The sequence below is a fragment of the Spongiimicrobium salis genome, from assembly GCF_043678055.1.
GTDB lineage: Bacteria > Bacteroidota > Bacteroidia > Flavobacteriales > Flavobacteriaceae > Spongiimicrobium > Spongiimicrobium salis.
In genome coordinates, this window is sequence record NZ_JBHEQA010000002.1 from 1033461 (window position 1) to 1148803 (window position 115343).

The 115343-nt window shown below is 39.0% G+C and carries 88 protein-coding genes (2 of these 88 cut by a window edge); 45 read left to right on the top strand and 43 right to left on the bottom strand.

Features of this window, described 5'->3' with window-relative positions; translation table 11 throughout:
* The 6 genes from ACEXOE_RS13735 to ACEXOE_RS13760 form a co-directional block, all read right to left on the bottom strand.
* On the bottom strand, nucleotides 1–183 hold the 5' portion of the coding sequence (locus ACEXOE_RS13735; protein ID WP_394749385.1) for a malectin domain-containing carbohydrate-binding protein. It extends 10128 nt beyond the left edge of the window; 183 of the gene's 10311 nt are visible here — the first part of the coding sequence; it begins with the start codon at nucleotides 181–183; the stop codon falls past the left edge of the window.
* Nucleotides 184–512: 329 nt separating this feature from the next.
* Nucleotides 513–8012 carry a malectin domain-containing carbohydrate-binding protein gene (locus ACEXOE_RS13740; RefSeq protein WP_394749386.1) on the bottom strand — a complete coding sequence of 2500 codons (7500 nt, stop codon included), beginning with the start codon at nucleotides 8010–8012 and terminating at the stop codon, nucleotides 513–515.
* Nucleotides 8013–8422: 410 nt separating this feature from the next.
* Entirely contained in the window at nucleotides 8423–10777 is a 2355-nt protein-coding gene (locus tag ACEXOE_RS13745) for a GumC family protein (protein ID WP_394749387.1), read from the bottom strand.
* Nucleotides 10778–10831: 54 nt separating this feature from the next.
* Nucleotides 10832–11620, bottom strand: coding sequence for a polysaccharide biosynthesis/export family protein (locus ACEXOE_RS13750; RefSeq protein ID WP_394749388.1), 789 nt, complete (start codon nucleotides 11618–11620; stop codon nucleotides 10832–10834).
* A gap of 32 nt (nucleotides 11621–11652) precedes the next feature.
* Nucleotides 11653–13575 carry a polysaccharide biosynthesis protein gene (locus tag ACEXOE_RS13755; RefSeq protein ID WP_394749389.1) on the bottom strand — a complete coding sequence of 641 codons (1923 nt, stop codon included), beginning with the start codon at nucleotides 13573–13575 and terminating at the stop codon, nucleotides 11653–11655.
* Nucleotides 13576–13577: 2 nt separating this feature from the next.
* Nucleotides 13578–14702, bottom strand: coding sequence for a DegT/DnrJ/EryC1/StrS family aminotransferase (locus tag ACEXOE_RS13760; protein ID WP_394749391.1), 1125 nt, complete (start codon nucleotides 14700–14702; stop codon nucleotides 13578–13580).
* A 251-nt stretch (nucleotides 14703–14953) separates the two neighbouring features.
* Between ACEXOE_RS13760 and ACEXOE_RS13765 the strand changes: the two genes are divergently transcribed.
* A complete protein-coding gene (locus ACEXOE_RS13765) occupies nucleotides 14954–16351 on the top strand; it encodes a nucleotide sugar dehydrogenase (RefSeq protein ID WP_394749392.1) in 1398 nt (465 codons plus the stop codon).
* A 51-nt stretch (nucleotides 16352–16402) separates the two neighbouring features.
* Here the strand turns inward: ACEXOE_RS13765 and ACEXOE_RS13770 are convergent, their stop codons facing one another.
* Both ACEXOE_RS13770 and ACEXOE_RS13775 read right to left on the bottom strand, forming a co-directional pair.
* Complete coding sequence (locus ACEXOE_RS13770; RefSeq protein WP_394749393.1) at nucleotides 16403–18580, bottom strand: fibronectin type III domain-containing protein; 2178 nt, start codon at nucleotides 18578–18580, stop codon at nucleotides 16403–16405.
* A gap of 537 nt (nucleotides 18581–19117) precedes the next feature.
* The gene (locus tag ACEXOE_RS13775) at nucleotides 19118–21574 is read right to left on the bottom strand and encodes a fibronectin type III domain-containing protein (protein ID WP_394749394.1); all 2457 of its coding nucleotides are present in this window, start codon (nucleotides 21572–21574) and stop codon (nucleotides 19118–19120) included.
* Nucleotides 21575–21834: 260 nt separating this feature from the next.
* Between ACEXOE_RS13775 and ACEXOE_RS13780 the strand changes: the two genes are divergently transcribed.
* Complete coding sequence (locus tag ACEXOE_RS13780) at nucleotides 21835–22863, top strand: NAD-dependent epimerase (protein ID WP_394749395.1); 1029 nt, start codon at nucleotides 21835–21837, stop codon at nucleotides 22861–22863.
* Nucleotides 22864–22890: 27 nt separating this feature from the next.
* Here ACEXOE_RS13780 and ACEXOE_RS13785 read toward each other — a convergent pair whose 3' ends face one another.
* A complete protein-coding gene (locus ACEXOE_RS13785; protein ID WP_394749396.1) occupies nucleotides 22891–24516 on the bottom strand; it encodes a right-handed parallel beta-helix repeat-containing protein in 1626 nt (541 codons plus the stop codon).
* A 286-nt stretch (nucleotides 24517–24802) separates the two neighbouring features.
* On the opposite strand from ACEXOE_RS13785, the gene ACEXOE_RS13790 reads away from it, so the two are divergent.
* The 16 genes from ACEXOE_RS13790 to ACEXOE_RS13865 all read left to right on the top strand — a co-directional run bounded on the left by ACEXOE_RS13790 (nucleotide 24803) and on the right by ACEXOE_RS13865 (nucleotide 41286).
* On the top strand, nucleotides 24803–25801 hold the full coding sequence (locus tag ACEXOE_RS13790; RefSeq protein ID WP_394749397.1) for an SDR family oxidoreductase: 999 nt from the start codon (nucleotides 24803–24805) through the stop codon (nucleotides 25799–25801).
* A gap of 42 nt (nucleotides 25802–25843) precedes the next feature.
* Nucleotides 25844–27127 (top strand): nucleotide sugar dehydrogenase, encoded by a 1284-nt coding sequence (locus tag ACEXOE_RS13795; protein ID WP_394749398.1) that lies wholly within the window; start codon nucleotides 25844–25846, stop codon nucleotides 27125–27127.
* Between the two features lie 88 nt (nucleotides 27128–27215).
* Entirely contained in the window at nucleotides 27216–28403 is a 1188-nt protein-coding gene (locus ACEXOE_RS13800) for a hypothetical protein (RefSeq protein ID WP_394749399.1), read from the top strand.
* Nucleotides 28400–29635 (top strand): lipopolysaccharide biosynthesis protein, encoded by a 1236-nt coding sequence (locus ACEXOE_RS13805; RefSeq protein WP_394749400.1) that lies wholly within the window; start codon nucleotides 28400–28402, stop codon nucleotides 29633–29635. The genes ACEXOE_RS13800 and ACEXOE_RS13805 overlap by 4 nt, the downstream gene beginning before the upstream one ends.
* Nucleotides 29622–30626, top strand: coding sequence for a polysaccharide biosynthesis protein (locus ACEXOE_RS13810; protein ID WP_394749401.1), 1005 nt, complete (start codon nucleotides 29622–29624; stop codon nucleotides 30624–30626). The genes ACEXOE_RS13805 and ACEXOE_RS13810 overlap by 14 nt, the downstream gene beginning before the upstream one ends.
* An 8-nt stretch (nucleotides 30627–30634) precedes the next feature.
* Nucleotides 30635–31063 carry a cupin domain-containing protein gene (locus tag ACEXOE_RS13815; protein WP_394749402.1) on the top strand — a complete coding sequence of 143 codons (429 nt, stop codon included), beginning with the start codon at nucleotides 30635–30637 and terminating at the stop codon, nucleotides 31061–31063.
* Nucleotides 31057–32187, top strand: coding sequence for a polysaccharide biosynthesis C-terminal domain-containing protein (locus tag ACEXOE_RS13820; RefSeq protein WP_394749403.1), 1131 nt, complete (start codon nucleotides 31057–31059; stop codon nucleotides 32185–32187). The genes ACEXOE_RS13815 and ACEXOE_RS13820 overlap by 7 nt, the downstream gene beginning before the upstream one ends.
* A gap of 24 nt (nucleotides 32188–32211) precedes the next feature.
* Nucleotides 32212–33351 (top strand): non-hydrolyzing UDP-N-acetylglucosamine 2-epimerase, encoded by a 1140-nt coding sequence (wecB, locus tag ACEXOE_RS13825; RefSeq protein ID WP_394749633.1) that lies wholly within the window; start codon nucleotides 32212–32214, stop codon nucleotides 33349–33351.
* 1 nt (nucleotide 33352) lies between these two features.
* A complete protein-coding gene (locus tag ACEXOE_RS13830) occupies nucleotides 33353–34552 on the top strand; it encodes a glycosyltransferase (RefSeq protein ID WP_394749404.1) in 1200 nt (399 codons plus the stop codon).
* Between the two features lie 4 nt (nucleotides 34553–34556).
* Nucleotides 34557–35639, top strand: coding sequence for a glycosyltransferase (locus ACEXOE_RS13835; RefSeq protein WP_394749405.1), 1083 nt, complete (start codon nucleotides 34557–34559; stop codon nucleotides 35637–35639).
* Nucleotides 35629–36783: a glycosyltransferase family 4 protein gene (locus tag ACEXOE_RS13840; protein WP_394749406.1), complete on the top strand. Its 1155-nt coding sequence runs from the start codon at nucleotides 35629–35631 to the stop codon at nucleotides 36781–36783. Before ACEXOE_RS13835 ends, ACEXOE_RS13840 begins: the two co-directional genes overlap by 11 nt.
* A 149-nt stretch (nucleotides 36784–36932) precedes the next feature.
* Nucleotides 36933–37961, top strand: a complete 1029-nt coding sequence (locus ACEXOE_RS13845) for a sugar-transfer associated ATP-grasp domain-containing protein (RefSeq protein WP_394749407.1) — start codon at nucleotides 36933–36935, stop codon at nucleotides 37959–37961.
* Nucleotides 37962–38187: 226 nt separating this feature from the next.
* Nucleotides 38188–38790, top strand: coding sequence for a sugar transferase (locus ACEXOE_RS13850; protein WP_394749408.1), 603 nt, complete (start codon nucleotides 38188–38190; stop codon nucleotides 38788–38790).
* A gap of 1 nt (nucleotide 38791) precedes the next feature.
* Entirely contained in the window at nucleotides 38792–39412 is a 621-nt protein-coding gene (locus tag ACEXOE_RS13855) for an acetyltransferase (protein ID WP_394749409.1), read from the top strand.
* Nucleotides 39413–39470: 58 nt separating this feature from the next.
* Nucleotides 39471–40481, top strand: a complete 1011-nt coding sequence (locus ACEXOE_RS13860; RefSeq protein WP_394749410.1) for a glycosyltransferase — start codon at nucleotides 39471–39473, stop codon at nucleotides 40479–40481.
* A gap of 13 nt (nucleotides 40482–40494) precedes the next feature.
* Nucleotides 40495–41286 (top strand): glycosyltransferase family A protein, encoded by a 792-nt coding sequence (locus ACEXOE_RS13865; RefSeq protein ID WP_394749411.1) that lies wholly within the window; start codon nucleotides 40495–40497, stop codon nucleotides 41284–41286.
* 21 nt (nucleotides 41287–41307) lie between these two features.
* Here the strand turns inward: ACEXOE_RS13865 and ACEXOE_RS13870 are convergent, their stop codons facing one another.
* Together ACEXOE_RS13870 and ACEXOE_RS13875 are read right to left on the bottom strand one after the other, a co-directional pair.
* On the bottom strand, nucleotides 41308–41979 hold the full coding sequence (locus tag ACEXOE_RS13870) for an HAD family hydrolase (RefSeq protein WP_394749412.1): 672 nt from the start codon (nucleotides 41977–41979) through the stop codon (nucleotides 41308–41310).
* Nucleotides 41963–42931, bottom strand: coding sequence for an ATP-grasp domain-containing protein (locus ACEXOE_RS13875; protein WP_394749413.1), 969 nt, complete (start codon nucleotides 42929–42931; stop codon nucleotides 41963–41965). The genes ACEXOE_RS13870 and ACEXOE_RS13875 overlap by 17 nt, the downstream gene beginning before the upstream one ends.
* Before the next feature lie 229 nt (nucleotides 42932–43160).
* Here ACEXOE_RS13875 and ACEXOE_RS13880 point away from each other — a divergent pair, with 229 nt between their 5' ends.
* A complete protein-coding gene (locus ACEXOE_RS13880; RefSeq protein ID WP_394749414.1) occupies nucleotides 43161–44186 on the top strand; it encodes a GNAT family N-acetyltransferase in 1026 nt (341 codons plus the stop codon).
* Between the two features lie 32 nt (nucleotides 44187–44218).
* Here the strand turns inward: ACEXOE_RS13880 and ACEXOE_RS13885 are convergent, their stop codons facing one another.
* From ACEXOE_RS13885 to ACEXOE_RS13940, 12 genes are all read right to left on the bottom strand, one after another.
* A complete protein-coding gene (locus ACEXOE_RS13885) occupies nucleotides 44219–45124 on the bottom strand; it encodes a hypothetical protein (RefSeq protein WP_394749415.1) in 906 nt (301 codons plus the stop codon).
* Nucleotides 45125–45129: 5 nt separating this feature from the next.
* On the bottom strand, nucleotides 45130–46569 hold the full coding sequence (locus ACEXOE_RS13890) for an MBOAT family O-acyltransferase (protein ID WP_394749416.1): 1440 nt from the start codon (nucleotides 46567–46569) through the stop codon (nucleotides 45130–45132).
* Between the two features lie 148 nt (nucleotides 46570–46717).
* Nucleotides 46718–47074 carry a hypothetical protein gene (locus ACEXOE_RS13895; protein WP_394749417.1) on the bottom strand — a complete coding sequence of 119 codons (357 nt, stop codon included), beginning with the start codon at nucleotides 47072–47074 and terminating at the stop codon, nucleotides 46718–46720.
* A 131-nt stretch (nucleotides 47075–47205) separates the two neighbouring features.
* Nucleotides 47206–48348 (bottom strand): N-acetyl-alpha-D-glucosaminyl L-malate synthase BshA, encoded by a 1143-nt coding sequence (gene bshA / locus ACEXOE_RS13900; protein ID WP_394749418.1) that lies wholly within the window; start codon nucleotides 48346–48348, stop codon nucleotides 47206–47208.
* An 18-nt stretch (nucleotides 48349–48366) separates the two neighbouring features.
* Nucleotides 48367–51279: a glycoside hydrolase family 3 N-terminal domain-containing protein gene (locus ACEXOE_RS13905; protein ID WP_394749419.1), complete on the bottom strand. Its 2913-nt coding sequence runs from the start codon at nucleotides 51277–51279 to the stop codon at nucleotides 48367–48369.
* A gap of 100 nt (nucleotides 51280–51379) precedes the next feature.
* On the bottom strand, nucleotides 51380–51862 hold the full coding sequence (locus ACEXOE_RS13910) for an ABC transporter ATPase (protein WP_394749420.1): 483 nt from the start codon (nucleotides 51860–51862) through the stop codon (nucleotides 51380–51382).
* Between the two features lie 10 nt (nucleotides 51863–51872).
* Nucleotides 51873–53357: a PH domain-containing protein gene (locus tag ACEXOE_RS13915; protein ID WP_394749421.1), complete on the bottom strand. Its 1485-nt coding sequence runs from the start codon at nucleotides 53355–53357 to the stop codon at nucleotides 51873–51875.
* Complete coding sequence (locus ACEXOE_RS13920) at nucleotides 53344–53859, bottom strand: PH domain-containing protein (protein WP_394749422.1); 516 nt, start codon at nucleotides 53857–53859, stop codon at nucleotides 53344–53346. Before ACEXOE_RS13920 ends, ACEXOE_RS13915 begins: the two co-directional genes overlap by 14 nt.
* 13 nt (nucleotides 53860–53872) lie before the next feature.
* Nucleotides 53873–54664: a (Fe-S)-binding protein gene (locus ACEXOE_RS13925; RefSeq protein WP_394749423.1), complete on the bottom strand. Its 792-nt coding sequence runs from the start codon at nucleotides 54662–54664 to the stop codon at nucleotides 53873–53875.
* A gap of 18 nt (nucleotides 54665–54682) precedes the next feature.
* Nucleotides 54683–56008, bottom strand: a complete 1326-nt coding sequence (locus ACEXOE_RS13930; protein ID WP_394749424.1) for a 4Fe-4S dicluster domain-containing protein — start codon at nucleotides 56006–56008, stop codon at nucleotides 54683–54685.
* A 3-nt stretch (nucleotides 56009–56011) separates the two neighbouring features.
* A complete protein-coding gene (locus ACEXOE_RS13935) occupies nucleotides 56012–56977 on the bottom strand; it encodes an MlaD family protein (RefSeq protein ID WP_394749425.1) in 966 nt (321 codons plus the stop codon).
* A gap of 56 nt (nucleotides 56978–57033) precedes the next feature.
* The gene (locus tag ACEXOE_RS13940; protein WP_394749634.1) at nucleotides 57034–58308 is read right to left on the bottom strand and encodes an N-acetylmuramoyl-L-alanine amidase family protein; all 1275 of its coding nucleotides are present in this window, start codon (nucleotides 58306–58308) and stop codon (nucleotides 57034–57036) included.
* Between the two features lie 98 nt (nucleotides 58309–58406).
* Here ACEXOE_RS13940 and ACEXOE_RS13945 point away from each other — a divergent pair, with 98 nt between their 5' ends.
* Nucleotides 58407–61175, top strand: coding sequence for a putative LPS assembly protein LptD (locus ACEXOE_RS13945; protein ID WP_394749635.1), 2769 nt, complete (start codon nucleotides 58407–58409; stop codon nucleotides 61173–61175).
* A 69-nt stretch (nucleotides 61176–61244) separates the two neighbouring features.
* On the top strand, nucleotides 61245–61628 hold the full coding sequence (locus tag ACEXOE_RS13950; RefSeq protein ID WP_394749426.1) for a RidA family protein: 384 nt from the start codon (nucleotides 61245–61247) through the stop codon (nucleotides 61626–61628).
* On the opposite strand, the gene ACEXOE_RS13955 is transcribed toward ACEXOE_RS13950, so the two are convergent.
* The 4 genes from ACEXOE_RS13955 to ACEXOE_RS13970 all read right to left on the bottom strand — a co-directional run bounded on the left by ACEXOE_RS13955 (nucleotide 61625) and on the right by ACEXOE_RS13970 (nucleotide 69212).
* Nucleotides 61625–62476, bottom strand: a complete 852-nt coding sequence (locus ACEXOE_RS13955) for an N-acetylglucosamine kinase (RefSeq protein WP_394749427.1) — start codon at nucleotides 62474–62476, stop codon at nucleotides 61625–61627. The genes ACEXOE_RS13950 and ACEXOE_RS13955 overlap by 4 nt on opposite strands.
* An 84-nt stretch (nucleotides 62477–62560) precedes the next feature.
* On the bottom strand, nucleotides 62561–63562 hold the full coding sequence (gap, locus tag ACEXOE_RS13960) for a type I glyceraldehyde-3-phosphate dehydrogenase (RefSeq protein WP_394749429.1): 1002 nt from the start codon (nucleotides 63560–63562) through the stop codon (nucleotides 62561–62563).
* Nucleotides 63563–63584: 22 nt separating this feature from the next.
* Nucleotides 63585–64571, bottom strand: coding sequence for a 6-phosphofructokinase (gene pfkA / locus ACEXOE_RS13965; RefSeq protein ID WP_394749430.1), 987 nt, complete (start codon nucleotides 64569–64571; stop codon nucleotides 63585–63587).
* 156 nt (nucleotides 64572–64727) lie between these two features.
* Entirely contained in the window at nucleotides 64728–69212 is a 4485-nt protein-coding gene (locus tag ACEXOE_RS13970; protein WP_449619018.1) for a translocation/assembly module TamB domain-containing protein, read from the bottom strand.
* 71 nt (nucleotides 69213–69283) lie between these two features.
* Between ACEXOE_RS13970 and tsaD the strand changes: the two genes are divergently transcribed.
* From tsaD to ACEXOE_RS13985, 3 genes are read left to right on the top strand one after another with little or no spacing between them, the layout of a single operon-like run.
* Nucleotides 69284–70309, top strand: coding sequence for a tRNA (adenosine(37)-N6)-threonylcarbamoyltransferase complex transferase subunit TsaD (gene tsaD, locus ACEXOE_RS13975; protein WP_394749431.1), 1026 nt, complete (start codon nucleotides 69284–69286; stop codon nucleotides 70307–70309).
* Nucleotides 70310–70356: 47 nt separating this feature from the next.
* The gene (locus ACEXOE_RS13980) at nucleotides 70357–70683 is read left to right on the top strand and encodes a TfoX/Sxy family protein (protein ID WP_394749432.1); all 327 of its coding nucleotides are present in this window, start codon (nucleotides 70357–70359) and stop codon (nucleotides 70681–70683) included.
* 5 nt (nucleotides 70684–70688) lie between these two features.
* The gene (locus tag ACEXOE_RS13985) at nucleotides 70689–71399 is read left to right on the top strand and encodes a 16S rRNA (uracil(1498)-N(3))-methyltransferase (RefSeq protein WP_394749433.1); all 711 of its coding nucleotides are present in this window, start codon (nucleotides 70689–70691) and stop codon (nucleotides 71397–71399) included.
* A gap of 84 nt (nucleotides 71400–71483) precedes the next feature.
* On the opposite strand, the gene ACEXOE_RS13990 is transcribed toward ACEXOE_RS13985, so the two are convergent.
* Nucleotides 71484–72281 (bottom strand): DUF1223 domain-containing protein, encoded by a 798-nt coding sequence (locus tag ACEXOE_RS13990; RefSeq protein ID WP_394749434.1) that lies wholly within the window; start codon nucleotides 72279–72281, stop codon nucleotides 71484–71486.
* Between the two features lie 41 nt (nucleotides 72282–72322).
* Between ACEXOE_RS13990 and ACEXOE_RS13995 the strand changes: the two genes are divergently transcribed.
* From ACEXOE_RS13995 to ACEXOE_RS14005, 3 genes are all read left to right on the top strand, one after another.
* The gene (locus ACEXOE_RS13995; RefSeq protein WP_394749435.1) at nucleotides 72323–72973 is read left to right on the top strand and encodes a DUF4159 domain-containing protein; all 651 of its coding nucleotides are present in this window, start codon (nucleotides 72323–72325) and stop codon (nucleotides 72971–72973) included.
* A 3-nt stretch (nucleotides 72974–72976) separates the two neighbouring features.
* Nucleotides 72977–74065: an AI-2E family transporter gene (locus ACEXOE_RS14000; RefSeq protein ID WP_394749436.1), complete on the top strand. Its 1089-nt coding sequence runs from the start codon at nucleotides 72977–72979 to the stop codon at nucleotides 74063–74065.
* A 73-nt stretch (nucleotides 74066–74138) separates the two neighbouring features.
* On the top strand, nucleotides 74139–75254 hold the full coding sequence (locus ACEXOE_RS14005) for a THUMP-like domain-containing protein (protein WP_394749437.1): 1116 nt from the start codon (nucleotides 74139–74141) through the stop codon (nucleotides 75252–75254).
* Between the two features lie 9 nt (nucleotides 75255–75263).
* Here ACEXOE_RS14005 and ACEXOE_RS14010 read toward each other — a convergent pair whose 3' ends face one another.
* The 3 genes from ACEXOE_RS14010 to ACEXOE_RS14020 are packed head-to-tail and all read right to left on the bottom strand — an operon-like array spanning nucleotide 75264 to nucleotide 78466.
* Nucleotides 75264–76004, bottom strand: coding sequence for a M15 family metallopeptidase (locus ACEXOE_RS14010; RefSeq protein ID WP_394749438.1), 741 nt, complete (start codon nucleotides 76002–76004; stop codon nucleotides 75264–75266).
* Between the two features lie 26 nt (nucleotides 76005–76030).
* Entirely contained in the window at nucleotides 76031–76744 is a 714-nt protein-coding gene (locus ACEXOE_RS14015) for a gluconate 2-dehydrogenase subunit 3 family protein (RefSeq protein WP_394749439.1), read from the bottom strand.
* A 3-nt stretch (nucleotides 76745–76747) separates the two neighbouring features.
* Entirely contained in the window at nucleotides 76748–78466 is a 1719-nt protein-coding gene (locus tag ACEXOE_RS14020; RefSeq protein ID WP_394749440.1) for a GMC family oxidoreductase, read from the bottom strand.
* A gap of 556 nt (nucleotides 78467–79022) precedes the next feature.
* Here ACEXOE_RS14020 and ACEXOE_RS14025 point away from each other — a divergent pair.
* From ACEXOE_RS14025 to ACEXOE_RS14040, 4 genes are all read left to right on the top strand, one after another.
* On the top strand, nucleotides 79023–82250 hold the full coding sequence (locus tag ACEXOE_RS14025) for a SusC/RagA family TonB-linked outer membrane protein (RefSeq protein WP_394749441.1): 3228 nt from the start codon (nucleotides 79023–79025) through the stop codon (nucleotides 82248–82250).
* 4 nt (nucleotides 82251–82254) lie between these two features.
* The gene (locus ACEXOE_RS14030; protein WP_394749442.1) at nucleotides 82255–83970 is read left to right on the top strand and encodes a RagB/SusD family nutrient uptake outer membrane protein; all 1716 of its coding nucleotides are present in this window, start codon (nucleotides 82255–82257) and stop codon (nucleotides 83968–83970) included.
* Nucleotides 83971–84097: 127 nt separating this feature from the next.
* Nucleotides 84098–87448, top strand: coding sequence for an FG-GAP-like repeat-containing protein (locus ACEXOE_RS14035; protein ID WP_394749443.1), 3351 nt, complete (start codon nucleotides 84098–84100; stop codon nucleotides 87446–87448).
* A 75-nt stretch (nucleotides 87449–87523) separates the two neighbouring features.
* On the top strand, nucleotides 87524–88684 hold the full coding sequence (locus ACEXOE_RS14040) for a glycoside hydrolase family 26 protein (RefSeq protein ID WP_394749444.1): 1161 nt from the start codon (nucleotides 87524–87526) through the stop codon (nucleotides 88682–88684).
* Here ACEXOE_RS14040 and ACEXOE_RS14045 read toward each other — a convergent pair.
* From ACEXOE_RS14045 to ACEXOE_RS14055, 3 genes are all read right to left on the bottom strand, one after another.
* Nucleotides 88681–90777, bottom strand: a complete 2097-nt coding sequence (locus ACEXOE_RS14045) for a thioredoxin domain-containing protein (RefSeq protein WP_394749445.1) — start codon at nucleotides 90775–90777, stop codon at nucleotides 88681–88683. The genes ACEXOE_RS14040 and ACEXOE_RS14045 overlap by 4 nt on opposite strands.
* A gap of 81 nt (nucleotides 90778–90858) precedes the next feature.
* Nucleotides 90859–92589, bottom strand: coding sequence for a glycoside hydrolase family 9 protein (locus tag ACEXOE_RS14050; protein ID WP_394749446.1), 1731 nt, complete (start codon nucleotides 92587–92589; stop codon nucleotides 90859–90861).
* Nucleotides 92586–93335 carry a carboxylesterase family protein gene (locus ACEXOE_RS14055; RefSeq protein WP_394749447.1) on the bottom strand — a complete coding sequence of 250 codons (750 nt, stop codon included), beginning with the start codon at nucleotides 93333–93335 and terminating at the stop codon, nucleotides 92586–92588. The genes ACEXOE_RS14050 and ACEXOE_RS14055 overlap by 4 nt, the downstream gene beginning before the upstream one ends.
* A gap of 233 nt (nucleotides 93336–93568) precedes the next feature.
* Here ACEXOE_RS14055 and ACEXOE_RS14060 point away from each other — a divergent pair, with 233 nt between their 5' ends.
* From ACEXOE_RS14060 to ACEXOE_RS14090, 7 genes are all read left to right on the top strand, one after another.
* Complete coding sequence (locus ACEXOE_RS14060; RefSeq protein WP_394749448.1) at nucleotides 93569–96166, top strand: zinc-dependent metalloprotease; 2598 nt, start codon at nucleotides 93569–93571, stop codon at nucleotides 96164–96166.
* A 245-nt stretch (nucleotides 96167–96411) separates the two neighbouring features.
* The gene (locus ACEXOE_RS14065) at nucleotides 96412–97107 is read left to right on the top strand and encodes a TIGR04282 family arsenosugar biosynthesis glycosyltransferase (protein WP_394749449.1); all 696 of its coding nucleotides are present in this window, start codon (nucleotides 96412–96414) and stop codon (nucleotides 97105–97107) included.
* A 153-nt stretch (nucleotides 97108–97260) separates the two neighbouring features.
* Nucleotides 97261–100395, top strand: coding sequence for a TonB-dependent receptor (locus tag ACEXOE_RS14070; protein ID WP_394749450.1), 3135 nt, complete (start codon nucleotides 97261–97263; stop codon nucleotides 100393–100395).
* Nucleotides 100396–100561: 166 nt separating this feature from the next.
* Nucleotides 100562–100927 carry a DUF427 domain-containing protein gene (locus tag ACEXOE_RS14075; protein ID WP_394749451.1) on the top strand — a complete coding sequence of 122 codons (366 nt, stop codon included), beginning with the start codon at nucleotides 100562–100564 and terminating at the stop codon, nucleotides 100925–100927.
* A complete protein-coding gene (locus tag ACEXOE_RS14080; protein ID WP_394749452.1) occupies nucleotides 100928–101590 on the top strand; it encodes an MOSC domain-containing protein in 663 nt (220 codons plus the stop codon).
* A gap of 94 nt (nucleotides 101591–101684) precedes the next feature.
* Nucleotides 101685–102389, top strand: coding sequence for a hypothetical protein (locus ACEXOE_RS14085; protein ID WP_394749453.1), 705 nt, complete (start codon nucleotides 101685–101687; stop codon nucleotides 102387–102389).
* 328 nt (nucleotides 102390–102717) lie between these two features.
* Nucleotides 102718–104232, top strand: coding sequence for a CARDB domain-containing protein (locus ACEXOE_RS14090; RefSeq protein WP_394749454.1), 1515 nt, complete (start codon nucleotides 102718–102720; stop codon nucleotides 104230–104232).
* 163 nt (nucleotides 104233–104395) lie between these two features.
* Here ACEXOE_RS14090 and ACEXOE_RS14095 read toward each other — a convergent pair whose 3' ends face one another.
* The 3 genes from ACEXOE_RS14095 to ACEXOE_RS14105 form a co-directional block, all read right to left on the bottom strand.
* Nucleotides 104396–104806, bottom strand: coding sequence for a nuclear transport factor 2 family protein (locus ACEXOE_RS14095; RefSeq protein ID WP_394749455.1), 411 nt, complete (start codon nucleotides 104804–104806; stop codon nucleotides 104396–104398).
* Between the two features lie 98 nt (nucleotides 104807–104904).
* A complete protein-coding gene (locus tag ACEXOE_RS14100) occupies nucleotides 104905–105963 on the bottom strand; it encodes an AraC family transcriptional regulator (protein ID WP_394749456.1) in 1059 nt (352 codons plus the stop codon).
* 115 nt (nucleotides 105964–106078) lie between these two features.
* On the bottom strand, nucleotides 106079–106942 hold the full coding sequence (locus tag ACEXOE_RS14105; RefSeq protein ID WP_394749457.1) for a hypothetical protein: 864 nt from the start codon (nucleotides 106940–106942) through the stop codon (nucleotides 106079–106081).
* Nucleotides 106943–107266: 324 nt separating this feature from the next.
* On the opposite strand from ACEXOE_RS14105, the gene ACEXOE_RS14110 reads away from it, so the two are divergent.
* The 5 genes from ACEXOE_RS14110 (at nucleotide 107267) to ACEXOE_RS14130 (ending at nucleotide 110431) form a co-directional block, all read left to right on the top strand.
* Complete coding sequence (locus ACEXOE_RS14110) at nucleotides 107267–107806, top strand: hypothetical protein (RefSeq protein WP_394749458.1); 540 nt, start codon at nucleotides 107267–107269, stop codon at nucleotides 107804–107806.
* Between the two features lie 426 nt (nucleotides 107807–108232).
* Nucleotides 108233–109153, top strand: coding sequence for a pepsin/retropepsin-like aspartic protease family protein (locus ACEXOE_RS14115; RefSeq protein WP_394749459.1), 921 nt, complete (start codon nucleotides 108233–108235; stop codon nucleotides 109151–109153).
* Between the two features lie 613 nt (nucleotides 109154–109766).
* The gene (locus ACEXOE_RS14120) at nucleotides 109767–109934 is read left to right on the top strand and encodes a hypothetical protein (RefSeq protein WP_394749461.1); all 168 of its coding nucleotides are present in this window, start codon (nucleotides 109767–109769) and stop codon (nucleotides 109932–109934) included.
* Nucleotides 109921–110070, top strand: a complete 150-nt coding sequence (locus tag ACEXOE_RS14125) for a hypothetical protein (protein WP_394749462.1) — start codon at nucleotides 109921–109923, stop codon at nucleotides 110068–110070. The genes ACEXOE_RS14120 and ACEXOE_RS14125 overlap by 14 nt, the downstream gene beginning before the upstream one ends.
* Nucleotides 110071–110083: 13 nt before the next feature.
* Nucleotides 110084–110431: a hypothetical protein gene (locus ACEXOE_RS14130; RefSeq protein WP_394749463.1), complete on the top strand. Its 348-nt coding sequence runs from the start codon at nucleotides 110084–110086 to the stop codon at nucleotides 110429–110431.
* A 567-nt stretch (nucleotides 110432–110998) separates the two neighbouring features.
* Here ACEXOE_RS14130 and ACEXOE_RS14135 read toward each other — a convergent pair.
* Nucleotides 110999–111412, bottom strand: coding sequence for a hypothetical protein (locus tag ACEXOE_RS14135; RefSeq protein WP_394749464.1), 414 nt, complete (start codon nucleotides 111410–111412; stop codon nucleotides 110999–111001).
* 10 nt (nucleotides 111413–111422) lie between these two features.
* On the bottom strand, nucleotides 111423–111803 hold the full coding sequence (locus ACEXOE_RS14140) for a hypothetical protein (protein WP_394749465.1): 381 nt from the start codon (nucleotides 111801–111803) through the stop codon (nucleotides 111423–111425).
* Nucleotides 111804–112031: 228 nt separating this feature from the next.
* Between ACEXOE_RS14140 and ACEXOE_RS14145 the strand changes: the two genes are divergently transcribed.
* Nucleotides 112032–112352, top strand: coding sequence for a hypothetical protein (locus ACEXOE_RS14145; protein WP_394749466.1), 321 nt, complete (start codon nucleotides 112032–112034; stop codon nucleotides 112350–112352).
* A gap of 10 nt (nucleotides 112353–112362) precedes the next feature.
* Here ACEXOE_RS14145 and ACEXOE_RS14150 read toward each other — a convergent pair whose 3' ends face one another.
* On the bottom strand, nucleotides 112363–113076 hold the full coding sequence (locus ACEXOE_RS14150) for an SOS response-associated peptidase (protein ID WP_394749467.1): 714 nt from the start codon (nucleotides 113074–113076) through the stop codon (nucleotides 112363–112365).
* Nucleotides 113077–113193: 117 nt separating this feature from the next.
* On the opposite strand from ACEXOE_RS14150, the gene ACEXOE_RS14155 reads away from it, so the two are divergent.
* A complete protein-coding gene (locus ACEXOE_RS14155) occupies nucleotides 113194–113529 on the top strand; it encodes a hypothetical protein (protein ID WP_394749468.1) in 336 nt (111 codons plus the stop codon).
* Here ACEXOE_RS14155 and ACEXOE_RS14160 read toward each other — a convergent pair.
* From ACEXOE_RS14160 to ACEXOE_RS14170, 3 genes are all read right to left on the bottom strand, one after another.
* Nucleotides 113526–114344, bottom strand: a complete 819-nt coding sequence (locus ACEXOE_RS14160; protein ID WP_394749469.1) for a DNA adenine methylase — start codon at nucleotides 114342–114344, stop codon at nucleotides 113526–113528. The genes ACEXOE_RS14155 and ACEXOE_RS14160 overlap by 4 nt on opposite strands.
* Nucleotides 114345–114471: 127 nt before the next feature.
* Complete coding sequence (locus ACEXOE_RS14165; RefSeq protein WP_394749470.1) at nucleotides 114472–115257, bottom strand: phage baseplate protein; 786 nt, start codon at nucleotides 115255–115257, stop codon at nucleotides 114472–114474.
* Nucleotides 115258–115330: 73 nt separating this feature from the next.
* Nucleotides 115331–115343 carry the 3' end of a hypothetical protein gene (locus tag ACEXOE_RS14170; protein WP_394749471.1) on the bottom strand. The gene runs 488 nt beyond the window's last position, so the window shows 13 of its 501 coding nt (coding positions 489–501); the start codon falls outside the window, past its right edge; it ends in the stop codon at nucleotides 115331–115333.

Genomic DNA, 115343 nt, shown 5'->3' on the forward strand with positions numbered 1-115343 from the left:
CACATACAATCGTCCATCTGGACCGTACATTAAGGAAGTAACATTGGCAACCGATCCATTCCCATTGAAATTTACATTGTTTTGGCTGAAATTTTGTGCATGAACTATTGAAAAGCTCACATTAATGATAAAGAACACTGCAAATACGATACGCATTGGCACTTTGGTGTAAAGATTGGTCATAGATCCCAAGGATAAACGTTAAAAAAATTCAAAAAAATTAAATGGGGGAAAGAATTGTAGGCCTTGCAAAAATATTAAGTTTTAAAGCGAGTGAATCATCATACGACCTTAATTCGTTTAATTACCGCACTTCATCGATGAAATGCACATTCCATAGTTGAGGAAATATTGAATTTTATTTAAGAAAAATTTACATAAAATTATGATAACGTTTTGCTCCCTAAATCCCGTTGAAATCCCTTACTTTCTTTCCGGATTTTAAGGTAATCCCATAAAAAAAGGGTCTATACATTTGCATAAACCCTTCTGTATTTAAATGTTTTAATTTCTTAATTCTGTACCGCTAATTTTAAGATAATCGGTGCTCCAAAGTTCATTTCAACGTTCAGGATATAGATACCATCCGTCAAGAAAGCAATCGGTAAGGTATATACGCCATTATCCAGTATTTCCTGTGGATCATATGAAGTGATGTATCTACCACTATAATCGTGCAAATTGATTTTAGTAACTACCTTATCATCAGGTTGGTTAACCAACATGATTTGTGCTACATTGGTAGCAGGATTCGGGAATATCACGCCGTCGAACCTTTGGCTCGTATTGGCCGCATTAACAGTAATTGTAACGGTAGCGGAACTTGTTAATCCAGCAGCATCCTCAATGGTCAATGTCACCTCATAAATACCTGCTTCCGTAAAAATATGCACAGGGTCGGCTTCGTTGGAAGTACTTCCATCCTGGAAATTCCATAAATAACTTTCTATACCAATATCATCTGTAGAATTACTTCCGGTAAATGATACTTCCAAAGGTGCAGTTCCCGTCAAAGGCGTCGCCGTAGCAACGGCAACAGGTGCTTCCGTCGCAATTGGATCTGTCACTGTAATTGTTACCGTAGTGGTATCGGTTGCCCCGTCATCATCAGTCACTGTTAAGCTCACTACATAAACCCCCACATTGAAAAATGTATGTATAGGATTCTGGTCAAAAGATGTAGTACCATCTTGGAAATCCCAGAAATAGGAGGTTATTGTGGAATCGTCTGATGAACCACTACCATCAAAAATAACGGTTAAAGGTGCTTCTCCTGTTAATGGATTAGCTACTGCCACGGCTGTAGGCCCTGCATTTGTAATTAAATTGGTCGTGACCGATTGTCCATTTGCATAATTGACCGTTAACACTGCCGATCTAGAATCCGTTGTACCGGAATCACTTACGGTTATGGTATGTATGCTATTAGGCATCAACAAGGCATTGGTAAGCGCGCCTGCCGTTATACTAAAGTCCGCTGCGTTTGCACCAGTAATGGTTATGGATTCTACAAATATTCCCACATTTCCACCTGACAGTTCCACTGGAATATCGACAGTACCTCCAATACTCACAGACACCTCCGTAGGTGCAGATACCGTACTAGAAACACTTGGAACGCCCGTAGGAGTGCCGTCAAAAAGATATTCTAAATTTCTTTGGTTGCCTCCACCTTGATTTGGAGAACCTCCTAAAATAAATATTCCTCCTCCAGAAACAATAGCCTGTGTCCCATGACGTCTGTGATTAAGATTTGGCAATCTTGTCCATGAAGTCGTGGCAGGATCATAGGCTTCCGTGATATCCAATGCCGTGCTTTGATCGGGCACTTCTCCCCCTACGATCACTAAGGTATCATCAAAATTCACGGTGGCAGCACCTGCCCTAGGAGTAGGTAGGTTCTGATCTGCAGGCAGTGTACTCCAAAGTCCTGTTCCAAAATCATAGACATCCACTTCCTCTATAGTAGGGCCAAATAATCCGCCCGGTCCACCGGTCAATCTACCACCGGCAACGTATAATCTATCTTGAATGACCACAGCATTAAAGTGATCTCTTGCGTTCGGCGCATCTGCCAAAGGCGTCCAAGTACCGGTTGCAGGATCATATTCATCGAACCAGGCTACTGCTCCTTCATTATGTCCTTCGGTATTTCCTCCCACAATGTAGAAGCGATCATTATAAATACCTATTCCGGTAGCTCCTCTCCGTCTTCCCGCAGGAATTTCAGGTCCTTGAATCCACTCTCTGGTAGCAGGATCGAATGCCCAGATAAATTCAGCGGGTTGTTCATTAGGGAAAATATTGGTTCTAAAAGCTCCTATGACCCATATTAAACCTTTATATTCTACAGCTTGAAAATGGTTAAATGCTGCTGGTGCGGAATTTGTCAATGCTTCCCAGCTATCATTAGCATAGTCGTATACATCTACTGTAGTAGCATTTTCACGACCTCCCATGACATAAAACCTATCTCCTGCTTGTACAAAGGAATTCTCATGTCTTGCTGTATAATTTTCATTTTCATCAACATCCGTCCAGAAGCCAACGCCTTGAACCGTCCATGTAAATGTTGTACTTCCTGGGGAAGAACCTACTTTATCTGCCGTAACTTCTACGGTATAAATACCATTACCGCTAGGGCCGCCTGTAGCAGCACCTGGGTTAATGGTTCCCGATATTACCCCTGTAGCTGCATCTATGGTTACGCCATCCGGTTGTCCCGAAATAGCATATACAAAATCAAGAGCAGGATTTCCTCCTGTAGCAGAAGCTACCAAGCTACCATCCAGGACATCGTCCTCATTATTTGTTTGATCGGCAATAGGAGCAACAACAATTGGATCAAATGCTCCAGCGTCCAATCTAATTTCTATGGCATTTACGGTTGGATTTTCTATTTGATGTACAAACTGGATATTAAGCACACCATCCGAAACAGTAACAGGATACGAAAGCATACCGCCGGAAAGGTGTCCAAACGCTGCGACGATATCCACATCATCAATGGCCAGTACTCCTTCGATATTTACGTCAAAGACGCGATCACCAATATTTGAGGTTCCGGCAAAACTGTTCCCTACAAATAGATTAACGATATAATCCCCATTAGCCAATGGCACATCAAATTGCATTTCAAAACCATCACCATTTGTTCCAAAATCAAAACGTTCTTCGGCAAAAATCGCATTAAAAGTTGCCTCATCTATGTATGCAGGAATCGAAGAATGCCTATTCTCATATAACAAGCCAGCATTCAATATCTCTCCGGTATTCACTTCATAATTGCTTGTTGCAAAAGGTCCAGAAATATCATTGAATTCCCAATCAGATTCCCCATCCGTTGCTATTACGGTTGCACCTCCGGCATTAATCCTAAATGTTGAGAAATCATTGACGGTCCAAGTGAATTGGGTTTGTACCGTACCTGCACTTGCCCTGGTCGCCGTAACAGTAACCGTATAAACTCCATTATTGGTAGGACCTCCTTGAGCAGCAGCGGAAGCTATTGTTCCAGAAATAAACCCGCTATTCGTATCAATGGTTACTCCTGCCGGCTGTCCGTCAATGGTATATGTGGTAGCCTCTTCAGGATTACCTCCAAATACAGCAGCGGAAACCGCAGCAGCTTGACCAATAAAATTCGTTTGATCCGCTATAGGGAAAATTCCAAAATCGTCTGGAGTACCATCGGACGGTCTTACCTCTATGGCATTGATAAAAGGATTTTCCACAATACGTCCATATTCTATATTCAATTCCCCATCGGTCACCTCTACTTCAAAAGACAACATTCCCGCTCGCAAGTGGCCAAATTCTGCAATAATATCAAAATTGCTTCGTACGACGGCACCTTCCATAATAATATCGAATATTCGATCTCCAATATCATTGACACCTACAAAGCTATTTCCCATAAAGAGATTAACACGATAGTTTCCATTACCTACGGGGATAGCAAACTCCATATCCACACCTGAGGCCCTATCAAAACGTTCTTCGGCAAAAATGCCATCGAAGGTGGCCTGATCGATATAATTTGGAATGGAAGGGTGACGATTGGCATATTCTAAGAGTGTCGTCGTAATTTCACCTGTAGTCACTGAATATTCAGAGGTGGTCACAGGGCCTTCTACATCATTGGCCAACCAATCCGATTCCCCATCCGTAGCTGCTACTAAAGCACCTCCGGCATTTATACGCACTCCCGTACTGGTTACCGTCCACATAAAAGTGACTGAAACGGCATCCGATGAAATGGCATCGGCGTCATCTACGGTTACTGTAACGGTATAAGGGCTTCCTGCTGCGGCATTCAAATCGACCGTACCTCCAATTTGTCCATTGGTGGGGTCGATGTTGATACCTCCAGGTTGTCCGCTCAAGCTATAATTTAAGTTTCCATCCCCTCCAAATGCCGCGGTAATCAATCCTCCATCGAGTTGTTCTCCAACAGCATTGGTCTGATCCGCAAATGGGCCAACATAAATCGGCGTAATGGCATCATCCGCTTCTAAAATCTCAATACCATTTAACAGTGGGTTTTCAATAAGACTATGTACAAAGCTGATATCTATGGAACCATCGGTAACATTTAAAATATGGGTTATTACGGTCCCTGTCTGGTGCCCATAGGTTCCCGAAAGATCAATTTCATCCAATAATGGGTAGGTAATACCTTCTATAGTGACATCAAAAATACGATCTCCCGGCTGATCCGTCCCATCATAGCCATTGGCCATATACAGTCTTACTTCATAATTTCCAGCAGCTGCAACAGGGAAAGAATAGGTCATATTTGGCGTACCCGCAGAATTATCAAAGCGTTCCGTTTGGAAAATATCCTGAGGCGTAGTTGTTAAATTGACTTCTGGTGTAAAATTCGTTACCGGAAAGCCAAAGACTTGATCTGATGCTGCTTGTACAAGAAACTGTGAATTGTTAGGTGCGGCCAAATCGGCTTCCCAAGCGATTTCTCCATCAATTGCAGCAATTTCGGGTCCTCCTGCATTAACTCTATACAATACAGATGGAGCTGCAGCAACCGTTACCGTTATGATATGATCTTCAAAATTACCATCGATATCCGTAGCACGAATCGTAATTTCCGAAACCGCGGGAACATTGGCATAAGTTATCGTTAAAATATTATCTACAATACTGGCATCGTTGGCCGCATTTGTATTGGATAACACGGTATAAGTAAGATTGCCCACGCCATTATCATCATCAAAAACCGTATCCAAATCAAAGGTATTGTCAGCCGTACCTACGGTAACATTGGATTCCGTAATGGGCTGTACCACAAAAGGGTCTCCATCCAAAACACTCAGTACATCCCAGGTACCCTCCAATTCCACATTAGCTGCATTCGAAGTCCCTATAAGCCCAACGGCCAAAGAAACGTTAGCTTGCTGTATGGCCTGTAAAATACTGCCCTGTGCGGTCAATGTAGTAAGTTCTTCCCGTGTTCCATTATCCAAGGTATATGCCAAGGTGATTGTTCCGTCACTAGCATCTATCACAAAATAAAAAGCTATTGCCGCATTAGGTCTTTCCGCTACGGTAAATGGAAGATTTACCGGAGTTCCCGGGACGTCATTTATTTCCTCCAAGGCTGTTAGACCACTTGGGGTAAGTACAAATTTGATGTAATTGCTCTGTGTTCCATCTCCTATAAAAATACCCAGCTCTCCATTAGGGGCAGAAGCATTTCCGTAAAGCTGTAAAGGATCATTAAAATTCCCCATTCCTCCAACTACGGTAAAAACCCCGGAAGTCTGATCGGTCTGGATACCATATTGAAAGCCTTTTTCTTGCGTATTGGTACTCCCTAAAGCAGTACCAGAGGTCATCTGCATGGTCATTGCCCCAATGGCACCTCCTAAAATATCATTGGGATTGGGATCATTGGGATCATCCCTACGATCTATCCAATCGAGCCAGTTACGGTCGGTATCGCCATTGTTCATCATTCCCGTAAATCCAAGACCAAGGTATCCCCCTAAAACAGGATTGTCTGAGAACAATTCATTTTCAACAGGTATGGTAAAAGCATCACTTCCTGCATCATTCGGATTCCCCAATTGAAAGGGATCGTTTGCATCAGATATACCATCATTATCGTCATCCGTATCGTTCAAATCTGAAATCAGGGTACCTCCAGCTGAAGCATCAAAATCATCTGGCTGAGATCCTCCATTACAGGGATCCGTACCATTATCTTCCTCATCCTGATTGGTATAACCATCCTCATCATAATCTGCCAAAGGATCATATCCGGGTTCTCCAGGGGCTATACACGTAATAAAATCCTGAGGTTCTAGGACAACGATATTACTATTAAATGTAGCTACCCAGATGGTTCCTGGAAATGGATCTGTATCACTGTTACAGGTAATTCCCAAAGCGTTTCCACCAAGGCCTGAAGCAAAATTGGCCGTTAGTGTCTGTCTTCTTCCTGCCGGTGTCAACTGAAGTCTTCTCAATACTCCTCCGTTTCTACCTGCAATAAGATCTCCTTGCATCGCTCCACCAAAATTGGTGGCCGTATATTCATCTATACCATTAGTATTTGTGCCCCAATTGGTTATGATGTCATCATTATCCCCATCAGGATTTGGATCTCCGGGGCCTCTCCAATCACCCTCAACTGGATTGGCCTGGCTTAAAGGTACTGGAGGCCAGTTCGCCGGTAATCCAATAGTTGGATCTGTAGTAGATCCAGGAGTAGAACCATCCGGATCGTAAATTTGTGTTCTAAATACTGCTCCTGCTAAACTAGTGGGATCCGGGGCTGTAAAAAGTCCAGCTCCAGCAGGATTTGCTCTTACGGGATTGGGATGTCCTCCATAAAAACTTCCCGATACATAGTTTTGAATATCAGTAGTGACGAGACTTAGGTGATCTCGGTTATTGATCGCTTCTCCTCCAGAAGGAGAACTACTCCCCGGTTCTGTGGGGTCGTAATCATTAGTAACAGTACCGTCAACACCCTCATTTACAGGGAAACCACCCCAACCTGCATTGGCGCCATTATCGGTAACATAGACCGCACCACTTTCGGTAACCACAAGATCGTAAGTATTTCTAAAACCTGGTGAAAATACTTGAACCGGCCCTCCTTCGACAACCATGGCTTGATTGAGTCCATCATTCCCCCCAAAAGGGTCATTAACATCAATTCCATCATAACCTGGAGTATCTGGATCGATTATACCATTAACATTGGGCCTTGTTGGATCGTCCAAGGTTGGAATATCATAAATATAACTTCTTCCATTATCATTTAAGATAGGAAGTCCTTCAATAGTTGTTAAATCAATCGAAAGTACCGCTGCGGCAAGGGCATATTCTGTGGTCCAGTTGAAGTTTGTAGAAGGAGCACCTCCATTGGTATGTCCCCCTTGTGCTACAATAAGATAATCCCTTCCATTGATCGTAGTAAACTCTAATCCGTTCGTAGCATGATTTTCTTCCGAACGCGGAAGTCCCCTAACAATATCCACAACATCCCAAGAAGTACCGTTCCAAGTGAACCTTGTAATGATTCCCGAATTTGTATCCAAGCCGGAATCACCGCTACCGCCTCCGATACCTCCACCAATACGAAAATCACTGGAACTTACATAAAGTACCGGATTTGTAGGTGTCCCCGTGACCACCAATCCCGTGGTTTCCCGAAACACTTCAGATGAAGGACTTCCATCATCATTGTGATCTTGGATACTCTGGATTTGATTCAGTTCCTCTCTATCGGTCACGATATAATCCCCTGGAGAGTTTCTTTGAATGGTGTAAATTGATATAATTCCGGCATATTCTGCAGCATAAAGTCTACCATCCGGGCCAAACATCAGGGATGTACCCAAGTTAATTGCCTCATTGCCGTTAAAATCAAGATTGTTCTGCGTAAAACTCTGGGCGGTTACCGTAGAAGAAAATACACTTAGAAAGAGTAATAAAAGTGTAGTTTTAAAAAAAACTAGTGTTTTGGGGTAATTTTTTTTCATAATTTTTTATTTTCCGGTATTCTCAAAAAACGAATTTCAAATCGTACCAGGTAGTTTCATAGGTCATATCGCACTATGAAGCGTACGCAAAGATACTTTAATGTAAAGGACTTATCGCCTCTTCTCACTATTTTTCGTTTAAAGCAAAATCTTTTTCGGTAAAACACCTTTATAGTGCTTTTTATCCGTTTTGTTTTGGTTTAGACAGAAATCATGCCACTTCTCATTTATGAAACAATTTCATTACAAATAACCCTAATTTTAACATGCATGTTTCTTTCCAAAATTAACTACGTATTTTGAGATTGATCGGTTTTATTATTTTGCTCTTTTTTTTAAAAAAAAGGCAAAAATAAAAAACCCTTCCGAAAATATTCAAAAGGGTTTATGATATTGTATAGATGATGTTGTTAAAACTTCCACCATTTTTTTTGGACTTTTCCATAGCCGTAGCCATATTTTCCGCCATAACCAAGGTTGGATGCCTTGACATCATTTACTACAAAGGACAGGGGACTTATTTTCCCTTCCTTTTGTAGTTTTATTGGGAATTCCGCTGCTTTTTTCTCTGTTATTCCAGCTCTGGTCACATAAATCATATGATCAGCATATTTACCAATGGTCAACGTATCCGTTACTACCATTAAAGGAGCTGTATCCACGATAACATAATCATACATTCCAGAAACTTCTTCCAACAGTCTTTCCAAGCGTTCACTCATTAATAATTCTGCCGGGTTTGGCGGTATCCTACCTGAGTAAATGATATCTATTACATTGTGATCTACAGATACGGGATTGATCACGTCTTTGGTCTGTAAAGTATCGTCATACAAGTATTCGGTGATTCCTACGTTATTCCCTCTTTTGGGTTTTGCATTTGCTGCATTTTGTTCATTTGGAAAGAAGGTGTATAATTTAGGGTTTCTAATGTCTGCCCCCACTAACAATATCTTCTTGTTTCCACTGGCCAGAATCAGCGATAGATTTGTAGATAAAAAAGTTTTTCCCTCGCCAGGCACACTAGAAGTTACAAAGATCACATTTCTTCTCTCTTTCCCAGAAACATTGGTCTTCAACAAATAATCCAGATTGGTTCGAATCATACGCAAAGACTCCCCTAAGACAGATCGGTCTTCATTGACAATCGATTTCTTATCTTTTTTGCTCAATCTCGGAATCTCTCCCAGAACGGGTACATCATGCACAATTTTTTCCAAAGAGTGCATATTGTGAATTTTATTATCCAATAAAATACGCATGTAAATAATGCCGAAAGGGATTAAAATTCCCAAAATCAAAGAGGCCAGATAGATGACTTTTCTTTGAGGGCTTACCGGTATATTGCTGACAACATAAGCAAAATCAATAATCTTGGATTTAGGAGAGGTAGAAGCGACCGCTATCTGGGCTTCCTCTCTTTTTTGTAAAAGATAGAGGTATAAAGATTCTGTAGTCTCCTGCTTTCTCGTGATATCCCGAAGTGCACGTTGATTTCCAGGTGCGGAGTAAATTTTGGAATTTACTATAGCTTGCTGTCTACTCAAAGTATTGGCCGTCAATCCTAAATTATTTACTGTACTATTTAAACTGGATTGAATAGTTTGTTTAAGGCTATTGAGTTGTTGATCCAAATTGACTACGATAGGAGATCTTTCCGTAGAGCTCTCCAACAATCTGTTACGTTCCAAGACCAAATTATTGTATTGTGAAGTAGTACTGGCGATGGTACCATCGGTCAAACCGAGATTAGAAGGTAAAAGTTCAAATCCGTTTTGCTCCTCTACAATACTTTGCATAGAGGCAGCGATATTAAGCTGGTTCCTAACATTGGCCAATTCTTGCCGATTTGCCGCACCAACGTTAAGATTGATGTTGGTTTCGGACTGGATATCCGTTATTCCCTTGTCCGTTCTCAAATCCTGTGCAGACTGATCTACACTGGATAAATTGGAAGAGATATTCGCAATACGCTCATTGATAAAATCAGAAGTTCTATCCGCGATACGTTTTTTATCGGCTATGGCATTTTTATTATACACACGGATCAAGGCATCAATAATATCCCTTGCCTTTTCCTTGATCGGATCTTGCAACGAAATGTTTACAACATTGGAATAATCTTCTGTACTTGCAATGCTGATTCTGTTCCTATAATCCTGGGCAACCGCGGTTATAGGATCTATACTTACTTTTACCTTTTTGTTTTTATACCGGTCAAAAACAGCCGTATTCGGAGTGACTACCATATCTCCTATAGGTGATGGGATGGTTTTTCCGTAAGAATAGACTTTTATGGGGGCATCTTCTTCCTCTGCATAGCCAAAGGTTGTTGGGGAAGAAAGCGTAAGGTAAAAATCAAAATTAGCTTTATCTATCGTGGAGTCCGCCTCAATGAAGTTGAGTTTGATCGGCGGATTGGAGTATACCTCCGTGTTTTTAATATTTCCAAGCACCCAAACTTTGGTATTCAGTCCCAATTCCTTAGCAATTTCAATAAAATTAGATCGGGAATTTATAATCTCTATCTCATTCTCTACCTTATTGGTCCTATCCGAGAAAAAATCCAAATCCTTGAATAGATCCAGCCCACCGCCTGAGTTCTGATCTTCTACAATTTGAATTTTAGCTTTCGCGGCGTATTTCGGAATAGAATATCTTATGTAAACATACCCAATTATAACAGCAACAATAGCTGATAGCACAAACCATTTCCATTGTTTCAAATAAGGGGACATGATTTCCTTTAAATCAAGCTTTTCCATAAAAATCGTAAATTTTAATACCTTGAAAGTTAGGCTACCTTCTTTCTAAATGAATCAATTTCTAGTTAAAACGATAATGGTTGAAGTGATTAGCAAGGAAGCTATTGAAATTCCAATGGTAGTTCGGCTGTCCAAGCTCGAACTGGCTATTGCCGAGGAGTTAGGTTCTACATATACTACATCATTTTGTGTCAAATAATATACTGGAGAACTTAAAATCTCCTTATCCGTCAGGTCAATTTTCGTATATACTTTTGTTCCATCAAAATCCCGAAGTACCAATACATTTTTACGCTGCCCCTTAATGGTAAGATCTCCAGCAAGTCCCAGGGCTTCAAGAATAGTGATACGCTCTCCATTTACAGGATATGTTCCCGGTCTATTAACTTCACCCAGGACGGTTACCGTAAAGTTCCTCAAGCGAATATTGATTATGGGATCTTTGAGATAGTCCGATAGTTTTTGCTCCAACAACACCCTTGTTTCTTGAGGGGAAAGTCCAGCTATTTTCACTTTTCCGATGACCGGGAAGTCAATTTCCCCGTTCCCGTCAATCAAATAATCTACTTGCTCGGGAATTCCCGCTCCAGTAGTAGCACCCCTATATAAATTAAAAGGAGTACTGGCCTGGGGATCTAAGGTAGAGACATGGATATTGACCAGATCGTCCACTTTAAATTTTGGAGTAAATGTATTTTTACTGATAATCGTCTCAAAACTCTCAGTATTTTGAAAATAGACGATATCCTTTTTTGAGCCACATGAAGTGAGAAAAATCGATGCCAACAAAAGGGTTGTTACCACCCATTTTCCTCGAATTCCCATGCTTCTTTTTGAAATCATTTTTATATGTTTTTTTTGCAAGTATAGTAAAATTATGATTGTAAAACCTTTTTCTGTTTTCCTTTTGTTTCCTGCTTTTCATCAAGAGAACAAAACTTGGAATTATTGGAAACATACTCTGGTACAATCGCCTTCATCAATTTAACCGTATCCCCATTAAAGAACATATTGGATACGCAAAGTTCATCTATTTTTGATCGTACATCGGCATAATCTAGTTCTCTAACCTTTCCAATCATAATCTTTTTATGATAGGTTGGCAAGGTATCCTCACCATTCGCCAACAACTCCTCATATAATTTTTCTCCAGGTCGAAGTCCGGTTATCTTTATATCGATATCTTCTGGATAACGCAATCCAGAAAGCTTTATCATATTTTTTGCCAAATCGAATATTTTAACCGATTTCCCCATATCAAATATGAATATCTCTCCACCTTGCCCCATAGAAGCAGCTTCTAAAACTAATTGGGAAGCTTCGGGAATGGTCATAAAATACCGTGTGATATCTTTATGCGTAACCGTAAGTGGTCCTCCTTTTTCAATTTGTTTCTTGAAGAGGGGTATCACAGATCCATTGGACCCCAATACATTTCCAAAACGAGTTGTAATAAACTTAGTTTTGTTTTCTTGTTGCATACTACTAATGTACATTTCGGCGATACGCTTGGTTGCTCCCATTACATTCGTTGGATTTACTGCTTTATCCGTAGAAACAAAAACAAATTTCTCAACATTATAATTCAATGACAGATCCACCATCATTTTGGTTCCTGCCACATTAATTTTAATGGCTTCATAAGCATTATACTCCATTAAAGGGACATGCTTATAAGCGGCTGCATGGAACACCATTGTAGGCTTGTATTCTTGGAAGAACGTATTCATTCTGTTCTTATCCCGAATGTCCCCCACCATGGGAATGAAATTGTGAAAACCATTTTGTTTCAACTCCTGTTGAAGATCATATAATGCCGATTCTGCTTGGTCAATAATGATTAAAGACTTATAATCATAATTTGCAATTTGGCGTACTATTTCACTCCCAATAGAGCCTGCACCACCTGTCACAAAAATGACTTGGTCCTTTAGTTCTTCTGCTACTTTTGTTTTTTTGAGGTCAATAGGTTGCCTATTCAACAAATCCTCTATTTGCACCTGTTTTATCTGAGAAACCTTCAACTCTCCGTTGATCCAATCTTCAACCGGTGGCACAATCTTTACTTGCACTGGAAAGTCCATCAAACTCTCTACCAAAAGACGAAGCTTGTTATTGTCGATGTTATTGATCGATACAATAATTTCCGCAACATTGCGCTTACTCAAAAAGTATTCATTAAGAGCTTCTTTCCCATATACGGTAACACCATTGATACTTTTGCCAACTTTTTTCTGATCGTCATCCAAGTAGCCTACAACTTTGGAACTACCCGCAGAATGGTTTAGAGCATTGTATGTTAGAATTCCGGATTCCCCTGCACCATAAATCAATACATTTTTAGTGATCTTAAACTTTCTGACCAAATTAATGTAAATGGTTTTAAAAATATATCTAGAAGCAGTAAGGGCAATAAAACTAATCAAACTATGAATAATAATGATTCCCAGAGGAATCGTAAAATCATCCATTAAATTTAACTGTCGATTCACGATCACCATGAAAATGGAAAGTATACTGGACAGACAGATCGCATTGAAAATATTATAGACATCCCTAACTCCCGTATGCCGTACCACGCCCTTAAAAGAACCTGTAAACAAAAAGGAAAGGAGTCCAATAACAGCTACGATAGGTAATTGCACAAACAATTTATCGCTATCAAAATTCAAGGTCAAGTTGAATCTGATCAAGTAGGATAAAATGAATGAAATGGCAATTAAAAACACATCGATACCCAAAACCAACCATTTGGATGCATATCTATGTACATTACTTATTAAGTAGTTTTTAATCATAATCAAATATTTTTCAGAATTATGTCAACTATTCTTTGTAAATCTTCTTTTATCAGATTTGAACCACTGGGCAAACAAAGTCCCCTATTGAACAAATCTTCAGATGTCCCATCCGTAAAGTTCATATACTTTTCAAAAACCGGTTGCATATGCATAGGTTTCCATAACGGTCTGGATTCTATATCACATTCTAAGAGGGCCAAACGAATTTTCTCCCTTACTTCATAGGACGGTGTTAAAATACAGCTTAACCATCTATTGGAAAAATATCCTTCCGGTTCCTCCAAAAATTCAATGGCATTCAAGTGTCCCAATTTGGATGTATAAAAATCAAAATTGGCCCTTCTGGCCGCTACACGGTCATCAATAACTTCCATTTGTCCTCGTCCAATGCCTGCTAGGACATTGCTCATCCTATAATTGTACCCTACGGAAGAATGTTGGTAATGCGGTGCATTATCCCGTGCTTGTGTAGCCAAAAAGACTGCTCTTTTCTTCAAAGCCTCCTTTTTTGTTACTAGCGCTCCACCTCCCGATGTGGTTATTATTTTATTTCCGTTGAAGGATAGTATTCCAATATCCCCAAAGCTACTACATTTTATGCCCTTATACCTGCTTCCCAAAGCTTCCGCACTGTCTTCTATAATAGGTATTCCATACCGATCGGCAATCGTTCTGATCTCATCGATCTTGTATGGCATCCCATATAGATGTACGGAAATAATCGCTTTTGGTTTTTTTCCATTGGCAATTCTATTCATTATGGCCTCTTCCAAAAGAGTCGGAGACATATTCCAGGTGTCCCTTTCACTATCTATAAAGATAGGAATAGCTCCGCAATACATTACCGGATTCGCCGAAGCCGAAAAAGTAAAACTTTGACAAAGTACTTCATCACCAGAGGAAACCCCTAGTAATTCCAATCCTAAGTGAATAGCCGCAGTTCCTGAACTCAGGGCTGCCACATGGGTGTCTTCTTTAATGTAATCTGTGATTGCTTGTTCAAATGCATTGACATTAGGTCCTAAGGGTGCTATCCAATTTGTAGCAAAGGCCTCTGCAACATAATTTTGTTCATTTCCTCCCATGTGCGGTGAGGAAAGCCATATTTTAGTTTGAGTAATCAATGGATGTGTTTTTAAATTTGGGTTGCTTTCGAAAAGTAAAAGTAAGCATACTTTCGTTTTTAGTCTTAAAAAACTGTTATAATTCGTTTAAGACTGCAAATTATCGGTTAACTACCATTTATCCCACAAAAGCATATAACTTGTCCCCACTTAATGACCATTCATCGTCATGTCCAATATAGGTTTGGCAACAATTATATATCGACTTCTAAATTATTTTGCAATCTTTGCATCCCATAAAATAGACTTTGATGAAAGAAATAACAAAGATATGTTGTATAGGTGCCGGTTATGTTGGCGGCCCGACCATGTCCGTGATTGCTGAAAAATGTCCTGAAATCACAGTTACCGTTGTAGATATCAACGAAAAGCGAATCGAACAATGGAATGATGAGAATTTAGATAACTTGCCCATATATGAACCTGGCCTTACAGAATTGGTCGGCGCACGAAGAGGAAAAAACCTGTTTTTTTCAACGGAGGTGGATAAAGCCATCGATGAAGCCGAAATTATATTTATTTCTGTAAACACGCCCACCAAAACCTATGGGAAGGGAAAAGGACAGGCTGCCGATTTAAAATTCATTGAACTTTGTGCTCGGAATATTGCCAAGGTAGCCAAAACAGATAAAATTGTCGTAGAAAAATCTACTTTACCGGTAAGAACCGCGGAAGCCATAAAGAGCATTTTGGACAATACGGGCAATGGCGTAAATTTTGAGATCTTATCCAATCCTGAATTTCTTGCCGAAGGCACTGCGATCGATGACCTTCTTTATGCCGATAGAGTTCTTATTGGAGGTGAGGAAACTCCCTCCGGACAGGAAGCAAAGGATGCCCTCAGCCGTATCTATGAACATTGGTTGCCCAAAGAAAGGATTCTACAGACAAATGTTTGGTCTTCCGAATTATCCAAATTGGTCGCTAATGCATTTTTAGCGCAAAGGGTTTCCTCTATCAATTCTATTTCTGCCCTATGTGAAAAAACCGATGCCAACGTTCAGGAAGTTTCCAAAGCTATTGGTTTTGATAGTAGAATTGGGGCTAAATTCTTAAATTCCTCTGTTGGATTTGGAGGGTCATGCTTTCAAAAAGATATTTTGAACCTCGTTTATATTGCCCAGAGTTTTGGCCTCTCGGAAGTTGCGGATTATTGGGAACAGGTCATCATCATGAACGACTATCAAAAAAGACGTTTTGCCGAGAATATCATTAGCTCTTTATACAATACGGTTTCCGGAAAAAAAATCGTTTTTTATGGATGGGCCTTTAAAAAAGATACGAATGATACCAGAGAGTCTGCCGCTATCTATGTGGCCGATATCTTATTGGAAGAAAATGCGGAAATTGTAGTATACGACCCTAAAGTTTCCGAAAAGACCGTTTATGCCGATCTGGATTATCTGGGCACTCGGACACCAGAAGAGAACAGAAATTTGGTCAAGATTACCAAGGACCCCATAACAGCTACGGAAGAAGCCCATGCTGTTGCTATTTTAACCGAATGGGATGAATTTAAGACCTTGGATTGGGATACGATTTACTCCAAAATGTTAAAACCTGCTTTTGTCTTTGACGGAAGGAGATTATTGAACAAATCGGAAATGGATGAAAAAGGCTTTATCTACTATAAAATAGGGCAATCTTAGACCGTATGAATCTTTAAAAAAAAGGCTTTCCAATTTAGGAAAGCCTTTTTTTTAGTTTGTCACTTGTAGTGGAACGGTAGTGAGTTTATCCAGATTATCGGCTACCCTGGTGCCGTTCGGGGAAATCACGCGTATTCTTCCCGTCATGTCCAAAAGATTCCAACTCTTTTGGCTGGGTCCAAATATTTCCAGAGAAGGGTCTACACCATCATAATCGATCGTAACATTTTCAAAATTATATCCTCCCAGTGCCGGTAAAACAGGAACATTGTATCCCAACAATCCTAGATGTATCACTGGGTCTTCACTATTCTGACTCAAATTACGAAACATCGCATTGCGGATGTCTACGGTATACGCATCATGTGTTTTTTTCGACCATATTCCGCCCCAATCGCTATTTTCAACCAAGAGCCCATCAAAAACCACACTTCCTCGAATTGGGTTTTCAAAGTCACTTGTCATTCCCAGCTTAATTTCCACTGGGAAGCGCTCATTGGAACTGGAAAAGTTGTCCGACACATACACATCTTTAAAGGTCACGGTCATAGGCAAGGCTGTATTATCCGTTTTTGACAAAGAAAACAATATACCTTCTCCATAATTTCCCGTAAAATCACAATTTTCAAATTCAATATTCGCCAATCTATCTTCTGGAGCTTCCGGTTCAATATCAACTCCCGCTGCGGGTAAGGCGCCAATACTATTTTTAAAGGTAGAGTTGGTCACCCTCAACCCATCTACACTGATTATGGAAATACCCTGTCTTTTATTATTGGTACATACCACATTATCGATCACAATATTCTCATTGAATAATCCTTCTGCTGTTCTTGAGATATAAATACCATCCCCTCCACTATCCCTGAACGTAAAACCACTAACGGTAATATTCCTAGAGTCTAATAAACTAAGGGCATGACGTTGCTCCCCAGTAGTGTACTCCGATTTGTTCATTTGAAAGGTAGTATTGTTCCCAATCAGTGTTACATCGGAACAATCTATCAATTGGAACAACCTGTGGCTCGTATTTGGAAAACCGCCAACTTTAGCTCTAAGTACCACTCCAGGTTCAAAAACAATAGTTTTATTGCTAAGTCCTATAAAAGTTAAGGGGCCCACGATCCAATCCGAATTTTGTCTATCAATAATAATCACATCATTATCGGAATTGATGGCATTTTTAATGGCCAAAGTGGCATCCGTTGGATTATAACCAAAAGTTGAAGCTTTCACGCCACCCGTAATAGGATCTTCATCAGATAAGGTGGCAGTATGTACCCTTCTTCCAAAAGATTCGTTCCCAGCAGCGTCAACAGCGGTGATAACGAAGGTATATGAGGTTCCAGGTTGCAGGTCGTTTACGCGAAGACTTCTATTGCTCGGCGTGCCTATCAACGCTTCTTCATGATAAATATTATAGGCCGTCACCCCTACATTGTCTTGTGAGGCGTTCCAAGTGAGTCTCAATGAATTTTCGGTGATCTCCGAAGCTTTGAAATTGGCAGGAGTGGACGGTGCCTCCCCATCTTCCATCTCAGTGGTACTGATCGTTACCTGGGCCGCTTCAGATTCGTTTCCTGCTGCATCAACGGCGGTTACCACAACCTCATAACTTGTATCGGGATCAAGGTCGGTAAGATTGTATGACGTTTGCGTAGGCGTCGCTATATTTAGATCATCAATATGAATATTATAACTGGTAACCCCTGCATTGTCCGTAGCCGGACTCCAGGATAAATCGGCAGAAGACTGTTCTATATTGGCTATGGTAAGATTCCCGGGAGCACTTGGCGGTAATTTATCATCATCATCTTCCGTTGCCACCACAAGGATACTCATTTCTGACTCTTTTCCACTGGCATCTACGGCAGCCACTCCAAAATCATAGGCCGTATTTACTGCTAATTTTGTTACTCGGTAGGTCGTACGATCTACGATTCCTATGCTCGTGCCATTTTGATATAAATTATATCCTATAACCCCCACATCATCGGTAGCCGTATCCCATTCCAAATCCACTAAGGTCCGTCCAATATTACTATATTTAAAATTAGCAGGACTATCGGGAACCTCATCATCGTTCTTATCCGAATCAGGATTTTCATTTTCCGAAGTACCATCGATAGGCATTTCTTCAGGGAATTCTGCCGAAACAACGTCGATCAAATCTTCATCAACACAGCTTACTAAAAATACACAAAGGGGCAACCACAAAAATTTTTTCATAACTAATACCATTAAATTTTTGCCCCATTGTCACTACTAAACTCCCATTCCTCAATTTTCGTGTGATTGACTCCATTTTTTCGATGAATGACACCGTTTTATTACAATTTGACAACAATTTCGTATCGATTTATACTTTTTTCTCTTTTCTCAAAAAAGAAGGGTACGCTCCGTTTTACATAGGGCGCATATCATTTTTCAAGCTAAAAATGGATTTCTTATCCACTCGTTGTTAAAAAATCAGCTATTGGCCATATTATGAATAGGGACAATAAGCCATATGGTATCAAAAAAAAGTTGGTGGTTGTTTCATAAAGACGCCCCTAATCCACTGAAAAATGAATGTGGTAACACGCAGCGACAAGCTTCTTATGCAGTAACATAAAAAGGAGAACTATGCTCGCTGAAATCCAGACAAGCAAGGGCACTCCAAATAGATATGTAGAGTCCCTAAGGCACATCCGTTGGGGTTGCCGATTTTAAAAAACAAGCCAGAAATGAAATCTTTTCTGGCTTGTTGCTATATGGTAGTTAAAATTACCTGATAGTTAAAGGAACCGTAGGCAGTTTGTTTAAGAAATCTGCAACATTGGTACCTGTTGGCGAAATAACATTAATGTCTCCGGTGACATCGATCAAATCCCAATCTCTTCGGGGTCCAAATATTTCAATAGAAGGATCCACACCATCATAGTCGATAGTGACGTTATCAAAATCATACCCTCCCAAATTTGGTAGGTTTGGCGTGTTATACCCCAATAGGCCAAGATGGATTACAGGATCATTACTTCCCCTACTTATATTTCTAAAGGTTGCATTTCTAATGGTAACATGATAGGCATTCTGAGTTTTCTTAGACCATACCGCTCCCCAATCGCTATTTTCAACGAGCAGCCCATCAAAAACTACAGTTCCACGTATCGGTCTTAAAAATTCACTGCTCATACCCAATTTCACCTCTACAGGGAAACGTCTTGAATTTGATCGTGAAAAATTATCTGAAACCGTTATATTTCTAAATGTGACATCCAATGGAGGCGAAGAACTATTTGTTTTGGACAAGGAGAATAGGACTCCTTCCCCAAAATTACCTGTAAAACTACTGTTCTCTATAAGGATATTTTGCAATCTATCCAAAGGCCCTTCTGGTTCTAAGTCTACTCCAGCAGCAGGTAATGTGCCTATATTATCACGGAAAACAGAGTTTCTTACGGTCAATCCATCAACACTTATTACCGTCAACCCTTGTCTTCTATTATTGATACATTGTACATTCTCTAAGGTAATATTTTCGTTAAAATCCCCATCATTCAATCGAGAAATATAAATTCCATCTCCCCCACTATCCCTGAATGTAAGGTCTCTTACGGTTATATTTCTAGAGTTGATGATACTGAGTGCATGACGCTGTTCTCCAGAAGTATATTCCGATTTGTTCATTCTAAACGTAGCTCCATTTCCAATGATTTCAATATTCTCACATTCTATCATTTGAAATAATCGGTGTCCGGTATTTGGGAATGCCCCCGGTCTTGCCCGTAATACCACTCCAGGTTCAAAAACAATGGTTTTGTTTCTGATATTTCTAAAAGTTAAAGGACCTACCAACCAATCAGTACTCTGCCGGTCTACGATTAAAACTTCATGCTCGGAGTTCATGGCATTTCTTAAAGCCCAGGTAGAATCATTCCGATCAAAGCCAAAAGTAGATACCCTTACCCCATCCAGTAGAGGTAAGGCGGCCGCTTCGGTTGTTACATCGATAAGTCGTCTAGGGGATTCGTTCCCTGCGGCATCCAGTGCAGAAATAATAAAACGATATGCGGTACCGGGACTAAGTCCTCTCACCTGAAAATTAGTTGTATTGGAAACGCCTATTACTGCACCTTCACTATAAATATTATAGGAGGTAACTCCTATATTATCCGCTGGTTCCAACCAGGATAGGTCTACCGTAGTTTCTGTGATATTTGACGCTCGCAATCTTCCAGGTCTTTCAGGAGCTTCGGTATCGTTGGTTGCACTACCTAAAGTAGTAATATCGATCAGTCTTCTCGGAGATTCATTTCCTGCGGCATCCGAAGCAGAAATAATAAATCTATAATCCGTTCCCGGTGTCAAGCCCGTCACGGTATGATTAGTAGTCGTAGGGCTTGCGATAAGCACACCTTCACTGTATATGCTGTAGGACGTTACCCCGACATTATCCGCCGGCTCCAACCAGGACAAGTCTACTGTAGTTTCCGTAATATTGGCCGCACGTAACCTTCCTGGCCTTTCCGGTGCTTCACTATCGGACACCTCAGCAGTGGTAAAGATTACCCTGCGAGCAGGAGATTCATTCCCCGCCGCATCAACCGCCGCAACGATAAAACTATAGGATGTACTTCCCGTTAATCCTGTGGCTTCATAGGTTGTTCCCGTAGGCGTAGCCACCACTACACCGCCACCGTAAACGATATAACCCGTAACACCTACATTATCCGTAGCAGCCGTCCAGGTGATCGTAGCCGACGTTCCAGTAATATTCAACGCTTGTATTCTTGGAATCCCTGTAGGCGCTTCCGTATCAGTACTTTCAACTGTTGCCACACTGAGTAATTTTGTTGGCACAGACTCATTGGCCTCTTCATCTACCGTAGTAACCGTAAAGTCATAGGATTTGTTTACTTCCAATTTTGTAACACGGTAATTCGTTGTTTTTGAGTTCCCCACATATACCCCATCTTGATAAATGTTGTATCCTTCAATTTTCACATTGTCCGTACCCGGTTCCCAACTCAAATCCGTCAATGTCCTTCCCGTGTTCGAGGCTTTGACATTACTAGGACTGGTAGGCCTCTGGACATCTCCTTCAATAGCATCTGTCAATGCTGTTTTTGTTGTTAAATTAGATGGTTCTTCTTCATTACTTAAGGACAACTCCTCTTCCAAATTTTCTTCTGTACACGACACTGCGAAAATGAGTAAAAACAGTAAAAAAAACTTCTTCATAGTTAGCAATTAATTTTTAGGCGAGCAACTTAATAAATATATAATAACTCAATTACGTATAAACCTCTTTTTTAGACTTCCAAAAACCGAAAAAAATGCAATTTTAACATATCTGTCAGTAAAAAAAAGTGAGTTTTATCATTCGAATCTGACACTTCATCGAAATTTTTTGTTTTTCTGATAAAATCATCGCGCTAGACTATTGTTATTTTTTTTCCATCTTTGCATGGATTCTCCAATAGGAGTTTTAGTTAGAATATATGACAATATTAGTTACAGGTGCGGCTGGTTTTATAGGATATCACGTTTCCAAAAGATTATTGGAACAAAATCATACGGTTATCGGCATAGATAACATGAACGATTACTATTCCCCTGATTTAAAATTTGCCCGTCTGCAACAGCTGGGAATTTCAAGGACGGCGGCGGAAAAAAACAATCATCCTACAACCTCTAAAGATTCTCCATCGTTATTTACGTTCATTCGTATGGAATTACAGGATAGGCATCATTTACCTTTGATTTTCGAACAATTTCAAATCGAAGCCGTCTGTAACCTAGCTGCGCAAGCCGGGGTACGCTATAGTCTGGAGCACCCTGAAGCCTATGTGGACAGCAATATTGTAGGTTTCATGAATTTGTTGGAGTGCTGTCGTAATTTCAATATAAACCATCTGGTCTATGCCAGTAGTTCCAGTGTTTACGGTTTAAACAAGGAAATTCCTTTTTCTACCAGCGCCAAAGTAGACCACCCCATAAGTATTTATGCTGCCAGTAAAAAAAGTAATGAGTTGATGGCCCATACCTATAGCCACCTTTTTGAGCTCCCCACTACGGGATTGCGCTTTTTCACCGTTTATGGCCCCTGGGGCAGGCCGGATATGGCCATCTACTTGTTTACAGAGGCCATTTCCAAAAATAAGCCCATAAAAGTCTTCAATCAAGGGAACATGGAACGTGATTTTACCTTCATTGATGATATTGTCACCGGAGTCGTTAAAGTATTGGAAGCTCCCCTTTCAGAACGAATACAGCACAGTGAATTCTACAAAGTCTATAATATAGGCAATAATAATGCCGTCTCTCTTGCGCATTTCATTTCCGAAATAGAAAAGAACTTAAACAAAAAAGCCATTAAAGAAATGTTGCCCATGCAACCAGGAGATGTAGAAAAGACCTGGGCCAACGTAGATTCTTTGATCGAGGATTATGATTACAGGCCTTCTACGCCCATTTCTGAGGGAATAAAAAAATTCGTAGATTGGTACAAAGCATATCATTCCATATAGATTCGTTTGGCCAAGCTATCCCAACTCCTATGGCCCGATTTTAAGCCTAGCATGTTTTCCTAAGGTGTAATGTGCTGCTTTAACTATGTTGATCTCACCAGCTCCCAAATTTTCTGGATGGGTTGCGGGAAGTAGCTGATCTAGGGGAACCGTTACTTTTTCTTTTCCGGAAGGTAGAATCATTTTTTTTAACAGTACAGGCATCTCATCACCCATTCTCAAAAATTCCAAGGAGACTATTAGCGGATAACCTATATCTTTTGATTTTCTCGTAAAGGTACATTGAGAAGCTTCGGAGGTTTTTGTTATGGTAACCGATGTTCTTGGCAATGCACTATGTGCATGATATTTTACATGAACACTGTCTTGTGCATTCCCTTCAAAATTCAATTTTTTATTCCTATCCTGTATGACATCGGCAAATTTGGACACAAAAGTTCCTGTGACACTAAAGTTCTTTAATTTCCAATCAAACCATGAATCCCCGGATAGGCTGATGGACTTTTTTCCCTGTCCTGCGTCCACTAATAGATTTCGAAAATGTATCCCTCCCGCTGCCGGCTCTTTTTTACGATAATTATAGCGTTGTATTTGTATGGGAATTATCTTGTTATCTCTAAAACGGGCGGTATTGTATATTGCAAGGTCTTCAAAAGTGACCAGAAACGCATTTTCCGTTTTTTTGGTCATGAATGCATACTTGGGAAAGTTTTCAACAATGGTGCGTTTAAAAAGAACGCTCCCTTTTTGTGGATGATTAAAATCTTTGTTCATTCCGATCTGGATTTCGCCCCCCCAATAAGAACCTTGCTTGTTTCTTGGCACATTTTCCTTATTGTTCCCTGCGATATAACTATCGTAAAAAGCAACTTCGAGCGGCGAGGAATCTCCATTGGTCTTTGTCAACGCAAACAAAATTCCGGCTTGGGCATTATCGATAAAAGAACAATTCTTAAAGGTGATCCCAATCAAACATTGGGCCGGATAATTAGGTTCCAGATCTACCCCTGCTCCGGGAAATCTGCCAGATGTTCCCTGAAAAACACAATTTTCGAACAAGCCGCCCTGTAAGCTGACGATACTCATTCCTTGCCTCAAATGATTTGAAAAAACAATATCCTTAATGGCAATATCAGAGCAATAACCATAGGGACTTCGCGAACTGATCAGTAGGCCATCGCCACCGCTTTCTTCAACCCTAAGTCCTTTTATAGTAATATGGGAACAATCGTAAAGCGCTATGCTATTTCTAAACTCTGAACCCAATCGCCCTAGGCTTTCCCTATCCATTTTAAACGTAGCCCCATATCCGATAATGGTGATATTGGTAGATTTTTCCAATCGGAACAACATATCGAGTTTTCCATTAAATGCTCCTTTCCGCTGTTGAAGAATTACACCAGATTCAAAAATTATGGTCTTATCCCTAAGGTTATTGAACCATGAGGGATCAACATTCCAAGGGTTTTCCTGCAGATCAACAATAATCGTATCGTTGGCCGAACGTATGGCTTTTTGAAAGGCCTCGGTAGCGTTCTCTTTATTATAACCAAAATCCGATGCCTTCACGGTATCAGCCTTGGATACGGATACCCCTAAAATGCACCATAGCAAAGTAAACTGAAAAGATCTATCGAAAAATTTAAAATTCATAGCTAATTTTTACGAGCATTATAAATTTGACGATGGAGAAACCGGGCTATTTACCTTAAAATTAAATTCCTACAACGATTTCGCTCTTTAAATCGTGCTCCAAAAAATTCGTTTTTTAACAGGTCCAATCACAGTTGAAAGACACTTTTTTTTCGTCAAAAATCACCCAAAATGTTTTTAATCGTATTTAATGGTATATTGACATTGGCTGAGGCCAATATTAATAATATTTTTAAGATATTTGTCCACTTTTAAAACCTTATTAAGAAAAATAACATCTAACCATATGAACAATACTGATTTTCCTGAGTTAAAGGGGTCAAAAATTTTAGTAACTGGGGCTGCTGGCTTTATTGGTTCCAATTTATGCGAAACGCTTCTAGAGATTGGAGCAGAAGTTAGGGGATTGGATAATTTTGCTACTGGAAAAAAAACAAATCTTGAGCGTTTATTAAACGCCCCAAATTTCAAATTCATTGAGGGTGATATCAGAAATTTAGAAACTTGTACGACGGCATGCGAAGGTGTTGATTTTGTGCTTCACCAAGCTGCTTTAGGTTCGGTACCTAGATCTATCAACGATCCCATTACAAGTAATGAAGTTAATGTTTCCGGATTCCTCAATATGCTCAGTGCTTCCCGGGACGCCAAAGTAAAGCGCTTTGTCTATGCCGCTAGCTCTTCCACTTATGGCGATTCAAAAAGTCTTCCTAAAATTGAAGAAAATATAGGAAAGCCATTATCACCATATGCCATAACTAAGTATGTGAACGAGCTTTATGCGGACATCTTTAGTAAGACCTATGGTCTAGAGACTATTGGTCTTCGATATTTTAACGTTTTTGGAAGAAAACAGGATCCAAATGGAGCCTATGCCGCGGTAATTCCCAAGTTTGTCATGCAGTTGATGAAGTACGAATCCCCAACGGTAAACGGTGATGGCTCTTATTCTAGGGATTTCACCTATATCGATAATGTGATCCAAATGAATATACGAGCTATTGTTTCCAATAATAAAGAGGCAGTAAATACCGTTTACAATGTAGCTTATGGAGAAAGGACCACCTTAAACGAGCTTTTGGAGTTATTGAAGGAATACCTCAGCGATTTTGATGCCAAAATTGCAGAAGTTCCTGTAAAATATGGCCCTAACAGACAGGGTGACGTTCCACACTCTCTGGCTTCTATTGACAAAGCAAAAAAGATGTTACAATACGACCCCCAATTTAACATCAAAGAAGGCCTTAAGAATGCCGTAGAGTGGTATTGGCACAATTTAAAGTAACGAATTACAAAATTATATTTTCACAATATAAAACTTAACATTTTGAAAAATACAAAAATAGCGGTTATTGGATTAGGGTATGTAGGACTTCCCCTGGCCCGTTTATTTGCAACAAAATATCCTGTAATCGGATTTGATATCAATGAAGGGAGAGTTCAGGAATTAAAAAATGGGAATGATAGTACCTTAGAGGTTGACAATGCGGTTCTGAACGAAGTATTATCCGATACTCCCGAAATAGAAGGAAATGGATTGTTCTGTTCCTTTGACCTCAATGACATTAAAGATTGTAATTACTATATCGTGACGGTCCCTACCCCAGTGGATAAAAACAATAGGCCTATTCTTACGCCATTGTACAAAGCCAGCGAAACCGTAGGCGCTATTCTTAAAAAAGGCGATGTGGTCGTTTACGAATCCACGGTTTACCCTGGTGTTACCGAGGAAGAATGTGTGCCCGTATTAGAACGGATAAGCGGACTTAAATTCAACGAGGATTTTTACGCGGGCTACTCCCCTGAGCGTATCAATCCTGGGGATAAGGAACATACGGTAGAAAAAATATTGAAAGTCACATCAGGCTCAACTCCGGAAATAGCCGAAAAAATCGATGCTTTGTACAATTCCGTTATTGAGGCGGGAACGCATAAAGCAACATCGATCAAAGTGGCCGAAGCTGCCAAGGTGATAGAAAACTCACAACGAGATATTAATATTGCTTTCGTGAACGAACTTGCCAAAATTTTTAATTTATTGGATATCGATACGTCTGCTGTGCTTGAAGCCGCAGGGACCAAATGGAATTTCCTTCCCTTCAAACCTGGTTTGGTAGGAGGGCATTGTATTGGGGTCGACCCTTATTATTTGGCCCAGAAGGCACAAGAAGTAGGTTATCATCCGGAAATCATTCTTGCCGGAAGAAGAATGAATGATAGTATGGGACAATATGTGGCCAGTGAAGTAGTGAAACTAATGCTACAAAACGATATCAAGGTAAAAGGAGCCAATGTTCTGGTCATGGGAATCACATTTAAGGAAAATTGCCCCGACGTACGTAATACCAGAGTTGTGGATGTCATTAAACACTTGGGAGACTTTGGTACCGAAATTTCGGTTTATGACCCTTGGGCGAATCCAGCAGAAGTTCAGCACGAATACGGAATAACTACCGTTGATGTGCTTCCTAATGAGAAGTATGATACCGTCGTATTGGCTGTGGCCCATAATGAATTTCTAAAGATAGATATGGACAACCTTCTTATTGAAAATGGCATCTTATACGATATTAAGGGAATCATGAAATCTAAAGCGGACGGTACCTTATAAACCATTAGGATCTACATTGATAGTGTATACGATGGTCCTGCTCTTAAATCATTCCTTGTCGTAAGGTATGGTTCTCAAATTCAATGATGTGAAAGATAATCCACGTATTGACAAAATAATAACCGGGGTGTTGTTCGCCGGCTTATTTCTTGGATTAGTTTTTGTATACTTTGCCCAAGAAAGGCTTTCGCTACGTATACTGTTCGGCGCCGGCTTCTCTTTAGGGCCGGAGAAGTATATCAGAATCGGTTCGGTCATCCTCATATTTTTATCGGTCCTGCTTGCTGTCTTTCGTGCTAAAGAGAAGTATCTGATACAGATTTATTTGGCCTATATCCTGCTTCTCGCCTACGTTTTTGGCGTATATGTTTTGGGAGGAGGGAGTTTGACCAATACCACTGATTTAATGGATATCAAAGGTCCCGGTCCTTGGATATGTCTGGGGCTCATTTTTGTATCCTATAATGAGCTGAGATTTAAGTGGTTCCAATATTTTTTGGCCATAGCGGTCATTGTCATTGCATTGATGGGAATCTATACTTTTTTAGATTTCGGCATTGGGAGTTATAGGGGTCAGGCCTTGGCAAAGTACCGAGTTTATGCAGTGACCATGGTTTGGATAACGCCATATGTATTTTTATCGCTCAAAACCCATAAGACCTTGGCAAAATATCGCGGATTGGCCTTGGTTGCCGGAATTTCACTGGCATTGATCATACAGACACGATCTTTCTTGCTCATTTACTTCCTCGTCTTGTTTTTTGACTTCTATCACTCGGAGAAAAAGAGCCTCTATATTCTATCTGCTCTGATTTCTGCTTTTTTGTTCTTCTCCGTTTTACTTTCAGGAGAATTTTTAGGTGGAGCCGTAGATTCGTTGGGGCAACGTGGATTAGACGATACGCGTACCGAACAATTGCGCGCTTTTTTCAGTCAACTCGATTTTTTTGAGGTCATCGTAGGTAAGGGATCGGATGCTACCTGGAATTTTGGGGGAAAACAATACCCCTATTTGGACAATCAATGGTTGCTTTTATTATGGTGGGCAGGCCTTATTCCTTTCCTAGCTTATTTGTATTTGACCGCCTACATTCCCATTCGAATGTTCTTGCGGTCCAAGGATTACGAGACCAAAGTGGAAGCCTTTGTACTCGTTATTTGGGTACTGGCCTGTGCAGGATTGGCCATTTATACCACCATGTCCGTGGATTTCTTCTTTATCATTATTTGTATTATTCAAGGGAGGTTACTCTATAAATATAGTTTATCTAAATGAGTAGAAAGAATACTTTATTAAAAGTAGGTACGATGTACGGTGCTACTGGGTTAAAGGTCGTCCTTGGATTTTTGATCAGTATTTTCAATACTAGGGTTCTGGGCAAAGAATCGTATGGAGACCTAAAATTTATAGAATCCATAGTTCGGACCATTACAGGTTTTACCACTGCAGGCTTTTTTATTTCCATTACGCGTATTTTGGCAGTAACCAAGGATAAAGGGTTTCAGAAAAAATTGTTGGGCTATTTTGTATATATTCTGCTCATTATGGCCGCTATTAGCTCTGCGGCCATGTTCTTGTTCTCTTATGTTGAACCCATCTTTTTTGAACACGGCTTGAGCCCATTGTTTAAGAACCATTTCTTTGTTGTAATTGCTTTTCTAACGGGAATAGCTATTGCCGAAGTTTTAAAGGGGCTCAATCATATTTATACTTTGGCACTGACCAGTATTCTCCCAGCAATTATATTTCTAGTCCTTGCCTATACAATAAGTCAATTTTATGATATTGGGGTATCTACAATTTTACTGCTAAATTATGGCATAAGCTTTTTTGTTTCTTTAGTAGTAATATTGCGATTAAAGCCAAATATGCGCTATGGAAAAGAAGTTGTTAAAACTGTAGCTCAAGAAAACAAAGTCAATGGAAGACCTGTCTATATTGGAAGTTTGGCCGGTGTAGCAACAACTCACCTTGCAACCTTTGCCATATCATATTATCTAGACAATACACAAGTAGGGTATTATACCTTGGCCCTTACCATTGCTTCTCCCCTTTTAATGATTCCTTCCGTTTTAGGGACTACATTTTATAAGCAATTTGCCAACATTAAGCGCATTCCAAATAAAGTATTTTTGCTCTCTTTTTCAATTGCTATACCAGCTTTACTTATTTTTTACTTTTTTGTAGAAAAAATTATTTTGCTTTTTTATTCCGAAGATTACTTGCCGGCAGCTGCTATTGCCAAATTTATTATTATCGCATTTATCTTTCATGGCCTAGGAGATTTGATCAATCGTTTTCTGGGAGCCAAAGGACAAGGAAAATTATTGCGGAACTCTGCATTTATCGTAGGAGCCGTTAATGTAATCGGTTATCCCATCCTAGTTAAGTTTTTTGGTGTCAATGGCGCAATAATGACCAGAATATTGGCGAGTACTTCATATTTTGTTATAATGTTTATATTTTACTCAAATTTCGTTAAAAAGAATAATTATGTTCAAAAATAAAACCTTACTTATTACCGGAGGTACAGGCTCTTTCGGAAATGCCGTACTAAAAAGATTTCTTGATACCGACATCAAGGAGATTCGAATTTTTTCAAGAGATGAAAAAAAACAGAATGATATGCGGACGCAATTGAACAATGACAAAGTAAAATTTTACATTGGCGATGTTCGCGATTTCAATAGTATCAATGCTGCCATGAAAGGTGTGGACTATGTGTTCCATGCGGCCGCTTTAAAACAAGTTCCTTCTTGCGAGTTTTTCCCCATTGAAGCGGCAAAGACCAACGTTTTTGGAACCCAAAATACCATTGATGCTGCCGTAGCCAACGATGTCAAGAAAATAATTTGCTTGAGTACAGATAAAGCGGCCTACCCCATAAATGCCATGGGAATCAGTAAAGCCCTTATGGAAAAGGTAGCAGTGGCCGCTTCCCGTAATATTCCGGAAGATAACACTACGGTCTGCCTTACCCGATATGGTAATGTTATGGCCTCTAGAGGTTCGGTGATTCCACTTTTTGTAGATCAAATTAAAGAAGGAGAACCCCTGACCGTTACCGACCCTAAAATGACGCGTTTCCTAATGTCATTGGACGAAGCAGTGGAATTGGTCATCTTTGCATTCCAAAATGGACGTCAGGGCGATCTATTTGTCAATAAGGCCCCTGCAAGCACCATTAGCGATTTGGCAGAAGCCATAAAAGCCCTCTTTAAAGCAGAAAACGAGGTAAAAGTCATTGGGACGCGCCATGGAGAAAAACTCTATGAAACGCTCTGTACCAGGGAAGAAATGTTGAAAGCAGAGGATATGGGTGAATTTTACAGGATCCCAGCAGATAATAGGGATCTAAATTATAACCGATATTTTTCTGAAGGTGATGAGGATGTAAGTGATATTGAAGATTATCACTCCCACAATACCAAACGATTATCTCCAGATGAAATCAAGGAAGTGCTCCTTGGTTTGGATTTTATCAAAGAAAATTTATAATCTTGAACATGGAGCGAGCACAGATACTCGAAGGCAAAAATCATATCGATGACCGCGGTGTGCTACGGTTTTTCAATAATTTTGCTATGGATAAAATTGTGCGGTTTTATGAAATAGCACCTTCCAGTACTGAAATTGTAAGAGCCTGGCAAGGGCATAAAAAGGAATCCAAATGGTTTTATTGCACGCAAGGTAGTTTTAAGATACAGCTCATTAAAGTGGATGATTTTGACAGGCCTTCTGAGGATTTGCAACCTGAGATCTTTACTTTAACAGACCGTATTGCAGGAGTATTACATGTTCCCGGAGGTTATGCAAGCGGATTCAAGGCTATAGAGGAAAACTCAAAAATGATGGTATATTCCGATATGAACCTTGTAGATTCTTCCAATGACGACTTTCGCTTTCCAATGGATAAATGGGTAAAAAAATGGTAACAAAAAAAATAAAAGTAGGTATTACGGGACAATCTGGATTTATGGGGAGACATCTCTATAATTTCTTAGGTACCAAAGAAGAAATCAATCGCGTCCCTTTTGAAAAATCTTTTTTTAACGATTCAAAAAAATTAGAGGCATTTGTTCGTAATTGCGATGTCATTGTACACATTGCGGCTATGAACAGGCACGAAGATGCCCAGGTTATCTATGATACCAATGTGGGATTAACCTCCCGGTTGATAGAGGCTTGTAAGAGTACCGGGGCAACACCTAAAATTATATTTTCCTCTTCTACGCAGGAAGAAAGGGATAATCTTTATGGAAAATCCAAGAGAGCATCCAGAAAAAAATTGGAAGCATGGGCTTCTACACAGGGTGCTAAGGCAACATCCATGCTCATCCCTAATGTTTTCGGTCCCTTTGGGAAGCCATTTTACAACTCCGTAGTGGCCACTTTTTGTCATCAAGTCGTGGCAAACGAAACACCGAAAATCCATCAAGATGGAACATTGAACCTGATATACATCAATGAATTGAGCGAAGCGTTTTATAATGAAATCAGGAGTTCTGAAGAAGAATCGACCAAATCCTTTACAGTGCCCCATTCGGCTACAAAAAAGGTATCTGAAATCCTGGAACGCTTGCTATTTTATAAAGAAACCTACTATGATAAGGGTATGGTTCCCGATTTGAGCGATCCTTTTGAGATCAACCTGTTCAATACCTTTACGAGTTTTATCCCCAAGGATTATTTTCCACGAAAATTCACCCAACATGCTGATAACCGTGGTGCCTTTGTAGAAATCATGAGGGCCAATACCTCTGGGCAAACTTCCTTTTCTACAACTTTCCCCAATATTACAAGGGGAAATCATTACCATACACGAAAAGTGGAGCGTTTTGCCGTAATCAAGGGAAAAGCCCGTATACAATTACGAAAAATAGATTCCGACGAGGTATTTAATTATGATTTGGATGGTGATGAGCCAGCCTATGTCGACATGCCTATTTGGTATACCCATAATATTACCAATACCGGAGATACAGAACTCATAACTCTTTTTTGGATCAACGAGCCTTATGACCCCGCCGATCCCGATACTTATTTTGTAGAGGTATAAAACCTTACTAAACAATAAACCATGATAGAAAAACTTAAAGTAATCACCGTTGTAGGTACCCGGCCGGAAATCATTCGCCTTTCTTGTGTCATGCAAGCTTTGGATAGAAATGATGCCATTGAGCATATTTTAGTGCATTCTGGTCAGAATTATGACTATGAATTGAATGAAATTTTCTTTGAAGACCTTGGTATAAGAAAGCCAGATCATTTTTTAAATGCCGCTGGTAAAAACGCAACAGAAACCATTGGAAATATCATTGTCAAAATAGATCCTATTTTGGAGGCAGAAAATCCAGATGCATTTTTAGTATTGGGAGATACGAATTCTTGTTTATGTGCCATTCCTGCCAAGAAAAGAAAAATTCCAATTTTCCATATGGAAGCAGGGAATCGTTGCTTCGACCAACGAGTTCCAGAGGAAACGAACAGAAAAATCGTAGATCATATTGCCGATATCAATCTAACCTATAGCTCCATCGCCCGTGAATACCTATTGCGTGAAGGTTTATCTCCCGATCGGGTCATAAAGACCGGAAGCCCTATGTATGAGGTACTCACCAATTTTATGCCTAAAATTGAAGACTCAAACGTATTGGAAAAATTGGACCTTGAGGAAGGTAAATATTTTGTGGTTTCTTCCCATAGAGAGGAGAATATCAGCAATCCAAAGAATTTTTCAAATCTTATAGCATCCCTGAATACAATCGCTGAAACCTATGATTTTCCTATTATTGTTTCCACACATCCGAGGACAAAAAAAATGATGGATTCCAAAAAAGTGGAGACCCATAAGAACATTCAATTTTTAAAACCTCTTGGGTTTTCAGATTATAACGCACTCCAATACCATTCTTTTGCGGTTTTGTCTGATAGCGGAACCATTTCCGAGGAGTCTTCCATTTTAAATTTTAGGGCATTGAACATCCGTGAAGCCCACGAACGCCCGGAGGCCATGGAAGAAGCTTCGGTAATGATGGTAGGGCTCAATCCCAAACGTATTATGCAGGGCTTGGCGGCAGTGGGACAGCAACAACGAAATCCGAAAAGGAACTTCCGGGAGGTATATGACTATTCCATGCCCAATGTGAGCGAAAAAGTGGTTAGGATCATTTTGTCCTACACGGATTACGTCAATCGCGTGGTTTGGTCGAAAACAGAATAGTATGAAAAACAATTCTTTGTTTATCTACAGTAATTTCGATTTCAAAAAGAAAAATGCGGGGGTCACGCGCATGGAATATTATGCCAAGGCCCTGGCAGATGATACTACGGAAGTCTATTTGGTCAGTTGTTCCTCTACTCCCATTGAAAAGGATTCTTTTGAAGAATTATATCCCAATGTATACCGGTTGAAGGAGAACAAAACCACCAATGGATTTTTCAAGACCTTGGGTTTTCTTAAAAAACTATATCGTTTTGCTAAAAGCAGGAAGAACAATCCTTCCTTCCTCTTTTATCCTTCGCCCCTTGTTAACTTAGAATTCCTTTCTGTGCTTTACCTACGATTGCTCAAACGGCAAAAGGTATTTTATGAGTTTAATGAGGTTAGAAAATATAGTTCCACTTTCAGTGAACCCTATTCGCTACGGAAACCGGGATATTCCATTAAAAAAATAGTGTACAAAACGGTATTCTTTATCATGGAGTTGTTTTTATCCACGTATTCCGGCTTGGTCTGCATCTCTACATCCATAGAAAAATACGGTCATTCTTTCAACAAAAAGACGGTACGGATTCCGATATTGACCGATCCTTATCTGGAACAATCCGATTCCAGTACAGTTTATTCCGTATCCGAAGCTTTTAATATTGGTTTTTCAGGCAGTATCCATTTGCAAAAAGAACGATTAAAGGATTTTTTTAAGGTATTGTCCCAACTTAAAGAAGCGGGTTTTTTGTTTCACTTAAATTTATGCGGCCATGTCAACAAAAGACATAGGAGCCTTATTTTTGATACGCTTCTACCCGATTTGGGCATCATGGGAAATGTAACTTATTATGGCAATCTAGACGCCACGGAACTATCTACTTTTCTTAGTCAACAGGAATTGCTTGTCATTCCCCGTGGATATACCAAACAGAATAAATACGGTTTTTCGACAAAATTATCGGACTATCTAAATCACAAGAAACCTATTCTTGTTACTAAAGTAAGTGATAATGATCGCTATATTTTTGATGGAAAAAATGGTTTTATAGTCCCACCGGACGACGATCGGCTAATGCTCAATAAACTCATTCATATTATTAAAAATTACGATGACATTGCCGACCCCATAAAAGTAGCGGCCCAAAAAACCTCTAAGGAACATTTTTATTACAAAATGTATCAGGATAAACTATTTACATTTTTATTTCAATAAAGCCATGAAAATCCTCTTGATCTCCCCAAATAGTACTTTAGGCGGTGCTGAGCAATATTTGAAGATGGTTGCCGGGCATTTCCATAAGGAAAGTGTTGAAGTAATCATTCTGAAAAAGACAAATACCACGGCTTGGAAAGACATTAAGGGGGAAGTACGCTATAAAAGTGACCGTTCAGAGGGAATTGGAATCCTACTTTTGTTTTTAGAGCTGTTGTTCAAAAAAAGGAAAAAATATGACCTCATCTTTACATCCCATGTATACACTACCGGGGTTGTCGGTATTTTTCTAAAACTGGGGTTGTTACGGACAACACATTTTGTGGGGAGAGAATCCACTTCTATTTTTAAAAGATTCTCTGGTTTAAAATTAATGACCTATAAGTTGTTCTATGCATTGGGATATTCTAAGGTAGATCTGCTTATTTGTCAGACAGCTTTCATGAAAGAACAGCTCTTAGCCGCCCTTCCCAAACTCTCCAATAGCACAAAGGTGGAAGTGATTCCCAACCCTATAAACTTAGATGAAATAGCCACTCGCGGAGCGATGCCATTAGATCATCCTCTTTTACATAAGAAATATATTGTTTCCGCCGGACGTTTGATACCTGAAAAAGGATACGACCTTTTAATTCCGGCATTCAAAGCACTACTCCCCTCTTTTCCAGATGTGTCGCTAGTGATTTTGGGAGAGGGAAAAGATCGGGAGCTATTGGAGCAATTGATAGCTACATTGGATCTACAGGAAAAGGTATTCCTGCCCGGTTTTCAAAAAAATGTGCTCCCCTTCTTTAAAAATGCGGAAGCTTGCGTAGTTTCATCCAGGATCGAAGGGTTTCCCAATGTTCTTTTACAAATGATGTCCCAAAACACCAAAGTGGTTTCCACAGAATGTGCTGGAGGTATTAGCGATATCCCGGGAATTGAGACCCTTCCCCCAAAAATTGAGGAAAAATTGACTATCGCTTTACGAACGGTACTCACTCAAGATTTAACTAAAAATAGGAAAACATTTGATTCCTACTTAAAAAAGAGGGATATTCGATTTTTTATTGCTCGTATTAACAATTTTTTACATGAATCCTAAGCAAAAACTCATTAGAATTACCACTGTACCCGGTTCTCTGGTTACCTTGCTCAATGGGCAATTGAAACATATGACCCAATTCTATGATGTTATCGGAATCTCTTCCAGTTATAATGGCCGTTTGGCCCAATTTTCCGAAGAAGAACATGTTGATGTAATTCCTGTGGAAATGACCAGGACCATTTCTCCATTCAAAGATTTACGGGCAACGTACCAACTGTATAGGATTTTTAAACGAGAGAAACCTTTTATTGTACATACGCATACGCCCAAGGCAGGTACGGTGGGTATGCTCGCAGCAAAATTGGCCGGAGTACCGCATAGATTGCATACCATTGCCGGAATGCCCTTATTGGAAGCTACGGGCACAAAGCGAAAGTTATTGGATCTTGTGGAGAAAATCACTTATTCCTGTGCCACTAAGATCTATCCCAATTCCTTTGGCTTAAAGGATATCATTATACAAAACAAGTACACTGACGAAGCCTCCTTAAAAGTCATTGCCAATGGCAGTTCCAACGGCATTGACACGGAACACTTTGACCCAGACCGCATTCCCCTTAAAGAGCGGGAAGAACTAAGAAAAAGTTTAGGCATAGCAGAAGATGATTTTGTCTTTGTTTTTATTGGAAGGATCGTTAAAGACAAAGGTATTGAAGAATTGACCGCTGCCTTTGAGATCATCAATCAAAAGTTCCCAAAAACAAAGCTTTTGCTCGTGGGTCCCTTCGAAAAGAAATTAGATCCACTGTCCGAACGGGCCGAAAAGATCGTCACAGACCATAAAAATGTAATTTATGTGGGGAGTCAACGAGACGTAAGGCCTTATTTTTTAATGGCACATATACAGGCTTTTCCCAGTTATAGGGAAGGTTTCCCCAATGTGGTCATGCAGGCAGGAGCTCTGGGTATCCCAAATATAGTTTCGAACATCAATGGCTGTAATGAAATTATTGAGGATAAGGTGAATGGAGTCATCATTCCTGTCAAAAACATAGATGCTTTGGCAAATGCCATGGAATGGGCCATACAAAACAAGGAGGAAGTAGAAAAAATGGGAAAGGTATCCCGTGAAATGATACGCAGTCGTTTCGAAAGAAATTTGGTGTGGTCAAAATTGTTGGAAGAATATAGAAATTTATAGTTCCTTTCTCCCACTTTAATTTCATTGTCCCTCCTTAAAAATATAAGCGTTTGTAGGTGTCGTACGACTTTGTCGTGGATGTTTTCTTCTTTCATGATTAAAATTGCATATCTTTATTGGGACCGCACCACTTTTTACCGAAAGAAATCATGAAGCTCTTATATTTTTTTTATCTCCTTAAAAAGACCCGATTTTCTACCTTGATAAGGCAAATAAAACATTTAAAAAAAATAAAAAAATGGTCTTATTTCAAAGTTTTATCCAAGGTTTTAGGGGCATTTTTACAATATAACACTGCTTTCCTCGACTATTTCAGTTTCAAGTTTTATGAGAAATCGGAAGCTCAAAAAGCAGCGTTTATTGATCCAATATTTCTCTACAAATTTCAAAAAGCTTTAAATAAAAGGGAAGACCGGAAATATTTTAAAAACAAAGATCTTTTCTTAGAAAAATTCAAGGCCTACATAGACCATGATCACTTCCTCCCTTTTGAGAACGATCTCACCTCCTTTACTTCTTGGTTAAAGCAGCGTACCCCTGCCTCGCTTATCTTAAAAAGTAGTACCGGTTATCAGGGTGTCGGTATTGAAAAGGTCCAAGTATTACAAAAGGGAAATATCTATTTCTTTAATAGCATGAATATTGAATCCTTCTATGTCTTCCTTAAAAAGAACAGACTTGATTTGATCGAGGTGGCCATAGAACAGCATCCCATCTTAAATCATATGTATTCTGGATCCCTTAATACCATACGTATAATTACCGTGGTAGATTCCCAAAAGAAGGTTCATTTTCTTGGGGCCATGCTTCGTGTAGGTACTACGGGCTTTGTAGATAATTTTAGTGCGGGAGGAGTGAGCGCCCAAATCGATTTAAAAACGGGGATAGTTATTGCCCCTTTGGTTTCCAAGGATTCCAGATTAATACACGAGTCTGGAAAGCATCCTATTACCCATAAAGACATTATAGGTGTTGCTTTGCCATTTTGGGTAGAATTAAAGGAAATGGTTGGCCAGGCAGCACTTGTAGTACCCTCTGTACGAACAGTGGGCTGGGACGTTGCCATTACTTCAAAAGGGCCTTATTTATTGGAAGGAAATGACAATTGGAACCAAGTAATCTGGCAACGCACCTCTGATGAAGGCTATAAAAAGGAGTTAGAGGAGTTTCTTAACTGATTTTCCATTTTTTAAATACAGAACATTTTGTTTTAAACAGTTCATTTATCTAGAATTGGTTTTATACTATACGGCAATCAGAATTCTATTGTATATTTACCGAAAATCAAAAACAGAAAATAGCTGTAAAAAGCAATAGATTCGGATAAAAACAGTTTGTAATAAAGAATAAGGATGAACGCAATGATCATTAATGTATTTTTAGGTAATCTTCAAAAAAAAGGCTTTGTATAAACATTTTTTCAAAAGAATCTTTGATTTGATAGCTGCTTTGCTTGGGCTGTTGGTGTTGTCCCCTATTTTCATTATTGTTTTTATCATTCTTGGCATCAGTAATGGCGGCAAACCCTTTTTTATACAGGAACGCCCGGGAAAGCAAGGTAGAATATTTAAAATCATCAAGTTCAAAACCATGAACGATAAAAAAGATGATCAAGGAGATTTACTCCCCGATTTTGACAGAATCACTGCTTTTGGGGGATTTGTGCGTAAGTTTTCCTTGGATGAAATCCCACAATTGATCAATGTTCTTAGAGGAGATATGAGCGTAGTTGGTCCAAGACCCCTATTAGTTTCGTATCTACCTTTATATAATGCCGAACAACGGAAAAGACATACGGTACGACCGGGAATCACAGGTTTGGCCCAGGTTAACGGTAGAAATGCCATTTCTTGGGACCAAAAGTTTAAATACGATGTGGAATATACCGAAACTGTCAGTGTGTCCGTAGATTTGAAAATTATTTTAAAAACCGTTAAAAAGGTTTTCATTTCTGAAGGGATTGTAGCCAACGATAAAGTAACTATGGAAAAATTTAAAGGAAATTAGCATGTATTTATTTGGTGCAGGAGGACATTGCAAGGCGATCATTGATATGATCGTATCTGATTTGGACGAAGATATAACCGGGATATTTGACGATAATCATACCGAGACTATTATGGGCTATGAGGTAACCGCTGTGGATACCTCAAAATTCAAAGCCGAGGATAATTTCCATATATGTATAGGTGACAATATCACCAGAAAAAAAGTTTCGCAGTCTTTGGTGGTAAATTACCCTACACTCATCCATCCATCAAGCTTGGTTTCCAAATTTTCAACAGTGGATAAAGGTTCCGTAGTGATGGGGAATGTGTCGGTCAAAGCCGTTAGTAAAATTGGAAAGCATTGCATTTTAAATGCCGGAGCGGTTATTGGGCACGATGTTACTATAGAGGACTATGTACATATTGCCCCCAACGCTTCCATTGCCGGTTATGTAACCGTAAAAGAAGGTGTCCATTTTGGTATCGGTGCTTCGGTAATCCAAGGAATTACCATAGGAAAATGGGCCATTATCGGTGCTGGGGCGGTCATTATAGAAGACGTTCCAGATTTTGCCGTGGTTGTAGGGAATCCAGGAAGGATCATCAAATACACCATGGAACACAAAAACACTACCCCTTAATCATTTAACGAATTATTGTTCAAATCTCAAAGAGACATTTAATACCTGTATAGGGATTATGAAATTAAGTATTATTGTACCTGTATTCAATGTTGAGGCATATCTTCACAGATGCCTCCAAAGTCTGCTTGATCAGAATTTGGAGGAAGAGGATTATGAGATCATTGTTGTTAATGATGGTACACCCGACAACAGTATGGACATTGTTGAACAATTTTCTAAAAAACATACGAATATCGTTGTTTTTGAGCAAGAGAATAAAGGTTTGAGCGGGGCGCGAAACTCTGGCATTACCCTTGCCAAGGGAAAGTATGTCTATTTTATCGATTCCGATGATTATATCGCTAGCAATACCTTGCATAGCGTTTTATCCGTTATGGAAAATAATGATTTGGATATTCTCGGTTTCGGTACCAAAACGACGACCTCCTTGGAATTGCTCGAATCCACTACAACGGATTTCAACGCCCAGGATATCGAGATTCAAAATGGATTGGACTATATCGCTTCGCATAAGTATCTGAACAATGTCTGGTGGTATTTCATAAAAAGGGAGTTTTTATTGGCAACGGAGATCAGCTTTATAGAAGGGGTGATGTTGGAAGATGGTATTTATACGGCAGAACTTTTTTCTAAAGCCCAAAAAATAGCAAAAATCAATTTAGATGTCTATCGCTATGTACAACGGGAGACTTCTATAATGCATAACAAAAGTGAAGCTCATTATAATAAACTTATAGCAGATTTTGAACATATCATTTTTAAATACAACGATCTTGTACTTAAAATACAGAAGAACCATCCCGATCATCCCAGTTTGAAGCGACTGATTTCTAGAAAGGAATCCTATATCTTCTTTTTAATTGCCCGTATCGTAAAATCAAATCTATCATTCCAATATTTGAATACTGTTCTAAATCGTTTGAAAAAAAACCATCTCTATCCGATATATAATTTTGTCGATGAAGATAATAAGGGAATACAATATAAGATTCTTACCTTTATATTTAATAGACCACTGTTGTTAAGGATGTTTCTATTTTTCTATCGTATGCTCCTTAAACCTTAAATTTTAAAAGTAAATGCTCACTTTCATCATTCCAGTAAAAAGTGCTAAGGTATCCTCTTCATGGGATAATTTCTCAAAATTATTTGAGCGATCCATAAAATCTGTCTGTAACCAAACCGACAAAAATTTTAGGGTGGTCGTGGTGTGTCATGAAAAGCCTGCAACAAATTTTGAGCACCCGAATCTTGAATATATCCATGTGGATTTTTCGCCTCCCGATCTATCCAACAATACAGATGAAATTAATAACGGCTTAAAAGAGGAAGATAAAAGTAAAAAAATCCTATTCGGGATCGAATACTGTAAAAAGTACGAATCTGATTATCTTATGGTCGTGGATGCCGATGATTGTATTTCCAATACCATTGTGAGTTTTGTGAACAAGAACCTTACATCCAAGGTTCCAGGTTGGTATTTTAAGCAGGGGTATATCTTTAGGGAAGGTGAAAAGAAAATCTTTTTAAATAAGGAAAACTTTAATACGCTTTGCGGAACATGTATCATCATCAGGCCAGATTTGATCAGTGATATTTTTCAAAATAGGCCGCATATTGAATATTTGCACAAAACAATAGAATTGTCCAATGGTAATGTCCTGACACCCTACCCCGGAATCGGTGCTATATACAGCATGGCCAATGGGGAGAATCATTTTATGAGTACCGCCAGAATCAAAAATCTAAATAGCAAGTATCGTTATTTTAGTTTTGCTTTCATCAGTAGTGTATTTCGAAAACTGCGAAAATATCGCCCAAGATTGTTATCCAATGCCATTATATCCGAATTTGGATTGACAAAGTTATAGGGTGTTCAAATATTTGGAATGTTAGTCTTGGGCAGAGACAACCTTTACTTCACGAAAAGAAGCTATAAGATGCTGTGGGGCAAGACCTTCAGTGTAATGCGCATAGGTATTATTATGGATGTTAAGCCCATTATCCAATAAGCCCACGGAAATCCAATTGCGTTTGTTAGGTGTTATAAAGTCTTTTTTAAAGTTATCCCCAAAGTAGTAATACCTTCCGTTTTCGAAGTCCTCTTCAATCACCTTAAAATTAGTCTCACTCGGTTTTTCCGTTCCGATCTCTTCAGAAATTACGATACGATCTAAATAAGATTGTATTCCCAAGCTTTGAATTTTATTTCGCTGTGTAACCGATCGGCCATCCGTAATTACTACTAAAATCCCTCCATGTTTTTTAATGGCATCAAAGATATTCCGTATTTCGGGAAAGAGGGTGATATTGGGCTTATGGTTTCTGTACAGGGTTAAGAGTTGTTCTTTGGATATTGTAGTATAGGTTTCGGTCAAAAAGCTAAAAACATCATTTTTTTGCCGATAGAGCGAAAACATCCTAGCATAGAGGGGTTTCCAATGATGCCCTTCCAAATGTTGGGCAATTTCCTTATAGGATGATTTAAGATATTCTATTTCGTTGTATAAGGTATCATCCAAATCAAAACAAACGACCGTATTGGTATCAACCTTTATATCCATGGACCAGAATTTCATCGTCGTATCTCAGCATGAGCAATTGATCTTCCCAAACCTCAAATTGATCTTCAATGGTCTTGTCCATTAAGTGCTCCTCAATGATCCATTTTGGAAAATTAGCTCCTGCCAAATACGATAATGGATAACCTCCTCCAAATCTTGGGTTTACTTCGATACCATAAACGTTCCCATTTGTTTTATGCAGAAAAAACTGGGCCGTAAAGCATCCTAGGGCACCGGGCACAAAACGCATTTTTTCCTTGAGAAAAGGAATTAAGTCATTACGTTCCGTAACCCCCTTATTTACTTCACCATCCCTCACTTCGATTCGCTTTCTAGGCACTACACACCGCAAATGATGGGATCTGTCGTAATACATGTCACAGGTAAACTCTTCGTATTGCTCATGGTCTAAATATTCCAGAAACATGAGTTTATCATTTTCAAAGTGATAACTTCTAAAATCTTCGGTTTTGCGTATGAGGTAAATATCCTTACTCCTACTTCCATCAAAAGGCTTGATAAAAACGGGCAAGGTATAAGCCGTTTTGGTATACTCTTTGGCCGTAGCGATACCTATAGATTCAAAAAACTTATGGATTTCCCTTTTATTTCTGCATTTTTCGACAAAGTCGGCCGACGTAACAATTACTTTAACACCGTGCTCCTCAAAAAAAGCGGCATGTTCGGCCAGTATCAAAAGTTCGGTGTCTATAGTAGGGATAATGAGTTTGACGTGATTTGATCGACAACATTGCAGTAATGAAGAAATATATTCTTGATGCTCAATTCTAGGAACCTCAAAACAACCGTCCGCAACATGACAAGCGGCCGATTCCTTTGGGTTTGCATCTACACAAAAAACCTTCCCTTCCGGAGCAATTTTTTTTAACTCCTTTTGGAATGCTTTTATAAGCGATACCCTCCTCCCCGCAGAGGTTATCATAATATTCATATTTCTATACATTTACACATCACTAAATGTTATTCTCTAAATAAGGGAACAAAGAGCAAGATAACAAAATTATTAAAACAGAAATTGTTATTCCCCCATTGTTATCAACGATTTTCATTAAACGAGTAATATGGCGTTTTAGGCTATTATTTTAACTTCTTTTTTTTAGCATTAGTATATTTACGGGCATTTTTAGCACTGAAAATCAGCTAAAGTTCATAAAACATCGATGATATCTATTGTTACCAGTAAAAAAGAGTGGGATAATACACTTTTCGCTATTGAGAAGTATGATACCTATCATACCTATGAATACCACCATTTAGTGAAAGGAGATCAGGAATCACCGATACTTTTTACGTATCGCGATAACGAGACCATCATTGCCCTTCCCCTTTTAATCCGTAATATCGTTGGGGGTCCATATAAAGATGCCACCTGCGTCTATGGCTATTGTGGCCCTATTAGCACGCCTGTTACAGATTCCTATGACAATATCCCTTTTATGAAGGCTCTTCATGAATATCTTTGGGAAAACAATATCATTTCCGTTTTTTCAAGGTTACATCCGTTTATCCCTGCACAAGCCACTATCCTAGCCAATATGGGGAAGGTAGAACGTTTGGGGAATATTGTTAATATCGACCTTTCCAAAAGACTCGAGGTACAACGGCAAGCGTATCACAGACGTTTACGGACCTATATCAACAAATCTAGGAAATTGTGTGATATCCGGATTGCCACTACTGAAGACGATGTCCGAACTTTTATTGACCAATATTATGAGACCATGCGGCGTACCAATGCCCATCCAAGGTATTTCTTCCCTGAAGCATATTTTTTCAAATTAATGGCTGCAGAAGATTTTGAATGTCCTATGCTGTTGGTTTCGGATAAATCCGATGGGAGCATAATAGGAGGGTCCATGTTCTTGATCAAAAATAATATGGTCCATTATCACTTATCTTGTGCAAATGACCAGGGTTTGAAATACAATGCCATTAAATTGGTCATTGATGAAATGCGCCTTCATGCTACCGAAAAAAAATATAATTTTTATAATCTTGGAGGAGGCTTAGGTAGTAAAGAAGATAGCCTGTTTTACTTTAAATCGAGTTTTTCCAAAGATTACAGGCCATTTAAAATATGGAAATACATTGTGAACCCGTCTGTTTACGATCAATTGTGCAGTATTAAAGAACAGCAGGTCCAATCAAGTGACTTTTTTCCTTTGTATCGGATGCCCTTAAAATAATAACTTTATAGTTAAGGTTGCAGTTTTGATCCCTATTTCAAAAATTCCATAATCTGATCTGCCGCTTTTTCATGTCCAAAACAAGACCAATGCTTATCATGATCAAATGTCCAATTCTCGCCTTTTTTCACTTGTAAGCTCAGGGTTTTAAATCCAAAATTATGGGCCAGATCAATTATTTTAGGATTTGTTTCTGGTCTAAAAACCAAAATTTTATCTTCAATCTTATAGTTTTCAACCACAAACTTCAGCAACTTCCTGTACAAATCTATTTTGTTTTTGTCATCAGCTTCATTTGTTTTTTGGGGAACATCTTGTCCTTTTTTATTCTTAGCGCCCCTCTTAAAATTACTGTATAAATAAAAGGCAAATTTCCAGTTGTATAATATGTTTTTTATTCCAGGGGATTTTAGTTTTCCATGTATTACTTTCTGGTTTTCCAGATCAATTTGCGTTATTTGGGATGAAGGTCTAATTTGTTTTATACTTTCATCAAAGTCCGAATCATAGGCGTAAATAATCTGATACTGCGGACGTAATGAATCCATTTGTTTGGCGATTTCCATCGCTTCTATGAATGAAACTCCGGAACGGGAAACCTCTAAATAATTATGTTTTGGCAATTTTTTTTGAAGGAAACTCGCTTGATGGCACTCCTCCGGATTCATGAAATTTTCTATAAAAGAATCCCCGATTAAGGTAACCAGATTGTCCATTGATTTTGGCATAGGTCCGGGCCACCCCATTTCATTGATCTGCCATTTGTGCGTGCCGCCTACCCAATGCCCATCCTGATTTGGAAAATATTTCTGTATGCCTGCGTCGTCAATGGTCCTTCGTGGAATATCGGATGTAAGAAAAAATAGACGGGCTATAATCTCCGCAAGAACCAATCCAACCAGTACAAAAGCAATACAATTCTTAATAAAGTTCTTCATTTCGCTTAAAATTGAAAATAAATAAACTCCTGTTCTTCTCCCACAAAAATGAACATTAGTATTATAAGACCAAAATATAACGTCCATCTTATGTACTTGGGAAATTGCTTAATTTCCTCAATACCATATTGTGCCGATCGTCCAAACCATTCCACTAATATGAATGCAGGCACCAGAATAAATAATTCTTTGGCATAGGTTTCTGGAGCTGGCCAGTCAAAAAGGGCCGATGTAAATAAATCTTTCAAATAGGCAAAAGCATGTGTAACCGAATTGGCTCTAAAGAAAATCCAGGCCAGTACCGTCAATAAAAATGTGGTCATTACCTGAATTACTTCCTTAAAATTAGGGAATAATCTATTCTCCGCCACTAAATTGGTATTCACCCTATTCCTATTCAGTAAAAGCAAGGGTAAGAAATATAGGGCATTTAGAAATCCCCATACAATGAATGTCCAATTGGCGCCATGCCAAAAGCCGCTTACGAGAAAAATAATAAAAGTATTCCGTAGTTTCATCTGAACACCTCCACGACTTCCACCTAAAGGAATATATAGATAATCCCTGAACCAGGTGGATAAGGAAATATGCCATCTCCTCCAAAACTCGGCAATATCCCGGGAAAAATACGGAAAGGCAAAATTCTGTTTTAAGTTAAACCCGAACAATCTAGAAACCCCAATGGCAATATCAGAGTACCCACTAAAATCCCCATAAATTTGGAAGGTAAAGAATAAAGCTCCCAAGAATAAGGTACTACCAGAATAGTCTTCCGAATGATTAAAAATAATATTGGCGTACTTGGCGCAATTGTCGGCGATAACTATTTTTTTAAATAATCCCCATAAAATCTGCCGGAGTCCATCCTTGGCCTTATCGTAATCAAAAGATCTTTTAACATAAAACTGGGGCAATAAATTTGTTGCCCTTTCTATAGGACCAGCCACCAACTGGGGAAAGAAACTGACAAAAGCGGAAAAAGCGATCAAGTCCTTGGTGGGCTCCAATTTCTTTTTATAGACATCTATAGTATAACTTAGGGTCTGAAACGTATAAAAACTTATTCCCACGGGTAGAATGATCTGTAAGGTACCTACTTCTATTTCTCGACCAAAGAAAGTAAAGGCATCAACAAAACTATTTACAAAAAAGTTATAGTATTTAAAAAAGCCCAAAAAGCCCAGGTTGATAAGAATACTTATCCATAAATAGGTCTTTCTTTTCCTTGTATTCTCCTCGGTTCTAAGAAGATTTCCAATGGTAAAATCAACAAGGGAACTGAAAATGATCAAGGAAAGGAATCTCCAATCCCACCAACCGTAGAATACATAGCTGGCCAGAACGATTAAAAAATTTTGGAGTTTTAAATTTCTATTGGTAACAAACCAATAGAGGCCGAACACAATAGGTAAAAAAACAGTAAAATCTATAGAATTGAATAACATGAAGAATGTTGGTCTTTTAACAACAAGGTTGAATTGGTCTTGAAAATAATGGTCCTAATTAGTTTATATAGATATTGAACAACATTTATGGTCTGTTGGTTTACAGCTCCATTGGTTTATAAACGCAAAAGTTCTGTTTAAAGTATAATCAGTCATTTTTCAGTTTGGCATTCATTTTTTTTGAGATCTTGGTCAGTGTATACATACAAAAGGGTCGGGTAATATTGCGACCTCCGTTTTTATCTTCCTGTTCCAAAACCTCTAAGATAATCGTATTTTGTGTCTTTCCAATGATTTTCAGGGAAGGAATCAAAGTACCTTTGGTCTCCCCATGTTGATACAGCACTACTACATCTTGGGAAAAATCAATGTAAGGAACGTCTACTTCAATTTTTTTAGTGCGGTTCAATTTTCTGTAGATCAGCTCAAACTCTTTGGATTCCCGGATAAGCTTTAGCTCCTTTTTTATTCCTCCCCCATAACTGCCCTGTGACAACAGTGTCATTTTTGAGTGTTTTTCGTTTTGGTCCAATTTTACGTCAGTCGCACGACCTATGGCACCCTTTTTCCCGCTGCATGAAGTCAATAATAAAAATAAGCTTAAAAGAATACGGATGGCAATCATTTTTACACCGATCAATATGCCGTTTTATACCATTCTTTGTAGGCCCTTTCGTAAAGCGTTTCATATAATGGCAGCACATGATGGATATCAAATTTACTGGCTACTTCAAAAGCATTTTTCTTAAACTCTTCCAAAACCTCTTCATCCATCAGTATTTTAAGCGCATTTTCGGCCATTTCCCCAACATTCCCTACATTGCTCAAATACCCTGATTTTCCATGAACATTTACTTCTGGTAAACCTCCCGTATTACTGGAAATTACTGGAACTTTATTGATCATCGCTTCTAAAGCGGCCAGACCAAAGCTTTCCGATTCAGAGGGCAATAAGAACAAATCCGAAAAACATAAAATCTTATCAATTTCCCTACTTTTTCCAAGAAATGCCACTTTATCTTTTATTTGGAATTGCTCACACAATTGCTCTGCCTTGGCTTTTTCAGGCCCTTCCCCCACCATTAAAAGTTTGGCTGGAGTGTTTTCTTGGATTTTATAAAAAATCTCTATAACATCAGGGATACGCTTTACCTTTCTAAAATTACTGATATGTGTAATAATTTTTTCATCGTCATCTGCCATTAAGGATCGTTGACAATCTGTAAAACCTGCACTGTACTTTGAGGTATCTATAAAATTAGGAATTACCTCGATATCATTTTTAATATCAAAGCGTCTTAAAGTATCCTTTTTCAAATTTTCGGAAACCGATGTTACTACATCAGATTTATTGATACTAAAAGTAACTGCTGGTTTATATACCGGATGATTCCCCACTAGGGTAATATCCGTTCCGTGAAGTGTAGTGATCATCGGGATATAAATACCTTCCTCTTCCAACATTTTTTTCGCCATATACCCTGCATACGCATGCGGAATGGCATAATGTACATGCAATAATTCTATTCCAAAAAACTTTACTGTATCTACCAATTTACTCGATAGCGCAAGGTCATAGGGTTGATATCTAAATAAAGGATATTCTGGGACATGTACTTCATGAAAGTGGATCTTATTGTTCAACAAATCCAGGCGTACTGGTTGTTTATACGTTATAAAATGAACTTCATGTCCTCTACCGGCCAACGCAATCCCCAATTCAGTGGCGACTACACCACTACCTCCGAAGGTAGGGTAACATACAATTGCTATTTTCATCTACAACAAAATTAATATTTAATTTATAACAGCGTCATAAATGGCCTGTTGAATTCTTGTTCTTAACCCAGATTTAACTAAAAGGGTATTCGAAGCAGAAGGATAGGTTCTATTGGAGAGGAAGACATAAACAATTTCTTCCTCGGGATCTGCCCAGGTATAGGTACCTGTAAAACCACTATGGCCAAAACTTTTACGGGACACGCAACCACAGGTGGGGCCACTATCTCCTAATTGAGGCTTATCAAAACCTACTCCCCTACGCACATTTTTGTCACAGAAATAACAGGTATTGAATTTTTTAATGGTTCTACTTTCCAGAAAGCGTTCCCCACCATATTCTCCACCTTGAAGGTACATTTGCATGATTTTAGCAACATCATTGGCATTGCTAAAAAGTCCGGCGTGACCTCCAATGCCACCTTGCATTGCGGCTCCCATATCGTGCACATATCCTTGAACCGTCTGATACCTATAGTAATTATCTTCTTCAGAGGGAACTATTTGCTGTAAAGGAAACGTATCTATGGGATTATAGCCAGTGTGCGTAGCTCCCAATCGTTTGTATAGAAAGTTGGCAGAAAGTTTGTCCAGGCGCTCCTTATAAGTGTCCTCAATATATTTCTTGAAGACATAATACGCCACATCGCTGTAGCGGTAGCGGTTGGATTTTAAATCCTGTCTTCCTATCCTATTGTAAATAGAATCTGTATAGGCATTGGACAAATAAAGTTGATTTGCCACTTTTATAGAAAAGCCGTCTGAGGGTTGCCTCCTATAGAACTCCGTTGATGGTCTGCGTTGGGTATCTAAGGTGCTCACGTAAAAGGCGATCCATGCAGGCAATCTGCCATAATGGGACAAGGCCTTTAGGACGGTAACATTTTTTAATTCGGAGTCTGCATAGTCTGGCACCAATTCTTTAAAGGTAGTGTTCAGTTGTATCTTCTGTTCTTGCTCCATTTTCATGATCATGGGCAGAGTAGCCAATATTTTGGTCACCGAGGCCAAATCATAAATATGATGGGGGGTAATACTGTCTTTGGAGGTGTATGTTGGTTTTCCAAATCCTTTATTATATACGATTTTTCCTTTGCGCGCCACTAAAACCTGTGCTCCCGGGAACATTAAGGAGTCTAAACCATTTTTAACTAGAGAGTCGACCACCTTTAATTTCGACGAACTTAACCCTACTCTTTCCGGGATACTATATCCTAATCTTTTTAAAGATTTTAGAGCCACACTTGTATTCACAGGAAAAGAACGATGCGCCGTTACCGGAAGAATTCCTTTTGCCGGGAGTGCACCAAACAAAATTTGAGCAGCTTTCTCCTGAGCTATTTTGCTGTTTTGATACGCCATCATGACACCATCTATCTGCTCAAAGGAAGACACACCCAATAAGGCATACGGTTTTGCAAAAACCGTAAGCAAGAGATTTGAACTCCGTTGCCTGGCCAGTTCTTCTAACCAAAAAATTTCTTTTTCACTAAATTTGTAGGCTTTCCAAGGACTTTCGTTGCTCTTATGCATGCCCACGATGATGAGATTATAGCTCTTTAATTTACTCTTTAACAAGGCTATATTTTTGGCAGATACCTCAGCTACATTGGCATACTTTCGCAAACTCGCCAAAAAAGGACGATGGTCGGCATCGCCAAACTTTACGTAGGCAATCTTTTTGTTTTCCAATTTTTTAATCCCCTGCAATTGATAGTTGTTCTTTATTACGGTAATAGCATTTTCCATTGCTTCTTCGTAAATAATATCATTTTCCAAAGAATTTAAATCTTCATATAGATTTTCCAGTACCACAGGCTTGTACTTATGAAGCCCTACTTTGTATTTTGCCTTTAAAATCTTCTTCACCGAAGTAGCTAAACGTTCTTCTGAAATTATTCCCGATGTATAGGCTTTCATTAGAGATATACTGGCCTTTGGCACATCTGTGGGCATCAATAAAATATCATTCCCTGCCATAAAAGCAGATAAGGCCACTTCTCCTTCACTCGCATAGGTAGATACGCCTTTCATATTGAGAGCATCTGTGTATACCAAGCCCTTAAACCCTAATTTTTCTTTTAATAGCCCAGAGATGATCTGCTCTGACAAGGAAGAAGGGTATCCTTCCTTGATTTCTAGACTGGGAACACTCAAATGGGCAACCATAACACTGCTTAAGCCTTCTTGAATCAATCTTTTATACGGATACAGTTCTATGCTATCTATTCTGCGCTCTGAAAAATCGATTATCGGTAGAGCCTTATGCGAATCCACCGAAGTATCTCCATGACCTGGAAAGTGCTTCCCACTGGATAAAACGCCTTCAGCTTCCATACCTTTCATAAAGGCAATCCCCTTCTCTGCAACATTTTCCCTGTCTTCTCCAAAAGAGCGATTTCCTATAATTGGGTTTTGGGCATTGGTATTGATATCGATATCAGGAGCAAAGTTAATGTGTACCCCTATGCGTTTTGCATGTTTGCCTATTTGTGCACCAACCTTCTCTACAATGGAATTATCCTTGATGGCTCCTAAAGTCATGTTCCAAGGAAAAGCATAGGTAGAATCCAAGCGCATAGCCAACCCCCATTCCGCATCCATCCCAATCATTAAAGGTAGTTTTGATGCAGCTTGGAATTCATTGGTCAATCTTGCCTGTCGTACGGGGCCTCCTCTTGAAAATATGACTCCTCCGATATTATGGGAAATAATAAGCTCCTTAATTTTAGCCGTTCTTTGCTTTATTTCATTTGAGGCGACACTGACCATGAACAATTGTCCAATGCGCTCTTCCAAAGAAAGGGAGGCATAGGTTTTCTCTACCCACTGCTCTTGCAATATGCTATCTTTGGTCAATAAGGGGTCTATTTGTCCGTAAGACATAGAGCAAACCAGAAAAAATAAGAGGATAAGGAACTTTAATCTCATATTGGCATTGTACTATAAACTATAACTGAGAAAGGGGTTAAAAATTGCATTTCATCGAATTTCATAATGGCAATAGGCTTTTCAAGAGCATAAACACGACCTACATAAAGCGCCCATGCCAACTTTCCTGTGCCGGAACTTCCCAATGATTGTCATACTCGTATTTGTTGGTAACAAGATTGTTAAAGACGATGGTGTTCTTTGAAACCGCTTTGTCCTTTGCCATTTTCTTAAAGTCCTTAAGGGGCTTGTAGGCCACAAAATCTCCCTGCTTATAAGAGACATTCATTTTGTCCAATAGATCTAAATTGTATTTCTTTTCCAAAACTTGGATAAAATGCACCGAAGCGTCAATGGAGCAACCCGAAGCGTGGGTCAAACTCTGATCTAATCCAATAGTAATAAAACGCTTGTATTTGATATCATATCCGGCTTTAAGATCGCTTCCATGGGCGGTCCACGCAGCAATAAACTCATTTAAGCTCTTTTGTACTTCTACAAGTTCTTCTTCCGTAAAGCTTCTGCTTCCCTGATAGATCCAAACTCTGGAAGTATCCGGTAATTCATTAAAATCTACTAACATTCTTATTTTTTTATATCCAATTTTTATTGGAGGTTTCTACTTTATACAACAAATCATCATACAATTCCATAGCCTCTGGAAAAGGTACGGCGGGTATGACAATCAAACTTGCAGCGGTATGCACGTGAATACTGGCCACTTCCCGTCTTTTCTGAAAAAAACTCTGTTTCAATTTCAACGATTGAATCTTATGATGTTCAAAGATATGGGTAACCGTATCTATTCTACCTTCTCCGACCACCATATAGTCTTTATGCAAACTGTAATAACTTTTTCGATATCTCAACCAATGCAAAAGAAAGAACCAGGGAACGAGCACCAGATTAACAAGTCCAACTTTCGCTCCCCACAAAGATATAGCGAATACGTTTACGATAATCAAAGGGAAAGCAGTATTAAGAAAAAGTTGTGTTTTAAAATAAGCTGCCGGTTTTTTCTTTTCTAAGGTATCGTCTATAGGATAACCAAACACAAACCGTTCCAAAGTGCTCAAATTGGCCTTTTGAACGGCGACAAGCCCAATATTCTTTTTGGATTGCTCCGTAGACATCGCTTGATTGAATCTTAAGTTGAATAAGCCCAATCTTTGCTTTAAGGCATTGGTCGTATAGACCACAGATTGTATTTTGGAGGCATTCAGGGCATAGCTTATCCTATTAAACAGACCTTTATGTATTTCCAGGCCTTCCCTGTTTTTTATCACAGCCAATCCATAGTTCGTAAGAATTACTTTGAAGATTGAATATCCAATGGACGTTAGGATTACTATAACGGCCAGAACTACATAAATAAGGAAGGTATAGGATGCTGAATTCGTTGCTTTTTCCTTTAATTCTTCCATCATTCCCTCATAACCGAACATTTCTGCGACATCCCTAAAATCTACCAATACCCCAAAAAGAACTGCTGAAAGAAGATAAAAGCTGGTAAAGTGATTCTGGGTAATACCTGCCAAGAGTAATTCCTTAAAAGAAATTCTCAATACATAGTTCCTAGTATCCTTGACCTCTTCTTTGGATGTCATATTTAAAAGAACAGTTCTAAGGGCTCTCGCTTTAGTATTTTCCAATGCCTTGATCGTCACCTCGGTACTGGTATCCCCAGCAGTGTCGATAGCTACTTCCACCACGCCTACAAGCCGTTGTAGCAGGCTTTGTTTAAGGTGTACATTTTGTATTTTATGTCGTGGAATTTCTATTCGTTTCTTTTTTGTAATTCCCCTGGACAGTACAAAATGATCTTTAGATACAGAGAACTTAAAATTCTGAAAACTTAGGATACTGCGAATTAAATAAAAACCTAGAAGACCAATAATGCCAAAAATAATATATGGAAGGAAATCTCTGGAACGTTCGGGTTCCCTGAAGAATTGAATGATATAGTAAATCAAAGGAATGTAGGCCGATTTCAAAGATTTCACGATTGAAGGAAGAAGTAAAAATACAATTCCCTTTACCGATTGTCTTGAAGGGGTTTCAAAGTTAAACTCGCTCATTGATCTGCGCTGTAATATACCCTCTGATTTTCTCCGCTTCTTCCAGCAGTAACCCTTTTATAACCATATCACTTCCGCTATCCCCTGCGGTATACAGCTTTAAATTGGCCAGTCCAAATTTTTGTGATAGCAATCCTTGGCTAATGTCCAAATGTTGAATTCTCGACAAAGGTACGGTTGCCAATGAAGAGCGTAACAGTCCTTTCTTAAAGGAAATATCGTGATTTCTAAGGCTATACTTACGCTTCCAAAAACCCAGCACCGAGCTCGTAAAATGCAGAGCAATACTTCCTACTAAAAGAATACAAATGAACACAAAGTGCTGTTCCAATGGTTCAATATCGAGATACATTTTTGCTACAATAAGCAAGCAAGCAATAACACTGTATTGCAGCATATGCTGTAGAATCAATACGGTTAGGTATCTTGGGTGTATTGGCTTAAAATTAAGTGCAGCTATACCCGGCAACGAAGAGAGCGGTATTTCTTCATTTTTGAACATGTATGAAAATGCTTTATAGATCCTGGGCGGTAGCAATCAACTCGGCAATATCCATAACCGCTACTGTGGCTTCCTTTTCCTTGTTTTTTACACCATCGGACATCATTGTATTACAAAATGGGCATCCTGCTGCTATGATTTCCGGTGCGGTTTCCAAAGCCTGTTCTGTTCGCTCTATGTTGATATCTTTATCCCCTTTTTCGGGCTCTTTAAACATTTGTGCTCCTCCCGCTCCACAACACAAGCCTTTTTTGCGACAATTTTTCATTTCCACTAATTCGGCATCCAATTTCTGTATAAGCTCCCTAGGTGCTTCGTATACATTATTGGCTCGCCCTAAATAACATGGGTCATGATAGGTAATACGTTTGCCTTTATACGTACCTCCCTCCAAGGAAATACGTCCCTCTTCCAAAAGTTGTTTTAAAAATTGGGTATGGTGCACCACTTCGTAGTTCCCACCCAATCCGGGATATTCGTTCTTAATGGTATTGAAACAATGCGGACAAGCTGTGACTACTTTCTTAACCTCATAACCGTTCATGACTTCAATATTCGTGACGGCTTGCATTTGGAATAAAAATTCATTTCCTGCACGTTTTGCTGGATCTCCGGTACAACTTTCTTCCGTCCCTAAAACTGCAAATGCTACATTGGCTTGATTCAATATTTTCACAAAAGCTTTGGTGATCTTTTTAGCCCGATCATCAAAACTTCCAGCGCAGCCTACCCAAAACAATACTTCAGGTTGTTTTCCCGCTGCAAAAAGTTCGGCCATGGTAGGCACTTTTAATTCATTACCCATAGTAAAATGCTGTTTCTTTTAAGATTCTTCCGTCCAATTAAGACGGTCCATTTGATTGAAGGGCCATGGTGCCCCATTATTTTCAATATTGCCCATCATATTATTTAAGTCCGATGGAGCTGCAGATTCTTCCATGACCAAGTATTGTCGCATATCCATAATAATGGAAAGTGGGTCTATACTTACCGGGCAAGCCTCTGTACAGGCATTACAAGAAGTACAGGCCCATAGTTCTTCATGGGAGATATAATCGCCCAGTAACTGTTTATTGTCATCCACAAAGGTCCCTTTGTTTTTTTCAATATTCTCTCCAACTTCCTGCAATCTATCACGAGTATCCATCATGATTTTTCTGGGAGATAGTTTTTTTCCGGTCTGGTTGGCCGGGCATTCGCTAGTACAGCGTCCACATTCGGTACAGGTATACGCATTCAGCAATTGTACCCAATTTAAATCCATCACATCCGATGCCCCAAATTTTTCCGGTTCAGGAGCATTCTCATCGGGAGCAGCATAGGGATCTGCATCCGGGTCCATCATCAACATGACTTCATTGGTCACCGCTTCCAAATTTTTAAATTGCCCTTTGGGCTTTAGGTTTCCATAATAGGTATTTGGAAAAGCAAGTAGAATATGGAGGTGTTTTGAGTAATAGAGATAGTTCAGAAAAAAGAGAATCCCTACAATATGCAACCACCAAGCTGTTCGTTCTACAAGAATAAGACTTGAAATGGACATTCCTTCAAAAACCGGAGCTATAAAACTACTTATTGGGAATGCACCTGCTTGGGTATAGTGCTCTGCTCCTAGCTGCTGCAATTGGAAATCTGCTGCATTCATGGTCAAGAACAAAAACATAAGCACCAATTCAATATATAGGATCAGATTTCCATCTTTTTTTGGCCAGCCTTCCATTTCGGGTTTTAAAAAGCGTTGCAATTTCAGGACGTTTCTCCGTACCCAAAAAAGAATGACGGAAACCACCACCAAAAAGGCCAGAATTTCAAAGGATCCGATCAATACATTGTATAAAGTGCCAAGAGGGGCAAAGATTCGATGTGTCCCAAAAAGACCATCAATAACAATTTCCAATACTTCAATATTGATAATAATAAAACCGAGATAGACAATAATGTGGAGGATCCCTGCAATAGGTCTAACCACCATTTTAGTCTGCCCCAAGGCAATCCTAGCCATATTTTTCCATCGTTGTGGTTTATCATCGCTCACGTCCACATCCTTTCCCAATTTAATATTGCGGGAAAGTCGCTTTACATTTTTCACAAAAAAGCCTATGCCGGCAATAAGGATAATTCCGAAGATAATATTAGGCAAATAACTCATATATTAATTTTCAATTTTTTCAGCTGGATCATTTTCGGGCAAGGTATATTCCTTCTGTTTTTTTCCAAAAACAGATACATTGACATATCGTTTTGGATTGAGACGAAAGTCCTGAAGTAATAAATCCAATTCTTTGGATGCACTGGTGAGGTTGTCATACAATTCCTTGTCGTTGACCAATTTTCCTAAAGAACCATCCCCTTTTTCGACTTTTACCAACATCTGATTTAGGTTTCCAATGGTGGTCTGCAAATCTTTCATGGTTTGTACAATACCTGCTTCCGAAATGGAATCGGATAGTTTTGAAAAATTATGGGTCATGTTGTTAATGTTCATAATAGAACTATCCAACTGACTCTTATTATCTTCCAATAATCCATTTAATGCCGTTGCACTCGCCTGAAAGCTTCTGATCATCTCATTTAAGCCCGTTATGCTTTCTTTTAAATTCTTTTTGGTATGGTCATCCAAAATATCATTGAAATTGATCAATAAGGAATCGGCATTGGTTACAGCTCCTTCTACCTTCATTTGTAAAGGTGCCAGGTTTTGCTGTACCAAATCCGTTAGACCAGGTTTTATCATCGAAGTTAAAGTATCTTTGGATTGTGCCATTGGAGCCCCATCCAAAACGGGCATAATCTGTATTCCTTTACCTCCAATAATTCCGGTATCGTAGAGTACGGCCTTACTATTCTTGGAAAACTTAAAATTGTTCTCTACCGAAAAAGTCACTAAAAGTTCTCCAGAAGCATCCTTAAACCTAATATCGTTGACTTTACCGACACTTAAACCATTTATAGATACTTGAGTTCCTGGTTGCAAGCCTCCAACGCTCTCATATACAGCATAAAAAGTACGACTGTCATTAAAAATAGGGGTTGATTTAAGATAACTAAATCCTAAAACAAACAGTAGAATACCCCCAATAACGATAATCCCTGTTTTAAGCTCTCTAGTTAGTTTCAAAAGAAGTTATTTTCAATTCCTAACAAAATTAGAAATAATTTTTAGAAGAGGGGCTATTAATCAGAAAGGTATTTCAGTGCCTCCTTTATGGCAATTCGTTCTCCGTCCTTATAGGCCACAATATAGGAGCTTGTATAGCCTTTGACATCTGCATTGGATTTAAATAATTTCGCCTGGTTATAGCTATCGGTGCTCCCATACATATACCTAAAAAGGTTTTTATACGGTTCTTTGGACAGTTTATTTAGGCCCTTAAAATTCTCCGCTTTTAATGGAATTGCTTTGGCGCTAGCCAAAATCTGAACCTTAAAAAGGATGTTGGGCTTGGATTTGGGCGGGGCAATGGTTTTTGTCTCTTTGGAACTGTTGCTGCCTTCCTTGTTTTCCTGTTGCGCCTTTTTTTCTTCTTTTACGACGGTTTCCTTGGGTGTCGATATTTCCTCTATTTGAGGCTTGCTTTCTATTTCTTCCGATATCCTCTTTTCCTCTTCCTCTACTGCTTCAACAATATCCGGTGCCGTATCCTCTACCCTGGGCGTAGGCAGGTCATTGTCCAATATTCCTTTCCTATATTCTAATATGGCGTTGGCTATTGCGGTTCCCATTTCCAACTGACCCTTTTTTGAATTTAAATAAGCGCCCTCATTCTTATTGGTCAAAAAACCCGTTTCCACCAGTATGCTTGGCATAAAAGTCTGGTGCAAAACAATGAATCCCGCTTGTTTCACCTTGCGATCGTTTCTTTTCAATTTTACAGAAAAATTATCCTGCATCATTTTTGCCAATTCAATGCTCTGATTGAGAAATTCTTCCTGCATAATGGTAAGTCCGATTAGGGATTCGGGGGAATCAATATCGTATTTGGCATATCTACTTTCATAATTATCCTCCAAATAAATTACAGAATTCTCTTTTTTGGCTATTTCAAAGTTTTGTTTGTTGGCGTGGAGTCCTAAAACAAAGGTTCCAGCGCCATGGGCATTGGAGGTATGCGAATCGCAATGAACGGATACAAAAAGATCGGCATTGGCCTTATTGGCAATCTCGCCACGAACATATAAATCAATGAAGGTATCGTCTTTACGGGTATATATTACTTTTATATCGGGATTTTTTTCTAAAATCTTTCCCACCTGCAAGACAATTTTTAAGGCAATATTTTTTTCCAGATAGCCATTTCCCAAATTTCCGGGATCATGTCCTCCATGTCCAGCATCAAGAACAACAATAAATTTATCATTATCATCATTTTTGGTGTTATTTTTGCTGAAAGAAAGTAATAGAAAACCCAATACCAAAAAAAGAATGGGGCTAAACCGTTTCATATTCATAATATCTCGCTGTTTCAATGCATCCAATATGGTTAAATTTATTCTAATGTGCTGCCATGGGAACAAAAAATATATGTAAGTTTGGATTCCATTATATGATGGGTTGGATTAGACACACTATTACAAAAATAGGATTTATAGCCTTGCAATCAAATAAACACTCTCTACTTTTCCTATTACTGCTCTTTACCAGCATAGTTTCAGTATCTGCGCAAGAAGGTCGCATAAAACCTTTACCCATTAAGGCTGTTGAAGATTCTATCGTTGCCCCTACCCTTCCTGTAGATATCATTAAAACTGCTGTTGTCCAGGATAGCGTACAACAAGATACTGTTCCCAAAAAACAGGGTTTACTTTTGGATAAGATCAAATACAAGGCTAAAGATTATGTAAAAATCAGTCAAAAAGATAAAAAAATCTACCTATATAACGAAGCTGAAATTTACTATCAGGATACAGAATTGAAGGCGGGAACCATCATTTTGGATTACGAAAAAAATGAAGTCTATGCAGGGCGGATCAAGGATTCTTTAGGGAATTACTCCCAGCTTCCTAATTTTAAGCAGGGCAATCAAGAAGTAGTACCCGATTCCATTCGTTTCAACTTTACGACTCAAAAAGCGCTGATTTGGAACTCTAGAACGGAACAAAAAGCTGGTTTAGGTTCTTTGGGAAGTGATGCCATGAAGGTGTATTCCGAGCGCACGAAGAAGGAAAACGACTCTGTATATTTTTTGGACGAAGGGCGCCTTACCACCTCGCAAGACACGCTTGATCCTGATTATCATATTCGGGTCAGAAAAGCAAAATTGGTTCCTGGAAAAAAAGTCATAGCCGGGTACAGCAATCTTTATATTGTAAACGTTCCTACTCCTATAGCCTTGCCTTTTGCTTATTTTCCGTTAACCACAGGGAATACGGCAGGTTTAATTTTCCCAACCTTTGGAAATGATCCCGACCGGGGCTATTTCTTGCAGGGTGGAGGATATTATTTCCCCTTTAGTGAACATATTGATTTAAGCCTTCAAGGGGATTTCTATACCAACGGCAGTTATGGTTTCAGAGGAGAGTCCAATTATGTGAAGCGCTATAAATATCGCGGGAATATTAATTTCAGTTTTGAGAATCTCATTACCAGTCAACCCGGTTTTGATGATTTTTCTCGAAGTAGCACCTATAATATTCGAATACGGCATACCCAAGATGCCAAAGCGAGTCCCAATTCCACTTTTTCTGCATCTGTAAACCTCGGAAGTAGTCAATTTTTTAGAAACTCCCTCCAACAACAGAATTTCAACAATATACAAACAAACACCCTATCCTCATCCATATCGTATTCCAGGACTTTTCCCAATTATCCATCGGTACGAACCAGTATTTCGGCAACACACAACCAAAATACCAATACAGGAGTGGTGAATTTAACACTGCCTACTTTTCAAGCCAGTATGGAGCGGATATTCCCTTTTGCCAAACGGGATGGCATAAAAAAAGGGGCCATACAAAATATCAATTTTCAATATGATGTAAACGCCAGTAATAGCATTACCACGAATGAAGATGACTTTTTAACGGGCAGAATGTTCGATAACGCCCGGGTTGGGGCACGTCACCGTATTCCCATAAGCACCAACTTTAAGGTGGCCAAATTCTTTAGTGTAACTGCTGGGGGAACCTATGAGGATGTATGGACCTTGGAAACTTTCAACCAAAGATTTGACCCAGATCAAGGGGTCAATGGTGCTGTAGTCCGGGATACGATCAAGGGATTTGATCGTTTTAACCAATACAATTTCAACCTTAGTGTGGGAACCACCATCTATGGTACTTATACGTTTAAGGAAGGAAAGAAAATTCAGGCCTTACGACACACACTTCGCCCGAGCGTTACCTATGGATACGCGCCTTCTTTTGAGCAGTTTTATGATACTTTTATCAATGGTGATGGAGAAGAAGTCCAATTTAGTAGATTTCAAGGAACATTGAATGGCGCCCCAAGGTTAACACAGACCAATTCCTTATCCCTTAGTTTAGCGAATACGTTGGAAGCCAAGGTCATACCCAAGGATTCTACCGCTACCGAACTAAAAAAGGTCAGTATTTTAAATAGCTTTAATGTTACCACCGGCTATAATTTTGAAGCGGACTCCCTAAGGATCAGCCCCGTCAATATTTCAGGGGGTACCACCATTTTGAACAACAAGATGTCCATTAACTTTGGCGCCAGTTTAGACCCTTATGCCATTAATAACAACGGTCGTAGAATCAACACCTTTAATATTGATAATGGAGGAAGTTTATTTCGTCTTACCAATGCCAGGGCCACGCTCAGTTACTCCATTAGTAGTAGTGATTTTAACAAAAAACCGGATGATCCGGAGGATAAGGATCCTAATAATACCGAAAATCTGGATAGAGGCATTGATGAGTTTTTCAGTAATTCCAATGAGTTTGGAAACGACCGGAGAGACTTTTCCACCACAAACGATAGGAACCAGCAAAACGATGGGGATGTAGAAAACCCCTATTATGAAAACAAACTTCCCTGGGATCTACGAATGAGTTATACCACCTCCTTTACCAATACCAACAGGCAAAATGAATTTACGAACAATTCACTGACCTTTTCTGGAAACATCAGTTTGTCACCGCGCTGGAGGGTAGGTGTTTCTTCGGGTTATGATATTCGAAACAAAGGTTTTACATTGACTCAGTTTAACTTTCAACGCGACCTAAAAAGTTTTACGTTGAGGTTTGATTGGACGCCTTTTGGTCAATTTACCCGCTGGTACTTCTTTATTGGTATAAAGAGCTCCATCCTTAAGGATCTTAAATGGGAGAACCGAAGTCAACCTGTACGGAGATAGTTCTCTATGTTAGAGTACAAAGCGCACGAACATCCAGCTTAAACACTAAAATTAAAATAACGCAATAGCATGAAAAAAATAATCACAACATCGAATGCACCCGCTCCGATTGGCCCCTATAACCAAGCTACCTTGAGTGGAAACACTTTGTATATCTCCGGACAGATACCTATTGATCCCGCTACGGGAGCATTGGTAGAAGGAGACATTAAAAAAGAAACGCGACAGTCTATGGAAAACCTTAGCGCTATTCTTAAAGCTGCCGACATGACCTTTGAAGAGGTGGTTAAATCTACCATCTTCGTAAAGGATATGCATCAATTTGCGGCCATAAATGAAGTTTATGGTGCCTATTTCAACGCAGATACTGCTCCTGCCAGGGAAACCGTTGAAGTTGCCAATCTACCCAAGTTTGTCAATGTAGAAATTTCTATGATCGCTGTAAAATCTTAAAGCGTATCTCTATGGAATTCCATGAGACCTTCGATAGGTCTTTGACGGATCACCCCTAAGATAAGGTCGTTCCTTTCAATTACCGTAGCCAGTTCGTCCCTTAAATAATGGGCAATACTCCCTACAAAATTGATCGGGACTTTTGTGGCCAGTTCAAACTGCATAATATAGTTGTTCACAAATTGTTGGAACCCCTTATCGATGACGCCTTTGCAATAAGGATGCTCCTTGTTTTCTATCATGAAACGGGCAAAGGTTGCCAAATAGGTGTTTGGATTGGGCTGTTTATACAGATGTTCCTTAATATTATCCGCATCCAGATTGTATTCTTTGGCAAATTTTATACCCAGGGATTGTGGCATTTTATGAAAGTAATAATCCCGCAATAATTTTCGTCCAAAAAAGTTTCCACTGCCATCATCCATGAGTATGTATCCTAAAGAAGTTACTTTTTGAAAAAGCTGGTTTCCATCGTAATAACTGCAATTGGATCCTGTTCCCAAAATACAAATAATACCTTGGTTACCAATTTTGGTAGTAGAATAGACTGCGGCATAGGTATCTTCTTTCACTTCCGTTTTTGCATTGGGAAAGAAATCACTGAAAATTTCCTTTAAAAAGGTCTTCATACGATCCGTACCACAACCAGCGCCATAAAAATACAAGTGACTTACCTCTTCCTTGCTCTTAGAGAGCTCAAAATTATTGGCCAAACGATCTTCTATGACTTCCCGTGTCAAAACCTCCGGGCTAAGTCCTAATGTTTGTGTAAAAAATAACTCTTTCCCGTTATTATCAAGGGCGATCCAATCTGATTTTGTGGCACCACTATCTACTATCAATATCATACGCAAGGATTAAAAAATAATCCTGAAAACGAACTTATTTGCCCGTTTTCAGGAAAGATTCCAATAATTATATTTTGGTTCGGCCTACAAAGTAGAAACGTATTCTGCAATGTCTACCAACTTATTCGAAAAGCCAGCTTCATTATCGTACCAGCTTACTAATTTAAAAAATTTAGAATTCAATTCGATTCCAGCACCTGCATCAAAAATACTTGTGCGTGCATCGCTTATAAAATCCTGGGATACCACGGCTTCGTCCGTATATCCTAAAATTCCTTTTAATTCTCCCTCAGAAGCTGTTTTAAATACTTTTTTCACTTCGTCGTATGAAGTTTCTTTCTCCAAACGAACAGTAAGGTCTACTACAGAGACATCTGCGGTAGGCACTCTAAATGCCATTCCGGTTAGCTTGCCTTTCAATTCTGGAATTACTTTAGTAACTGCCACCGCAGCGCCTGTAGAAGCCGGAATAATATTGAGCATGGCACTACGTCCACCACGATAGTCTTTTCTTGAAGGTCCGTCTACCGTCATTTGCGTTGCCGTAGTAGCATGAACTGTTGTCATCAAAGCTTCTTCAATACCAAAATTGTCGTTCAATACTTTTGCCAAAGGTGCCAAACAGTTTGTGGTGCAAGAAGCATTGGAAATAATAACATCCGATGCTTTAATTTCTTTATGGTTTACTCCCATAACAAACATAGGAGCGTCCTTGGATGGTGCAGAAATCACTACTTTTTTAGCCCCTCCATCAATGTGATATTGCGCAGTTTCCATAGTAGTGAAGATACCTGTACATTCGGCAACGATATCAGCTCCTACTTCATCCCACTTCAAGTTTTTAGGGTCTCGTTCTGCCGTAATACGTACGCTTTTTCCATTGACGACCAAGTGACCATCTTTAACCTCAACGGTACCATCAAATTTACCGTGTACGGAATCGTATTTCAACAGATACGCCAGATGTTCCACATCCAACAGATCATTGATAGCTACCACTTCTACATTATCTCTCTTAATAGTGGTTCTAAAAACCAGTCTACCAATTCTTCCAAACCCGTTAATTCCTATTTTTAATTTTGACATTTTTCGCTATTTATTATTATAATTATACGGTCATTATATCTGAGACCCTAATAAGTTCTGTATCTATTTCTGTATGCCCCTTTATGGCCTTATCAATAGGGGTCAATGTTATTTTATTGTCTTGAATCCCTACCATTAAATTGGTTTTTCCTTCTAAAAGCGACTCTACCGCCTTTACCCCCATTCGACTGGCCAAGACCCTGTCAAAACAAGAAGGTGTACCTCCGCGTTGCATATGCCCCAAAACGGATACCCGAACATCGTAGATCGGCAAGTGCTCTTCTACATATTCCTTCAGCTCAAAAACATTCTTTCCGATTTTATCCCCTTCAGCAACAACAACGATACTCGATGATTTTCCGGAAGCCTTACTACGCTTTAAGGATTCCAGCAAGCGTTCCAATCCTAAGTTTTCCTCTGGAATCAAAATTTCTTCGGCACCGGCTCCAACGCCCACATTAAGGGCAATATGGCCCACATCCCTTCCCATAACCTCAACAAAAAAGAGTCTATTATGGGAACTGGCCGTATCCCTGATTTTATCTATGGCATCTACCACCGTATTCAAGGCCGTATCAAAACCAAGGGTATAGGTAGTACCAAAAATATCGTTGTCTATTGTTCCTGGAATACCAATAACTGGGAAATTGAATTCTTCGTTGAATTTCATGGCTCCCGTAAAACTACCATCGCCTCCTATCACCACAAAAGCGTCAATCCCCTCCTTGATCAATTGATCATAGGCTTTTTTCCGTCCTTCTACGGTCATGAACTCTTTACACCTGGCAGATTTAAGGATGGTCCCTCCTTTATTGATGATGTTGTTTACACTACGTGCATCCATGGGTTTGAAATCCCCCGCGATCATTCCTTCATATCCTCTATATATGGCTACGCATTCCACTTTAAGAAATGCACAAGTACGCACTACAGATCGTATTGCCGCATTCATTCCCGGAGAATCTCCTCCCGAAGTTAATACCGCTATTTTTTGTATTTCTGAGCCCATTTAAATTAGTTTCAAAAGTTAAAACTAGGAAACTTATTTTAAATATAAAGACCTAATTCTTCAAAATTATGAATCTTAAACGTCTCAAACGTTTTCGTAGAAAAAATTAGTAAAAATTACCGTATTTACTAACTATAAGCTAATTACAAAAAGAGCTTATTTGGGTATTTTGGTCTTATGTACCAGCTTGATCAAGCTATCGTTGCCGATGTAGGTTTCAGCAGGAGGGGCCTTTTTGGAATTTGCTGGTGTAGGTGGCAAAACAGGCTTTTTTTCTTGTTTCTCCTCTTTCTTTTTCTTTGCAAAAACCTTGTTCATCAATTCTTTGAAGGTATCAAAATCTACTTCATAAGACAACCCTACTCCTTGCGTATATCCTTGGCGATCTGCCAAAAACTGTTGGATCTCATTTTCCCTATTGAACACCTTTGCACTGAGCGTTCCTTCTTCGTTCAGAAGAATTTGTAGTTCGGCATCTCCGGCCACCACAGTTTCACTTACTCCTCCGACCGGAACTCCAAACTTCCCATTAAATAAAAGACGATCACTTATTTTAGTGCTGATATTAACGCCTATCCTACTTTCTGTTTGCACATCTGTGGTAGGGTCAAGAATGGCTTGATCATAGGAAACACCCCAATTTAAATTTTCGTTATCCCCAGAAAGCAATTGATTGAGATAACTGTTTGCAGACTGAATCAAGTTCCCGGTCAGCGCTTGTTGGTTAATACCACTTCTATCGTTAACAAATGTACCTTGTCCCAAAAGAAAAAATGCATTTCGCTCTTCTACCGTGGGGTCTTGTAAACGGTACTCCAATTCCGATTGCACAATGGAGTTGGTTCCAGGGAATTCAATATTAAAGTCAATCGTAGGTTTTTCCAATTCTTCGGTCAAATGTACTACCACATTTGTTGGAATACGTCTGGTATAGCCTGAATTGTCTAACAAAGGTGCCGGATTGGCTTCCAAGGAATATACAGCTTCCATATTGAGTTGAGCCGCCAAGGGGTCTCCTTCCCAGAGGATGGTCCCTCCTGGTTTTACGCTAAAGGTTTTATCTATAAATCCGCCAAACCTATAGTTGTAGGTTCCTGTTACCACAACAAATTCCCCTTCCATCTCAAATTTCCCGTTGGTATTGATCTCTATGGACAATATGCCCTCTCCTGTCCCTTTTAAGGAACTGCCTGTTTTAGGGTCTACTACGATCTCTACTTCGGCGTCTGAAGTAACGTCTAAATCAAAAGAAAGCTCTAAACCCTGATACTCTTCAAGGGTACGCTGTTGTTCAATAGTTTTTACCGTATTTTTATCCACGAAACTAATAAAGGAATAATCCCCTACACTAGCCACATCACTAATAGGGATTTTTAGGGAAGTCCCACGAGCGGTAGCACCTTCCACTTCGATATTCAAGGCCTGGGCAGGACCATATATTCTCCCTGTTCCATTTAAAAATCCGGTTCCGTAATAGAGCGATTCTTCTTCCAATTCCGTATTGAGAATCAGGAAACGGTCTTCATTGGTATCTACATTTAAATTCATATACCAATCCCCAAACGCATAATGATTGATTGTACCATTTAAAGTAGCCCTAGTATTCTCTGCAATATCCGAAAGACGAATATCCTGAAAATTAAAGGTTTGATCATAAAGCACCACTCTGGAGTTATTGGCAAAGTCATAATCTACATTGAGATATGGGATGGCAATCCCCGCATTATTCAGGTTAAGAATGCCATTAAAATCAGGATTGTTTATATCGCCCTGTATTCGTGCACTTCCATCCAAACTCCCTCTAATATTTGTAATCACCCCTTCCCCTAAAGGACTAAAAGGTTCTAAACTAAACCCACTAAAGTTGGCCAATAGGTCAGTTTTTGGTGTATCTCCCCTATTGGTAATCTTCCCAATAACACTCAATTTTTCCAATCCTTCCTGTACCAACTGCGAATTCACTGCAAATTCGGTCAAATCCCGATTTCCCAAAATACCAATAGTTAAATCTCCCAATCCTTGGTCGTTTACTGATAAGTCCGAAATATTAAGGTTTGAAGAAGGTAAATATTGGTTGTCCTTTTGATAGATATTCAACGTTCCGTTGACCTCCCCTTTGAGGCGCAAACTATCTATTTCTGGAGTAATTTTATCCAGAGATACAATTTTAAACTGCAGTTGCAAGTCTTTATAAGTAGAATCTGCCAATTGTCCCCGCAGTTTTATTTGCTCTTCCACACTATTGTTCATCACAATCTCTTCGATATAGATACTATCCAAGGTTTTATTGATAATAACTTTATTTTTGGAATCGCCATTTTTATTCAACACCCAGGTATTGCCCTTAAAGTTCACATCTGATTTTTTCAGTCCTATGACCGATTTATTATCTTTATTGAAGGTGTGATAGAAATTCAGATTATAGCTGTCATTATAGGTACTTCCGCCTTTGAATTCCGTTCTAAAGAAGAGGGTATCTTTTAAGGTCGTATTGATAAGACTAAAGTCCTTTACATCGTAATAGTTTGTAGAAAGGGCATCTACCGACACAAAAGTATTATACAGGGCATTTTTATTATCTACTTTAACATCTATATTTCTTAATTCGTTTCCATAGGCCTCTATACTTGGAGATTTAAATGTTAGTTTAAAATCTCCTTCATCGGCAACGATATTTCCCTTGATGAAGGTATTGGGATCAAATTTTACTTCGGGAAGGAATACATCTACAATTTTATTGTAAATCTTAAAATTAAAATCGATGTGTTGCCCTGAGGATATTTCAAAAGGTCTGTAGTTGGTATAAATACTCCCGATGGAGTTTTGTACAAGTTTACCCAGTTCATTTACTTTGAACTTCCCTTTCATATAACCCGTGATAATATCGGGGGAATTAATTTTTACCGACCTGATGGAGTCGTTTTCAAAGGAAGAGGATATCTTGAAATCATCAAAGTAGTACGTATCGCTTCCATTGTTGAAATTGGTCTTGGTAAATTTGATATCACCAATAATATTATCTAGCGAATTCCCCGTAATATCCATATTGACGTTTCCTTTGAAAATGGATACACTATCATTGATAAAATTCAATTTCTTCAAATCTGCATAGTCTACGGAAGCAATAAAATTGAAGTTGTTATCCTTTCCATGCCCAAAATCTGCCAGTCCTTTAAAATCTAATTTCAAATTCTCATCATTACTGATCAACGACCCATCAAAAAGTTGTTCTTTGATAATACCGGAAACCTTGAGGTTTTTATAGTCGTATCCGTTAAAGCGAATGGAATATACCTCTCCTATTACCTCGGTATTCAGGTTTTCCTGAGCTACACCTTTTCCATCGACATTGAAATCCAAAGAAGTTTTCCCAAATTGATCATCATCCAAAAAATCTCCAATATCGAAATCAATAAAGGAGACAAAGCCTTTATATGAGGCGTTATCAATTTGATCGATATCCGTAAGTTCCAAATCAGAATAACTGCTCCCTATAGCCGTATTGATATTTACCCTTGATATTATGGAGCTTTCTGTTATCTGTGCATCTCCCCTAACGGTGAACTGCCCCAGTTTTTTAAATAAAGAAGGCAGGGAATTTCCGAGAATATTGGGCAAAAGTGAGCGCAATTGATAATAACTGGTGGTAATATTCTTGATTTTAGCATCTACTAAAAACGGATTTTTACTGGAAAACAGGTTTTTAAAATTAAAATCCCCTCGAATACCGGTATTGTCTGACTGTAAAAAAAGAGATTCCGCATGTAAATCGTTCAGCACTCCATTGATTCCACTGGAAAATATGACTTCTTTCCCTTTTCCAAATTCATTGTACAGCAAATTCACTTCATCCAATGCCACAACGGATTCTTCGAAATTGCCGGTCAGCTCTACTTTATCCAAGAAATTGGCAAAATCTTCCCGATTATAATCAAAAACCAAATCTCCTTTAATTTTGGAAGCATTGGTTGCAATACGAAGAGAATCAAATCGCATCTGTTCCTTTGTATATTTGAAATCCGTACGCATTTCCTTGACCCGGAGCCCTCTTTTATCATCAAAGGACAATTGGGTAATATTGGATGTCACTTCTGGTCCTAAGATGCCAAAGTCTTTTGCGATGATATTCAGCTTTGTAAAGTCTAAACTTTCCGGATTCTCATTGTTTTCATCGGAGAGTGTAAACTTGCTATTTTGAATATTGATCTCTTCTGCTTTGAATAAGAATGGCGGAGTCCCCGGTTTTCTGGGAGTACCATCATCTAATTTGTCTATAAAGAAGCCCAGATTGGAATCTTCCGCTCCCTGATAGGTCTTTAACTTAAAGCGCAGCTGATCAACGTCTATATCCCCAAATTCCAGTTTTCCGTTCATCAAATTATTGACATTGAGAATAGAAGTGGTCAATTCGTTAATATAGAAAAGGGTGTCCTTTTTATAATCTTCTACATAGATTCCCTTCAAGGAGGTGTCCCATGAGATCAGGGACACTTTTAAGCGATCAATGTTGATATTGGTCCCAAACTCTTCATTGATAGAATCTGTTGCATAACGGGCAAACCGGGTCTGCACAGCTGGAATGGACAAGATAATAGTGCTCAGAACACATATCAGCAGGAGTACCAATAGTATTCTAATCAATATTTTTCTTAGTTTTTTGATAGGGCTTTTATGTTTTACCTTTGTGTATTCAAATTTTATTCCAAACTGAGGTGGAAAACAAAACTATTTATATTCTTGCCATAGAATCGTCATGTGATGATACTTCTGCGGCGATACTTTCTAACAATAAAAAATTGAGCAATGTCGTGGCAACACAGGAAATCCATGAGCAATATGGGGGTGTTGTTCCCGAATTGGCATCCAGGGCACACCAGCAAAATATTGTTCCGGTAGTCCACCAAGCATTGGTCAAGGCAAATATCGATAAAAAACAGTTATCCGCCATAGCTTTTACCCGTGGACCTGGACTAATGGGTTCTTTACTGGTTGGCACTTCCTTCGCCAAATCCCTGGCTATGGGGCTACAAATTCCGCTTATTGAAGTAAATCATATGCAAGCGCATATTCTGGCCCATTTTATTGAGGAAGAAGGCATGACTCCTCCTCCATTCCCATTTTTGGCCATGACCATTAGTGGGGGACATACACAGATTGTTCAGGTAAACAATCATTTCAATATGGAAATCTTGGGAGAAACCTTGGATGATGCGGTTGGGGAAGCCTATGATAAAAGTGCTAAAATACTAGGATTACCTTATCCTGGAGGTCCTTTGATCGATAAGTATGCACAAGCCGGAAATCCGAAAGCTTTTCCTTTCCCGAAGCCAAAGGTTGGGGATTTAAATTTTAGTTTTAGCGGCCTAAAAACCAGTATTTTATATTTCATTCAACGGGAAACCAAAAAAGATCCCGACTTCATTAAGAAACATAGGGATGATATCTGTGCTTCTATTCAATACACTATAGTCGGTATTCTTATGGATAAGCTAAAAAAAGCAGTAAAACAGACCGGAATCACACATATTGCCATTGGAGGTGGCGTTTCGGCAAATTCAGGCATTCGCCATGCGTTGAAAGCTGCAGAAAAAAATTGGGGATGGACGAGTTATATCCCCAAATTTGAATATTGCACGGATAATGCTGCAATGATCGGGATTGTAGGCTATCTTAAATTTATGGAAGGTACCTTTGCCGATCAAAGTATAACTGCCAAGGCCAGATATGTCATAGGATAATTCATGAATTGCCAACCTAATCAAACAAGTATTTAAAAATTAGTTTTATGTCCCTTACCGAAGATTTAGCACGCCGGGTACGTACATCCATTGCCTTGTTTCCCGAAACATTTACGGAGAAAAAAATGTTTGGGGGCATTTCTTTTCTATACCAGGGTAAAATGACAGTGGGGGTGTTAAAAAATGATTTGGCGGTACGCTTGGTTTCAACGAAGATGGACGAATTGCTTCAATTGCCTTATGTGCGTCCTATGGATTTTACAAAACGCCCTATGAAAGAGTTTATATATGTATCTTCCGAAGGTTTTAAAACAGAAGAACAACTATTACAATGGATTACCCTAGGCCTAGAACATGCAAAAAGTAAACTATAGCATCTATGCAATTATTTTATAGTCCAGAAATACAACCTGGAGATTCCGAGTTCACTTTTTCTTCGGAGGAAAGCAAACATATTGTCCGGGTTTTGCGAAAAAAAGAAAATGACATTGTACATATTACCGACGGTAAAGGACACTTGTTCGAAGCTGTAATCATGGTTGCCGATGCCAAAAGATGTAGTATTAAGATACTACAGCTTGAACAACAAAAGGGAAAAGATTATCGCTTACATCTGGTAGTTGCCCCAACAAAAATGAATGATCGTTTCGAATGGTTCCTAGAAAAAGCAACCGAAATAGGGGTTCATGAAATTACGCCTGTTATTTGTGATCATTCGGAGCGCAAAGTTATTAAGATGGCCCGTATGGAAAAAGTGGTGCAAACGGCTATGAAACAATCCCTACGCACTTTTTTACCACAATTAAATCCTCCAATAGCTTTCAGCGCATTTATGGCTCTTCCGCATACCGGACAATTATTTATCGCCCATTGTGAGGAAGGAAACAAAAAAGAACTCAAAAATCAGCTTTCCAGCCAGTCTGAAGGCACTATTTTGATTGGACCGGAAGGGGATTTTTCTTCTAAAGAAATAACTCTGGCGCTGGAAAAGGGCTTTGTTCCCGTTTCCTTGGGAGAACATAGATTACGAACGGAAACTGCAGCTATTGTAGCATGTACAACAGCTAGCTTTGTAAATATGTCTTCCTAAAAAAAAATTCCGCACTCCCTCGACTGGTGAGGAAATGCGGAATAGCAATCCAAAACTAAACACAAACAAACTTCGTTTATATCTTTAGTGCTTTATACGCTGTTTTGAGGCTGCCGTAATATCATAGGCGTTGTTTTCTACAAATACCATTAATTGAATAGCTTCATTAGGTCTCACAATATTTGGAATTTCAATCGAAGCCGATCCATTGTTCGTTGAAATACTGGAATATTTCTCGGCCACTACAATATTGCTATTGGTCAATGTTCTATTTCTGTTTTCCCCCCTTTTAACTTGTGTAGTTCTCTCATCGAGGACCAACACCGCCTTTATATTTTTTCCTGAGATATCTCCAAGAATGTCATAATCAAATTGCACCGTCTTAGCTGATGTTTTTACATTTTTCAGGCTTATTTTATTAGAAGCCTTCTTCTTTTTGTAAGCGTTGATCCTGTTATACATCTTACTGCTACTTGATCCCACAAAATGTTCTTGCCCGTTTACTACCAATTGAGGGGTATAATTACTTCTACTTCTAAACTTGATATTATAATTGCGTTGCTTATTGGTATATGCCGCTTTGCTAAACGGATCTTCCCAACCTATGTAATTCCAATAATCCACATGATAGGATAAAGCATAGACCTCTTCTTTATATTGCTTCTTCACTTTATTCAACAATACATCTGCAGAGGGGCAACTGGAACAACCCTGGGAGGTAAATAATTCCAAAACCACAAAAGGCTCATATACATCAAATTCAGAAGCTGCCGCTTCTGTCGCTCCTACTTCAGCAGAATCTGTCCCGATTTCCAGAGAGCTAAAGGCCATAAAACCAAAACTAAAAAGAACAATTGCGAAGACTATGATTTTTTTAAACATGAGATTTATTACATTTGAGTTATTTAATAGTTCGTAGCTCCATGAAACAACTTACGTCCACCATATGCATTTTAACTTTTTTTTTCGGTTTATCCGTATCCGCCCAGAAAATTGCCACCCTTAAATACAATGGAGGTGGAGATTGGTATTCCAATCCTACGGCATTACCAAACCTGATCGCCTTCTGCAATAGAAATATTGGGACAACGATCACAACGAAACCTGAAACGGTAGAGGTGGGCAATACCGCTATTTTCCAATATCCATTTTTACATATGACGGGACACGGCAATGTATTTTTCTCCCAAGAAGAGGCCGACAACCTCAGGACCTACCTTTTATCCGGTGGTTTTTTGCATATTGATGATAATTATGGGATGGAGCCATACCTTCGTAAAGAGCTCCCAAAAGTATTTCCAGACAAGGAATTGATAGAATTAGGGGCTGATCACCCTATTTTTCAACAAACCTATTCCTTCCCAGAAGGGCTTCCCAAAATCCATGAGCACGAAGGAAAACGTCCTCAGGCATTCGGAATATTTCACAACAACAGGCTTATACTCTTATTTACGTATGAAAGTGATTTAGGCGATGGTTGGGAAGATGAAGAAGTACATAACGATCCAGCTCCTATTCGCACCAAAGCACTGCAAATGGGTGCCAATATTATACAATACGCCTTTAAAAACTAGACCATGACTTCAAAAATTATTGCTAATGGCATTCTTAGAGCACTCGGTATTATTCTTGGGGTGGTACTTTTGTGCTATTTTCTCTCCAAAATAAGTGCTGTACTTGTCTATATAGGCATCGCCGCTGTAGTTTCGCTTATAGGAAGGCCCATTGTACTTTTTCTGCGGAGACGTTTAAAATTTGCCAATACCCTAGCCGTTATTATCACCATGTTATTGCTAATTGGGGTTTTAATTGGAATCATTGCACTTTTCATTCCGCTCTTGGTACAACAAGGCCAAAATCTTTCCCTATTAAATATTGATGCCCTACAGGCCAATGTTGAAAATTTATACCAACAGATGACGAGCTATTTTGGCATTAGTTCTGCAGAAATTGAGGCCAATATCAAAGAGTCCAAATTCTTTGCGAATCTCGACTTTGGTTTTATCCCTAATTTTCTGAATTCGATTGTGGGGATTTTGGGAAGTTTAAGTGTCGGTTTGTTCTCTGTCCTGTTCATTATGTTTTTCTTTTTGAAAGACAGTAAACTGTTCGAAGAAGGACTTCTGGTACTTATTCCGAGTGGCAAGGAAGGTCGTTTTAAAAAATCGATCAACACCATCAAAGATCTGTTATCGCGCTACTTTGTTGGTCTGGTATTTCAAATCCTGATCCTCTTTATTATTTACACTGTGGTATTGCTCATTTTTGGTATTAAAAATGCCATCGTAATTGCTTTTTTATGTGCCCTCTTAAATCTTATTCCCTACATAGGTCCCATGATCGGTGGAGTGCTTATGTTGGTACTTTCCATGACCAGCAATTTAGGGGCCGATTTTAGCAGTGTTATTTTGCCAAAAACTACCTATGTCATGATTGGTTTTGTTATTGGACAATTGGTGGATAATTTCTTTTCCCAACCTTATATTTTTTCAAATAGCGTGAAGTCACATCCCTTGGAGATTTTCCTTGTGATTATCATAGGTGGATTATTATTTGGTGTAACCGGAATGATCATTGCCGTACCTGGATATACCGCTTTAAAGGTAATTTTAAAGGAATTTTTAGCGGAAAACAAGATTGTAAAGTCCTTGACCAAAAACTTATAGTTTTACTTTGAATAAAAATATATTAAATACTGGTGTTCAAAATTTTATAATAAAAAATTACAATACTGACATCATGTCAGTTCTTTTAAAAAAACAGGTTTTTGAGGGGGTAACACCCCAAGAGTTGGTGCAACAGCTTGAAGCAAAGAAAAAATGCAAAAACAAGCTTCCCACATGGTTTCGTTCCCCTAAGATTTACTATCCCAAAAAACTTCAAATTGAGCAAACCTCCTCTGAAATAACTGCACGCTATAAAGCGGAAATTATTGCTGGAAAATCCTTGGTCGACCTCAGTGGTGGATTCGGAGTTGACAGCTATTTTTTTAGTAAAAAAATGGACCGTGTTTTTCATTGTGAAATTGACTCCGAACTCTCAGAAATCGCCGCCCATAATTTTAAGATTTTGGGTGCAAATAACATCCAATCCCACCCAAAAAATGGCATTGATTTTTTGTGTACTTCCAAAGCAAATTTTGATTGGATATACAGCGATCCTTCCCGAAGAAATGATCGTAAGGGAAAAGTGTTTTTGCTATCTGATTGTCTCCCAAATATTCCTGAAAATTTGCCTTTGATTTTTGAAAAAACATCACATGTTCTTTTAAAGACCTCTCCCCTTTTGGATTTTTCCGTTGGGCTAAAAGAGCTTAAAAATGTAAAAGAAATCCATGTGGTCAGCGTCAATAATGAGGTAAAGGAATTATTGTGGGTAGTAGAAAAAGAGTATTTGGGAGGTATTACCGTGAACACCATAAATTTTAGAAAAAACAGCACTGAAAAATTTAGTTTTTTACGAATTGATGAACAGGAAGCCACTGTGCAGTACAGTATGCCTTTAGACTATCTTTATGAACCCAATGCGGCCATTTTGAAATCGGGGGCTTTTAAGACTATCGCAAATCAATTCTCACTAAAAAAATTACACGAACACAGTCATTTGTACACTGCTGAAACACTTTTAAACTTTCCTGGGAGGCGTTTTAGGATTGAAGCCGTTTATCCTTTCCACAAGAAGAACATTCGCAAATCGGGCATCTCCAAGGCCAATATCACTACACGAAATTTCCCGGAAAGCGTGAGTACGCTCCGAAAGAAATTAAAAATTGGGGATGGCGGTGAGGTATATCTTTTTTTTACCAAAGATATGCACCAGAACCATATTGTGATCAAGAGTGCGAAAGCCCCTTAAAATACAGTTTTACTCCGCACAGGGCCACTTAAAATTCTCTACTTTGTAATGTATGGCCGCCGAGAGGTTGTAGTGCCACCATTCCGTTCGTGTTGACCAAAAACCATGGGACTCCATGGTTTCTTTCAATAACTTTCTATTCTCCAGAATGTTTTTAGGAAGATTCGTATTGTCGTGATAGGCACGCTTTCCAAAAAAATCAAAATCTGTCCCCATATCCAACTCCTCTCCTTCCAACGTGACCAAAGTAATATCTACCGCACCTCCTTTATTATGAATAGAGCCTTTTTTAGGATTTGCCACATATTGGGGGTTTGGTAAAATTTCCCACATTTTATATTGTACATCGTTGGGGCGATAACAATCAAAGAATTTGATCTTGACGCCTTTTTCTTTAAGTGCCGCATTTGCTTTGATCAAAGCTTTCGCTGTTTTGACCCGGGTGTAACATTCTGCACAATCGTAGACTTTGGCCTTAAGGAAATTATTAGTGGTAGCATAACGCAGGTCGTATGCAAAATCACGACTGTAATCTACCAAACGGATAAAAGTGGTATCCTTTTCGTTTTCCAAAGATTTTAATTTAGGAAGCTCCTCGGAAATTTCAGATATCCCCTCCAAAGTATCTAGGACCTGTACTTCCTCCTTACTTTTCCCTGACACCACCTGGTTTTTTGCGCTTTCCTTGCAAGCAAAGGCAAATACGGCTACCAAAACACCGATCCCGATTGCTTTTATGTTTAGTTTCATTGCCATCACCACATTCTAAAGGGAGGCTAGGTCAATAAATTTCCTTGATCGTCCCACTCTGCTATGGTTTCCCTCTTGCTATGATCTACACATTTGGCCAACCATTCTTCCTCATAGGCTACTCCGTGTTGTTTAAGCACATCTTCTGGAACTCCATCCCAAATATTCGGGGAATTCCCTTTATACCCCAGATCCTCTATCCCTTCTTTTGAAGTGTAATAGCCTGTTAAGGTCAGGTTTCGCATTAAAGAAAAGAATTGAACTTCCAAGCGTTGTTCATCATCCCTGATATCGGGTTCAGGATAAGCCATGGTGTCCAAAATCCCTTTCTGCTGTGCTTCTTGTAACGTAGCAAAACTAGCCCCATGCTTCGTATTGCTCTCATGATCCAACCACATTAATCCACCACGCAAAAGGGTTTGCATATCGGGTATGTCTTTCGCCATAAATTCAATAAAGGCAGGCACACCTGTAGCACTGGCACTCACACTGGTCTCATTTGCCGGAAGAATCAAATCTGCCAGAATACCTATGGTAATTAACTCGTGTTCATTTAAAAATTGCTCCGCTTCAAGCTTGGCAATCTGTTCTTTTTCTTCAGGGGTACGTCCAAAATGTTTTTCTTCTACTTGTTGTTTGGCCTCCTCTGCGCTCTCGCCTTCTGTCTTACATCCATGTGCCAAGAGTCCGGTTGCCGTAGCCCCCAGAATCATCGATTTTATACTTTTTCTTCTATCCATTTTCTAGATATTTTGCTGTTTCAATTGTTCAATAATGTAATCTGAAGTACGCCATGAAAGCGCTAGAATTGTCCAAGTAGGATTTTTATCGGCCTGGGAAACAAAAGGCCCCGCATCCACGATAAAGACATTATCCACATCGTGTAATTGCTGAAATTTATTGACTACCGAAGTCTTGACATTATCTCCCATTCTTGTAGTCCCTACCTCATGGATAATTTCCCCGGGTCGTAAGAGGCCGTAGTCTTGTTCTTTGGTCGGCGCCGATGACAACATCTGTCCTCCCATATTATGAACAATTTCTTCAAAAGTTTGGTGCATGTGCCGAGCTTGTTTACGCTCATAATCGGACCACTTATAATGAAAACGCAACACAGGAACCCCAAATTCATCTACGGTAGTTGGATCTATTTCGCAATAATTGTCTTTCATTGCCACAGATTCCCCTCTACCAGACATGCCCATTACCGAACCATAGTATTTCTTAACATCTTCCCGAAGACTGTCTCCATAACCCCCTACCGTTAAGCCAAAAAACTTATTAAGGGCATTGGGATTAAAACCAAAACCATAACTTGGCATGCCCAAACCTCCCCAAACTTCAATATGATAGCCTCTCGGAAAATCTAATTTTTTATTGTCCAACCACCAAGGGGTATACACATGTAATCCTCCAACACCATCTTCGTTGTACACCTTCCTATTCATTAAATCAGGGACAAATGCAGAACGGCTACTACCTGTGGAATCATGAAGATACTTTCCTACAATATTGCTACTGTTCCCTAAGCCATTAGGATGTTGCTTACTTTTTGAATTCAATAAAATCCGGGCAGAACTGCAGGCCGAAGCGGCCAATACGACTACTTTACCCTTCAATTTATATTCTTTGCGATCTTCCTTATTGATATAGGATACTCCAGTAGCTTTACCTTCTTCATTAGTGGTTACTTCCCGTACCATTGCATTGACAAAAAGATCTATTTGTCCACCATTCTTTTGCGCTGGAAATATCAAACAGGTTCCAGAAGAGAAATCGGCATATACTCCACATGCTCTAGCACACTGTCCACAATAAAAGCATACGCCCCGGTCTTTGTTTATCCGCTTTGTTAACATAGACATTCTAGAAGGTATTACCGGAACATTGGATTTTCGTGCACCTTTAATGTAGAAAAGCTCATGCAGACGCGGTTTAGGTGGAGGCAAAAAGAATCCATCTGGATCATTGGGCAAACCTTCATTGGTCCCAAAAACACCAATAAGTTTATCTACTTTATCATAATAAGGTTTTACATCTTCATAACCGATAGGCCAATTTTCTCCGAGACCATCCTCGTTCTTACGTTTAAAATCTTTTGGACCAAAACGCAATGAAATTCGTCCCCAGTGATTGGTTCTTCCTCCCAACATTCTTGAGCGAAACCAATTGAATCTAGAACCATCTTTTTGTGTATAGGGCTCTCCTTCGATCTCCCAGCCTCCGTAAGCGCTATCAAACTCGCCAAAAGGTCGTGTAGTGCCCGCTCCTCTTCTTGGAGACTCATAAGGCCATTTCAATTGTGTAGCTTGTTCTGGATCTTTGGGATCAAAAAAGGGACCTGCCTCCACAACGGCCACCTTTAGGCCGGCATCTGCCAAAATTTTAGTAGCCATTCCGCCACCAGCACCGGAGCCAACAATAATGACATCATACATCGTTGGGGATTCAATTATTTGCATATTTCGTAATTTTAAGAATGTGTTGACAATTTATAACATTTATCCAAAACAAAGGGCAAGAAAAGTTTGGTTGGTTTTTTAATTTTCGAAAAATTATCAAGTTCATAAAAAAAGGCCATCTTTTTTAAAAAACATGAAATTCGTAAAAAAAAGTGTTTTTTATTGCTTAAATCCTACAAAAACGGCATAATTTTATGGTATTCTCAGATTCATAAAATACTTTTTTTTAGTGCTAAATTGACAAATAATAGGTGCTATAATTATAGATATCCCATAATCCCAGTAGGATTTAACATTTTTTTTACATTATTTTTAATTTAAAGAAACGGTTGCTTCCTGTAAGAACTTACGTAAGAATCCTGTCAAAATATCAAAAACTACAACGTTTTCGTAAAAATCATATTCGCAGAAAGCGCCTGTAAACATCAGTAAAATCAAATTATTTTAGTATAATTACGGTGATTTTTCAATTTAAATATCATTTTATTACCATATTGATATTTTAAGGGATAAAAACATCAATAAATAAATTAAACTAATTAAACAACTAATGATTATGACTCAAAAAAGTGATTGTTATTTATTAAAACCAAAAAAGAGGAAGGTCAAGGCCTATTCTTTTGGCTTAAAGGTTTTATTATTGTTATTTTACTTTGGAGGCCAATTGGCCCAAGCGAACACGACCACCTTGACTATGGTGGCCGATGAAGTATTACAATCTACTATTACAGGTACTGTAACTGATGAAGATGGTTCCCCACTGCCTGGAGCAAGTGTTCTCGTTAAAGGAACGACCAATGGAACTCAAACGGACTTTGACGGAAATTACACCATTACGGCAGATGCCAATGCAACCCTAGTTTTCAGCTACATTGGGTATGCTTCCCAAGAAATTGCTGTAGACGGAAGAACAACGATCAACGTTCAAATGGCAACGGATGCCAGTGAATTGGACGAAGTGGTTGTACTGGGGTATAGCACGCAAACAAGAGGTGACCTAACCGGATCGGTAGCATCAGTAGATGTTTCCGAGGCCAACAAGGCTCCCATCGTTAACGTTGCGGAAGCCTTGGAAGGTAGAGCAACAGGGGTTAGTATTACGAACAACGGTGCTCCCGGAAGTACGCCAATTGTACGTATCCGTGGTTTTGGTACACCGAACAACAACAACCCGCTATACATTATAGATGGTCTTCAAACTTTGGACGGTAGTGTTTTGAACAATATCAACCCAAATGATATTGCGCAGATCAACGTACTTAAAGATGGCGCTGCTTCTATTTATGGAGCAAGGGCATCTAACGGGGTTATCATTATTACCACAAAAAATGGAAATTATAATCAGGATAAAGCCAACATCTCTTTAGATGTATATACTGGTTTTGCCAGAGCAACACGTTTACCAGACATTTTAAATGCCCAACAATTGGGTGATGTATTGTTTGAAAGTTTGGCCAATGACGGTGCAACAGTATCTCACCCTCAATATGGAAGTGGACCTAATGCGGTTGTACCTGCAACCTTACAAGGTGCCTCTTTCTTAGGAACGGGAGAAGCGGTTACCGCTAATGTTCGTCCGGGAGGAACCAACTTCTTGGAAGAAATCTTTAGAAATGCACCTACGCAGAATGTATCTGCCACACTATCCAATGGTAGTGAGTCTTCAAGATATTCTGCAACTTTAGGCTATTTAAATCGTCAGGGGATTCAGCTGACGACTCAATTTAAGAGAGGTCAGATTCGGTTAAACTCTGAATTTAAAGTAACACCTTGGTTAACCGTAGGAGAGCACTTCAACGCATCCTTTGAACAGAGCAGAGGAGGAAATACCGTACAGTTGGCCCAACGTATCAGTCCTTTGGTTCCTGTTCGTGACAGTGAAGGTCGTTTCGCTGGTACGTACAACAACGCTATTGGATTATCCAATGCTACAAACCCAGTGGCCGATTTGGAAAGAGCTGGAGATAACTTCTTCAAAAGAACACGAATCTTAGGAGATATTTATGCACAAGTGAAACTTTATGATGGACTATCCTTTAAAACAAGTATTGGTGGTGATATCAACTTATTCAATACCAGAAGTTTCTTAGCCTTAAACCCAGAGCATTCTGAAGCTCGTGGTACCAATACATTGACGGAGCAGAATTTCCAGTCCTATAACTGGACATGGACCAATACGTTGAACTACAACAAAACTTTTGGAAAGCATAACATCAATGCCTTATTGGGTATTGAAGCAAACTCCAGCACAGGAAAGAGTTTACAGGTGGCCGCTACCGGTTTCCTTTTCGAAACTCCTGATTTCTATTTGCTGAGAAATGCTTCTGGAACGCCAATTGTAGATCAAGGAAATACCTTTGATTTTGAAAACACCTTATCTTCTTTCTTTGGTTCGGTAAACTATGCTTATGACGATAAATATTTATTGACAGCTACCTTACGTAGGGACCGTTCTTCACGTTTTATTGGGGATAACCAAAGTGATATCTTCCCTGCATTTAGTGCTGGTTGGGTCATCAGTAATGAAGATTTCTTCAACCAAGACGGGGTGTTGAATCGTTTAAAATTCAAAGTATCTTGGGGTGCCTTGGGTAACCAGGAATTACCTGCCGGAGACCCTGGAAACAATCAATTTGCATTGAACAATGCTATTGCTGATGCTTCTTTTACGGGAGCAAGGGGATCTGCTGCAACCGGAGCTTTCTTTAGTCAATTTGGAAACCCTAACATTACATGGGAAACCAGTGAGAGTTTTAATGTAGGTGCAGAATTTGGATTCTTGGAGAATAGCTTAACCTTCGGGATAGAATATTTCAATATTAAGACAGAAGATCTAATTGCCTTGAACTTAAATGCCAACCCAACAACTGGAACCGATGCCAGTGCGCCCTTCTTTAATTTAGGGTCTATTGAAAACAAAGGTTTGGATATCAGTTTATCCTATCAAAACCAGACTTCTGGTGGATTCCAGTATAGTGCAGACCTTAACGTTTCCACGATTGACAATGAGGTAACGGAGTTAGCAAGTGAGTTCCAGGTAGGAAACGAATTCAGAGGAGGTTCTATTACGAGAACTCAAGTAGGACAACCACTATCTTCTTTCTTCGGAAGAGTAGTAGATGGTATCTACAGAAGTGAGGCTGAAGTTGCTGCCGGTCCTGACCAAGGATTTGCAACAGATGCTGACGGAGTAGGTAGATTACGTTATAGAGATTTAAATGGAGATAACATCATCAACGATGATGATAGAGACTTTATTGGTTCTCCTCATCCTGATTTCACTTTTGGATTGAACTTGAACGGTCAATACAAAAACTGGGATATCAGTGTATTCTTTTCTGGAGTAGTTGGGAACGATATTTATAACTTCGATAGAATCTTTACCGATTTCCCGACCTTCTTTAACGGAAATAGAAATGCTAGGGTATTGAATTCTTTTAATGCAACGACGAATCCTAACGGTACTGCGCCTGCGCTCAGTGCTTCTCTTACCAATAACGAAACTAGTCCAAACTCTTTCTTTGTGGAAGATGGATCTTTCGTACGTTTAAAGAACTTGTCCATAGGGTACAATTTTCCTAGTACTATTACGGACAAATGGGGACTTGATGGACTTCGTCTTTATGTGAATGCCAGTAACTTGTTCACCATAACAGGATACAATGGTATTGACCCAGAAATTCAACCAAACAGTGGTGCGAATAGCGCTTTAACCATTGGTGTAGACACCAATACTTTCCCACTATCCCAAATATTTACATTAGGTGCTAATTTAAAATTGTAAAAAAATGAAAAAGAAATTAATTTATGTTTTTTTAATCACGTTCATACTGCATTCTTGCGGTGATGATTTTGCTAGTACTCCCGCGGTGGGAGCCTTAAGTCCGGAAACACTGGCGAACCCTCAGGGAGTGAACTTGTTGTTGACCGGTGCGTATTCTGCTCTGGATGGAACTAGAAATAATCTGTCCGGAAATGGCTTTGCCATTAGTGGAGACAATTGGTGGTTTGATGTATGGGCAGATGATGCCCATAAAGGAAGTACTGATGGAGATCAAATTGAATTATTCCAAATAGAAACCAATGATATTCAAACTTCCAACCCTTATTTCTTAGGAAAGTTCTCGGCCTTATACGGTGCCTTGAACAGAACCAATGCAGTGCTTTCTGTAATTGCTGGTATCGACAGAGATGCCTTGACTACGGCTGAAGCTGCTGCCATTACTGGACAGGAAGCAGAAGCACGTTTCTTAAGAGGGCACTTCTACTTTGAATTGACTAAAATTTGGGGAAATGTGGCCATAATTTCTGTAGAGAATTTTGATGCACAGGAATTCAATCAGCCAAACCCAGGTCCAGCTTGGGATCAAATTGAAGCTGATTTCCAATTTGCTATTGATAATTTGCCTGCTACGCAAGGTGATCCAGGAAGACCTACAGCAGGTACTGCTAGAGCCTTTATGGGGAAAGCACATTTGTATCAAGGAGAATTTGCGCAAGCATTGACCTTATTAAATACGGTAATCAGCAGTGGAGAATTTGCCTTGGCCCCAGAGTTCTTGGACAACTTTACGGCTTCTGGTGAAAATGGACCAGAATCTGTATTTGCTATACAGTTTGCTGCTGATGGAGGACAATCCTTTAACGGTAACCAAGGAAGTACATTGAATTTCCCTGGTGGTGGACCTTTCGGTTCTTGCTGTGGTTTCTATCAGCCATCTATTGATTTGGCCAATGCCTTTAAAACCGATGCTGCTGGATTGCCCCTATTAGACACCTTTAACGATAGTGATATTGCTAATGATTATGGTGTTGAAAGTGCAGAGCCTCATACGCTTGAAGCAGGGACTTTAGATCCAAGATTGGATTATACCATTGGACGTAGAGGTATTGATTATAACGGTTTTGGGGAGCACATTGGAAAAGAGTGGATCAGAGCTGGTTTCAACGATATTTCCGGTCCTTATTTACCTAAAAAGAATGTGTATCAAATGAGTGAACTTGCAGCCAATCAAGGAACTGGTGCATGGGGTCAGCAACACTCTGGGGTAAATTATAATATTATGCGTTATGCAGATGTTCTTTTAATGGCTGCTGAAGCTGCCGCTGAAACCGGAGACTTGGCAACGGCCTTGAACTATGTGAATCAGGTAAGAGCGAGAGCAGCAAACAGTACTCCGGTACAAGCTTTGGATGGAAGTGGTCCTGCTGCTAATTACTTAGTGGCGGAATATCCTTCTTTCCCTGATCAAGCTTTCGCTATCCAAGCCGTGCGTTTTGAGCGTAGAGTAGAATTAGGTATGGAAGGACACCGTTTATTCGATTTAAGAAGATGGGGTGTTGCTACGCAAGTAATGAACGATTACTTTGCAAATGAATCTCGTACCATTACGAATTTTGCGGGCAAAGTTGCACCATACGAAGCTAGATTTGACTTGTCTCCAATTCCAATTAATGCCATTGACCTTAGTGGTAATGTATTGACGCAGAATCCTGGTTACTAAGTTTTTAAAATCCTTATAGTTAAACCTATAATTTTGAGCAGGATATCTTCGGATATCCTGCTTTTTTATGATTTCTTTTCTAGATTACATTTGAAGTAATCCTTATATTTAAAGTCAAAAAAATAGAATGAAGAATTCCTCCCCTATCCCTTTTATGGTTGCGTTTGCATCCCTATTTTTCTTTTTTTCCTGTGCCGATGACTCAGGGGCAACACAGGGCAATACACTGTTCAAATCTGTGAGCAAAGAACAATCCGGAATTGATTTCGCCAATACACTTACTGAAAATGATTCCTTGAATTATTTTACCTATGGGTATATCTATATGGGTGGTGGTGTTTCTGCCGGGGATATTAACAATGATGGTCTGGTAGATTTGTTTTTTACCGGAAATATGGTGCCTAATAAATTATACCTCAATAAAGGAAATCTAAAATTCGAGGATATTTCTGTAGCAGCAGGAGTGCAAGGAGATGATCGCTGGTATACCGGAGTGACCATGGCCGATGTGAACAATGATGGCTTCTTGGATATTTATTGTGCGGTAGGTGGTAAATTTGGTCCTAAAGAGAATCAACTTTTTATCAATAATGGGGATAGTACCTTTACGGAAAATGCCAAAGCCTATGGACTGGCCGATTCCGGAAATAGTGTTCAATCCACTTTTTTTGATTATGACCAAGACGGAGATCTTGACTTATATGTGGCCAATTACCCTCCATCCCCATTTAACGCGCCCAATCAATACTACAGAATAAAAAAAACCTTCCCTAAATTAGAAGAATCGGATAGACTCTATCGCAATGACGGCAATAGCTTCACCGATGTCACCGAAGCAGCAGGTTTGCTCAATTTTGGGCTATCGTTAAGCGCTACCGTAGGCGATGTCAATCAAGATGGATGGCCTGATCTATATGTCTCCAACGACTTTAGTTCTCCAGATCTTTTTTATATCAATAATGGAGATGGCACCTTCTCCGAAAACTTGAAAGAAGCTACTAAAAATACCTCTTTCTATGGTATGGGCGTAGATATTGCCGATTTCAACAACGACCAACTACTGGATATTTTCCAGGTAGATATGACTGCTCAAGATAATCGACGGTCTAAAGCCAATATGGCCAGTATGAATCCTGATTTGTTTTGGAGTACCGTAAACTCGGGCTTCCATTACCAATACATGCAAAATAGCCTTCAAATGAATAACGGGACGGTAAATGACGGCTTGCCCGATTTCAGTAATGTTTCCCGATTGGCAGGAATTTCCTCCACAGATTGGAGCTGGGGGCCCCTTGTTGCCGATTTGGACAATGATGGTTGGAAAGATGTCTTTATCTCCAATGGTACCCGCCGCGAAATCAATAATAAGGATTACTTCGAAAAATTGAAAAAAGTCAATGACATTCAGGAAAATTCCTTGGCCTATAGTATGGGAATGCCCTCCGAAAAAGTTGATAATTTCGTATATCGTAATAAAGGTGATCTCAGTTTTGAACAAATGAATACTACTTGGGGCCTAAGTTATAAGGGCTTTTCCAATGGGAGCATCTATGTGGATCTGGACAATGATGGGGATTTGGAAATCATTAACAACAATATTGATGATTACGCTACTATTTTTGAGAATTCAAGTGCTCTTAAAAACAATCACATCACTTTAAAATTCAAGGGAAATGCCAAGAATCCTTTTGGGATAGGCGTTAAGGCGTACGTTACTGCAGGAGAGAGCAAACAATTTCAAGAAATGACACTAACGCGTGGTTTCCAGTCTTCAGTAGCCCCTCAACTACATTTTGGCCTTGGCAAGGCCAATACTATAGATTCTTTAAGGGTGCAATGGCCCGATGGAAAGTGGACCATTCTTACTGATATTAAGGCAAATCAATTTTTAGACATTTCCCATGGCGATGCCGTTGATCGGCCTGTAGCTTCAACTACCTTAAGTTCAGAAAAAATATTTTCTACCAAAGCCGATACTACCTTTTTAGTTCAACACCGCCATATAGAAAACTTCTATGACGATTTTGATAAAGAAGTACTTCTCCCCCATCAAACTTCTATGTTTGGACCAGGTATAGACGTTGGGGATCTTAATGGTGATGGTTTGGAAGACTTTGTTGTAGGAGGGGCTTCCTATGATGCTACTGCTGTTTATTATCAAACCAAAGAAGGTTTTGTAAAACAACCTATGGATGTATTGCTAGAGGATAAGCTCCATGAAGATATTGACGTCCATATTTTTGATGCCGAAATGGATGGGGACAACGACCTTTATGTGGTCAGTGGAGGAAACGAATTTGAACCCAACTCCCCCATGTTACAGGATCGATTGTACATCAATGATGGTCAGGGTAATTTTAGCCGTTCTGCTACGGCTTTACCCGAAATGATCACCAGTGGATCCCGTGTACATCCTTATGATTTTGATGAAGATGGGGATTTGGACCTCTTTGTTGGAGGTCGTTTGATCCCTGGCAATTACCCGCAGCCCGCCAATAGTTATATTTTGGAAAATGTCAGTACTAAAGGAAGAGCTCAATTCAAGAATGTGACCGCTACTATAGCGCCTGATCTTAATAAGCTCGGGATGGTTACAGATGCCCGTTGGACGGATTACGACAAGGATGGCCAGATAGACCTCGTCATCGTTGGCGAGTGGATGCCCATTACCGTCTTAAAGAATACTAATGGTCGTTTTGAAAATAAAACCACCGAATTGGGACTTTCAGAATCCAACGGTTGGTGGTTTAGTATTGAAGAAGGGGATTTTGATCAAGATGGCGATATGGATTTTATTGTAGGGAACTTAGGCCTTAATTTTAAGTATAAGGCCAATGCCGAGGAAACTTTTGATATTTATTCCAGTGATTTCGATAATAATGAGCATAATGACATTGTATTGAGTTATTATAATGGAGGTGAAAAATATCCGGTACGGGGAAGAGAATGTTCCTCCCAACAAATTCCTTCCATCAAGAAGAAATTTGAAAATTATACTTCTTTTTCCACTGCCACTTTAGAAGATGTATATTCAGAGGATGAACTCAATAAATCATTGCATTATCAAGTAAAATCTTTTGCCAGTATTTATCTCGAAAACAAGGGCACTTCGTTTGTGTCTCACACCTTGCCGCAATTGGCGCAGATTTCCAATATCAATCGGGTATTGGTAGAAGATTTTGATGGCGATGAGCACTTGGACGTTGTTATCGCAGGAAATTTACATAATTCGGAAGTAGAAACTCCCCGAAATGATGCTAGCAATGGTCTTTTCCTAAAAGGAGATGGTCAAGGAAATTTCACTCCCATTACGGCAAAATCCAGTGGTTTTTTTGCCAAAGGGGACGTTAAGGATATGACCAAAATACGGTTTAAAGACCATACCTATATTCTTGTGGCCAAAAACAGTGATTACCTGCAGTTTATACAGGTGAATACTCCTTCTATAAAGAAAGATGAAATAGCGCTATCACAATAAATACGGCTATAGGATGTGTAATTTATGGTTCAGAATAGTATAAACGGCCTTTGGGCCTAAATAAGACAGCTTATAATGTCATATCGTACAAATGCATCCAATGCCCAACTTGTCTATCTTTTAGGATTCATTGGCATTGTTTTATTGGGATCATGCAAATCCGTTGCTCCAATAATCTCAAAAAAAGAAATGTCCATTACGAGAAAAATTGATCCTAAAGCTCAATTGCTGTATGAAAAAATCCAGGCAGTAGCCAAGAAGGGCTATGCCTTTGGGCATCAGGATGCCACTGCATATGGTATAAACTGGAAACACAACGGAAATCCGGACCTATATCGTAGTGATGTCAAAGATGTCGCAGGAGACCATCCCGCGGTACATGGGTTTGAAATTGGACATATTGAGTTAGGGAATCAATTTAATTTAGATACAGTATCCTTTGCATTGATGAAGTCCTTAATCAAAAAAACACATGCCAAAGGAGCAATCATCACCATTAGTTGGCATCCGGACAATCCGGCTTCCAATAGAAGTTCCTGGCATACGCGTAAGGCGGTAAAACACATTATTAAAGGCGGAAAATTTCATAAAAAATACAAAACTTGGTTGTCTAGACTTGCCATTTTCATGAATGAACTATATGATGATTCCGGGAAACCCATTCCTATTATTTTCCGTCCCTTTCATGAAATGAATGGTTCATGGTTTTGGTGGGGCAAGGGACATTGTTCCCCTGAAGAGTACAAACTACTTTGGCGAGAGACTGTACAAATATTGCAAAATGAGTTTAAGCTCACGCAATTGTTGTATGCCTACTCCCCCAATACTTTTACGGATAAAGCGGAGTATCTCACCTATTATCCCGGAGACGATTTTGTAGATATTTTAGGTGTGGATATCTATCAGCATTGGACAACAGCAAGTTTTATCAAGGATTTAAATAGCAATATTCCCATAGTTGGGGAAATTGCCGTGGCCAAAAATAAACCTTATGCCCTTACCGAAGCGGGTCTCAACAAATTAAAAGTGAAGAATTGGTGGACTGAGGTTTTGGATAAAAACATTGCCAATACAGGGATTTCATGGGCATTATTTTGGCGAAATGCGCGAAAAAGTCATTTTTTTGGCCCTTATCCGGGTCAAAAAAATAGCGAGGACTTCAAGCTGCTCAAGAGCAAATCCCATGTACTTTTCTTGAAGGACCTAGAAAACATCACCGTAGAAGAAACCCCTTAGAAATTCTGCAATTGCCGCATGGCCTCGTCAATGGTATTGACCGGAAGTTTACAAGTACTGTTTTGGCATACGTAAATATAGGTATCCTCCGCGTCAAATCTGTTCTTAAAGAGTGGCAAGTCACTATCTTGTGTACTTCCCACAATAAGCGTATTGGGAATATGTCTGGCATTCAAATCCTTCATGATACCTGGAGCTTTTTGCCCAACCACGGCCATTTCAAAGTAAGGATAGGTCGTATGTAATAGTAATTTTTCCCATCGTGCGTAGTTAGCCGGGTTTTCCTTAACCGATGAAATCATGGAAGAAAGCATGGATTTTGCTTCTTTCAAAGCGTCTTTATCGTAATTAATATGCCCCAATTGGAATAGGTTATGGGCCATCACGGCATTTGGGGAAGGCAAAACACCATCATCCGTTTTAATAATTTTAGAAATGAGGCTGTTGCCTTTATTGTACCGGTACATTCCGGAAGTCTTATCGGCAAATTCAGCACGGGTTTTTTGATGCAGATTTTGGGCGAAAACCAAATACTTCTCGCTTAAAGTAGTACCGTACAAATTGAGGGACGCATTCACCAAAAAAGCATAATCTTCCAAAAAACCTTCTGTACGCCTTCCTCCTTCTTTATAGGAATGAATTAATATATTGTTCTTAAAACTCTCGGTCTTTAAAAAATCAAAAATAGCTTCGGCTCGTTCTAGAAATTCAGGATTCCCAAAGGCTTTGTACGCATCGGCATAACCGTTGATCAATAATGCATTCCACGAACTTAGTATTTTATCATCCGTCCTTGGTCGAATTCTGGACTCCCTAGCCTTTAGAAGTGCATTTACGCTCCTTTTCTTCATAGCTTCCAGATCCGATACGGTAAACTTATGGTTCTTTATGAAACTAGCATCATCCAAAGAGCGATGCAGTACATAATTTCCGTGTTCCCATACTTCGGCTTCCGTAATGGTGTAATATGCTGCAAAAAGTTCATAATCCTCTCCTAAAAGCTGTTGTAGTTCCTCTTTGGTCCACACATAATACTTTCCTTCCTCGCCTTCGCTATCGGCATCTATGGCAGCATAGTAGCCACCTTCGGCCCGCTTCATCTCACGTTCCAAGAAAGCAATAGTCTCTAGGACTACTTTCTTGTACATCGGTTTTTTGAAGAGCTTATACGCCTTGGAATACAAGCTTATCAGCTGTGCATTATCGTAAAGCATTTTTTCAAAATGGGGCACTTTCCAAAAGGAATCGGTGCTATATCTAAAAAATCCGCCCCCTACATGATCATAAACTCCTCCCAAAGCCATTTTATCCAGGGTTAAAGCTACATACTCCTTAGTGGCCGTATCGTTGGTCAAAACCGCATAATCCAATAAAAAATCGAGATTGCTGGGTAGCATGAATTTTTCGCGTCCGGTATTTCCTCCCCATTCTTCGTCCCAGGCCGATTTCCATAAGCTAACACTGGTGGCAAGTACTTCTTGGGTCAATTCCTCAAAATCGGTAACGGGTTGGATCAAATTGACTTCTTGGATCCCTTCGGCCAAACGATCAGCATATTCATTGGCCTTCTCCGGATTCTCATTGTAGAGTCTACTGACATCCAACAGTACTTTATTCCATTGTTCTTTGGTGTGATACGTACCCCCATAGAGCGGTTTTCCATTGGGCAAGGTAATTACGTTTAAAGGCCACCCTCCGTTCCCTTGCAATAATTGAAGTGCCGTCATATAGACCTGATCCACATCGGGTCGTTCTTCCCGGTCTACCTTAATACTGACAAAGTTTTCATTCATCATTTTCGCAATTTCCTCGTCTTCAAAAGTTTCCTCTTCCATCACATGACACCAATGACAAGAGGAATAGCCAATACTCACCAATACCAATTTATTCTCTTTTTTGGCCTGATCTAAAGCATCTTGGCTCCAAGGTTTCCAATCAACTGGGTTATGCGCGTGTTGTAATAAATACGGACTGGTTTCATCAATCAATGCATTCGTAAATTTATGATTGGGGTCCTGTTTTTTATTTTCATCACCACAGGAAAAAAATAGGATTGAAATAAAAACTAAGGAAAAAAAGTAAATACACTTCATAATTACCGGCGTTCAACTTAAGAGGCTAAAATACTATAATATCGCTTGTAATGATGTTAGAAAGAACCTAAAAACGTCTTCTTATTGCGCTTCTGCCTCTAATACACCAAGAACATAGGTCAAAGGAGCGTTCCAGTTCAAACAAATTTCATTGCTGGCATAACTGGCTTCCTGATCTACCCAACTTTGCATGGGCGCAACATTTTTAGGATACACGGCGCCATCTATGGTATCTTGCAAGCGACTATTTGGTCCTCCGGACAAGAGGCCCGGAACCGGTTCCAGAATGCGATCGGCGGTACTTTGCCTATGATGAATATTCATGGGGCTTAGATCTCCAAAGCCTGTTAAAAAGCTATATCCCAAGGCATTGGTCCCAAAAATATAATCTACGGCCTGTTGGGCAGCTTGAAGATATTTTGGTTGTGGGTCAAGGCGATAGGCGCTTACTAAAATTGTTGCTGCGCTGAGTACATCGCTATTGGAGCCCCATCTAAAATCGTTTATGGACTGAAAATACGGCATTTGCCTCGCCTTAATAGTTAGAGAATCGGCTACGCCAAGTACGCCTTCCTTTAAATCTGCATACATTGCCGTAGAAATAATTTCTTTATGATCTAATAGATCAAAAATTCCCAAGAAACGCATAAAAGTTTTCCAATTTCCTCCTGCTTTAAAACGGTAACTTACTTCCCGTTTTTGAAGTTCCTCCAAATATGTTGGGTTTTGGGTACTTACATACAATTCGGCATTCGCCCAATACCATTCATCCATAAAATCTGTGTCTCCATATTCCCCTGTTCCCACATCATCCGGATTTCTATATACTATTTCAGGATTATCCACAGCCCATTCATAGGCTTTTTCTGCAGCCATCAGGCATTGCGCTGCATAGGCTTCATTTCTTGATTTAAATATACGGTACGCTTGTGCTGCTACTGCGGCAAAATCAAGACTGGCCGCTGTTCCTTTTCCAACAATAAAACGTTTTTGCACCGCTTTATGGGGCATCAACATTTTTTCGAATTGTAAGGTGGTCAGTTTATGGAATAACCCTCCATCCTCATCTTGCATGGACAATAACCAATCCATTTCGTACTTCAATTCATCCAAATAATCACTCCGCGAATTTCCACTTTCTGGAATATTTAAATCGCCATCCCCAATACTATTGGGATATTCTTGTTGCAATAAAAACAACTGTCCTAAAGGAAAACTTCCGTTTACCACATATTTATTGTAATCTCCTGCATCATACCATCCTTTGGTAGCTTGTAGCACCCCTGTTGTTTTGCCACTGGAAGGGTGAAATCCTATGCTATCATCTGGATGTCCCATAGCTCTATGCCATTTTCCTGCATATTTTTTTTCCAAGGCCATTCCTGCACGTTGATAATACAATCCTTTTATAGATCCTTTAAAAGCTTCCTCATAAACATGGGATTTTATTTCAAAAGGATACGAATATCCGAGACCAGGAACAAAAACCTGATACTCTCCTGTTGCCGCAACAGCACTAAAATCAGCTATCTGGACCTTTTCCCCTGCCAAGTCCCAGCTTTTAATGCTGGATAAAAGCGTATCTAAAACTACTTTTTGGGTTTGGGTGTTGATCAATTGAAAGTTATTAAAGGAATCATCCTGAACAACGACCACCGCTTTTTTTAATGCGTTTGGGTAATATCCAATTTGATTTAATCGAATTTTACTTTTCGCCTCCTTATCCGAAATTGTAGACGTATGCTTGCATCCGCATAGGAGTATGAGCACTATACAAATCCACCCCAGGTCAAATGTTTGATTTTTCCTCATTGTTTTCTTTCGTATTGTACAAACCATTCATAGAGCTCTTCATTGGCATAGGCTTTTTCCCAAGCATTATGTCCAACTCCTTTATAACGGGTATAGGTTACATTGCGCCCCATAGCTTTTAATTTTTTCACCATTTCATCGGATTCCGATACCGGAATGGAAGCATCATCTTCTCCGTGAAAAACCCAAATGGGCATATCTTTATCCAGCCAGGAAGCATAAGGCACCGGAGTCATTCCACAAACTACGGCCATCGCTGCAAATTTATCTGGATATTGAACCGCCAATTCCCAAGCGGCACTCCCTCCTCTGCTAAGTCCGGTAAGGTAAATCCTTTTAGGGTCTACCCTATTGGTCTTTACTACCGTGTCCAACAATTGCATGATGGCCTGGGTATTCCACCACTTTCTTTTATGCGGGTTCTGCGGAGCCAAGATCAAATAGGGAAACTGTTTCCCTTCGGCAATGAGTTTAGGAGGTCCATTGGATTTTACTTCAGAAAGCGTACCCCCTGCTTCACCGCCACCATGAAGAAAAAGTAATAAGGGGAAAGATTCATTCTCGTTAACTTCATACGCTTGGGGATAATAGAGATAGTAGGCCAATTTCTCTACGGTTACCGTTTCAATCTCATCCTGTATTAAATGTGTATTTACAGTTTGTGCGCTACAATTTTGTAGCAGAAAAAAACTAAGAATACTTAGATAAACAATTGCTGTTCGTATCCTAAGACGTGGATAACCCATAGTTCTGATTTAAATAGAAGACTAAATTTTATACAATACCCAAAAATAGCAAAACAAGTCTTCTTTTTTCCCAATTATTATATAAATACAAAGTTCGGAACTGAGCCGTAAATCATAAAAAAAAGTGTCAAATGTAACGAAATATCAATTTTTTTATCATTTTATATTATATTTATGAGATTCATAATGTAATGGCCAATAAATTTCACAGTAACAATTAAAATCAATCAATTATGCGGAAATCATCAATTCTGGTAAGACTGTTGTGCTTCACCATATGCTTTAGCTTATTCAGTAGTTTTGAAATGCAAGGGCAAAAAAGAAAAAAAGGAAAAAAGAAAGGAAAAACAGAGGCTCCCGCCCCTCCCAAAAAAGCACCTAAAAAGAAAACCATCAAAGACCTCACAAAAAGTAGTGAAAAAATAGAAGGTCTTTTTACGATTTACAGGGACACCACCAATAGTGCAATTCAATTATTGATTACCGAAGATCAATTGAATAAAGAATTCATTTATTTTAATCAGGTGGCCAACGGTGTTTTGGATGCCTCCAGTTTTAAAGGCGCTTATGGCGGATCACGGGTTTTCAAAATCGAAAAATATTACGATAAAATAGAGTTTATTTATCAAAACCTATCGTATTATTTTGACGAAGAAAACGCCTTATCCAAAGCTAAGAGTTCCAATATCAGTGAAGCTCCCATGGCCAGTTTTAAAATAGAGGCCCATGACAAGGAAAAAGGATTGTATTTGATCAAAGGAAACGATCTTTTCCTAAGGGAAACCCTACGTCAGGTAAAACCGCCCCGTTTTCCTGGGAGTCGGCCTACAGACTTTACTTTGGGAAATCTAGATAAGGGAAAAACAAAAATCAAAGCTATTCGGAATTATCCAGAGAACACAGACCTTTCCATATCCTATGTCTATTCCAAGCCTTCTGTATTAAACGGTGGAAGTGGAGCAGTAACCGATGGCAGAAATGTTAGCGTAACCGTATATCACAGTTTTATAGCATTGCCTAAAAACGATTATAAGGTGCGCTATGATGATCCCAGAGTTGGATTTTTCTTTACGCAATCCAATGATATGACATCTACGGAAGCTCTTAACTATAGGGATAAAATTCACCGTTGGAATTTGGTAAAAAAAGATCCCAATGCCGCAATGTCCGAACCTGTGGAACCCATTACATGGTGGATAGAGAATACCACTCCGGTAGAGTTTAGGGAAACCATTAAAGAAGGGGTCTTAAAATGGAACAATGCTTTTGAAAAAGCAGGATTTAAGAATGCCATGGTTGTAAAAATACAACCAGATGACGCTGATTGGGATGCCGGGGATATCCGCTATAATGTTTTGCGATGGACTTCTTCTCCCAACCCTCCTTTTGGAGGATATGGCCCGAGCTTTGTAAATCCCAAAACCGGACAAATATTAGGCGCTGATATCATGTTAGAGTTCATTTACCATACCAATCGTGTGCGTATTGAAAAATTATTCGATGATATTACCGCCGAAGGAAAAGAAACGCATTTGGATTGGAACAATAAGAGCCATCAGGTTAGCTGTTCCTACGGACATATGATGCAGTTTAACACACAATTTGGAAGGGCCGCCTTGCTGCTTGAAGGTGCGGATGAAATGAAAATGGAAGGCCTAAAGAAAGAATCCATGCTGGAATTGATAATGCACGAAGTGGGACATACTTTGGGCTTGAATCATAATATGAAAGCCAGTCAGTTATTTACACCCGCACAATTAAATGACCCGGCGTTTATTAAAGGAAAAGCCTTAGTAGGTTCTGTTATGGATTATACCGCCATAAATGTAGCTAATGATCCTGCGAAACAAGGGCAATACTATAGTACCAATGTAGGGCCTTATGATGTATGGGCCATTCAGTTTGGCTATCAAAATTTTGCTTCTGAAAACGAAATGCAGGCCCATTTGGCGCAATCCACAAAGCCCGAATTGATTTTTGGCAACGATGCCGATGACATGAGAGCGCCGGGAAGAGGAATTGATCCCAGGGTAAATACCGGGGATCTTTCCAATGATCAAATTTCGTACTCCTTAGACCGTATAAAGTTGGTGAATAAAATGTTTGGAAAGTTAAAGGACCGGTACACCAAAGATGGGGAAAGCTATCAAGAACTTCGTACGGCCCATGCTATCCTTATGGGGCAATATGCACAGGCAGGAAATGTGATGTCGCGCTTCATTGGCGGGGTTTATGTAGATCGGGCTATGGCAGGACAAGAAGGGGAAACACAACCCTATACGCCAGTGGCCTATAAAGATCAAAAAAGAGCCATGGCGGCATTGAATACCCATATTTTTGGGAAGAATGCTTTCCGTACGCCCAATGAACTCTATAATTATCTGGCAAGGCAGCGTCGTGGTTATAACTTCTTTGCCGGGCCTGAAGATCCAAAAATACATGCGCTTGTATTGCGTTTTCAACAGAATGTATTACAGCATATTTTACATCCCAATACCCTTCAGCGCATCAGTGATTCGGAACTCTATGGAAATTCATATGATCTTGCCGAATTTATGGGGGAATTAAATAGAGGGATTTTTGCTGCGGATATTTATGGTTCGGTCAATTCCTTCCGACAAAACCTACAAGTAGCCTATACAAAGCGGTTAATTGCCATGCTAAATGGGAGAGCCAAGGATAGGTTTACCTCAGCCGCACAATCCATGGCCCTGTACAATTTAAAGGCCATTTCCAGAATGGTAGCCAGTGGAGGGGGCAATACCTCGACCAAAGCGCACAAGGCACATTTAAAGACCTTGATTACCAATGCCCTGGATGATGTAAAATAAAAAGATACATTTCCTTATAAAATCAGAACCAGATATGTTTTCAAGGGCGTATCTGGATTTTTGTTCTTGTTAGTTTTTTTTCTTCCCAGGTGTACCCCTCATCTTATTGTATCTTTTAACAATGTTCATCAAAAATATTGGCTACTTTTACGATTAGAATGTAACATGCATACTGTTGTAGAAATGTATAACTGCAATTGAGGTAGCATGCTTGTTGAATAAATGATATCAAAATAGACTATCCTTTGAAGCCAACGACTTCGTTGAAAACTGCTGTTTTAGTTTTTGCCCTCTCCCAACAGGAGGAGGTAAAGAGAAAGTCGTTTTTATTCCACTCCGATCTACCTTCGGAATTGAATGCCCATGCCCTGAAGATAGCCCATGACTCAGGACTTGATTATTTTCATTTTTGCGAGAACGAACAGATTGGATCTAGTTTTGGAGAGCGTTTTTCCAATGCAATAGCAAAAATATATGACAAAGGCTATGAGGCCGTTATCACCCTTGGAAATGATAGCCCAAATCTAACGGTTCACCACTTAAAGGAGACCGCTAAAAAACTTGAAGAAAATACCATAGTATTGGGGCCTACCTACGATGGAGGTTTCTATTTGATGGGATTGCGGCGCGAACACTTTAAGAAAGATATCTTTGTTGATTTTTCTTGGAATACTGGTCATATTCGCCAGCAGATTCAACACTATATTGTTCAAGCTGATGCCTCGTATTTGCTATTGGATGTTCTTTATGACATTGATTCTCTTGTTGACCTAAAGCGTGTTTATAGAACACTTGATCTTTTTCAAAGAAGGTTGCGACTTGCCATACAGCAATTGTTACAAGCTGCCTTTCCTATTTTTAATCAGGAAATAGAGCCCATATCCTTTCTATCTTTTTCCCAAATTCACACCCGAGGGTCTCCCTATTCCTTTCTTCCTTAGCATTTCCGTAGGAACAATTCCTCCGGTTCATTTATTTCAATACATTTTATAGGCTGTACAGCAAGTGTACTGTGTATTCCATATACGCACAATACGAATTGTATAGGTTCTATATTATGCCATTCAACAAATCTATTATCAGAATAATTTCAAATGAGAACACTTATTATAGTACTTCTTGCCAGTATCTATGGATTATCAGCCTATGGTCAAGAGACCACTGGTATACTTCAGGGAAAGCTGGTCGATCATAAAAATATGCCCATCGCTTTTGCCACCGTACAGATTACAGATACTGAAACCAACTATACCTACGGTGCAGTATCCCAGGAAAACGGTTTTTACATTATCAACAATTTAGCACCTTCCAACAAATATCAAATCACCATATCTTTTATAGGCTTTCAAACAATTACAGAGGATAACATCATCATCAATTTAGGGAATGTAACGGTCAAAAATTTTATCCTATATGAAGAAAATGTTGCCTTGGATGAAGTGGTATTGACTTCTTCCATTATTAAACAAAAAAATGGAAATGAAACCGTTCTCGGTAAAAAGCAACTACAGGCGACCCCAACCATCAATAGAAGTATTCAAGATCTTACAAAGAACTTACCCGAAAACAATTTAAATTCTTTTGGAGGGGCAAGTAACCGTTTTAACAACCTTAATATTGATGGTATTGCCAATAATGACATTATTGGGTTTCAAGAACCTGCCAGTGGTGCTGCCGGATCCTCTGCCAATGGTACACCTGGAGGCCTTTCCCGTTCCCAACCTATAGGCCTTGGCGCCATAAAAGAGCTTTCCGTAAAGCTAGCTCCTTTTGATGTCAGTATTGGGAATTTTAGTGGAGCCAGTATTAATCTGGTCACAAAAAATGGTACCAATAAAACCGATGCAGAAATATATGCTTATGGCAATAATCAAATTCTTTTGGGCAAGTATGCCGATGGCATTGAACAAGATGTAGCCAATTTCTATGACATTCAATTTGGAGCGGGTATTGGCGGCGCTATCAAAAAGGATAAATTATTCTACTATCTCAATGTTGAACAAGCGTTGTCGGACACTCCGGTATTGAATGCACCTGGAAGTGCAACCTCCAACATTGCATTGGAGGATGTAGAGGCCATATCCAATAGATTGATCGATGTGTACAATTATGACCCTGGTACTTTTACAAATGCCTCCATAAAAACGACCAGCACAAAGATTTTTGCCCGATTGGATTTCAATATATCCAAGCACCACAAACTTACCCTTCGCAATAATTACGTGAATAGTTTTGCAGATAATCTGGAATGGAACTCTTCCATTTTTAATTTTGGGAATCAAGGATATAGACACAATAGTGTTGCCAATAGTTTGGCTTTGGAGCTAAAATCTAATTTTGACAATGGAGTATCCAACAACCTAACCTTGGGCTATAATACAGTAAAAGAAAATAGGGATTTTGATGGTAGGGTTTTTCCCCATATCCAAATAGCATCAAATTCCTCTAATAGGATATTTGCCGGTACTTATAGGGAAGCATCGGTCTACAATACAGATTTTTACACGCTTCAATTGGCCGACAAACTCAATTATACCCTTAACAATCATACCTTTACTCTAGGTGGTTTAGTACAGTTTCACGATGTGGAATACGGTTTTCTATCGGCCTGGAATGGAAGATGGGAATATCGTTCCGTAGACGATTTTTTAAATGATCGTCCCCGAAGAATCCGAGGTGTGTACAATATCAACAATAATGATTTTGACTTTGTAAGCAACAGACCCTCAGCAACGGTTTCTGTTTTGGAAACGGCCCTCTATGCACAGGACAAACTTCGCGTTTCCAATAAGTTGACCCTATCCGGTGGAATTCGATTGGATGCGCAGTTCTTACCTAGCGACCTCCCTATAAGTGATGAAGTACGCAATACCCCGGAGTTTAGTCGTTTTGACAATAAAATATCTAAAGCTCCCCAATTCAATCCTCGCGTAGGTTTCAATTACATCTTGGATAACCAGAACAACTTTCGATTACGTGGAGGTACAGGTCTATTTTCTGGTCGAATACCCTATTTATGGTTCGCCTACGTAGAATATATTTCTGGAACGGAATATTTCAATATTGATATTCGCCCGGATGAAGCCGTTCCCTTAACCGAAAATTTGGCCGACCTGAGAAGTGTACAACCCAACCTGGCCGAAATTAATCTGATTGATAACGATTTTACCTTGCCTAGGGAATGGAAAAGCAATATTGCTTTTGAAGGACGACTACCCAAGCAATGGACTATAAATTTTGAGGCCACCTATACCAAGGTGCTTAACGGACTTCTGTTTCAATCGATCAATAGAAGGGATGAGCTTGGAAACTTTCAAGGTGCGGACAATAGGCCCTATTTTTTGGAGACCGGGGAGGCTATTAAGATCAATCCCAATTTCACCAATGTCTTTCTCTTGACCAATACCGATCAGGGATACCGATACAACCTTACCGCGGGCATTTCAAAACAAGAGGGGAATTATTCTGGTTACTTAGGGTATACTTATGGCGTTAGTAAGGATATTTCCAGTACAGTAAGGAGTTCTCCCGCTGCTAATTTTGAATGGAATCAGGCCATTTTCGGGAATAACCCAGGGCTTTCTTTTTCCAATTTTGACCTAAGGCACAAATTTGTTTCAAGCCACTCCTACAACTATGATTTTGGAAAAGGGAACAATGCTTATGTTTCTTTTCTCTACAATGGACGCTCAGGGAGTCCCTTTTCCTATGTGTATCAGGGCGACCCTAATAGGGATGGTTCTTCCCGAAATGACCTCGTATTTGTGCCAAGGGATGCCTCACAAATACAGCTTGTGGATATTACGGATAGCAACGGCACGGTTACCGTAACGGCCGAAGAACAATGGCAACGTTTAGATCGATTCATTGAAAATGACTCCTATTTACGCAGTAGAAGAGGCGATTATGTAGAACGAAACGGCGCAAAAACCCCTTGGAACCATGAGTTGGATATGAAATTGCAGTATACCAAACAATTCCGAAACGGAAAGTCGATTACACTTTCCATGGATATGCTCAATGTTTTTAATTTCATCAACAGAAATTGGGGACGATTGGTATTCGTGCCTAACGTTGTGAACTCCAGTTTTAGTTTACTCAATTTTGTAGGTATTGAAAATGAACAACCCCAATATCAATTTAACATTGACGAAAATGAGCGTCCTTGGGTCATTGACTTACAAAATTCTAGATGGCGTGCCCAACTTGGATTAAAATTCAATTTTTAATGTAGCATCACGATCTTACTAGGAAAGAAGGAACGGAAAATAAAAGCTTGAAAGTAATGTACCCCATATTACGACTAAGACTGCAACAAGGATAGGAAGCATATTTCACGAATTTAAGGCCCGTTCCTTCCTAAATTTTTAATCGTTACATCACAAACAATACATCATGGAAGAAAAAAGACATTACAGCGTTATTGATCCCTATAAAAGAAAACTAACACTTCTTTATAAGGGAAAAACCATTGCGGAGACCACAAATGCCCTTATCCTTAAGGAAGTTGGGAAAAGTGTCTACAATCCGGTATTCTACCTTCCCAAAACGGATATCAAAATTCCTTTGGTATTGGAACCACAACGAACAAGTCATTGTCCCATTAAAGGCGATGCTACCTATTGGAATATAGAAGGGGATTTTACCGAAAATTACTTTGCTTGGAGTTACGAGGAAGCCCTAGCCCGTTCTAAAAAGATCCAAGGCTATATCGCCTTTAATATGGAGTATATAGAACTTGTTTCCAGTCCTATCCAATAGATGGGAATGAAACTGGATGCCATTAGCGTGGGCACGCCACAGACCAAAGTATGGAAAGGGCGTGAAATCCGAACCTCTATCTTTAAATCTCCCTTACAACATCCCGTAGAAGTATCCTTTACGGGTATCGCTGGAGATCGGCAATCGGATACCAAATTGCATGGAGGAGTAACGAGACCCATTAGCGTATTTGCCTCGGAATACTACTCTTTTTGGAAAGAGGAATTGGGCGTATCAGAATTGCCCTGGGGAAATTTCGGAGAAAACCTGAATATTCAAGGGGGAATGTTTGAAGATGAACTTCATGTTGGAGATCAATTCGCTATAGGTACTACCCTATTGGAAGTAGTACAACCCAGGTTTCCCTGTTATAAATTAGGAATGAAATTGGGCAATGACCAATGGATCAAAGTTTTTTTGGATTCCCGAAAAACAGGCTTTTATTTTGGAGTGCTCCAAGAAGGTATTATAAGCCCTGGAGATGCTGTTAGGCCCCACTATAAGGCAGAAAATAGCATCAGCATAGCCGATATTACCGAACTCTATATGTTTGATAAGACCAATATAGCACTACTTAAAAAAGCCATAGCAACCCCAAGATTGACGGGCAGTTGGAAGGATTATTTTGAAAAAAAGTTAGAAAAAATAAATAATGTGATTTAAAATTTAACGTATTTTTAATGTAGTCTTTTACTTACAATTTAATAATGATTTGTACCTTAATGGAAGTATTAATCCATTCTTAAAAATCACTATTATGAAAAAAGTAAGCACCAAATTTTTATCCATGATTGTTATGTTCGGTCTCCTATTCTTTTCCTGTACTACGGAAGAGGTGATTCCGAACGAAGATGCCACAAGTGAAATCGAAGAAACGGTTGTCACTAAAGGCCCGAACACTACCGCAAGAACAGAATGTGACGTTCTTGGGTGTACCGTAGCTTCTCCAGGAACTACAGCGACGTATACCTATACTTCAAATTTCTCGCCTAGTACGATTACGTGGACACCAAGCTCGGGAATCAGTATTCTAAGTGGACAAGGAACCAGTACGGTCACGGTGCAATTTTCATCGGGATTCAATGGTGGAAGTATTCTGGCCAACGGAGCCAATGGCAATATTGTATGTAGTGAATCCTTAGCTATTTCTAAGGTCAACCCACCTACATATATTGATATCAATCAAACTGCCGGAGCCTGTATGGGCGATGTCTTTACCTTTATGGCCGATCCCAATGAGCCCGTCAGTGGAGCATCGTATCAATGGGCCGTTTTTCAAGGTGCTACTATCATTAGTGGACAAGGAACGAATACCTTACAGGTACAATCTCCTACTTCTGGAGGTTTTTCCATACGCGTAACTGTAGATTCTACTTGTCCCAACGTAACGATCACTGGCTTTAATCTAGCTGAATTTAGCGCTTCCTGTGGAGGAGGTGGAGGTGGCCTAGGTGGCTTTTAGCCTTTTACTTTCAGGTTCCTATCAATATATTTCTGCTCGTCCTAAAAATTGCACATGATTTCAACAGGCAATGATAGGGTATATGCTGCGCATTAAAAAAGGAAGATAAAACAAAAGACTACTTTGGCTTTGAGCTCTGAAATATATGAAGATTATAATAAGAAGTCTGCTGGGAAACAGCGGACTTCTTTTTTTAGGAACTCCATATTTCTCTTGACATTTTCACCATGTTATATTATTGTAAACTAAAGGTAAATATTCTTAATTACGTAGGAATTAACTTTAATAACTTGTAATTTCAACCCAATAAATCTTTAAATAAAAAAGTATGAAAAAAATCACTTTATTTCTTAGCCTATTTGTGCTCTGCTTTCAATCCTTTGCCCAGGATGCGACTTTTTCCAATAGAGAATCTCCTGCTTCCGCCAATATTAATCAAAGGATTACCATTCGGACCGATTTAATTAATATAGGAACGGCCCGTACACCTTCGTTTAGGATGTATTATTACTTGAACAGTACGCCAAATTTAAATGGAAATCCTATCCCCTTGAATGTTATATCTAATGTAGATGGCAGCTTTATTCCTGGTTCAAATTTCGATGTGGTACGTGCTATGAACCCCGCCGGGAGCCCTGCTGCAGATGATGATGAAAACCATCATCCGCATATTCCAAATAATCTGGTGACAGGTACCTATTATATTGTTTGGCATTTGGATATCAATGATCAAAATACCAGTAACAATATTCGTACTCGAAGTATTTTTATTAATGGCATAACACCAAATCCAGATTTGGTGGTTGTCAATCCATCGGTTCCCTCAGGTACTTTGGATGTTGGCGCTTCAATTACGGCACGGGCCAATGTGCGTAATCAAGGGTCACAAAATGCAGGAAGTTCTACTTTGGAGTATTGGATTTCTTCCAATAATACCATTGGCGCTGGTGATGTACGACTGGCCACCGATCCGGTTCAGTCGCTGAATATCAATCAAACCAGCACTCAGGAAAGTGCAACCTTCAATCTTCCTGCAGACCGATCAGGCACGCAGTATATTATCTTTAGAGCAGATGGTACGAACGCTATTACCGAAACGAACGAAAATAACAATACTACTGCCGTACAAATTAATATCAGAACTTCTCCTGGTGTAATTGATATAGATAGGATTGTGGTTCGGGACGAGGCCAGTACGGTAATATACGATAGTAATAGCAGTACGACCATCCCCACACTTTTTAGAAACCGATTTTATGATTTTAGCGTAACGCTCCGAAATATTGGTGGACAAAGCAGGCGCCCACAATTTTCACACTTTTATTCCCGCAACAATTCCTTGGATTTGTTCAATGATTGCGATGTACAGTCTTTTGGCCGAGGGGACGCTATTCCCCCTAATGGCACCGATGTTGAGTCATACAGCGTTTTTATAGATAGCAACCGTTTATGTGGTAATAATACAGGAGGTTTTTTCTTCTTTTTTGCAGATAACGATCTTAATGGAAATATTCTTTCTGACGGATTTCAATTCAACTTGAGCAACCCACCGGGTATTTGTTGTGGAGGTGGGATTATCTTTCCCAATCCGTCTCCCATCGGTGTCTTTTTCTTGGAACAAGAAAATTCCAATACTACCGCGCTCAAAGCAAATATTGGTCCTAGTACCTCCGTTGCAAGAGAAATTATCGTGTACAACATGAGTGGACAAGTCGTACATTCTCAAAAATTAGCCACCAAAGGAACGGTATCCATTGACCTTTCCAAGCAACCCAACGGCACCTATATTTTAAAGGAAATCCGAGGCTCTGAAACTTTTACAAAGATGATTATCAAAAATTAAAATACCCTAGTTTGCTATAGGTATTTAAATTTTCGTTTTTTGAGCGCAGTCATTAAGAGCTTTTTGTCCATGAATTGTTCTGACTGCGCTCTACTTTTTAGGAGGTTAAATAATAAATCTTATTAAGAATACATGAACTCTCGTTTTATGTACTTCCCGTCCCTTATTTGCTCATCCGATAAAATATTTTTCCCACAATTTTCCATTGCCCATCTACTTTGAGTAAATTCATATAATCAATGACCTTGGAAGTAGCATATTCTATTTCCAATTTGGCATGGGCCGCATTACCACTGATATCAATGGAGGCAATTTTAGTTTTTCGATTTTGTTTTGGTCCCGGTTTCATTACTTTCTTAAAAAAATCGATTGCATTTACTTCCTTATACTCCCCTCCTATAAATTTCATGGTAGCCGTGTTATGAAACGCTTTTTTAAGCGTATCAAAATCGTTATTGGTTCCGCCTTCCAAATAATAATTCAGCGTTTTTTCAACGGCTTTGCGGTCTTCCTGTGCTTGCGTACTAAATACAGTCAAAAGTATAATAGCTGTTGTTAAAAGATATTTTTTCATGAGTTTGTTTTTTGATTTCAGCAATAATACGGCTTGCCATATGAGTCGCACCCCTACTAAGCGGCCAAAAACGTTCAGATTTATAAAAGTGTACCAAATTATGGGGAAACCGTTTTTCTATAGGTCGCAGGCGTCATGTCATTTTCCTTTTTAAACGCTTTGTAAAAAGAAGTTTTGGATTTAAAGCCACATTCCTTTCCAATGGCTTCCAAAGTAAGATGCGGATGGGTCTTGATCATTTGCATAGCCGCATTGATGCGATAGGAATTGATGAAATTTGGAAAATTCACGCCTAGATTATCATTTAAAAATTGAGAAAGATAATGCGGGGTAACCTCTATTAATTCTGCCAATTCTCCCAGTTTAAAATCGTCTTTTTTAAAAAATGTAGTCTCCCCTAATATATCATCTAGGCGTTTTAGCAGGGCTTTTCCTTCTGTATGGCCAATTTTTTTATTCTGATAAGAGGTTGTTTTTTCCAAGAATGCCAAGCCTCTTTTCTTTTTTACGATGAATAATAGAATAATCAAATAGATGACAAAGGAAAAAGATAGGGCTCCTACGATATAAGACGTATATGTCGTAGTGAAATAAGCCAACCAAATTAATCCTACCCCTAGAACAACATTGACCAACCAAAAATCTAAATCCGTGGATTTTTTACTTTTTGTAAAGCAAGCCTTTAGGGAATTCCGAATGAGATAGCCAGAGATGCCAATATAGCAAAACCATTGCGCAAACAAGAACCATCCGAGATATCCATGATAACGACGTTGCCATAGGTGGCGATATTCATGATAAGGGTACTTATAATGTATAATCAGCATTGCGATCAATATGGGAAGAACATGCCACAACCATGAAAATCTAGCGGTATTCATGGGCTTTTTCACTTCATTGACATAGAGGTATAAAAAAGGCCCTATCAACAAACAAGCTGTAAGCCCTATATGCAAAAAAGTATTGGTAATGGTAGGACTAAATGTGAAAAAAACCGATTTTGCCACCCGGACGCTGATGACAAACAATAAGGCAGCCAAAAAGTAGGTTGCCCTGCTCCTTTCTTTAAAGAAAAAGGCAAAATAACCGCTTAAAACAAGGCCGTTGAAAGCACCTAAAGCGCTGAAAAAAAAGAGCAGTTGTTGTTCTAGATCCATATTCTATTAGAGCTAAATTAACAAAATGTGCTGTTCCTTCTTTTTTTAGTGTACAAAATTTAAGGTAGACGAGTTGGGGATGGAGAGGTAGCAGGATTCGAACATTAAAATCGTTTTATTCATATCTAATTCTAGAAACTCTATTTGCTGGAATTTCTTCAACTTTTTGATTTTTTTCATAAATGATGCTTTCCTCTGTCTTCAATAACAAAATACCCTTTATTATCTTTTCTCTGTTATCACCTGCCCTATATTCAATCGCTATTGGGATTTTCCCACCATACTTTATGGAACTTAAAAAATGATTATAAATGGGTTCAAAAAAAATCCCTATACATACTAGACTGATAAAAAAAAGTGTGCTTATCATCGTAATGAGCTTGTTGTTTAACTGACTCAACCAAATAGAAAGAATTACGAGAAAAGTTCCTATATATAGAATTATTGCACCATAATAATACCTGATTTTGAAGGGCGCTTCATTAAAGCTTGAATAATCTTTGAAATCTATATAAAGATCTTTGACTGCATATATTATGGTAGTAAGATAGATAATCGTTATGGGAAATATGTATTTTAGTTTTGAATACTTTTGTTGATCAAAAGATAAGAATTTGAATATAGGATTAAAGACATGATGTACTTTAGAAATCCCCCAATAGACAAGAATTGTTACTGCTATCCCCACTATCATAATCATAAAGGAAAAAATTGATATTGCCAGCGTAAGATACTCCACACCCTCTACGGGAATTCTGAAATTATTGCGATAGGCATGCCAATATAATGCATAGGTATTTAAGAAACCTACAACCGTTGATCCAAAGAAGGCACCGGCAATAGATGAAATTAAGGCTCTTTGAAACATTGGCAAGGCCCAAAACCAATTACGTAACATTAAGAACCATTTTTTAATGTAAAAAAAATAGTATGTCAGTTTTGGTCCAGATTTTCTTTTACCTGTACTTATATTGGACATTATTTAGTTTAATTTTTCATTTAAACAATGATTTTTATTGTGGTCATTAATCTTTAAAAATGAGAAACTTTGTAACAAGTTTACAAAAAAGGAAACGGTTAGTTTATATTAAAACCATAGTTTTTAAAAAGAAAAACCTTTGAAATTCTATGGTTTTCATTACATACTTATTCAAAACAATCATTAAATTTGTTTGCATATAAGTAGAGACAAAGTAGTTATTTTCTTACTTATTTTTAAATATTAACAGAAACTACAACTTCATTTCCCCTCTTGAAGAGATCTGTTATAATAGTTTAATATGCGAACCAACAAATTATTAAAATGACCTTTACAAAAACTTTTAGAGGGGGAACTCTGTATTATATCTACTTCTTATTTCTAACCCTATTTCTTAGTTGTCAAAACATAGATGATATCAATTTGGATGCAACAACTGAAGGAGTGGACGAAGAAGTAATCGCTTCCTTAAGGAATAATCCAGCAATAGATTATGTCAACATTGAAGGTGCCGGTGATGTAAAACTTTCATTCAAAGGTCAGGAAATTATCTTAAAAATAAATGGCCTGGCTATCGATGCCTATAACGAAAAAGGCAACATTTTAGTCAATTCTACGTTTGCTAATGGCGATGATGGATATATCGTAGAAGAATGGAACATATTTAGCAATAAAGAAATCAGATCATCGCTAAGTGAGAGAGATCCAGAACATGGAGATCAGGATTTTTGCGAATGTTATGCTAATGATTTAGATAAGTTTTGTGATGGAGTGGCCGGATGTATAGCAGCTGCCCACCCCTTAGTTATAGTGATTATTGCAGCGCATTGCGCTAACGAAGTTGGTACTTCCTGTGATGAATAGGCTATCAAACAAGCATGAAATAACTCTAAATATGCTGAATAAAAACAAAACCCTACAAAATGAAATTCTTTAATAGTGCCATTACATTAATATCTTCTTTAATCGTTAGCGTAATTCTAACCTTGTTAAAACTAAATGATGTTATCAGCCTAAGCGGTCTTTTACTTGTATCATTAACGATATTTTCAATTAGCTTTTTTGTTTGTTCCGTTTCTTTTGTAGGAAAAAAACTGGGATTTGACAAAACGAAAGATTAACGTTACGACTCTTCTCTTCTAAGTTATTTTTCTAGATTCCATATCTGCTCTTCATTTAAGAAGATTACTTTATCTTTATCAAGGTTCTTATATTAAATTTATTTGTAAAATATCCGAGTAACTCCTTCTTACCCAACATCAATAACTGATCGCTATTAAATCTATTTCTATGAAACATGGTCTCTTATTTATTTTTCTATTATCTCAATATGTTTCATTCGCTCAACACTATGAAATTCCTTTTGAAAAAGAGGAGACGTCTAACTACATATACCTAGAAATTACAGTAAATGATAGTGCTAAAAAATTACGTTTTGTTTTTGATACCGGTGTAAAAGGCACCGTTATCGATAAATCTGTAGCAGAAGAATTAGGCATTAAACCCAAATACATTGACGCATCTGTAGGCGTAACAGGTGCTGATGTAGCCGAGATAGCTACAAAACAACAACTTCATTTTAAGGAGTTCACGCTTAAAAGAATAGATTTGGCCCTTATTGATTTAAGCCATATTAGTACATATTTAAATGAAAAAATTGATGGTATTATTGGTTCTAGCCTTATTTCCAAATTCATTACTTATGTAGATATTGAAACTAAAAAAATCAAATTGTTCCGGAGAGTGAAAGATATTTCTAATTTAGAACTATTTACGCAACATTCTATAACCCTGATCAATGAAAAACCAATATTACGAATGGGGTTTACTCCTAAAAATGGCACGTATATCGAAGGTGATTTTTGCTTTGATACTGGCTTTAGTGGTTCTTTAAGTGTGGCAAATCACTTTGTAGAAAAGTATCAATTGGAGAAAAAGGTTGGGGATACGTATTCTCGCAAGTCATTGGGAATTACAAAAGATGTTGGGGAAGAGTTAATGGGTCATGTGCAAAGTATGCGTATAGATAAATATATCTTTGAAAATGTTCCCACAAGCTTGTCCATAACGAAACAAGGCTCTTTAGGTGCGAACAGTTATCTCTCTGGACTTTTAGGTAATGAGATTATCTACAGATTTCAAATTATTTTAGATTATAAACACAAAACTATTTATCTAAAACCTAATAAAGCTATAAACAATCCCTTTTAAACACAATCAGACAAGGTTTTTGGTATTGTGATCCAGATAGGATTGCATATCATAATTGCAATCCCTTTTGCAAATACAAAGCGGCAAGACGGTTGTCTTGCCTTTTTTAATTCTTGAAACTGATTCAAACTTCTTTTGTTCGATTTCCAGAATTAAAAAAGCCTGCATTAAAAATGCAGGCTTTTTGCTTGTAGTGATCGCGATAGGATTCGAACCTATGACCGTCTGCTTAGAAGGTATAATGTCAAAATATTGTTAAGCACCGTATTCATTTACTTTTATCATATTTACAAAATTTAAATATCGAAAAAGTATCGAAATAATAATGAACTTCGTTTAGAACTTATCAAAACTCCCATTTCAAATGCACCTTACTTGGTTTATGTTTACCGTCTAACATAAAACAAGATAGTAAATGAATCCAGACCAAAGCAGAAGAGGAAATAAAAACTTCTTGAACCTATTGAACTTTATTTTGAAGTTGATCGAGATAGCATTAAAAATACATACTCTGTTATAAAAAAACTTTGTAAAAATATCCCTACTTTTATTTGTTTTTTAGTAAATATAAGTTTACTTTTAATACATGAATTGGCACGATCGATTTAAAGCTATGAAAAGGCATTTAAACCTTACGAATTCGGATATTTCCAAAATAACGGGGAATACCTATAATAGCGTAAAAACAACAACACAGCCCAATAAGGAACTTCCACGCTGGGCTAAATTAGCGGTAGTAGTGTTTGAACGAATGAAAAACCATACGAATGAAAAGAGTTGAAATATTGATAATAGCATTTGGCCTTTTAATACTTGGCCATGTTGAGGATGCCCAGTGGTTAGAATTGCCATACTTAATTTGTGGATATACAGGTCTACTTATTTTCTTTATATGGGTTTTTAAAGGAAAAGATTGAAAATTAATATTTTATGAATAAACCTAAGAAAATAGATATTCGTCGAATATCAGAATTGGATTTACCAACTATCCAGTATGACGTAAATAAAATTAACAATCTATTGTACGATTATAGGATTAGTATTGCGGAAATGCAAGAAGAGTTTTTCCATAAATTATCAGTTCATTGTTTGGGTAGGGAACCGGATTTAATTAAAGACAAAGGAAGGTTTACTATCATAAGCCATACGTTTAATGACCATAGTTTTCTTGAGTTTGACGGAAAAGTAGTGGGAGAAATAAGATATCCTCACCAAAACATGAATCCACAAGATCCTGCGATTAATTTAGTAATGGAATTTATACCAATAGAAAAATGAATCCTAAAAGACCATCACACCAATTAATGCAAAGAGTTAAAAGAAACGATTGGGTTAATAGATTTCCAGAAGAGGATTTTGCATTTAATGGACTGACATTTCAGGAAATTTCTCATAACCTTAAATGGTTTTATAAAGCTCTTAGAGCACAAAAAGGAATTTAAAGAAATAATGAAAAAACCCGAAATAGCTAGTTCCGGGTTTCCTTTGTCAAAATTTAAAAGTAATCAGATAACCGTGCCGTTCACAGGCAATGGTGTTATTTTTCCGTATAGGGTAATCAGCGTTCCTTCCTCAGATACTTCGATTCCCTCTACATAAAATCGTTTGTTCAATTCTTCAACTATGATATTGGAGTGAATGGGGGGGTATTACGCGCATCTGCATAGTTTTAATGCTCTCTCCGTGACTTTCTTTTAGTTCTACTCTTATCGTGTTGTATTCGTGGATAAAATCCCTGATAGGCTTTACAATCCAATCATTTAAAAGCTTGTGAAGTTTTTTCATACATGCAATGTATGGAGGTAAGTTGGATTGTTTTTACAGAAATCTGTATATCACAAAATTTTATTGTTGACCGTTCTCTTTTATCAATGTATAAAATGAAACCAATCCATTCAAAATTCGCTTGTAGGCTGTGCTAGTAGCAAAACTATTTGCATTTTTGTAATCGAACATTTCTGCAATATCTGAATTGTCTATGCCCAAGTCTTTTTTTATGGATTCGATATCAATTATTTTATAATACACAGATCCGCTGACATTTCCTCTTGTTGGAGAGAAAGAGTGTTTGAAAACATATTTTATCTCATACATTGTTTCGTTTGTGGCTCCGTTTATTTTGGGAATCGCAGTCAACCCAAACGGCCTAGTCTCGATACCGAACTTCGAGTAATCATTTCTATCCAGTATCAATGTTCCCTTTTTGCTTTTTTCTAAAATGTTCAACTCTGACTTAAGAATAATAGGTAAATTTTTCATACTTTTCAATTTATATAATTAAACTGTTGTTTTTTGCAAAATAAGCTACACACCATGCCTGCTTTTCGCTGATATTCTTTCCATTGATCGCATTTTCAATAATAGAACCAACAAAGTGACTCTTCTCGTCCGCAACCCTCATAATTTTCGTGAACCTGCCAGTAGAATTGAACATCACCCCCCTATCCGTTCTATCCCCCATTATTTCATTTTTCATTATCCTTAAGTAGTCGTTCATGATTTCCTTTACGTTATTCAAACTCTTTAAAGCCATGGAAAAGAAATCCCTATAGCTAAACGTCCAGTTGTTAAGCTTTTTTCTCATTTTATAAGAAGACCAGTCTCTTGCCAACTCATGCGCTTTTTTGAATTTAATTGCTTGTGATTTCATAATTTATCTTTTTAGATGTGTTCAAATATAGGTATATACCTAAATGATTGCAAATAAAAATAGAATTATTTTAGGTATATGCCTAATTTTAACATAATAAGGAGTAAATAGTGCCTATATCATTTGATTTTGTGGACATCAGTAAAATGATTTGCACAAAAGATATATTTTTGGATAGGCAAAAGTTCCTGGACATGGCTTGACTCAAGCCAATAAACTATAAACCAAATGGAAAAAATTTACGAGTTTCAATTACCTGAATTTCTGTTGGGCGAAAATCCGATTAAAGATGGGTCTACAACAGATCAAAGGCTTTTTATCATCCACAAGGGGATAACTATGATAGAAGTTATATCACATGAAATTTTTCCCATACATCTAATCAAGGATGTACAAAGAAAAAAAGAGTATACCTTTTTTGAAGAGTCTTTTACTCTTGCTTACCACACTGATAATTCTTCATACCATGGAATAGAGAGTGAATCTCTTTTAGATATGGCGTGGGAATGGTTCCGTCAGTATTTAATATGGGAAGACACCACGGAGTAATACAATAGAACTAAAACAAAGTCCCCTGTACCGGATAATCATATCTTTCCAAAGCTTGGGGAACATTAGTTTTTACATGACTGTTTGTGACTGATTTCATAACTGGCCAAGCTTCTAATTTTGGCGTAACATGATCATTTATTATATCACGAATATCCAACCTTTCTAAAGTAGGGTCTAACCAATCATCTGCTTTATCGGGACTTACCATTATCGGCATTCGAGGTTCTTCAATATTGTGGATTTTTCCAACAAAATCATTTGCAACGGTGGTAAGTATTGTGAAAAGATACATTTCATCATATCGTACCGCACATCCTAACATTCCCAAATATTCCGTTTCAACCGGTTTTATGAAATAAGGAAAAGATATATCGCCCCTGTCATGTGGCTCAAAAAATCCTGTAACAGGAATGACTACCCTATTGTGAAGGATGGCATCACTGGTACGAATATTATCAAAAACATATTCACTCTTCGTATTTAAACATTTACCTCCAAATTCTTTCCAATAAGCCTGTATATTCAGGGTTCCTGGTGGTACAATGCCCCATCTCATGGGCACAATCTCATCTTCATTCTGGGAAAGACCTTGTATTACTTCATGGTCATATCCATTCATATGATAAAAAGGGGTGTATAGCTCTGGGAATCGCGTTTGCCTACGAAATTCCTCCTCCATTTTCTTGGCCTGTGGATGCTTGTTTGATGTATGGTAGCACATACGGGCTATAATCGGGAAATCGAATTATACATTGAAGGAAAACAAATTATACATAAAAAATAAAGTCCATGTTTTGATTGCGTTTTAAACGTCCTTTAAATTGGCTTTGAACGCTACATGAAATTCTTATCTTTAATCGCTTCAAAAAATCAAGAAAAGGTGGATAAAGAGTTCAATATCGATGAGATACTCATGGCGGTCATCGACAATCATAAGAGTTATATCAAGGTGCAGGACAATAATGGACATTATGCCGTATACCAACAGGGTGTATACGAGTATTTAGGTCGATCAGGTGTTCCAAAAAGAGAGGTGAAAGAAAAATCTACTTTAAAAAAAATATTCAAGGAATTGATCAAGCAGCATAATCGATTTGAGTACAATGGACACATTTACTGCCGTGAGTGGACAATAATAAAAAGCGACTCATATTGGCCTCTTGAATTAGATTAAAACAACTTTAAATCCCCTTTAGGGTTCGAAAGGTCGTAATTGGCCGTTAGCACCTCTATTTTCCTCTTTCCCGGACTTCCAACCCCATTCGCTACGCTCACAGGCTGTTCAATACGTTTTTGGACCCATCCATTGTTTTTAGCATATTCTTGCAGGATATCGCTCGGATAGCTGCTCAAAAGAAATTTACCGGATATCGTTGCCGACAGTTTTAAAAGGTTCTCAAAATCATCCTTGCTATAACCATCATAATGCCCACAATCACTATTAAAGTATGGAGGGTCCAGATAATGGAAAGTATGCGGGCTATCCCTTGAAATGATAACCCGCAGCGCATCGGTGCATTCTATCTGTACGTTTTGGACCCTTATGGCATAGTCTTCCGTGAAGCTATTTCGTTTCTTGGTTATTTTCCGGCTCGTGGAGCCCTTTTTGACATCGTATCCAAAGCTTCCGTCCAGCATACTACTGAAGCTCTGGGAGGATAGCACCCAGACTGCCCAGGCGCGCCGCAATCGATCGAACATATGGGGATTATTGTAAATGACCGTTGCGTCATTGTGGAGACTTCTACTATGCAGGCTAATGCGTATAAGCTTTTCGAGTTCCACAAATTCATTCTGCACGCATTCGTAAAAGTTTATCAGCTCCCTATTGTAATCATTGATCACCTCGACCTCGCTCTTGGTCTTGGACCAGAAGACCGCACCTCCTCCGACAAAGGTTTCCGTGTAAGTAACGTGATCGGGAAATAGGGGGATTATTGTTCGTAGAAGGTTCTGTTTGCCTCCATAATAACTTATAGGTGTGTTCATTTTTTTCTATATTTGTTGTCGACTAAAACATTGATGCACATTGAACATGCTAGGCTTACGCCCCGGCCATGCACAATGTGCTTTTTCTTTATGTTTTAGTCGACCTACAGAAAGTCCGGGGCTCTTTTTATCCCGTGAACATTATTTTAGCCAGGACGTAATAAGGCGGGCGGTTCTCGTGTGGCTGTCCACCTCCCGCATTGTTCGTCGTGACCGAATGGGTATGGTTGGGAACGGGGTTGGAATTGAAGTCCCTAAAACCTTCATCATTGCCAGATGTATTTCGGGCCAATGAGGCCCCATCTCCCGTACCGAAAGCGTCTTCCCTTATCCTTGTGGTCACTGTATGCGCTCCGGCGGCCGTGGCCGTTCCTGTGTGATTGTGGGCCGGCATTTGGTCTACGGTCAGGGGCACCTCCTTCGCTCCGCCTTGTTTTCCAACGGCATCGTAATCTGCCTCCCGGGAATCGTATGAAACTATGAAACGCCCCCTAAGGTCCGGGGTGCCATTGGCACCATCGCACAAGCTCCATCCCTGTGGTATATCCGCTATCGCCCCGCTCCAATCCAATATGGCACCAATGGGCACCAATTGCTTTTGGATATCCGTGATCGGTCTTACACGCTCGAGAGAGGCAAATGGAATCGTGTAAGTGCCCGTATCCCCAAAAATTGCACTCCTATGGAAGTACCCGGGCTTTTGATCGCCCAAGCCGTCCTGTGGCGCCAGATCCTCTAAATAGGTTACATCCTCTATCGTTTCCGAAATGGTAACATCAACGGCGAGGGGGCCGCCCTCGAACCGAAATATCTCATTATCGAGCACCATCCATCCCGGGGCAACGTTGTCGCCCTGGATCTCGCACCCTCTTAATATGTAGTCGCTGCCGCCAAGGGATGACAATGTTGCCACCTCTGCGATGATTGACTGTATGAACATTAAAAACTCGTTGTCTGCGGGGAATCCATCCCCTTGGGCCAAATATCTATTCATAAGCT

What these genes read in the sequence shown, in the direction of transcription:
- ACEXOE_RS13740 (WP_394749386.1), bottom strand. Translation starts at nt 8,012, where the DNA reads ATGAAAAAAAATTACCCCAAAACACTAGTTTTTTTTAAAACTACACTT.
- ACEXOE_RS13745 (WP_394749387.1), bottom strand. Translation starts at nt 10,777, where the DNA reads ATGGAAAAGCTTGATTTAAAGGAAATCATGTCCCCTTATTTGAAACAA.
- ACEXOE_RS13750 (WP_394749388.1), bottom strand. Translation starts at nt 11,620, where the DNA reads ATGATTTCAAAAAGAAGCATGGGAATTCGAGGAAAATGGGTGGTAACA.
- ACEXOE_RS13755 (WP_394749389.1), bottom strand. Translation starts at nt 13,575, where the DNA reads ATGATTAAAAACTACTTAATAAGTAATGTACATAGATATGCATCCAAA.
- ACEXOE_RS13765 (WP_394749392.1), top strand. Translation starts at nt 14,954, where the DNA reads ATGAAAGAAATAACAAAGATATGTTGTATAGGTGCCGGTTATGTTGGC.
- ACEXOE_RS13770 (WP_394749393.1), bottom strand. Translation starts at nt 18,580, where the DNA reads ATGAAAAAATTTTTGTGGTTGCCCCTTTGTGTATTTTTAGTAAGCTGT.
- ACEXOE_RS13775 (WP_394749394.1), bottom strand. Translation starts at nt 21,574, where the DNA reads ATGAAGAAGTTTTTTTTACTGTTTTTACTCATTTTCGCAGTGTCGTGT.
- ACEXOE_RS13780 (WP_394749395.1), top strand. Translation starts at nt 21,835, where the DNA reads ATGACAATATTAGTTACAGGTGCGGCTGGTTTTATAGGATATCACGTT.
- ACEXOE_RS13785 (WP_394749396.1), bottom strand. Translation starts at nt 24,516, where the DNA reads ATGAATTTTAAATTTTTCGATAGATCTTTTCAGTTTACTTTGCTATGG.
- ACEXOE_RS13790 (WP_394749397.1), top strand. Translation starts at nt 24,803, where the DNA reads ATGAACAATACTGATTTTCCTGAGTTAAAGGGGTCAAAAATTTTAGTA.
- ACEXOE_RS13805 (WP_394749400.1), top strand. Translation starts at nt 28,400, where the DNA reads ATGAGTAGAAAGAATACTTTATTAAAAGTAGGTACGATGTACGGTGCT.
- ACEXOE_RS13810 (WP_394749401.1), top strand. Translation starts at nt 29,622, where the DNA reads ATGTTCAAAAATAAAACCTTACTTATTACCGGAGGTACAGGCTCTTTC.
- ACEXOE_RS13815 (WP_394749402.1), top strand. Translation starts at nt 30,635, where the DNA reads ATGGAGCGAGCACAGATACTCGAAGGCAAAAATCATATCGATGACCGC.
- ACEXOE_RS13820 (WP_394749403.1), top strand. Translation starts at nt 31,057, where the DNA reads ATGGTAACAAAAAAAATAAAAGTAGGTATTACGGGACAATCTGGATTT.
- ACEXOE_RS13830 (WP_394749404.1), top strand. Translation starts at nt 33,353, where the DNA reads ATGAAAAACAATTCTTTGTTTATCTACAGTAATTTCGATTTCAAAAAG.
- ACEXOE_RS13835 (WP_394749405.1), top strand. Translation starts at nt 34,557, where the DNA reads ATGAAAATCCTCTTGATCTCCCCAAATAGTACTTTAGGCGGTGCTGAG.
- ACEXOE_RS13840 (WP_394749406.1), top strand. Translation starts at nt 35,629, where the DNA reads ATGAATCCTAAGCAAAAACTCATTAGAATTACCACTGTACCCGGTTCT.
- ACEXOE_RS13845 (WP_394749407.1), top strand. Translation starts at nt 36,933, where the DNA reads ATGAAGCTCTTATATTTTTTTTATCTCCTTAAAAAGACCCGATTTTCT.
- ACEXOE_RS13855 (WP_394749409.1), top strand. Translation starts at nt 38,792, where the DNA reads ATGTATTTATTTGGTGCAGGAGGACATTGCAAGGCGATCATTGATATG.
- ACEXOE_RS13860 (WP_394749410.1), top strand. Translation starts at nt 39,471, where the DNA reads ATGAAATTAAGTATTATTGTACCTGTATTCAATGTTGAGGCATATCTT.
- ACEXOE_RS13865 (WP_394749411.1), top strand. Translation starts at nt 40,495, where the DNA reads ATGCTCACTTTCATCATTCCAGTAAAAAGTGCTAAGGTATCCTCTTCA.
- ACEXOE_RS13870 (WP_394749412.1), bottom strand. Translation starts at nt 41,979, where the DNA reads ATGGATATAAAGGTTGATACCAATACGGTCGTTTGTTTTGATTTGGAT.
- ACEXOE_RS13875 (WP_394749413.1), bottom strand. Translation starts at nt 42,931, where the DNA reads ATGAATATTATGATAACCTCTGCGGGGAGGAGGGTATCGCTTATAAAA.
- ACEXOE_RS13880 (WP_394749414.1), top strand. Translation starts at nt 43,161, where the DNA reads ATGATATCTATTGTTACCAGTAAAAAAGAGTGGGATAATACACTTTTC.
- ACEXOE_RS13885 (WP_394749415.1), bottom strand. Translation starts at nt 45,124, where the DNA reads ATGAAGAACTTTATTAAGAATTGTATTGCTTTTGTACTGGTTGGATTG.
- ACEXOE_RS13890 (WP_394749416.1), bottom strand. Translation starts at nt 46,569, where the DNA reads ATGTTATTCAATTCTATAGATTTTACTGTTTTTTTACCTATTGTGTTC.
- ACEXOE_RS13895 (WP_394749417.1), bottom strand. Translation starts at nt 47,074, where the DNA reads ATGACACTGTTGTCACAGGGCAGTTATGGGGGAGGAATAAAAAAGGAG.
- bshA (WP_394749418.1), bottom strand. Translation starts at nt 48,348, where the DNA reads ATGAAAATAGCAATTGTATGTTACCCTACCTTCGGAGGTAGTGGTGTA.
- ACEXOE_RS13905 (WP_394749419.1), bottom strand. Translation starts at nt 51,279, where the DNA reads ATGAGATTAAAGTTCCTTATCCTCTTATTTTTTCTGGTTTGCTCTATG.
- ACEXOE_RS13910 (WP_394749420.1), bottom strand. Translation starts at nt 51,862, where the DNA reads ATGTTAGTAGATTTTAATGAATTACCGGATACTTCCAGAGTTTGGATC.
- ACEXOE_RS13915 (WP_394749421.1), bottom strand. Translation starts at nt 53,357, where the DNA reads ATGAGCGAGTTTAACTTTGAAACCCCTTCAAGACAATCGGTAAAGGGA.
- ACEXOE_RS13920 (WP_394749422.1), bottom strand. Translation starts at nt 53,859, where the DNA reads ATGTTCAAAAATGAAGAAATACCGCTCTCTTCGTTGCCGGGTATAGCT.
- ACEXOE_RS13925 (WP_394749423.1), bottom strand. Translation starts at nt 54,664, where the DNA reads ATGGGTAATGAATTAAAAGTGCCTACCATGGCCGAACTTTTTGCAGCG.
- ACEXOE_RS13930 (WP_394749424.1), bottom strand. Translation starts at nt 56,008, where the DNA reads ATGAGTTATTTGCCTAATATTATCTTCGGAATTATCCTTATTGCCGGC.
- ACEXOE_RS13940 (WP_394749634.1), bottom strand. Translation starts at nt 58,308, where the DNA reads ATGAATATGAAACGGTTTAGCCCCATTCTTTTTTTGGTATTGGGTTTT.
- ACEXOE_RS13945 (WP_394749635.1), top strand. Translation starts at nt 58,407, where the DNA reads ATGGGTTGGATTAGACACACTATTACAAAAATAGGATTTATAGCCTTG.
- ACEXOE_RS13950 (WP_394749426.1), top strand. Translation starts at nt 61,245, where the DNA reads ATGAAAAAAATAATCACAACATCGAATGCACCCGCTCCGATTGGCCCC.
- ACEXOE_RS13955 (WP_394749427.1), bottom strand. Translation starts at nt 62,476, where the DNA reads ATGATATTGATAGTAGATAGTGGTGCCACAAAATCAGATTGGATCGCC.
- gap (WP_394749429.1), bottom strand. Translation starts at nt 63,562, where the DNA reads ATGTCAAAATTAAAAATAGGAATTAACGGGTTTGGAAGAATTGGTAGA.
- pfkA (WP_394749430.1), bottom strand. Translation starts at nt 64,571, where the DNA reads ATGGGCTCAGAAATACAAAAAATAGCGGTATTAACTTCGGGAGGAGAT.
- ACEXOE_RS13980 (WP_394749432.1), top strand. Translation starts at nt 70,357, where the DNA reads ATGTCCCTTACCGAAGATTTAGCACGCCGGGTACGTACATCCATTGCC.
- ACEXOE_RS13985 (WP_394749433.1), top strand. Translation starts at nt 70,689, where the DNA reads ATGCAATTATTTTATAGTCCAGAAATACAACCTGGAGATTCCGAGTTC.
- ACEXOE_RS13990 (WP_394749434.1), bottom strand. Translation starts at nt 72,281, where the DNA reads ATGTTTAAAAAAATCATAGTCTTCGCAATTGTTCTTTTTAGTTTTGGT.
- ACEXOE_RS13995 (WP_394749435.1), top strand. Translation starts at nt 72,323, where the DNA reads ATGAAACAACTTACGTCCACCATATGCATTTTAACTTTTTTTTTCGGT.
- ACEXOE_RS14000 (WP_394749436.1), top strand. Translation starts at nt 72,977, where the DNA reads ATGACTTCAAAAATTATTGCTAATGGCATTCTTAGAGCACTCGGTATT.
- ACEXOE_RS14005 (WP_394749437.1), top strand. Translation starts at nt 74,139, where the DNA reads ATGTCAGTTCTTTTAAAAAAACAGGTTTTTGAGGGGGTAACACCCCAA.
- ACEXOE_RS14010 (WP_394749438.1), bottom strand. Translation starts at nt 76,004, where the DNA reads ATGAAACTAAACATAAAAGCAATCGGGATCGGTGTTTTGGTAGCCGTA.
- ACEXOE_RS14015 (WP_394749439.1), bottom strand. Translation starts at nt 76,744, where the DNA reads ATGGATAGAAGAAAAAGTATAAAATCGATGATTCTGGGGGCTACGGCA.
- ACEXOE_RS14020 (WP_394749440.1), bottom strand. Translation starts at nt 78,466, where the DNA reads ATGCAAATAATTGAATCCCCAACGATGTATGATGTCATTATTGTTGGC.
- ACEXOE_RS14025 (WP_394749441.1), top strand. Translation starts at nt 79,023, where the DNA reads ATGACTCAAAAAAGTGATTGTTATTTATTAAAACCAAAAAAGAGGAAG.
- ACEXOE_RS14030 (WP_394749442.1), top strand. Translation starts at nt 82,255, where the DNA reads ATGAAAAAGAAATTAATTTATGTTTTTTTAATCACGTTCATACTGCAT.
- ACEXOE_RS14035 (WP_394749443.1), top strand. Translation starts at nt 84,098, where the DNA reads ATGAAGAATTCCTCCCCTATCCCTTTTATGGTTGCGTTTGCATCCCTA.
- ACEXOE_RS14040 (WP_394749444.1), top strand. Translation starts at nt 87,524, where the DNA reads ATGTCATATCGTACAAATGCATCCAATGCCCAACTTGTCTATCTTTTA.
- ACEXOE_RS14045 (WP_394749445.1), bottom strand. Translation starts at nt 90,777, where the DNA reads ATGAAGTGTATTTACTTTTTTTCCTTAGTTTTTATTTCAATCCTATTT.
- ACEXOE_RS14050 (WP_394749446.1), bottom strand. Translation starts at nt 92,589, where the DNA reads ATGAGGAAAAATCAAACATTTGACCTGGGGTGGATTTGTATAGTGCTC.
- ACEXOE_RS14055 (WP_394749447.1), bottom strand. Translation starts at nt 93,335, where the DNA reads ATGGGTTATCCACGTCTTAGGATACGAACAGCAATTGTTTATCTAAGT.
- ACEXOE_RS14060 (WP_394749448.1), top strand. Translation starts at nt 93,569, where the DNA reads ATGCGGAAATCATCAATTCTGGTAAGACTGTTGTGCTTCACCATATGC.
- ACEXOE_RS14070 (WP_394749450.1), top strand. Translation starts at nt 97,261, where the DNA reads ATGAGAACACTTATTATAGTACTTCTTGCCAGTATCTATGGATTATCA.
- ACEXOE_RS14075 (WP_394749451.1), top strand. Translation starts at nt 100,562, where the DNA reads ATGGAAGAAAAAAGACATTACAGCGTTATTGATCCCTATAAAAGAAAA.
- ACEXOE_RS14080 (WP_394749452.1), top strand. Translation starts at nt 100,928, where the DNA reads ATGGGAATGAAACTGGATGCCATTAGCGTGGGCACGCCACAGACCAAA.
- ACEXOE_RS14085 (WP_394749453.1), top strand. Translation starts at nt 101,685, where the DNA reads ATGAAAAAAGTAAGCACCAAATTTTTATCCATGATTGTTATGTTCGGT.
- ACEXOE_RS14090 (WP_394749454.1), top strand. Translation starts at nt 102,718, where the DNA reads ATGAAAAAAATCACTTTATTTCTTAGCCTATTTGTGCTCTGCTTTCAA.
- ACEXOE_RS14095 (WP_394749455.1), bottom strand. Translation starts at nt 104,806, where the DNA reads ATGAAAAAATATCTTTTAACAACAGCTATTATACTTTTGACTGTATTT.
- ACEXOE_RS14100 (WP_394749456.1), bottom strand. Translation starts at nt 105,963, where the DNA reads ATGGATCTAGAACAACAACTGCTCTTTTTTTTCAGCGCTTTAGGTGCT.
- ACEXOE_RS14105 (WP_394749457.1), bottom strand. Translation starts at nt 106,942, where the DNA reads ATGTCCAATATAAGTACAGGTAAAAGAAAATCTGGACCAAAACTGACA.
- ACEXOE_RS14110 (WP_394749458.1), top strand. Translation starts at nt 107,267, where the DNA reads ATGACCTTTACAAAAACTTTTAGAGGGGGAACTCTGTATTATATCTAC.
- ACEXOE_RS14115 (WP_394749459.1), top strand. Translation starts at nt 108,233, where the DNA reads ATGAAACATGGTCTCTTATTTATTTTTCTATTATCTCAATATGTTTCA.
- ACEXOE_RS14120 (WP_394749461.1), top strand. Translation starts at nt 109,767, where the DNA reads ATGAAAAGGCATTTAAACCTTACGAATTCGGATATTTCCAAAATAACG.
- ACEXOE_RS14125 (WP_394749462.1), top strand. Translation starts at nt 109,921, where the DNA reads ATGAAAAGAGTTGAAATATTGATAATAGCATTTGGCCTTTTAATACTT.
- ACEXOE_RS14130 (WP_394749463.1), top strand. Translation starts at nt 110,084, where the DNA reads ATGAATAAACCTAAGAAAATAGATATTCGTCGAATATCAGAATTGGAT.
- ACEXOE_RS14135 (WP_394749464.1), bottom strand. Translation starts at nt 111,412, where the DNA reads ATGAAAAATTTACCTATTATTCTTAAGTCAGAGTTGAACATTTTAGAA.
- ACEXOE_RS14140 (WP_394749465.1), bottom strand. Translation starts at nt 111,803, where the DNA reads ATGAAATCACAAGCAATTAAATTCAAAAAAGCGCATGAGTTGGCAAGA.
- ACEXOE_RS14145 (WP_394749466.1), top strand. Translation starts at nt 112,032, where the DNA reads ATGGAAAAAATTTACGAGTTTCAATTACCTGAATTTCTGTTGGGCGAA.
- ACEXOE_RS14150 (WP_394749467.1), bottom strand. Translation starts at nt 113,076, where the DNA reads ATGTGCTACCATACATCAAACAAGCATCCACAGGCCAAGAAAATGGAG.
- ACEXOE_RS14155 (WP_394749468.1), top strand. Translation starts at nt 113,194, where the DNA reads ATGAAATTCTTATCTTTAATCGCTTCAAAAAATCAAGAAAAGGTGGAT.
- ACEXOE_RS14160 (WP_394749469.1), bottom strand. Translation starts at nt 114,344, where the DNA reads ATGAACACACCTATAAGTTATTATGGAGGCAAACAGAACCTTCTACGA.